This window comes from Stenotrophomonas sp. A3_2 (assembly GCF_036624925.1).
In the GTDB taxonomy this organism is placed as follows: Bacteria; Pseudomonadota; Gammaproteobacteria; order Xanthomonadales; family Xanthomonadaceae; genus Stenotrophomonas; species Stenotrophomonas hibiscicola.
On record NZ_JAZKVY010000336.1, the window covers coordinates 1 to 99,127 of the forward strand.

Here is a 99,127-nt window from a genome sequence, read left to right on the forward strand (position 1 = left end):
GCATGGCCCGGCGCTACCGGAACCGCCACGTAGTAGCGCCGGGCCATGCCCGGCGAACGCGGAGAGCGCGATCACACACCCATGTAGCGGCCAGGGCGGTGGTTGAACATCAGCACAAGGCTGAGCACCACCGCGCCGATGGCCGAATACAGCACCTTCGACGGCGACAGCACGAAGAACGCGGCCACCATCAGGCAGGCGTCGTAGGACATCTGCACCTTGCCCGCGCTCCAGCCACGGGTGCGCTGCAGGTACACCGCCAGGATGCCGATGCCGCCGAGGCTGGCACGATGGCGGATGAAGAACAGGATGCCCAGGCCAGACAACGCGCCACCGACGATCGCCGAATACAGCGGGTTGATGTGCGAGAAGTCGATCCAGCGCGGCAGCAGGTCGGTCAACACGCCACAGGCGGTGACCGCAGCGAAGGTCTTCAGGGTGAATTCCCAACCCATGCGCCGCAGCGCCACCCAGTAGAACGGCAGGTTGACCAGCACGAACACCAGGCCGAAGTTCCAGCCCATCGCGTAGTGCAGCAGGAACGCCATGCCCGCCATGCCGCCGATCATCAGCCCGCCCTTGGCGAAGATGGCCAAGCCCAGCGATGCCACCATCGTGGCCAGCACCATGCCTTGCACGTCCTCGGCGATCGAGTGGCGCAGCGCTTTTTCGTCGGCGGTGGTGCCGGCGCTGTCGGGCGGCGGGGTCAGCGGACCGGCGGTGACCAGGTGGCCGTCAGCGTCGTCGCACGGCGCGGGGCCATGGGAAGGAAGGGACATGCGGGTGGGGGAACAGCAGGTGGGGAGCGGTATTAGACACGATCTGCATGACAGTTGCAGATGAAATCGTTCAGCTGAATGCGCCCCAGCCCGCCCTCCGCCGGCCGCCGGTCACCCCTTGCGGGCCAGATGGTGCGCCACCAACGCGTTGGCGTGCCCATGGCCCAGACCGTGTTCGCTCTTCAGGAAGCTGACCAGTTCCATGTGCTTGAGGCCCTTCTTTTTCGACAGCAGGCCGAACCAGTGCGCCACCGGCTGCCCGTAGGTCTTCTCGATGGAGGGGAAGTACGAGGCCGGGCCTTTCAGCTTGGTGTCAGTGCTCATCTGCAGCTCCCGTTGAAGTCATGCATTCGACGAACCACAGTCCCTGAAATCGACATCCCTACACGCCCGACCCACCAAAGCAGAATGCCGTTCCAACAGCTCGCGGGAAATCGTCGAAGGCGGGGTGGCTCAGGTTGCGGGGGCGTGAGCGCCATGGGCCCGAGGCATGCCTCGGACGGGTTGGGCAGGGCGCCCAACCCCGGTCTTGCCGTGTGCGCAGGACAGCGCACACGAGCAAGCGCGACCGAGGCTACATGGGTGAGGGCGCTTTGCTTGCGAAGCACTGCTTCGCAAGCGCCCGAACGCACAGCCGCCAGCGGCTGGGCCGGGCCCCGGAGGGGGACTTGCGCCGTCCCCCGCAACCTGAGCCACCCCGCCTCCCACGGGAAGCCAGCTTTTGACGTTGCCGTTGACGTTGATTCGGCAGCTGCCGGGCGCAGCCCGGCCGTATCATCCCCTCATGCCCCGCGAAAATCTCAACGACCTGCAGGCCTTCGTCCACGTTGCCCGCGAGGGCAGCTTCACCAAGGCCGCCGCCCAGCTGGGCGTGTCCCAGTCCGCGCTCAGCCATGCCATGCGCGGACTGGAGCAGCGCCTGGGCGTGCGCCTGCTGACCCGCACCACCCGCAGCGTCTCGACCACCGAAGCCGGCGCCCGCCTGCTGGAAACGCTGGCCCCGCGCCTGGCCGAGATCGAGGATGGGCTGGCCGCGCTGGCCGAGTACCGTGAACGCCCGGCCGGCACCATCCGCATCAATGCCACCGGCCACGCCGCCGAGTACATCGCCTGGCCCAGGCTGGCGCCGCTGCTGCAGCAGTATCCGGATTTGAAGGTGGAACTGGCGGCCGACTACGGGTTGGCCGACATCGTGGCCGAGCGCTACGACATCGGCATCCGCCTGGGCGAGCGGCTGGCGCGCGACATGATCGCCGTACCGATCAGCCCGCCGCTGCGCATGCGCGTGGTCGGGGCGCCCAGCTACTTCCGCCAGCACCTGGTGCCGCGGCACCCGGACGACCTGGCCGGGCACAACTGCGTCACCCTGCGGCTGCCCACGCATGGCGGGCTGATGCCGTGGGATTTCGGCCAGGACGGCAATGAACTGAGCGTGCGTGTGAGCGGCCAGTGGATCTTCAACAGCATGGGCATGACCCGCGCCGCCGCGCTGGCAGGCAGCGGGTTGGCTTGGCTGCCGGAGGACCAGGTACAGCCGATGCTGGACGATGGCCGCCTGCTTTCGGTGCTGGACGACTGGTGCCCTCACTTCGATGGCTACTACGCGTATTACCCTTCGCGCCGCCACGTCACCGTGGCGATGCGCACGGTGCTTGATGCGCTGCGTGGGCCGATGGGGTGAGGGTCAAGGAGTGCGGACCAACGGTCCGCACCCACCACCAACGGTCCGCACCCGCCGGGTGGTCAGCCCTTGGCCTGCGCCGCACGCTGCGCGTTGTAGCGCTCGCCGACGATCGACACTTCATCCAGCGCTTGTGCGATGCGCTGCAGTTCCTCCGGCGCCAGCTGCAGTTTGGCCGCGCCCAGGTTTTCTTCCAGGCGGTGAACCTTGGTAGTGCCTGGGATCGGCACGATCCACGGCGCCTGTGCCAGCAGCCAGGCCAGCGCCACCTGCGCCGGGGTCGCACCCCGCGCCGCCGCGATCGTGCTGATGCGATCCACCAGCGCCTGGTTGGCGCGACGCGCTTCCACTTCGAAACGCGGCACGCTGTTGCGGAAATCGTTGGCGTCGAAGGTGGTGTCGGCGTTGATCGCACCGGTCAGGAAGCCGCGGCCCAGCGGGCTGAACGGCACGAAGCCGATGCCCAGCTCCTGCAGCGTCGGCAGCAGTTCACGCTCCGGTTCGCGCCACCACAGCGAGTACTCGCTCTGCACGGCGGTGACCGGCTGCACCGCATGCGCGCGACGCACGGTGGCAGCACTGGCCTCGGACAGGCCGAAGTGGCCGACCTTGCCCTCGGCGATCAGGTCGCGCACGGTGCCGGCCACATCCTCGATCGGCACGTTCGGGTCGACGCGGTGCTGGTAGAACAGATCGATATGGTCGGTACGCAGGCGCTTGAGGCTGGCTTCGGCCACGGCACGGATGTTCTCTGGGCGGCTGTCCAGGCCGGCATCGGTGCGCGCGTCCTTGAAACCAAACTTGGTGGCGATCACCAGCCTGTCGCGGTGGGGCGCCAAGGCCTGGCCGAGCAGGTCTTCGTTGGTGTATGGGCCGTACACCTCGGCGGTGTCGAAGAAGGTCACGCCGCGCTCGACGGCAGCGTGCAGCAGGGCAATGCCCTGGCTCGGTTCGACCGGCTGGCCGTAGGCATGGGTCAGGCCCATGCAACCCAGGCCCAGGGCGGAAACCTTCAGGCCGCTGCGGCCGAGTTCACGTGTCTGCATCGTCGTGCTCCAGAGAGGGGAGCGCTGACGATACGCCTGCATTGGCGATGGATTGAACCGGCTGGACGGCAGTCGGTCATGACCGGAATTCATCAATCGCCCGCGCGCCCGGTAGAGTCGACTGTCAGTCGACTCTACACATCGCCAGGTCACCGGATCTCGGAGATCTCCACGCCATCCAGCCCCTGCGACAGGGTGCGCGCGTCGCCGCCCTGGCTGAGCTTGATGCGCAGGCGTACCTCGTTCTGCGAATCGGCGTAGCGCAGTGCGTCCTCGTAGCTGATCTCACCGGCCTGGTACAGCTCGAACAGGCTCTGGTCGAAGGTCTTCATGCCCAGCTGGACCGAGTCCTTCATCACTTCCTTCAGCTTGTGGATCTCGCCGTCGCGGATGTAGTCCTGCACCAGCGGCGTGCCCAGCAGGATCTCCATCGCCACCTTGCGCGAGCGGCCGTCGGGCGACGGCACCAGCTGCTGCGCGACCACGCCCTTGAGGTTCAGCGACAGGTCCATCAGCAGCTGGTTGCGGCGGTCTTCCGGGAAGAAGTTGATGATGCGATCCATCGCCTGGTTGGCATTGTTGGCATGCAGCGTGGCTAGCACCAGGTGGCCGGTTTCGGCGAACGCGATGGCGTGATCCATGCCTTCGCGGGTACGCACCTCGCCGATCATGATCACGTCCGGCGCCTGGCGCAGGGTGTTCTTCAGGGCCGCTTCCCAGCTGTCGGTATCGATGCCGACCTCGCGCTGGGTGATGATGCAGCCCTCGTGCTTGTGCACGAACTCGATCGGATCTTCGATGGTGATGATGTGGCCGGTCGAGTTCTGGTTGCGGTAGCCGATCATCGCCGCCAGCGATGTCGATTTGCCGGTACCGGTGGCACCAACGAACAGGATGATGCCGCGCTTGGTCATCGCCAGCGTCTTGATGATCGGCGGCAGGCTCAGCTCTTCCACGGTCGGAATGCGCGTCTCGATGCGACGCAGCACCATGCCGACCTGGTTGCGCTGGTAGAAGCAGCTGACGCGGAAGCGGCCGACACCGGACAGGCCGATGGCGAAGTTGCATTCATGCGTCTTCTCGAACTCCTCGCGCTGCGCAGGGGTCATCACGTTGAGGACCAGGTCGCGGCTCTGCTGCGGCGTGAGCGGGGTCTGCGTGATCGGCGAGATCTTGCCGTTGACCTTCATCGCCGGCGGCATGCCCGCAGTGATGAACAGGTCCGAGGCGCGCTGGTGCGCCATCAGCTTGAGGAACGAAGTGAAATCGATGGTGGTCGCGGTGGTGTTCACGGCAGGCTCCCGGAAAAGCGGTTTACCAGGTAACGGTCGGTGGAGGAAACAACACGGAGCGGCCGCGCCATTGCACGCGCCGCCCGTGGCTGCCCTGCCTTACTCGAACAGGCGCTTGTCCTTGGCGTAGTCGCGGGCCTGGTTGCGGGTGATCAGGCTGCGCTTGACCAGGTCCTGCAGGTGCTGGTCCAGGGTCATCATGCCGTACTGCTGGCCGGTCTGGATGGCCGAGTACATCTGCGCCACCTTGTCCTCGCGGATCAGATTGCGGATGGCCGGCGTGCCGACCATGATTTCCCACGCTGCGGTGCGGCCACCGCCGACCTTCTTCAGCAGCGCCTGCGAGATCACCGCACGCAGCGACTCGGACAGCATCGAGCGCACCATCGGCTTTTCGCCGGCCGGGAACACGTCGATGATGCGGTCGATGGTCTTGGCCGCCGAGCTGGTGTGCAGAGTGCCGAACACCAGGTGGCCGGTCTCCGCAGCGGTCAGTGCCAGGCGGATGGTTTCCAGGTCGCGGAGTTCGCCGACCAGGATGATGTCCGGGTCCTCGCGCAGTGCCGAGCGCAACGCTTCATTGAAGCCATGCGTGTCGCGGTGCACTTCGCGCTGGTTGATCAGGCACTTCTGCGAGGTGTGCACGAATTCGATCGGATCCTCGACGGTGAGGATGTGGCCGTATTCGTTCTTGTTGATGTAGTCGATCATCGCCGCCAGCGTGGTCGACTTGCCCGAGCCGGTCGGGCCGGTCACCAGGATCAGGCCCTGCGGCTGCTGGATCACTTCACGGAACAGCGGCGGGCAGGCCAGGTCCTCGAGGGTGAGCACCTCGGACGGAATGGTACGGAACACCGCACCGGCGCCGCGGTTCTGGTTGAACGCGTTCACACGGAAGCGCGCCAGCGACGGGATCTCGAAGGAGAAGTCCACTTCGAGGAATTCCTCATAATCGCGGCGCTGCTTGTCGGACATGATGTCGTACACCAGCGCGTGGACCTGCTTGTGGTCCAGGGCCGGGATGTTGATCCGGCGAACATCGCCGTCCACGCGGATCATCGGCGGCAGGCCTGCAGACAGGTGCAGGTCGGACGCTTTGTTCTTTACGGAAAACGCCAGCAGTTCGGCGATATCCATGAGCGGCTACTCCCCAATAACGGCTTCGACTGGAAGGATCTTTCCCCGGGCGGCAGTATAGCCTCCTGATTCAATGGAACGCGTTACGTGGCCACTCCCCTGCCCCAGATCCTGAGCAACCTGCATGCCGCCGCCGAGGCGGCCGGCCGGCCCGATCCGCGCCTGCTGGCCGTGTCCAAGACCCAACCGGCCGAGGCCGTGGCTGCGCTGGCCGCACAGGGCCAGCAGGCCTTCGGCGAAAACTATGTGCAGGAAGCGCTGGCAAAGATGCAGGCGCTGCAGCACCTGGCGCTGGAGTGGCACCTGATCGGCCACCTGCAGTCGAACAAGGCCGATGCCGTGGCCACCCACTTCGACTGGGTGCAGAGCGTGGACCGGCCCAAGCTGGTAACGGCGCTGGCGCGCCATCGCCCGGCCACACGCGGCCCGCTGAATGTGCTGATCCAGGTCAACATCGACGATGAATCCAGCAAGCACGGCTGTGCACCGGAAGACGTGGATGCATTGGCTGCGGCAATTGCCGCCGAGCCTGCCCTGCGCCTGCGCGGGCTGATGGCGATTCCCGCGCCATGGCCCGAAGCCGAGCGTCGTCGGGATGCATTCGTGCGCATGCGCACACTTTTCCAGTCGCTGGCCGCCCAGCACGCGCAGGTCGACACGCTGTCGATGGGCATGAGCAGCGACTACGCCGAAGCCATCGCCGAGGGCGCCACCCTGGTGCGCATCGGCACCGCCCTGTTCGGCGCGCGCCCGCGCCCGGCCTGATTTTCAAAGGAGACGTCCATGGCAGCTGATTCCATCACCTTCATCGGCGGCGGCAACATGGCGCGCAGCCTGATCGCCGGCCTGATCCGCCAGGGCGTGCCGGCCGCGCATATCCATGTGGCCGAACCGGTTGCAGCGCTGCGCGAGTCGTTGGCTGCCGACTTCGGCGTGCAGGTGCACGACAACGCCACCGATGCCGCCGCACAGGGCAGCACCTGGCTGCTGGCGGTGAAGCCGCAGGTGCTGCGTGAGGTCTGCCAGTCGCTGCAGGCGCTGGCCCAGGCAAACCAGCCGTTGGTGGTGTCGATTGCCGCCGGCATCACCAGTGCGCAGCTGCAGCGTTGGCTGGGAGGCGACCAGGCAGTGGTGCGCGCGATGCCTAACACCCCTGCCCTGCTCGGCGCTGGCGTGACCGGCCTGTATGCCACGCCCTCGGTGGATCCGCAGCAACACGCGCAGGCCGAACAGGTGCTGGCCAGCGCCGGGCGCACGGTGTGGATCGAGAGCGAGGTACTGATGGATTCGGTGACTGCGGTCTCCGGCAGTGGACCGGCCTATGTCTTCCTGCTGGCCGAAGCGATGGAAGCGGCGGGTATTGCCCAGGGCCTGCCGGCCGACGCCGCGCGCACGCTGGTGGTGCAGACCCTGCTGGGTGCCTCGCGGATGCTGGCTGAAGCCGGCGAAAGCCCGGCCGAGCTTCGCCGCCGCGTGACCTCGCCGAACGGAACCACCCAGGCCGCGATCGAGAGCTTCCAGGCCGGTGGCTTCGAGGCGCTGGTGGACACCGCGCTGCGCGCCGCGCAGGTGCGCGGGCAGGAATTGTCTGCGGCGAATGATTGATCCCGATGTGTGCCGACCAACGGTCGGCACCTACCATCATCCACGCATGGCGTGGATGCTCATTGCCCCAACGTGGTCATGACGAAATCCACGAAGCACTGCAACCGCGGGCGTGGCCTGCGGTCGGGCAGGTAGATCAGGTGCATCGGCCGCGCCTCGGGCAGGTAGTCGCGCAGCAGCGGCTTCAGGCGCCCGGCAGCAATTTCGCCAGCCAGCAGCGCCGTCGGTTGCAGCACCAGACCCGCTCCTGCAACGGCAGCTTCGCGCAACGCGAAACCATCGTTGCAGGTCAGGCGCGCTTCCCAATCCACCTGTTCACCGTTGGCCAGCTGCCAGCCGTGGCCACCGCGCCAGGCCAGATGGCTCAGGCAGTCATGCCCTGCCAGATCGGCGGGCGTACGCGGCGTGCCGCGCCGGCGCAGGTACGACGGTGACGCACACAGGCTCATCGCATACGGCGGCAGCGGCCGCGCCACCACCTCCTGCGATGGCAACGGCCCGACCCGGATCGCCGCGTCGAAGCCATCTTCGATCAGGTCCACGCGGCGGTTGCTCAGGTCCAGCTCGATGTTCAACTGCGGCTGCGCACGCAGCAGGCCAGCCAGCTGCGGCGCCAGCACGCAGCTGCCCCAGGTGGTGGGCGCGCTGACCCGCAACAGGCCACACGGCTGTACCTGCAGGCCGGCCACATCGGCCTCGGCCTGCTGCACTTGCTCCAGCACCTGCCGGCATCCGGCCAGATAGGCGCTGCCGGCTTCGGTCAGGCGCTGGCGGCGGGTGTTCCGTTGCAGCAGCGCGGTGCCCAGATGCGCCTCCAGCTGCTGGATGTACTTGCCCACCATCACCGCCGACACCTGCAGCTGTTCGGCGGCCCCGGCAAAGCTGCCGCGCTCGGCCACGGCGACGAAGGCCTGCATGCAGCGAAGGGTATCCATTGCTAATCCAAAGTTAGGAATCTGCAAATCATACGCAGCTTACCTAACCCCACTGTGACGGCGCAGACTGCGCTCACACCCTCACGCAAGGAACCGCCATGAAGATCCTCCTCGTCGGTGCCAGCGGCACCCTCGGCCAGGCAGTCGCCCGCCAGCTCGGCCAACAGCATCAGATTCTCGCCGCCGGCCGCAGCAGCGGCGAACTGCGCGTGGACCTGACCGATGACGCCAGCGTCGCCGAACTGTTCGCACGTACCGGCCCGGTCGATGCGGTGATTTCCACCGCCGGCAAGCTGCACTTCGGTCCGCTGGAGCAGATGACGCCGGCGCAGTTCAACCTCGGCCTGCAGGACAAACTGCTGGGCCAGGTGAGGCTGGCACTGGCCGCGCAGCACCATCTCAACAGTGGCGGCTCGATCACCCTGACCAGCGGCATCGTCAGCGCACAACCGATCCGCGACGGCGTCAACGCCACCTCGGTGAATGCCGCACTGGAAGGCTTCGTGCGCGCAGCCGCACTGGAGCTGCTGCCGCACGGCCTGCGCATCAACGTGGTCAGCCCGAACGTACTGATCGAATCGATGGCCGCCTACGGCCCCTACTTCCCGGGCTTCGAGGCGGTAAGCGCACAGCGCGCCGCACTGGCCTTCCAGCGCGCGGTGGAAGGCATCCAGAGCGGCGAGACGATCACGGTCTGGTAAGAAAAAAGGGGACGGAGGGGATTAAGTCGTTTTCGTCCGCCGGGCATGGCCCGGCGCTACCGGGAGCGCGTTCCCTTTTTGTCGCTCACTCCCAGCGCATCGGGCCGTCGCCGCGTTCGCCGAGGACGTCGCCGGGATTGGCCAGGCGGCAATGCTGCAGTGACAGGCAGCCACAGCCGATGCAGCCGGTCAGTTCATCGCGCAGCAGCTGCAGCATGTGGATGCGCTCTTCCAGCTCGGTGCGCCAGCGCGCGGACAACCTGGCCCAATCCGCCTTGGTTGGTGCGCGGCCGTCAGGCAGGCTTTCGAAGGCACGGCCGACTGCTTCCAGCGGCATGCCCACCCGCTGCGCCACGCGGATCACCGCCAACCGGCGCAGCACGTCCCGGCTGTAACGCCGTTGGTTGCCCGAGGTGCGCAGGCTGCTGATCAGCCCCTTGCGCTCGTAGAAATGCAGTGCGGAAACGGCCACGCCACTGCGCTGGGAGACCTCGCCAACGCTGAGTTCCTGGGATGCCATTGCTTGACCTCAACTACAGTTGAGGTGGCATGCTGCTATCTTCGCCGCCCGTTGACAAGCGCGGCCTGCACCTGACCCGTATGACCCCGACCCTCTCTCCCGCCGACACCCACCTGCCGGCTGACAGCTCGATCCTGTCCGCGCGCTACCGCGCCACGACCATCGGCATGGTCGCACTGGTCGCGCTGCACGCCTTCGAAGCACTGGCCGTCGCGGCCGCGATGCCCACCGTGGCCGAAGCACTCGATGGACTGCGCCTGTACGCGCTGGCCTTTGGCGGCACCCTGGCCACCAGTGTGATCGGCATGACCCTGGCCGGGTGCTGGGCCGATCGCCACGGCCCCGCGCGGCCACTCTGGTACGGCCTGGGCTGCTTCGTGCTGGGCCTGCTGCTGGCCGGCTTTGCGACGCGCATGGGCATGCTGGTGGCCGGGCGCCTGATGCAGGGCCTGGGCGCGGGCGCGATTTCGGTCTCGCTGTACGTGATGGTCGGCCGCAGCTACCCCGAGCACTTGCGGCCGAAGGTGTTCGCGGCATTCTCGGCGGGCTGGGTGGTGCCCACGATGGTCGGCCCGGCGCTGAGCGGCCTGATCGTCCAGCATCTCGGCTGGCGCTGGGTGTTCCTGGCGGTACCGCTGCTGGCAGTCCCTGCTGCCCTGTTGCTGCGGCCTGCGCTGGCGCGCATGCAGCCTTCCGCCGACAGCAGCAACGACGAGGGCCGCGGCAACATCGTGCGCTGGGCAAGTGGTGCATCGCTGGCGGCGCTGCTGCTGTACTTCGGCGGCCAGCAGCACGGTCCGACCGCCCTGCTCTGCATCGGCGTGGCGATGCTGGCGCTGCTGCTATGCGTGCATCGCCTGCTGCCGGCCGGAACGCTGATCCTGCGCAGGGGCCTGCCCAGCGTGATCGCACTGCGCGGCATCGCCGCTGCCGCATTCTTCGCCTGCGAAGCCTACCTGCCGCTGCTGCTGCAGCGCGAACGCGGGCTCCCGCCCAGCTGGGCCGGCGCGGTGCTCAGCCTCGGCGCACTCGGTTGGTTCGCCGGCTCCTGGCTGCAGGGTCACCAGCAGCGCGGCTGGTCACGCCAGCAGCTGCTGCGCGTCGGCACGGCGATGATGACGCTCGGTATCGCCGCAACGCTTGCGGTGTTGTTCAATGCAGTGCCATTGCCGGTGGCCCTGGTGGGCTGGACGGTCACCGGTTTCGGCATGGGCATTATCTACGCCAGCCTCTCGGTGCTGACGCTGTCACTGTCAGCAGCGCATGAGCAGGGTGCCAACACCTCTGCCCTGCAGCTGAGCGAGGCCCTGTCGGTTGCCACCGCGCTGGCGGTCTCCGGTGCGTTGTTCGCGCTGTTCGTGGAAAGCGCGCCGCACACCGGCTACCTGCTGTGCCTGGCGATCACCTTCGGCCTGGCGGTGCTGGCCGTGGTGATCGCGCGGCGGGTGTAGCGCCGCCGGGTTTCGGTAGTGCCGTCCACTGGCCGGCACCATCACGGGATTCCCGCGTGCGCGGAGAGTGCCGGCCAGCGGCCGGGACTACCGGGTCCCCGTGCCTACGTCATCGATGTCCCGGTGCAGGATGCGCCGCACTTCCAGCACCGCCTGCGGGGTCTCCTGCACGCTGTGGCCGGAAATGATGACCTTCTCCGACTGTGCACCCGGCAGGTGCGCACTCCAGTACGGCACCAGTCCGTCATCGGACTTGTCCACCGGCAGCTCCGGCTTGCGCTGGGCGATGATCGAGTGGTACTTCAGTCCCGCTTCGATCGGCAGCTGCGCTGCGGCCTTCACGAATGGATCGCTGGCCTTGAGGTTGTCGATGCTGTTGGGGATCTTCGGCTTGGCGGTGCCGTCGACCTGCTGCTCGGCCTGTGCCAGCGCCATGAACACGTCCTCGAATTTGCCGAGAATGGTCAGCGGCAGGCGTACCAGGCGACCGATCAGCCGCCCGACCCTGTTGCCGGCGATATCCGTGCCCTGGTGCGGCGCGGCGATGAAGATCGCGCGTTCCACGTTCGGCTGCGCCTTGAAATGCAGCAGTGGCCCCAGCTTGGCCTGCACCCGCTTCAGCCGCTCGCCCTTCAGGTCATAGTTGGCCAGCAGGTCATCCCACAGCACATCACCCGAGTCGCTCACCAGCAGCCGCGCCAGCACGCCGCCCATGCTGTGGCCGATATAGACCATGTCCTTCGATGCGCGCGTGCTGCCGTTGGGGTCGAAGTGCTTGAGGGTGTCATTGAACGCGTTGGCGATCTCGTAGCGGTTCAGCGCGATCGGCGCGTTGGTCGGGTAGTAGACCTGCCACACCTGGAACTGCTGGCGCAGCTCGGGGTCGCCCATGATCTCGTTGGCCAGGTTCACCCAGGCTTCCGGGCTGCTGGCCAGGCCGTGCAGCATGAAGATGATGCGGCGGTTCGGGTCCCACGGCTGCATCAGGTAGATGTGCGGTTCGCCGATGCCCTCGCTCATGCCGAACAGGGTGCGCAGTGATTGCCGGGCGAAACCGCTCTGCGCCAACCACAAGCCATAGGCGGCGGTGAAGTTGCCGGCCAGCGGCACCTGCTCGCCATGCAGGGAGATGCGCTCGGTCGCTTCGGGCGAATAAGCGTCCAGCTCGACCCGGCGCGTGCGCATCACATCGTCCAGGTTGCTGCCTTCGAAGCGCAGCAGTGCGGTGACGTTGATCGAGGACATCTCACTGAACTCGGGCACCGAATCGTCGTGGCGATGACGGCGGCCACGGCGTGCGTCGTCCTCATCCTCCTGCGGCGCCTCAGCCTTGGGGCCCTCGGGTGCGATCACCGGTGCGACCAGCTTCGGCGGGTCCATCACCATCACCAGTTCGGCACCGAAGCCATCACGGCGATAAGTACTGCGCAGCCCGACGAAGCTGACCGTGCCGGCTGGCACCAGCTGCGCGGGAATGCTCTTCAGGTTCAGCTGCTGGTAGTTGGAAGCCAGCGACCAGCTGCCGACCGAGATCGGCTTCGTGTAGTCCTCGCCCGCCAACGCAGCGGCGCGCGCGCGGACGAACAGCACCACCGCCGCCTTCTCGGCCGCGTAGTTGTAGTAGTCACGCACCTGCGTCTGCCGGTCTTCGAAGGCGCGATCCGATGGTGAGCGGCCGCTGTAGAACAGGTAGGCATAGGCGTAGCGCGCAGCTTCCAGCCAGGCGTCCAGCGCTGCGTCGCTCATCGGCGGATCACCGGCTGCGGTCTTCTTCGGCGTCAGCGCCAGCGCGGCCTTCACCCACAGTTCGGACAGCGCCGACAGCCGCTGCTCGACATTGAGATCGTCGGTCATCAGCAGCGTGCTGCGGCAGACCAGGAAGTCCTTCTCGCACTGCGATTCGTCCAGGCCTGCCGCGCTGAGCGTCTCTCGCGCGGCGGGGCTGAGCTTGCCGGTATTGAGCACGTCGGCACGCTTGTTGACCAGCGAATCGCTGGACTTGACCTGCTTGACGGTGACCATCGCGCAGCCACTGCTGCCCAGCAGCAGGAAGGCGGCGAACAACACCGGCAGCGCACGCTGCCAGCGGATCAGGAGGAGTCGAGTCATTACTGCGGGTCCTGCTCGGTGCCAGGTACGCCCTGGCGGATCACGGTGGAGAAGTGTTCGCCGCTGCCCAGGTCCAGCGCACGCTGGGTGATGCGGCCCTTGTCGTGCAGCTCGGCGTACGGCACACCCGGGGTCAGTGCACCGACCTCCTGTGCGTACTCGGCCAGGTAGCCGGACAGCAGCAGGCGGTAGTCCAGCGGCAGGCGCGGCGCGATCTGGCGGGCCAGATCGAAGACGATCGTGGTGCAGTTGCTGGTGAGTGTGTTGTAGAAGCCCGGCTTCGCATCCAGTTCGCGCGCCTGCGCGATGTACGCGGCGAACAGCTCCTTCAGCTGCGCACGGTCCATGCCGTGCAGGCGGTACAGGTAGACATCCTCGCCGCGCGCATTGGTGCGGGTGCGGATGATGTCGGTCTCCTCCGCGGCCACCAGGGTCATCTCGAACTTGCGGAAGAAGCCACCCAGCGCCGAGAACGATTCGCCGCGTTCCTTGCGGATCTCCAGCGAGAACACCACGTGGCGCCCATCCTCGAAGCCAAACGAGATGAGGGTGTGGGCGATGGCCGGGCCCATCCAGTACGACAGCACCAGGTCGGCCGAGCGCAACTGGTCCAGGTCGTACGCGCGGCGCACCCAGTGCGCGTCGTAGTCGGTTTCGCTGCGCCAAGTGAAATCACGCACGTTGTCGAGCACCACGTGGCGCCCGTCGAAGGACACCACATGCAGGCGCTGGGCCACGTCATCGGCCCATACGCGGTCCTGGCGCGGGGTCAGCAGCAGCCACCACAGGCCGGCCAGCGCCAGCGACGCGCCGAACGCCATGCCCAGGCGACGATGGCCACGGCCACGCGCGACCTGCCACGACGCCCACAGCGCAACCAGCAGCCACAGCGCCGCAATGCCATTGGCCAGCCAGCCCGGCCCCGGCACCTGATAGGCCAGCAGCCCGGTCACCCACAACGCCGCCAGCGCCATGGCACTTCCTGTCATCCAACGTCCTGCGGCTCTCACTGGCATCCTGTCGCGGTCCCGAAGCCGCATAGTTAGCCACAAGCGGGTTCACCGTGGCATCTACGGCCCGTTCAGGCACGCCGGCGCACCGTCTCCGGCGGCCGCACGGCCAGATGGATCACACAGGAGCAATGATGGGCATCACTTCCGTGGCCGGCGTTCCGGTCCAACCCCGGCACCGCGCAACCTGCCACTGCGGCACGGTCGAGCTGCTGCTGGACCTGCCGGACGGCATCGTCGATCCCCGCCGCTGCGACTGCTCGATGTGCCGGCGCCGGGGTGCCATTGCAGCCAGCGTTGCCCGCGCGGGCCTGCAGGTCGTGCGCGGGCAGAACCACCTGCAGCTGTACCAGTTCAACACCCATGTGGCCGAGCACTACTTCTGCGACGTGTGCGGCATCTACACCCATCACCGGCGCCGCTCCAACCCGGACCAGTACGGTTACAACGTGGCGTGCCTGGAGGGCATCGACCCGTTCGCGCTGGGGGTTATTCCGGTCAGCGACGGGGTCAACCACCCGTCAGACCGCACCGGCTAGTGGCGCGTGCGCCGCGGCGGCGTGGCGATCTTCTGCCAGGGCGCCATGCCGCTGCGCCCCGCCCGCGCCGGGCGTTTCAGCCAAGGCCGGCGCGGCGGTGCCTGCGGCGCATCCGCGACCGGGGGAGGAAGCGGTCGACGGCTGGGCCAGAGATGGTCGAGCAGCCACATGGCAGGTCTCCGTGGGGGGACGGGGACGATCAAGACTAGGCCCGGGTGGGCATAGGCGACGTGAGCGGGACACGACAACGGGATGACGGTAGGGCACGGAGTGGGGCTTCCTTGCTCGACGGTGCACGACGGGAATCACCGGAGCCTGGTTCCATGGTCGTGCATTGCCGCCGGCGAACGCACAGGCGGCGTCAGGCCCCGGCCGCCGCCTCCAGGAAATTGCGCAGCAGCGGCGACGGTTGCTCTGGCCGCGTGCAGAACGGCAGATCGAAGCGCGCGGCATCGCTTTCCAGCGCGCGATAGACGATCTCCTGCGGGCGGAAGCTGGCCATGCTGGCTGGAACGATTGCCACGCCAGCGTCCACCGCCACCAACGACAACACCGCATGCATGCCCTGCGCTTCCTGCACCACGCGCGGGGTGAAGCCCGCAACGGTGCACAGGCCCAGCACCTGCGCGTGGAAGCCGATGCCCTCGCCCGCTGGCCATGAAACGAACGGCTCGTCGGCCAGCATCGCGATGTTGAGTTCCGGCGCATCGGCGAGCGCATGGGCACGTGGCAGCGCAATTGCCAGGCAATCATGGTCGAAGTCGTGCAGCACCAGCTCGGCGGCGGGAATCGGTGGAATCAGCACGCCGACGTCGATGCGCTGCTCACGCAGCCACAACTGCTGCTGACGCGACGTGGCTTCCTGCAGGTGCAGCTGTACCTGCGGGTACTGCTGGCGGAAGCGGCGGATCAGGCCAGGCAGGCGCCCATACAGCGCACTGCCCACATAGCCCACGCGCAGGCTGCCGGACTGCCCGGCGGCGGCGGCGCGGGTGCGCTGCAGCGCCTGCTCGGCCTGCTGCAACGTTGCCCGCGCCTCCACCAGCAACGTCTGCCCGGCCACGGTCAGGCCCAGGGTGCGATTGCCGCGCACGATCAGTTCGCTGCCCAGTTCGTCTTCCAGCCGTCGTATCGCCGCCGTCAGCGGGGGCTGCGACATGTGCAGGCGCGCTGCAGCGCGGTGGAAATGCAGCTCTTCGGCCACGGCCACGAACTGGCGAAGCAGGCGCAGGTCGATCATCTCGGTGCCGGCAGTGGAAACCTGCCTAGGGTACGCCGTCAGCTGCGCGCGTCGACACTGGCGCGGGCGATGGCCGGCCACTGCAGTGCGACCGATTCGATGCTGTCAGCAGTCACCGCACGCAGATCGCGCGGGTACGCCACATGCTCGGCTTCCTGCAGGCGCAGTGCATGGAACTGCCCGTTGCTGGCACGCAGTGCCCACCCACCTTCCTGGCAGCGCGTGGATGCCAGATAGGCCACCCCTTGCGCAACAGCTTCCGGATGCAGTTCGTCGGGCTCGCCTTCGATGCCCCACATGCGTGTCTTCGCCACCGGCGAAACAGCGTTGACCACGATGCCATGCTCGGAGCCTTCCAGCGCCGGAACATTGACCAGGCCAAGCGCAGCCAGCTTGCCCATTGCATAGGCGGACAGTCCACGCTGTGCGTACTGCGGATACAACGCGCGATCCGACGTAGTGATGACGATGCGTCCACCACCGGCCTCGCGCATCGCCGGCCATGCCGCCTGCGCCAGCCACAACGGCGTCTTCGCCGCCAGGCACAGCATCTGCTCCAGCGCATCGTCCTCGACCGCTTCCAGCGGCTGGTACTCGACCCAGCCCGCGTTGTGGATCAGGAAGTCGATGCGGCCGTGCGCCTGCAGCAGCGCCTGCACCAGCGCATGGCAACCGTCGCGATGGCCGATGGGGCCGCTTGCGGCCTGCACCTGCAGACCCTGCGCCTGCAGCACTTCGACGCTGCGCAGGATGCGCTGCGGGTCAGCGCCTCGGCCATCGGTACCGGCACCGACGTCATGCATCAGCACCTGCGCACCGCGCTCGGCCAGCAGGCGACTGTAGGCCAGGCCGAGTCCACCGGCGGCACCCGTCACCAGGCCAACCTGACCTTCAAAGGAAATTCGGGAAATCGGCTGCATCGGCACAGCTTCGGCCATGCACCCAGGTTGCGGCCAATACCATTGACCACGCCGCACGATACGCCCGCGGTATCACCGAAAAAGGGGACGGAGGGGATTAAGTCGTTTCAGGCACAGCAGGGCCAGTTACGACTTAATCCCCTCCGTCCCCTTTTTCCTAGCGACTGAAGCGGCGGGCGCCTGCCACGCAGATCACCGCGACCGCGGTCACCAGCACCATGCTGAGGCTGACCGATTCGTGCAGCAGCAGCGCGGCCAGGGCCAGGCCGAAGAAGGGCTGCAGCAGCTGCAGCTGGCCGACAGCGGCGATGCCGCCCTGGGCCAGCCCGCGGTACCAGAACAGGAAGCCGATCAGCATACTGAACACTGCCACGTAGCCCAGTGCCCACCACGCCGAGGCACCGACCGCCGAGAGCGAGGCCGGGCGCATCAGCACCGTCATCGGCAGCATCACCGGCAACGCCAGCAGCAATGCCCAGCTGATCACCTGCCAGCCGCCCAGATGACGGGCGAGCCAGCCGCCTTCGGCATAGCCCAGCCCACACACCACGATGGCCGCCAGCATCAGCAGGTCGGCCTGCAAGGACGCCTCGATGCCGTTGCGCACTGCATAGCCGACCACGCAGGCGCTGCCCAGCAACGAAAACAGCCAGAACGCCGGGCGCGGCCGATCGCCACCGCGCAGCACGCCGAACACCGCTGTACTCAACGGCAGCAGGCCGAGGAACACGATGGTGTGTGCCGACGAAGCATGGCGCAGCGCGAGCGCGGTCAGCAGCGGGAAGCCGACCACAACGCCGAGGCTGACCACCACCAGCCCCGGCAGGTCGCCGCGCCGCGGCCACGGTTGGCGCAGCATCAACAACAGGCCCAGGCCGAGCACCGCGGCGATGGTGGCGCGTGCGGCGGTGACGAACCCGGCATCCAGCTGCAGCACCGCCAGGCGGGTGGCCGGTAATGAGCCGGCGAAGATCACCACACCGATGAAGCCATTGATCCAACCACTCGCCGACCGTTCCACGCCTGTACTCCTGAAGGTGCCGGACGATGCCCGGCTGCACCTGTATGGAAGCATCCAGCGCGGAACGACCCCAGCTACAATCCAGTACAGCCGCAAGTAACTGTACTGCCCACACTTCCACTACGGTTCCACCATGCCGCGCCCGCTCACCCGCATCGAATCGGTCATCCAGACCGTCCGCACCCGCATCAGTGCACGGGTGGATGGCCCCGGCTCCCGCCTGCCTTCGGTACGTGCGCAGGCAGCGACCATGGGAGTTTCAGTCTCCACCGTGGTCGAGGCCTACGAGCGCCTGGCGGCCGAAGGCCTGATCAGTGCACGCGCAGGCTCGGGCTTCTACGTCAGTGGCCCGGCCGCACCGCTGGCGCTGGCCGAAATGGAGCCGCGGCTGGATCGCGCGGTGGATCCGCTGTGGGTATCACGACAATCGCTGGAAACGCCCGCGGGCGATCTCAAGCCAGGGTGCGGCTGGATGCCCAGTGACTGGCTGTATCACGATGGCGTGCGCCGCGGCCTGCGCGGGCTGGCGCGTGCCGATGCCATGCAACTGGTGGACTACGCCGGCCCGCTCGGGCTGCCCGCGTTGCGCCAGCTGCTGCAAAGGCGCAGCGCCTCGCTTGGCATCGATGCACCGATGGAGCAGATCCTGCTGACCGAATCCGGTACGCACGCGGTCGATCTGCTCTGCCGTTTCCTGCTCAAGCCCGGTGACTGCGTGCTGGTCGATGACCCGAGCTACTTCAATTACCACGCACTGCTCAAGGCGCACCAGGTGCAGGCCATCGGCGTGCCGTACACGCACAGCGGCCCGGACCTGGAGGCGTTCGCGCAAGCCCTGCAGGCGCATTCGCCGCGGCTGTACATCACCAATTCCGGACTGCACAACCCGACCGGCGCGGTGCTTTCAGCCAACACCGCGCACCGCCTGCTGGGCCTGGCCGAACGCAGCGAGCTGATCATCGTCGAGGACGACATCTTCGCCGACTTCGAACTGCAGCCGGCACCGCGGCTGGCCGCGCTCGATGGACTGTCACGGGTGATCCACGTCGGCAGTTTCTCCAAGACGCTGTCGGCAGCGTCGCGCTGCGGCTACATCGCTGCGCGCCACGACTGGATAGAGGCATTGACCGACCTGAAGCTGGCCACCAGCTTTGGCGGCGGCCATCTGGCCGCGCAGTTGATGCACATCGCGCTGACCGATAGCGGTTACCGCCGCCACATGCAGTCGATACGTTCGCGCCTGGCCGATGCACGCCGGCACACACTGCGGAAACTGCAGACGCTGGGCATCACGCCGTGGCTGCAGCCGGAAGCCGGCCTGTTCCTGTGGTGCCAGCTGCCCGATGGCCGCGACGCCACCGCACTGGCGCGGCACTGCCTGCGCGAGGGCATCGTGCTGGCGCCGGGCAATGCATTCAGCCAGTCGCAGCGTGCGGCCGACTATCTGCGCTTCAACGTTTCGCAGTGCCAGGACCCGAGAATCTGGCAGGTACTGGCGCGCGCGCTGCGCTGAGCCGGGAATGCGCGACCAGCGCAGCCACCACCATGCGTACGCCCCGCAACTGGCCGCGACGATGCGGCAGCGGCGCGCAACGCCTCTTGCGCGCCGCGCTACAGTGGCATGTCCTCCGCCGCAGGAATCCGCGCATGTCCACGTTCTCCGATCCGCAGGCGGTGGCCCGCTATGCCGAAGCGCCGCTGCGCCAGGTGCCCGGTTTCCTCGCGTTGCAGCAGATGACCCGCCTGCTGCTGGCCGAACACGTTCCCGCACAGGGCCGCGTGCTGGTACTCGGCGCCGGGGGCGGGCTTGAGCTGAAGGCCTTTGCCGAAGCGCAGCCGGGCTGGCAGCTGCTGGGTGTGGATCCGGCCGCGCCGATGCTGGCCCTGGCCGAGCAGACACTGGGTCCGCTGATGCCGCGCGTGCAGCTGCTGGAAGGTTACATCGACGATGCGCCCGATCTGCGCTTCGATGGTGCCAGCTGCCTGCTGACCCTGCACTTCCTCGATGCCGCGCAGCGCCTGCACACGCTGCGCGGGCTGCACAGGCGCCTGCAGCCCGGCGCACCGCTGGTGGTGGCCCACCACAGCGTGCCGCAGGATCCGGCCGGCAAGCTGCGCTGGTTGCAGCGCTACGCCGCGTTCGCCGAAGCCTCGGGGGTTGCCCACGCCGATGCACAGCGCGCGATCGACGCCATTGCCGAGCGGTTGCCGCTGCTGGCCCCCGAACAGGAGGTCGCACTGATGCAGGAGGCCGGCTTCGATGGCGTGGAGCTGTTCTATGCGGGCTTCAGCTTCAAGGGCTGGGTGGCGTACGCCGGGTGATGTCTACGGCACCACGGTGATGCCGATCCGCTGCATCAACAGCGCCACCTGCTGCACGTCCAGCGTGGCGCCACGCAGGTTGGTGCTGCGCAGGTCCAGCTCGCCCAGATCGGAATTGGTCAGGTCGCAGTCGGTGAAGTTGGCGCTGTTCCAGTCGATTCCCTCGAACTGGCCACCGGACAGGTCCGAGCCCGCGAAGCTTGCGCCACTCACGTTCGCACCGTCCCAGCGGTTCTCCCACAGTTCGCATTTCTCCAGCGTGACCCGCGAGAAATTGGCATAGCGCAGGTTCGACTTCTTGATGAAGGCGCTGCAGAACCAGCTGCGCGTGGTGATCTGGTTCATGAAGCTGGCGTTGCTGAAATCCGCACCCTGCGCGCGGCACTCGCTGATCTCCAGGCCCAGCGCCTTGATGAAGTTGAAGTGGCACATGCTGATGTCGCAGCTGCGGAAACTGGCTTCCTTCAATGTGGCGCCATTGAAGCGGCAGCCGCTGCGGCTGTCGGCATCGTAGAAGCTGCAGTTGATGAACTCGGTGGCGGTCAGGTCGGCACCGGAAAAATCGCACTCATGGAACTGCTGGTCGACCACTTTCTGGCCGGTGTATTGGTGCGCGCCGATGCGCAGCTTGCGGTGAACGGTGGGGGACATCAGGGATTCCATGCCAGGTGCCCCGCCATCATGCCGGGCCGCGAGGGCGATCCATAGACGTGGGCGCGGGCGGATTCACCGGCAGTCCAGCCGCCCTGCGTCCCCCCAATGCCGCATGCACGTTGTTGCACGTTACTGCACGAACGTGCAGACTTGCAGCATGAGCTCCAATCCCAGCCCCCTCCCCGCCCAGCGCACCCGGCAGATCCTGGAGGAACTGCGCCAGCAGGGCCGCGTGGTCGCCGCCGAGCTGGCGCGCCGCTATGCCGTGTCCGAAGATTCGATCCGCCGAGACCTGCGCGAACTGGCCGCACAGGGCCTGTGCCAGCGTGTCTACGGCGGCGCCGTGCTGCCGCCGCCCAAGGAACGGCCGCTGCGCGAGCGCCTGACCCGCGACCGCGGCGACAAGGCCGAGCTGGCCGCACGCGTGTGCGCATTGCTGCAACCCAATCAGGTTGTACTGCTCGATGCCGGTTCAACCAACCTGGCGATCGCCCAGCAGTTGCCGCCCGCCCTCGGCTTGACGGTGATCACCAATGCGCCACAGATCGCCACGGCCGCCAGCCTGCTTGAAGGCACCTCGGTGCAGCTGATCGGCGGCCGCCTGGCCAGCGGTGGCGGTGCGGTCGGCGCAGAAGCACTGGCCCAGGTGCAGCGCCTGCGCGCCGACGTGTACCTGCCCGGCCCCTGCGCGGTGGACGGCGATACTGGTGTATGGGCAATGGATGCAGAAGAGGCCACGCTGAAGCGCGCGATGGTCGCGTGCAGCAGCCGCGTCATCGTCGCCGCCACGACTGAAAAGCTGGGTGCACGCGGCAACTGGCAGATTGCCAGCCTGGACGAGATCGACGACCTGGTGCTCACCACCTCGGCCCCGCCGGCGCTGGCGGCACGCTTCCGCGCCGCAGGCATCGCGGTACACCCCACTCCGCCGTGACCGTACCGCTCATGTCCCTTGCCAACCGCGCGCGTGCCGAACAGCACGCGACCCGCGCTGCGTTCTTCATTCCCGGCTTCGCCACCGCGCTGTGGGCCACGCTGGTGCCGTTCGCCAAGGCACGCACCGGGATCAACGACGCCACGCTGGGGCTGGTACTGCTCTGCCTCGGTGCCGGTTCGCTGCTGGCAATGCCGTTGTCCGGCGTGCTGGCCGCGCGCCTGGGTTGCCGGCGGGTGATGGTGGCCAGCAGCCTGCTGATCTGCCTGACCGTGCCCGGCCTGGCGCTGGCCGGTTCGGCTTGGACACTCGGGCTGGTCCTGTTCGTGTTCGGTGCCGCCGTGGGCGCAATGGACTGCACGATGAACGTGCAGGCCGTCATCGTCGAGCGCGAAGCACGGCGCGTGATGATGTCCGGCTTCCATGCCTTCTTCAGCATCGGTGGTTTCCTCGGCGCGGCCACCATGACCGTGCTGCTGTCCGCACAGCTGCCGCCCTTGGCATCGGTGCTGATCGGCGTTGGCGCCATGCTGCTGGTGATGCTGTTGTCGGCAGCGCACTGGCACAGCGAACGCATCCCGCACGACACACCGATGCTGGCCCTGCCGCACGGCATCGTGTTGTTCATCGGCGTGCTGGCGTTCGTCGCCTTCCTCGGTGAAGGCGCGATGCTCGACTGGAGCGCGGTGTTCCTCAGCGATGTGCGGCGCGTCGATGCCAGCCTGGCCGGCGTCGGCTACGTGACCTTCACCCTGACCATGACCGTGGCGCGCCTGTTCGGCGACGCACTGGTGGCGCGCGTGGGCCGCCAGCGCGCGATCGTCTTCGGTGCTCTGCTTGCCGCTGCGGGCGTGCTGGTGCTGACCCTGGTCACGCCGTGGCAGGCGTCGCTGGTCGGCTACGTGTTGGTCGGCCTCGGTTGCGCCAACATCGCGCCCGCGCTGTTCTCGCTGGCCGGCCACCAGACCCGCATGCCGGGTGCGCTGGCGATCACCGCCGTTTCCACGCTGGGCTTCGCCGGCATTCTCGCCGGACCGGCGCTGATCGGCTTCGCCGCCAACCATTTCGGCCTGATCGCCGCATTCATCGGCGTTGCCACGGCCTTGTTGCTGGTGGCGATCTCCACGCGTTGGCTGCGGGTGTAGCCCAAGGCATCAACGCCGCCTGCGCCGCAGCTTCATCCGCAACCGCCGATAGCCGATCACCGTCGCCGTGGCACACAACGCGGTGCCAGCAGCACTCAGCAGCAGCAACACCGCCAGCCGGACACCTTCCTGGCGCAGCATCGCCGGCAGGTCCCAGCTGTGCAGGAAGTAGAACAACCAGCGCCCCACCCGCTCGCGATGCCCCATCGTCAGCAGCGGATCGCCGGTCGCCAGATCGAGATAGACGCGCGTCGCCTCGGCATCGCCAAAGTCGACCAACGCCACCGGGAAGCGGCGTACCGCTGCGCCGTTCATGGCCTCGGGCGCACGCGGATAGAAGTAGGCGTCCGCTGCATGCTGCACCATGAAACCCTGCATCGGCGCAGCGGACAACGCGCGCACCTTCTGCTGCAGCCACGGGGCCGACAGCCACCGTGCGACCTGCAGGTGCCCACTGCCGCCGGACACGATGCGAGTATCACCCTGCCCGTCCAGCAACACCGCGAACAGCTCACCACCGATCCGTCGCCACTGGATCTCCACCGGCCGGAAGCGCCCAGCATCGGCCACAGCCATAAGCCTCGCCGGCTCAGCCAACGTGCCATCCACCGCCACCGCGCCGCCACGATAGTGCTCAACATCAATCGCTTCATGCGTGCTGCTGAAGACGCCCAATGGATTCATCGACATCAGGCCACTGAAGATCCAGGTGAACACGAAGGCCGCTGCCACCAGACCGATCAGATGGTGCCAGCGCATCCACGGCTCGACGTGCGGCGTCTTCGCACCGGAACGATAGTGCCCACGGAAACGCCAGCGCCACACTCCCACCACGATGCCGCTGATCGCCGCCACGGTGCACAGCGCGGACAGCACGATCACCACCCACGTCCACACCGGGTCCACCGACTGCATGCGCAGGAAGTACAGCCAGTGCAGCCAGGCGCCCACATAGTTCCAGCGCTGCTGCACATGAGGGGCGTCCAGCACCACTTCGCCGGTACGCGAGGACACGTACAGGTAGCCCGGCTGCGCGCCGCCCACCTCCACCCGATACAGCGGCCGATGCGCGTCCAGTGCACGCGAATGCGTCCAGCGGTCCTCGTCCACGCGCATCGCACCCACGAAGGCCGGGCCTCCGGCGAACTGTGCAGCGGATGCTTCGGCGCGCTGTGCCGACACCGGCAGCAGGGTCTGCCCGGTGTGTGCCGACCAAGCGCCCACGTTGCTGCCACTTCGCACCACATACGCCGGCTCGCCGCGTAGCGTGGTCAATGCCACAGCCTCCGGCTCGGCCTGCACGGCGGCAGGCAGTACCGACAGCCCCTGCAGGTCGCGGGCCTCACCCAGCACCGGCAACGCCGCCAGCCGCTCGCCGGGCGTCAGCTTCGGGTAACCAATGAACAGCATCACCATGCCGCTGACGAACCACAGCAGCATCAGCAGGCATCCGCCGATGCCCAGCCAACGATGCACCAGGTAGGTCCAGCGCTTGGCGGTGGATCGCAACGTCATCGCCGGCGTCCTCAGAAGCGGTGGTCGAGCGTGAACTCGACGCGGCGGTCCGCACCCAGCAACCACTGTGTGCTGGTGTAGTACGCCGTCGCGTAGTACGCCTTGTCGAACACGTTGAACAGGCGCGCGCTCACCCGCGTGCGCGGTGCCGCCTGCCAGGTCAGCGCCAGGTCGGTGGTGCTGTAGCCGGGCAGCTCCAATGTGTTGGCGTTGTCGGCGTAGCGCTTGCCGACGTAACGCACGCCCCCCGCCGCACTCCACTCCGGTGCGAACTGCCAGCTGAGCCACGCACTGGCCAGGCGCTCGGCCACGTTAGGCGGCACGTTGCCATCGCGCGCCACCACCATCGCGGGTGAACCTGTGGTTTCCAGGAAGTCCTCGAACTCGGCCTTCAGCACCGTGGCATTGGCATCGAGCGACCAGCGTGGCGCGAACGCCCAGTTCAACGACGCTTCGATGCCGCGCGACGTCTGCGCGCCCACCTGTACCCGGCGATCCGGCACCAGCGGATCGCGGCTGAGCAGCCCGGTCTTGCGGATGCAGTACGCCGCCAGCGTCCACTCGCCACCGTCGAAGGCCTGCTTCAGGCCCACCTCGATCTGCCGGCCCTTGGCCAGATCGAAGGCACCGTTGGCTGGGCTGATCATCAGCAGTCCACTGACCGGGTCCGCCGCCTGTGAGTACTGCGCGTAGAGGCTCAGCGCCGGCTGCAGCGCGAATACGGTACCTGCACGCCAGCCGGTGCTGCTGTAGGTCTTCGAGAACGCGTTCTGGCCACTGATCAGATCGGTGCGATCGATGCGCGCGCGGTCGTGGCGCAGCCCACCCAGTACCGACCAGCGTTCGCTCAACGCCAGCCGGTCCTCCACGAACAGCGCGTACTGCTCGGCGCGGTTGCGATAGCGCGGCAGGTTCGGCGCGTCGCTGGCAAACTGGCCCGGCACCGGCTGGAACGGATCGACCGGGCCCGAGCTGCCGGCATAGGTGTTGTTGGTGTGCTTGAAGTGCGCGCGGTTGGCGTCCAGGCCCACCGCGAAGCTGTTCGCCCTACCGCCCACATTGCCCTGCACGCGCAGCGTCGAGGTCAGCCCGGTCTGGTCCTGGTTGTGGGTGATCTGGGTGTTGCCCGAGCGATCGATCAGGCCGGTGCGCGGGTTGTAGACATAGGCCTCGGCGTTGCGCCAATCGCGCTGGCTGTCGATCTGGTAGAGGCGCGTGCGCCATTCGACGCTTGCGTTTGGCGTCCACAGCGCATCGAGCTGGGTCCAGCGGTCGCGGTAGCGGATCTCGCTGTCGTCCACGTTGTAGTTGCGATGGCGCAGCGCGTCCAACTGGCGTCCCTCCACCAGCGGCGTGCCGAAGTAGCGCATCGGCTTCTGATGGCCCTGCGCGTGGGTGAAGGTCAGCTGCAGGTCCGCACGTGGCTGCCACAGCAACGCACCGGAGAATGTCGCGTCGCTGTTGCGCCCACGATCAACCCAGCCACCGCTGTAGTTGCCACTCACATCCAGCCGGTAGGCCAGCTCGGGCGACAGCGCGCCACCGCTGCCGAAGCCCAGGCGCGCGGTGTCCTCGCTGCCCACGGTTACGCTGATCTCGTTTTCGATGGCGCCGCGCGTGGGCTTCTTCGGCACGATGTTGATCACCCCGCCGATCGCACCGTCGCCGTGGATGACCGAGGCCGGCCCGCGCAGTACTTCGATGCGCTCGATCGACCAGGTATCGAACGGGAAGGTGATGCCCACGCCGCCGTACTGGCGCAGCCCGCCGTACAGCCGCATCACCGAAGCACCGTCGGTGAAGCCACGGCTGGAAAGCGCGCTCAAGCCGTTGCCCGGGTGCGGCATGGCACTGATCGCACCCGCCCGGCTGATCGCATCGTTGAGGTTGCTGTCGCCGCGCTGTTCCAGCTGTTCGCGCGAAATCACCGTCAGGCTGGCCGGCGTCTGCAGCACGCTCAGACCCAACGCAGAGCCGGCGCTGGCGGTGGACGACAGCTCACCGCTGCGGGCATCGACCACGCGCACGGTCTCCAGCGTGGTCGGGGGTGCCGCGTCGGCGGCAAGCAGGGGCGCAGCATGCAGGAGCAACGCGCACAGGACAGGCAGCGTCGCCCGTCGCAGGCGCGCGGAGTTGGGGTTCGTTTTCATTTGTTCACGGCATGCAAGGCCACCCCGCGATGGCAGGGCAGCAATCAGAAAGGGACAGACACGCGCGTGCGGGCACCGGCCGTGGCCGGCAACCTCATGGAAGAACGAGCAGTGCAACGCGCGTGCGGCTCAGACGGCCATCAAGGCCGGTGGCCCACGCGCTCCCAATGTGCCGCTGATCCGTTGCGGCAACGTCTGCACCGCACCGCGCAGCGCGCGGCACACCGGTGCCATCGGCGCCAACAGCAGCACTGCCGCCACCAACAGCGTGATCAACCGCGCTGCAATCAGGCAGTAATCACAATCCACGCCCATCTCATGATCGGCATGCGGATCGGCGGGCGGCTTCTTTGCGGTCTCGCCGTGCGGCATCGCCATCGCGTGATGGTCGTGGTGCCCTTCCAACGCGTGCTGCGCATGTTCTGCCTGCATTGCGTGGTCCATGGCCGCCACCGGCGCAGCGGCAGCCACGTGACCATGCGCCAGCCAGCGGCTCACCAGCGGGGCAAGCAGCACCAGCAGCATGGCAAGCCATGCCAGGGCCTGGAACCGGCGGTGGAGAACAGAACGGCGCACGTCGCCATTCTACGGGGCCATGGCCAACCTTGGACCCCGTTCAGGGTTTGCCCCCTGCGACACGGTGACGCAGGAGCTCGCCTCGCGCGTCGACATGTGAATGCACCACACCGCGGTCCCTGCGCTTGCGGGCTCTGCCTCGCCAACGTTAGGGTTCAATTGGCCACGGCAAGGAGCCAGAGGAATCTGCATGACCACCCGCATCACACACCGGCAGCGCATCAGCCTGCTCGGCCTGACCGCGCTGCTTGCTGCCTGCGCCGACAAGGGGCCGCCCCCACCGCCAGAGCCGCTGGAACTCTCACAGCCCATCGCCGTGGACGCGACCGGCCAGCAGGTGCAGTTCGAGTTCGAAACCACGGCGCGCAATTTTGCCAGCTACCGCACTTATGCGGTGGAACTGGATCTGCAGCACGTCTCCCCATCGCCAGATGCTGCTTCTCCGCGCGACCTGCACATTCCTTTACGCGTTGGACTTCAGCAATGGTCCGGCGGCACTTGGCAGCCGCTGGCAAGCCCCGACGCGTATCAGATCGCACAGTCGCAATCTGGCCAGCCACTGCCAGACTGGCACCGCGGTAAGGGTCTGAACTACGCCCAGATCCAACGGGGCAGCGATGGCGCATACCGATTGCATGTCGCGTTGCTGCCGTTGCAGGCGCATGGCCGGTATCGGGTCCAGGTCAGCACGGTTGAAGACATCGCACCACTTCGTGGCGCAAGCGCCAGGATGCTGATTCACGAATCGCGTCCGCTCGCCAAGTAGCACAGCGCCTTCGTACACCTTCCAGGAGGAACACCACGCACATGGACAAGCCACGCTACATCGTCGATATCGTCATTGCGGCACCGGGTACACCGCTTCTCGACCCCGTAACGCAGCAGCCGCTGAGCAATCCGGATGGTTCCCCGCAGACATCCGGGCCCGGTCACATGTTCTACGTCCTGCGAGCACCGGGAAAAGATCCGGCGAGCTACGGCTTTGCACCGATCAAGCACGGCAGCATGAACGGACCGGGCGACATCGTGGACAGCGATGCAAAGACCTACAAGAACCCACATTACACGCGCTCTCTGGAAATCACCGAAGCCCAGTACAACAAGCTCAAGGCGTTCGGCGACGATCCGGTGAAGTACGGCTTCAGCAAGCACTACGCCGACGTGCGCCACAACTGCGTGGACTTCACCTGGGGCGCATTGAATCATTCCGGCATCCAGCGCAAGCACAGCCTGGACGTGAACAGCATCGGCGGCCCCGTCGGCCAGTTGCTGCCCGATGTCCGCATTCCGCTGGGCGTCCAGTCATAGGGCAAGGACGGCTATCGTCCGCTGCGCAACATCCATGGCGTGGACAGCATTGAGCCCCCTTTCCCCAACAGCGAACTCAACCGCACCACCACTCATCCCCTGCCCGAGCGCAGCTTGAAGCAGCGTCTGCTCAGCGAAACCGATGGCATTGATGGCCCCTTGAGCGAGCGTCTGGCTGCGGACGCGCGCGCACCGGGGCACAGCCTTCATGCCTTGGACCAGAAAGTGCGTACCGCACTCGCCCAGGCCAGCGAACAGCAGGGACTGCCCCCCGGCCAGGAGCACGAACGACTGGCCGGCCATCTGACCCACGCGGCGGTGCAGGCCGGCTTCAGCGAAAAGGACACGCTGCAGGTGGCATTCAGTTCAAACAGCACCGCCGAGGCACCCGGCTACGTATTCCTGCATCGCAGCGGCGACACCGCCTCGCCGGACCCTGCCGCCAATCGCCAGCGCCTGTCCCTGCTCGATACGCAGCAGGGCGACGCGGATACGCTGTATCAGCAGGCCAATGTGCAGCAGCAATCCCGCGACGCAAGCCGGCTGGCGCAGGACGAGCAACAGGCACAACAGCAGGCGTCGCCGCGCATGGCCTGACCCAGCCGCATCAGGCGCAGGCACCGTTCCCGCATCAACTCACGTACTGCGCCTGACCGTTCCCGAACGACCAGTTCTCCTTCTTCACTTCCACCAGATTGATGAACACATCCTCGCGGCGGATGCCCACCGCCGCATGCAGTCCATCGGCGATGCCGGCGTACAACGCCTTTTTCTGCTCGAGCGTGCGCCCTTCGTTCCAGGTGATCTGGATGCAGATGAAGTCGTCGGTGCGATCCACGCCCAGGTAGCCGGGATCGTAGATCAGCGTGCCGGGCGCGTGTTCCTGGAAGATCTGGAAGCGATCGTTTTCCGGCACCCCCACCGCGCGCATGGCCTGGTAGATGGTTTCGCCGACGCGTTGCAGGTAGTCGGCGGATTTGCCTTTGCGAAGATCGATGCGGGTGAGCGGCATGGTGGCACTCCAGAGTGGATGGGTACGACGACAGGCTGAGACTACGCCTGCCCGGGGCGGCGGGACAGCGCAGGGATGGAACCCTCTGGCTCCATGCGTGGCATGGTCCCGCCTCCGCCGCGCGGGGTGACGCGATTGCCGTGGCGGCATCCCTCCGGAGTCGTCATGTGCACGGTCGGCAGGGGCGGCGATGTGCGCCATCAGTGATGGGCCGCACTACTCGCGCGTGTCGAACGGCACACCTCGGGAAACGTCTGGCCTGCCTAGGGACAGTTGAGAATTTTCCTTACAGACCGATGTGATTGCCCGGCTTGAAGATCGCCGCGCCGAGGCAAGACGCCTTGGACGGGATTGGCGTCTCGAAAAAGCAAACCGAACGGATAGGTTGCGCAGCAGTGCGTAGCCGCAAGAATGCACCAACTGCCCTCAATGGCGGGCGGTGTGTGGGGATCACTCGATCCGCCGGGTGATTTCTCACTCCGTTGTGTTTGCCCCGGTACGCCAACCCGCACCGTCCGCCACCTTCACTCCGGAAGGTGGCCCTACGCCAGTGAGGGTTTCGCCATGACCAACCGCACCGCCGTCCATCCCCGCCTGTACACCCTTATCGGCGACGTCGCCGCCGATGTGCCCGAAGACCTCGCACGCGAGATCGAGTGCGCCCTGAACGCGCAGAATTTGCCCGCGCAGCTGCCCACTTTCTTCGCCCGTCTCAATGCGATCAACCATGCTGACGGCGATGACGGACAGCCGTGCATCAGCCTCACCCTCGGCGCCAGCAATCACGCTTCGTTGCGCCGCTCGCTATCTGGGCTCGGCGCATTGCTCGATCTGCTGCAGGCCGCCGACCATGCGCGCAACGAAGGCGGCCCGGACGAACAGTTGGGTGCCTTCCATGTCGACGGACTGATCGTGGCCGCACGACAACTGGTGCGCGAGGCACATCATTGCCTCTCCGGCGGCGACGCCTGAGCGGCCCGGATACGCTCCCGCTACAATCGCGCAGCGAGCGCAGGAGACCGCAATGGACGCCGAACACCTGGAATACTTCAAGGCCGCACTGGAAGGCCGCGCAACCGTGGGCTGGAACGTCTGGTTCGCTGCCAACCAGCACGCGCTGGCACAACAGCTGAGCCGCCCTGCACTGCTGCGCTTGAAGTTCAGCACACTGGATGAAGCCGAACGCCTGCTGGCCGAGGCCGGCATCGTGGCCCGCAGCACAGCGGGCAAGCGCTACGAAATGTACTGCGCGCAGTTCTCGCCGGACGTGGTGGACGCGAACGGTCGCCCGCTACCGGCCCTCTGGCGCGCGGCGCACGGCGGTGCCATCGGCCTGCTGGCCGACGGTGAGCAGGAAGCCGGCCAGGCGAAGCTGCTCGCGGAGTTCCGCCGCGTCCGCAAGCGCGGGCTGCAGCAGGCCCATGAATGGTTGGCCGATCTGTGCTTTGAGGGCGAGATGGAGCTGACCAGCGGCAATGCCGAGGTGGGCCGTGGTCTGCTTGCAGTGGTGGTGCAGGCGGGTAGCGGCCATGACCTGCTGGATGCCACGGCGATGATCGCGCGCGAGCTATTGGACGAACACGCCTGAGACAAGGCCTGTTCCCATTCACAGAAGAAAACCCCTGAGTAAATGAAGGCCAGCAGTGAGCTCAGAGAATGGCTGGGACCGCTGTAGAGCAGGACTTTCCGCCCCCTCCCCTGCGTGGCCCGCATCGACCAACAAGCTTCATGATCGTAATATCCGGTCAAGCCTTACTCGAAGGCGTTTCCGGGGATGCGAAGAATGCGTAGGTGCAGGGATGCTGCAGGTGGTGCAATTTCGCGCTTCAGGAGATTTGAATCTCAATTCCGCCAGTTGGCTGCCATAGGCACCTGGTTGTGCTTTGCGCTGCCATTCGGCCTTGGCCTATTACCATCTGCCATCGCCGCAGGCCAGGAAACAGTCACTTACATCCACACTGACGCCCTTGGCTCCGTCGTCGCCGAAACAGATGCCAATGGGAAAGTGATCAAGCGCTACGACTATGAGCCCTATGGGGCCTTGGTAGGTGGCCAGGCACAGACGGACCGGGATACACGGGACATGTGAGCGACTCGGTCACCGGACTGAGCTACATGCAGCAGCGGTACATGGATCCACAGTTGGGGATTTTCCTATCGGTAGACCCGGTAACGGCCTATCAGAAGCCAGTTGAACAGTTCAACCGGTATCGATATGCCAACGGAAACCCTTACAAGTTCACGGATCCTGATGGGCGGGAGAGTGGTGCAGCCTTCAAGGTAGTCAACGACGCCACGAATGGGCAACCGATTACTCCTCCGCCGAGAAATCCAAGCGATAGCCTCGGACCGGCAATTGGTGTCGCGTTAACCGCAATTCTGGCGGCTCCAGTACTCGCAGAGGGTGGTCTGGCCGCAATGGCAAATCCAGGAGCGGTAGCCACTGCGGCAGAGATTGGCGCAGGAGCCGCCGGTGTCACGGGCACTTCTGGCGCAGTAGCGGGAAAGATCACCGGCTACACTAAGCACGGCTTGAATCAGGCAATCTCCCGCGATGGAGGCAGGGGGGTCTCTGCAAAGGCCATACTATCGGCAGTGAAAGAACCCGCGAAGGTTGCCGAGCAGGCCGGCGGCAAGACGGCGTACACAGGGAAGGATGCGAAAGTAGTTTTGAACGGCGAAGGGAAGGTCATAACGGCCTTCCCGAAGAATAGCGAAGGACTGAGAGACCCGAAGGTAAAGTAAAGATGAAGAAGGATATCTCACCCAGCCTGCGCTCGCTGTTGGTTGAAATCGCAGCGAAGCACAATTTGCTCCTACCCGAGAATGGCGTCAGATACCTCGTTGAGCGTGATCGCGAGTCGCTGATTGATGCGTTGCTGGAAGAACTGTCAGAGAGCGGCTTGGGGCCTGACGATGAACCTAATCAACGAGGCATTGAGATCGAAGAAATCATTGACTTCGTCGGCCCCGTCGTTGATCGGCCCGATGCGTCGGGTGACTGAAGGCACGTTGATGCGGGCACGGCCTGATTGACGCACGGCGAAGATCAAGCGCGCCGCTGGAAGAACACGGCTGAGACGGAGCGCGCATTCGGCTGATCCTGCTGGATCGCAGGTAACAAAAAAGCCCCCATTGCTGGAGGCTTTTTTCGTTCTGCAACATGGTGGGCGGTACAGGGATCGAACCTGTGACCCTTGCCGTGTGAAGGATGGAAAAGTCCCTTGCGGCACAAGGCAAGCGCACGAAAACCCTTGATTTGCCGTGCCATTGCGTACCGATGAGTTTGCCCGCACACTGGGTTTTGCAGTTACCGTGCAGTTACGTGCCCATGAAACAGTCCAAGCGATTGACCGCCACCGTCGTTGAATCGACCAAGCCCGAGGAAGCGCCCTACCGCCTGTGGGATACCGTGGTGCCGCAGCTGCACCTGCGGGTGCAGCCGAGCGGAATCAAGAGCTGGAACGTGCAATGGAGCCGCTCCAGCACCCGCGCGCTGGGTAAGTGGCCGGGCGTCACGGTGGAAGCTGCCCGCGCCAAAGCGCGCGCTGTACTTGCCGAGACCGACCAGCACGGTGCGCCGCTATCCGTTGTTGCCCCCAAGAGCGAACTCACGGTGGCCGATGCCTGCCGCGACTACGTGACCGCCCTGGAGAAGGATGGGCGCAAGACCGCATCAGATGATGCAAAGCGCCGGTTTGAGCGCTGCCTCTACGGCGACAAGCTGGGCAAGGTGCGCTTGAAGGACCTACACCAGGATCACATCGAAGCCTGGCGCGACCGCGTGGAGAAAGGCGACCTGCCGCCGCTGCCAGTGAAGCGTGGCAGGCCACCAGTGGCGAAGCCCCTGGCCAGGTCCAGCGTGAACCGCATTCGCACGACGCTGGTGGCCGCCCTGAATCACGCCGTAGCGCGCCGTAAGGCATCGCCTGACGTGGCCTTTGAATGGAACGCGGTGAAGCCGCTCAAGGACGCCGGCCAGCGCCGTGGCCTGTATCTGGAGCGGGAGCAGCGCCGGGCGCTGCTGGAGGCCGCGGAGGGGCCGGTGCGTGACCTGATCGAGTGCGTGGCACTGACCGGCTGCAGGCCGGGAGATCCGGGACTCTGCCTGCGCTCTGACTATGACGGCCGCACGGCCAGTGTGCGATTCCGCAGCAAGGATCATGACCGCAAGATTCCGCTCTCCCCCGCTGCCACCGCGATGTTCGACCGCTTGGCCAAGGGGAAGCTGCCCAAGGCGCACTTGTTCACCCAGGACGGGAAGAAGGTGTGGACGCCCACCGACTGGAGCGAGCATGTTCGGGATGCCGCGGCGCGCGCTGGGCTACCTGCCGGCGTGACGCTCTACACGCTGCGCCACTGCTGGATCACCGACGCCATCGTGGGCGGCATGGATTTGCTTACGGTGGCGAAGCTGGCCGGCACTTCGCTGGCGATGATCGAGAAGCACTACGGCCACCTAGTGCAGGGCGCGGCGCGCGACAAGCTGGCGCAGGTGCAGTTCCTATAGGTCAGATCAGACCACGATCCTTCGCGTACTGACGAACGTCCTCAATTTCGAGTTCTGCGCCTGTCGCTTCCGCAATCGCTATTTCCGACAGAATGAGGTTGGCGGCTTCTACTTGCCCCCGAAACACCTCCAACGCCTCCTGGGCATCTTGAAGCGCTTGCTGCGCTGACTTCCCTGCGTTTTTGCCTGGGTATGGACCTGAGCCACCCTCACGCAGAATCACGTCAAGTCGATTGACCGACCGCATGAGCATCTCAACCGTTGACTGATTGATCTCTCTCCTCGCGGCCAAGTCTGCTCGCAGTCCCAGACTACCCGGTGCCGGATTAGGGCGTTCGAACGAAAGCTCAAGCCTATGGACGATCTCAGCCGTTAGGGAGCGTCCCGATTCTCCAGCCACGTCCTCCAGGCGCTCTTTGAGCGCGCTAGGGATTCGAATGTTGACTTGGGGATCGGTTCTGGCCATGGCGCGGATAGTGATGCAGCACGGTGCTTGCGGTCAATGAAGCACGGTGCTAGATTTTGACAATGCAGCACGGTGCTGCATTCATCCGAACAGTTGAGGAATCATCCATGACCGATCCCGCGCTCAAACTCGCCTACCCCATCGAAGAAGCCTTCGGGCTGATCGGGGTCTCACGCACTCGCGGATACCAGCTCATCAATACCGGCCTGCTCCAGACCTACAAGGACGGCAAGCGCCGGCTTTGCAGCCACAGCGCTCTGGCCGCTTGCCAGCAGGCAATGGAGAAGGCATCGCGTGAGGGTAAGGCCGCGTGAGCATCCCGACCCTTGAGCAGGCCAAGACCCACCTGCGTCAGATCGACAGCGACCTGGACACGGCCATCGGCATCGCCATCAGCGGTGCACAGGCCGAAATGGATGGCTACCTCGGTGGCGAACCCTCAGCCACCCGCTGGCCGGCAGAGGCCGCAGTCCCCGGCGACGTGCTGGCCGCCGCACTGACCCTGACGGCGGTGCACTTTGAGGCCGGCACGCCCGACGACGCCGAGCGCCGCCGCAAGGCCGCTCACGCTCTGCTGGCGAAGCACCGCACCGATGCCGGCATCCGGGGGGCGTGATGGACCGTGACCCAAATCCGCTGCTCTATGTGCGGGAGTACCTGCCGACCACGCTGCAAGCCACTGACGAGCAGGTGCGCAAGGTGATGCACGAGTGCATCGAGTGCATCGAGACCCACACCAGCCGCGACCTGGAATCGCTGATTGAGGAGGATTCCGGCCTCGTGATGGACGTGGTGGCCGCGCTCACCGCCTGGCAGATGACGCCCATCAGCGCCCCCAAGGACGCTCGGGTGACGCTCGCTCTACGCCTGCTGGACCCCATGAAATCCACGACCAAGAGGCACTGACAGGAGGAGCAATGCTCCGCATGCCAGAAATAGAAACGGCCCAGGTGGTTCGTACCCACCTGAGCCGCAAAAGCCAAGCCCGAACCGACCAAGGAACGAACTGACTATGAGTTCTATCGTACACCAACCGCTGCCGGCGGCAATCAGGGTTGTCCCTGCCCCTGTACCGGACTTCTCTGACACCGCGCGCTGGGCCCAGGTGCTGGTGCAGGACAACGACAATGCCCCGAAGTATGAGCCGGGCGACGTGTTGCACGTGGACCTGCGCCGCAACTACTTCGCGGGAGACGCCTGCTATGCGGTGGAAATCGCAGGGCAGCAGTCCATTCGGTTCGTCCAGGCCCGCCCCGGCGGACTGCACGTCTACACGCGCAGCAACCCCGGCGCAGCCTACGCAGTCGCTCCCGACCTGCTGGTGATCCTCGGGATGGTGATGTACGCCACTACCACGCGGAGGGTCTGATGAGCGCTCAGCTAATGGCTATCGGCGACAGTGGCCGCCCGGAACCAACCAGCGCGGACGATGCCCACACCCCGCCCGCACTGCCAGTGGGACCACGCAACGCGGTCACGCCGGCCAGCATCCGTTTCATCTACTGGGGACGGCCAGGTAACGAGTGCCGGGCGATACGGGTGAAGCGCATCCACCGGCCGCACACGCGCTGCAACCGCGGTCCGTTCGTCAAGGTGGTGTTTGAGTGCACGCCGTTCACCCGCGCGACGCTGCCAGAAGGCCCGCTAATGGCCGACGAGAAGCACGTTGCACTGACCCGGCCAGCCGATGCCGCCGATCCGTTGTGGGCGACCCTGCCCGCACGCGACCAGACACGCCTGCTGCGAGCTCTTCCCGGGCCGACCTAACCGCATCTCCCGTAGGTGCCACCTGATTCAGATTTCCTGCAAAGGGAATCTGCAAATACGGCGTGCAATACCTGTTCCAATAGGTACTATTAAGTTCATCCAAACGAACGAGTTAGGTAATGGCAAATAACGGAGGCTTTTTCGCAATTGGAAAACAACAATGGACCAAGGCTTGCTCACTTGGCCTGAACCATGCGGTTACGCTTCTTGTGATGGCACGAGGTACTGGCAGGGACAATTGCACAACGTCTTGGAGCGCAGAATCCGCTTTCAAGTACACCGGACTTGCATGGCGGCGCGGCAATGATGCCATTGCCGCGCTATGCGAAGCGCAGCTTGCAACCAAGGAACAGTCCGGGAAGCGCCCCCGCTATAAGCTTTCCAAACCAGATAGCCTGGAAGATCTGATCTGGCTTCCCAATGAGTTCGTGACGGGCGCAGCAAGCGAAATACCGCCATTGCGCAAGCTCCGGGAAGGCCAGAGCGTTGAGCATCTGGAAACGCTTGTAGAGCTCTACGCAGCTCAGGATCTAGTGGGAGACGGCGGGATATCCAGAAGCTTGTTCCGAGCACCATACGACGTGCGCGAACGCATTTGTGGACGAGGCCCTTTTGAGATCATTGGCTTCTCCAGAAGCAAGCGTGTGGATCACTGCAGCTGGAGTGGCCCACTAAAGCGATTCCAACACGCCAAGGTGGAGGATGATTCACAGCATCCTGTATGGATATTTCTCCGCTCAATGGAGCGCATGGGTCTCCTTGAGCGAGCGACCTACCTGGTAGAGAGCGACAATCAGGACGCCGAGCTGATTCATCAACTTGAAGGCGATGATCTGTCTCAGCGGACCGCCGATGCCGCCGCAGCCCTAGCAGACTCACTCCCTGGAGGATTTAGCTACGAGGCGCAGCGCTTCGATTTCGTGCTGCCCATCCCTGAACATATGGCCAAAGCAACAGTAGTCGGCATCATGCGGCTGAGATATCGCCCCAAGACGACTAAGACGGCGGCTTGGTACGGCCGGCATGTAGAAAGCTGTGCAAGGTATGAAGCGCTCTACAACCGAATTGCCGAGGGCGATTTCAGCGGATTGGCCGCCTAGTGTTGATATCAAAGGGTATCAAGGGGATATCAAGGGTACTCAATGGAGTTCAAAGGAAGTAAGTGTAGATATCAAGGGAAATCAAGGCGAGTACACACCAGTGCGAAAGCGCTCGGTAACGCCAAAACCGTTACCTGTCACAGCACTAGTCACAGTGACAGGCACTGCAGTGCAACGCATGAGGAAAGAATGCAGCCCGCTGCGCAGGGCTGCAGCGGGCTCACCCCATGCGCCCGCTGCAGCCGATGCACCACGTTCACCACCTCGCCAAATCTGGAGAGACAGTTGCAACGCACCGTACGCGACCACGCCGGGACCGCACGGAAAAGCCGCCAGGACTCTGCGCAAATCGGCATCGTCAGGAAGCTACAAATTACGCCACTGAATCCCATTGAATCCTCACTACGCGGTTGTTTGCACGGCTGAATCCATGCAGGTAAATGGTTATCCGGAAACATCAATCTCCGGAGAACCGCATGACCCTGAAAGCCCTACGTGAGGCGCGCGCTGCGAAAGTAGCCGAGGCCCGCGCGCTGGTGGAAACCGCCCAACGCGAGAACCGCCAGCTCACTGCCGAGGAATCGGCCGCCTTCGACACCATCAAGGCCGCAATCACCGACCTGGAAGAGCAGGAGCAGCGCCAGCAGTTCCTGGACGACGCCGAGCGCCGCAGCACCGGCACCGTGGTCAGTGGCGGCAGCGACACGCTGCCCGAGCTGGAGAAGCGCGTCTCGCTGCTCACCGTGGTGCAGGCCAAGATCGATGGACGCGCACTGACGGGCGCAGAGGCCGAGTATCACGCCGAGGCCGAGCGCCGCACCGGCATGAAGGCGCAGGGCGTGCTGGTGCCGCTGTCGCTGCTGGAGCGCCGCGCACCGAACCTGACGACCACTGCCGGCGAGCTGATCCCGACCGATCACCGTGGCGACCAGTACATCGGTGCGCTGCGTGATTCGCTGGTGGTGCGTCAGATGGGCGTGCGTGTGCTGTCCAGCCTGACGGGCAACGTGGAAATCCCGAAGTTCGCTGCGGGCCTGTCGGCGGGCTGGGTGGCCGAGAACGAGGCGCTGCCGGAATCGGTGATGGACTTCGATTCGGTCAGCCTCAAGCCGCGTCACGTGGGCGCGATCACTTCGTGGTCCCGTCAGCTGGCGCAGCAGTCCAATCCGAGCATCGAGCAACTGCTGCGCGACGACCTGGCCTTCGCTGTCGGTGCAGAGGTGGACAAGGCCATCATCACCGGCGATGGCGTCAAGGCTCCGCTGGGCATCATCAACACGGCCGGCGTGCAGACCGCCACGGTTCCCACCACCTGGGAGGAAGTGCTGGCCGTAGAGGGCCTCCTGGAGGACGTGAACGTTACTCCGAACTACTGGTACACCAAGCCGAGCGTGCTGCGCGCGCTGCGTGGGAAGCTCAAGGCGGCCACTGCCGGCAGCGAGTACATTGCCACGGCCAACCGCATCGGCGAGATTGCCGCCGCCACCTCCAACGCTGCACCGGCCAACACCGCGATCCTGGGCGACTGGACGCAGCTGATCCTGGGCACCTGGGGCGTGCTGGACCTGCTGGTGAACCCGTACGAAGGCGAGGCATTCCGCCGCGGCAACGTGCTGATCCGCGCGATGATGACCTGTGACCTGGTGGCGCGTCATCCCAAGGCGTTCGTGGTGGCCAAGCCGGCGACCGGGGGCTGAGGATGAACGTGGAGCGCCGCTTCGCTGCCGGTGCAACCGTGGAGGGCCGCCAGCTGATCGGGTTGGCGGCCCCGTTCGGTTCTGAGACACGGGTAGCCGACTTCCGGGAGGCGATCGCGCCGGGTGCTTTCACACGCACGCTGGCCGAGAACCGCGACATTCTGGCGCTGGTGGACCATGACGTGGGCCGGATGCTGGGCCGCACCCGTAGCGGCACGCTGGAGCTGCGAGAGAGCGCCCAAGGGCTGGAGTACCGCATCGCCCTGCCCGAGACCACCACGGGCAACGACTTGCGCGCGCTGGCCCTACGCGGCGACCTGGGTGGCGTCTCGATGGGCTTTGTCGCCAAGCGTGACAGTTGGGCCGGCGAGCTGCGCACCTTGCACGAGGTAGAGCTGCACGAAATCAGCATCGTGCAGGCGCATGCGGCCTATCCCACCACCACCGTGTCGCTGCGCAGCCGTCAGCCGGGCGACCGTGACCGCCTTGGCCTGCTGCGCTGCTGGCTGGAGACCTGCCGATGAGGCTGTGGCCGTTCAAGCGCGCAGAGAAGCGTGACGCATCGACTGATCCCAGCTGGGCCCACCTGCGCAACGGAGGTGCGGTCAGCGCATCAGGGCAGTTCGTGGACGCCAAGGCCGCAGAGACCATCGCGGCGGTGTATGCAGCTGTGCAGACGCTGGCCGAATCCACCGCCTGCCTGCCGCTGCACGTCTACCAGCGCAAGGCCGATGGCGACCGCGTGCGCGCGGACGATCACCCGCTCGCACGCGCGCTGCGCCAACCCAATGCCCATCAGTCCGGCTTATCGTTCCGCGAGGCGATGACAGCAGCGGTGCTATTGCATGGCAACGCCTACGCTCGCATCGAGTACGACGCCACGGCCAACGTGAAGGCGCTGCACCCGATCAACCCGCGCGCTGTCACCGTGGTGAAGCTGGCCTCGGGCCGCTACCGCTACGAGTACGCCGAGGACAACGGGGCAATCGTGCGGCTGCTGGACGATGAGGTGTTCCACCTGGCCGACCGCACCGAGCCAGGCAGCATCATGGGCAAGTCCCGCATTGCCATCGCACGCGACACGCTGGGCCTGGGCCTCAGCCTGCGCGACCACGGCGCGGCCACGTTCCGCAACGGCGCACGGCTCTCCGGCGTGCTGCAAACGCCGAACGTCCTGGACGACAACAGCGCCACGCGCATCGGCGATTCCTGGCGCTCCCAATTCTCCGGCACCGAGAACATCGGCAAGACCGCGGTGCTGGAGAACGGCCTCACCTACCAGCAGCTGGCAATGAGTCTGGAGGATGCGCAGTGGATTGCGGCACAGCAGTTCACCGTGGTGGAGGTAGCGCGCCTGTTCCGCGTTCCGCCCACCATGCTGCAGGACCTTAGCCACGCCAGCTACAGCAACACCGCCGAGCTGGGTAGCCAGTTCGTGCGCTACAGCTTGCAGCGCTGGCTGGCCATGTGGGAGGCCGAGATTAGCCGGCAGCTACTCGGGCCGATGGGCCGCAAGCGCTACCTGGCCGAACACAGCGTGGAAGGGCTGCTGCGCGGCAACCCGGAAGCGCGCGCGGACTTCTACGGCAAGGCGCTGAAAGACCGCTGGATGACCGTGGATGAGGTGCGCCGACTGGAGAACCTGCCCGCACTTGACCGCGCCCCCTAACCACCTGAGGACCCCGCCAATGCCTAAGCGCCCACCCGTCCACAACCCATTCCCGCGTCTGCCTGGCGTGCGCGTGCACAACCCCAGCAAGGCACGCAAGGTAACCACCTTCGACCCGATGGCAGCACGCGGCATAGCGCACGCGCCGACGCCGCTGGAGGCCAAGAAGAAGGCCAACCCGACCGGACGCGATGCCGACCCACGGCGCGCCATCCCTCTCAACAGCACACGCTGGAGGAAGCTGCGCGCCCGCATCCTGGCCGAGGAACCGTTGTGCCGCATGTGCAGTGAGCCTGCCACGGACGTGGACCACATCAGCGGCGATCCCAGCGACAACAGGCGGGTGAACCTGCAAGGCCTCTGCCACGCCTGCCACTCCCACAAGACGGCCCGTGAGCGCGCCGGCAAGCCGGTGGTGATCGGATGCGACGCGGACGGCTGGCCGATGGACCCACGCCACCCGTGGAACGCCAAAGCGTGAAACAAAAATCGCTGGGAGATGAGCCGTCCAAGACCGACCACCCCCCTTTGAATTATCGATAAGTCCAAAGATTGCGCGCACCACTGAAACGCCCGGCAATGAAGAAGCGAAAGCAACGCTCCGATAGCAACACTGCCGCTGTGCAAGCAGCGCAGAATGCTGCGCTTGGTGCGCTGGAGCCGCCCGCCCACATCGCATTCCCCGACTCGGCCATGCCTTACTGGCAGGCCATCATGCGCAACCGTCCGCGCAACCGCTGGAATGACCTGGACCTGGCCAACGCCGCCGAGCTGGCAATGCTCCACGACGACATGGCCCGCCTGCGCGCTGTGATCCGCCTGCAGGGCGACGTGCGCGAGGACGGCAAGCCGCACGCGGCGCACCGCCTGTTGGATACAGCAGGCCGCCGCGCTATCGCCCTGTCGAGGCTGCTGCACGTCCATCCCGAGGCCACCGAGGGCCGCAGCCGTGATGCTGGCAATGCCCTGGCGCTGGAGCGTGATGCCGAGCAGGACGCAGATCCGTTGATCCCGATGCTGCGGGTGGTGAAGTGAGCCGCGCCGGCCGCGTCATCGAGTTCATCGAGCGGTACTGCCTTACGCCGGACGGCGCGCAGGTGGGCCGCCCGATGGTGCTGGCCGAGTTCCAGAAAGAGTTCATTCGCGCCACCTACGACAACCCCGCCGGCACGCGCCGCGCCTATCTGTCGATCGCACGCAAGAACGGCAAGACCGGCCTCATTGCCGGCCTGCTGCTAGCCCACCTGGTGGGGCCAGAGGCCAAGCTCAACGCGCAGTTGGTGTCGGGAGCCATGAGCCGTGACCAGGCCGCCCTGGTGTTCAACCTCGCGGCCAAGATGGTGCAGCTCTCCCCCACCCTGTCCAAGCTGGTGCGCATCGTGCCATCGGGCAAGCGCCTGCTCGGTCTGCCCATGAACACCGAGTTCAAGGCGATGGCCGCCGATGGCAAGACGGCGCACGGCCTCTCCCCGGTGCTGGCGATCCTCGATGAAGTTGGCCAGGTACGCGGCCCGCAATCCGATTTCGTGGACGCCATCGTGACCAGCCAGGGCGCGCACGCCGAGCCGCTGCTGCTGGTCATCTCCACGCAGGCCGCCACCGACGCCGACCTGCTCAGCGTCTGGCTGGACGACGCGCAAGCGTCAAATGACCCCTGCATCGTCTGCCACCTCTACGCCGCCCCCGAGGGCTGCGCGCTGGACGATGAGGAAGCGTGGACCGCTGCAAACCCGGCCTTGGGCCTGTTCCGCAGCCGGACCGACCTGGCCGAGCAGATGAAACAGGCCGCGCGCATGCCCAGCATGGAAAACACCGCGCGCAATCTGCTGCTCAACCAGCGCGTGACCACCGATGCCCCGTTCGTTTCGCCGGGCGTGTGGAAGGCCAACGGCGCAGAGCCAGTGCCGTTCGACGGCCCCGTATTCGGTGGCCTTGACCTGTCCGCCCGCAACGACCTCACGGCGCTGGTGCTGGTGGGCCAGGTGGAGGGGGTATGGCAGGTGCAGCCCTACTTCTGGACGCCGCAGGTGGGCTTGGGCGAGCGCGTGCGCCGCGACCGCGCGCCGTATGACGTGTGGGCCAGGCAAGGGCTGCTGCGCACCACGCCAGGCGCATCCGTGGACTACGCGCACGTGGCCACCGACATTGTCGACCTGCTCTCCGACCTGGACGTGGAAGCCATCGCCTTCGACCGCTGGCGCATGGACGTGATGAAAGGCGAACTGGACCGGCTGGGCATCCAGCTGCCGCTGGTGCCGTTCGGGCAGGGCTTCAAGGATATGGCCCCCGCCCTGGACACACTGGAGGCGGAGTTGCTCAACAGCCGGCTGGCCCACGGCATGCACCCCGTCTTGCAGCTGTGCGCCGCCAACGCGATGACCGTCCGCGATCCCGCCGGCAATCGAAAGCTAGACAAGGGGCGCGCCACCGGGCGCATCGACGGCATGGTGGCCCTGGCAATGGCCCTTGGCGCGGCGCAGACGGTGCAGCCGCCCGCGCCCGATCCCTACCAATCCCGAGGACTGCGCTTCATATGACCTACGCTGCCCAAGAATTGAACACCCGCGTCCAGATTCAAAAGGTGACGCGCATCCGTGACCCACTGGGTGGCGACCGCGAGGTGTGGTCCACGTTTGCTGAGACGTTCGCCAAGGTGGAGCCACTGGTGGGGCGCGAGTTCATCGCAGCACAGGCCGAGCATTCGGAGCTGACAGCCAAGGTGACAATGCGCTGGCGAGCAGACGTGAACCAACTGCACCGCGTAATGATCCGCGGCGAGCCCTACGGGATCATCAGCGCACAGAACATTCGGTATCAGAATCGAGAGCTGCTGCTCTACGTAAAGCGATTGGCATAGCCCATGTGGGTTGGGGTGGTTCGGGCCGCATGGGCGGCATTGGAACCCGACCACCGCCAGCGTGCCGAGCTGGCTGAGGAAATCGGCACTGCCCCACCATGTCGTGCGCTGGCGGGGAGCAGATCGAGGCGGCCAGCAGCAAGACTTCGGGAACCACCTCCAGCAGAGCGCTGAGGCCTACCCTCAACGCGCTGAGAAACTCAGGCTAGCCGCCGACCGCCCCCTGCACGTTGAACGCTGGGCGGCGCTCTTTTTCAACCTTGGCGAAAGCTTCCGCAGCAGTGAAGGCCCTCGATGCGATGGATTCGTAATGCGGGTTACTGGTTTTGTCGCCAAACTCTTCGCCAACCATCGCCACGAACAACTGCTTTGCGAGTTCCACGTCGGCCTTAACAGAACTGGACATAGGAATACCTCTTTTGAATGAGCTTAGAGTTTACTCAAGAACTCACCCTAGTAAGGGATGACGATCCCCAGTACTCATACACGCCGTCAACAGACACGTGGGCTGCTGTTACCCCGCAGTTACGAAAAAGCCGGCTCAAGGCCGGCTTTGACGTTAACCCTTAAAAATCAGGGCTTTATATGGTGGGCGGTACAGGGATCGAACCTGTGACCCTTGCCGTGTGAAGGCAATGCTCTACCGCTGAGCTAACCGCCCGGTGTGTTGCTGAGCCGCTCATTATAGGGGCTTTTCAGAGGCCGTCAACACTTTTTCACATTCGTGTTCACGGGTGTTTTCGGGGTGCGCAGCCGAGCATGGCTCGGCTCTACAGAACAGCGGGTTCACAGGCGTTTCGGGGCATGCAGCCGAGCCCAGCCCGGCGCTACCGGAATCACATCGTATGGGTCGGCTTGTCCGAGCTGGTAAGCCCGGCCAGCAGGGTCTCGATCTTGTGGCGCACGCCCTCGCCTTCGGCGCCGTCGGCCAGCTGCACGCCGATGCCGGCGGTGCGGTTGCCCTGCGCGCCAGCCGGGGTCACCCAGATCACCTTGCCGGCCACCGGCAGGCGCTCGCTGGAATCGGGCAGGGTCAGCAGCAGGAACACTTCGTCGCCCAGGAAATAGCGCTTGGGTGTGGGCACGAAGATGCCGCCATTCTTCACGAACGGCATGTACGCGCTGTACAGCGCGGCCTTGTCCTTCACAGCCAGGGACAGGATGCCCTGGCGGGCGTTGCTGGCACTCATCGATTTCCCCTTGCGGCAGGCCGCTCGTTCACCTTGTTCCAGGCCAGCAGCAGCTCGACCACCGCAAGGTCTGCACGCACCGTGGTGCGCAGCAGGTCGCGGGTGCGGTTGGCCGCATCGAACCAGGCTGCAAGCTTGTGCAATCGCTCCGGCGTGGTCAAGGCATCGGTGCTGGCCTGGGCCAGCGCCAGGTCGGCGGCAAAGCGCAGGCGCAGCGACGCGTTGTCATCACCGCACCACTTCTGCGCCAGCTCCACCGCGCCGGTCTTGCCGGCGGCCAGCTGTTCCAGATCTCGACCGACTTCGCGGCGCAGGCTCAGGCCGTCTTCGCGCAGCCAGTTGTCGGCCTGGCCGGGATGGCCGCGGGCGGCCTCCAGCGCTTCGCGCACCGATGCTTCACTGTGGCCCAGCTGCTGCAGCCAGGCCAGTGCTTCGTGCTGCGGCGGCAGCTTGAATTCCAGTCGCTGGCAACGGCTGCGGATGGTCTGCGGCAGGCGTGCCGGATCGCTGCTGACCAGCCACAGATAGCGGCCGGGCTGCGGCTCCTCAAGCGTCTTCAGCAGCGCGTTGGCGGCCGAACGGTTGATCGCATCGGCCGGATCGACGATCACGACCTGCGCCACGCCGTACTGCGGGGTCAGCGCCAGCTTTTCGGTGATCTCGCGCACCTGCTCGATGACGATCTCGGTACGCAGCTTGTCGCCGCTCTTGTTCGGAATGAAGCTGACCAGCTGCAGGTCCGGATGGGTGCCGGCGGCGATCAGCTGGCGCGTGCGCGTGGCGTGCGTTGCATCACCCTGCGCCAGCACGTGGTCGGCCAGCGCCAGCGCCACCTCGCGCTTGCCCAGCCCGACCGGGCCGCAGATCAGCAGGCCATGACCGAGGCGACCGGCGTCGAGCGCGGCCACGGTCTGGTCGAACGCGCGCTGCTGCCACGGCGAAAACGTGCTCATGCGCCCTCCCCGTCCTGCAGCCAACGCTCGATACGTGCGACCACATCGGCGGCCACGCGTTCCTGCACCTGGCCGGCGTCGATCAGCGCGAAGCGCTGCGGGTCCTGCTGTGCGCGGCTGCGGAACACGGCGCGCACGCGCTGGAAGAAATCGTCCTGCTCGCTCTCGATGCGGTCCGGCCACAGGTCACGGCCATTCGCGCGGGCGCGGCCCACCGCCACATCCACATCCAGCAGCAGGGTCAGGCCCGGCAGCAGGCCGACCGCGCGGCGCTCCAGGTCGGCAATCCACTGCGGATCCAGGCCACGGCCGCCGCCCTGGTAGGCGTAGCTGGAATCGGTGAAGCGATCGCTCAGCACGTAGGCACCGCGCTGCAGCGCCGGCCGGATCACCTGGCGCACATGCTGGGCGCGTGCGGCGAACACCAGCAGCAACTCGGCTTCGGCGCTGAGCGGCTCGGCAGCGATCTCGGCATCAGGCTTCAGCACCAGGCCGCGGATGCGCTCGGCCAGTGGCGTACCGCCCGGCTCGCGGGTCAGCACCACCTCGTGGCCGTGGCTGCGCAGGCAGTCACGGATGGCATTGATGGCGGTGGTCTTCCCCGCGCCCTCGCCGCCTTCCAGGCTGACGAAACGCGGGTGACGAAGCAGCGCGGGACTCATTGCGCCGGGATCTCCTGGGTACGTTGCTGGCGCAGCTGCTGCAGGTAGCGGGCTACGGCGGCGTTGTGCTGCTCCAGGCTGGGCGAGAACACGTGAGCGCCGCTGCCGTCGCCCACGGCGACGAAGTACAGCGCGTCGCCGGCGGCCGGCTGCGCGGCGGCCATCAGCGCGTCGCGACTGGGCATGGCGATCGGGGTCGGGGTCAGGCCCGCACGGGTATAGGTGTTGTACGGCGTATCGGTGGTCAGGTCGCGGCGGCGGATGTTGCCGTCATACGCGGCACCGATGCCGTAGATCACGGTCGGGTCGGTCTGCAGGCGCATGCCGATCTTCAGGCGGCGCATGAACACGCCGGCGATCTGCGGGCGCTCGCTGGCCAGCGCGGTTTCCTTCTCGATGATCGACGCCAGCGTCAGCAGTTCGTAGGGCGTGTTGATCGGCAGGTCCGGCGCGCGGCTTTCCCAGGCTTCGTCCAGCGCCTTTTCCATTGCGGCGTGGGCGCGCTTGAGCACGTCCAGATCACTGTCGCCGCGCTGGTAGACGTAGGTCTCCGGCAGGAAGCGGCCTTCCGGGTGCTGGCCACCGAAGCCGAGGCGCTGCATCAACGCGGCGTCATCCAGGGTATCGGTGGTGTGCAGCAGCGGCTCGGCGCGCTTGAGTGCAGCACGCAGCTGGCGGATGTTCCAGCCCTCGACAATGGTGACGCGGTGCTGCAACACCTTGCCGGCGCGCATGCGCAGCAACAGCTCGCGCGGGGTCAGCTCGCCACTGAGCGCGTACTCGCCCACCTTCAGCTTGCCGGCCGCATCGAGCTGGCGCGCCAGCAGTTGCCACTGGGTGTCCTGGCCCTCGTCCACGCCGGCATCGCGCAGCTTGCGCAGCACGCTGTTCATGCCATCGCCGCTGGCGATGACCACGCTCTCGGCGGTCGGGGTGATCGGGGCATCGGCGAACCGGGTCTGCTGGTAGAAGAACCACGCGCCCGCGCCGGCCACGACGGCGGCCAGCACCACCACCAGCGTTACCACGAACAGACACCCGCGCTTGGCTCCCGCCATGGACTACCTCTGAACTCGATTCCGTCGTGCAGGATACCGTGCCGATGGATTGGGGTCATGACCGGGGTCGCGCCTGCGTGCCGACCAACGGTCGGCACCCACCACAATCCATGCCTGGCGCGGCGATCAGTAGATCCACGCCATGCGTGGATGAATGGCCATGGAGGACTCCGTGCCGACCAACGGTCGGCACCCACCGTGGGGGAATGGCGTTGCTGGCCAGCGGCCGGCACTACCCCTGCTGGCCGAGCGCGCGCAGCAGGCCGCGGGCCTTGGCGCGGGTCTCGTCCAGTTCCTTGTCCGGGTCCGAATCGACCACGATGCCGGCGCCGGTGCGGAAGCTCACCTCGTGGCCATCCACTTCGGCGGTGCGGATCAGGATGTTCAGGTCCAGGTCGCCATCGCGGTTCAGCCAGCCGAACGCGCCGGTGTAGGCACCGCGCGGCACCTGCTCCAGCTCGCTGATGATCTGCATGCAGCGCACCTTGGGGCAGCCGGTGATGGTGCCGCCCGGGAACGTGGCGGCGATCACCTCGCCGGGCGTGACCTCCGGGCGCAGGTGGCCGCTGACGTTGCTGACGATGTGGTGCACATGCGCGTAGCTCTCCACGGTCATCAGCTCATCGACCACCACGGTGCCGGGCAGGCAGATACGGCCCAGGTCGTTGCGCTCCAGGTCGATCAGCATCACGTGCTCGGCACGCTCCTTGGGGTGGCCGACCAGTTCCTGGATGCGCGCGGCATCATCGTCGCCCTCGAAGCGCGGACGCGTGCCGGCAATAGGACGCGTCTGCGCGTGGCTGGCATGCACCGACACCAGCCGTTCCGGCGAGGAACTGACCACGTGGCGGCCGTGCGCGCTGAACAACCCGGCGAACGGTGCGGGGTTGGCACGGCGCAGCTGCGCATACAACGCCTGCGGGCTGACCGGCGCGGCGAACTGCGCGCTCCAGCGCCGCGACAGGTTCACCTGGAACACATCGCCGGCACGCAGGTAGTCGATCACCCGGCGCACGCCATCGGTGAAGCGCTGTGGCGCATCCTCGCCGACCGACTGCGGCGGCTGCCAGCCCTGCCCGGCCTCCGGCAATGCCTGCGACGCCAAGGTCATCAGCGCCTCCAGCAGGGTCTGCTCACCGGCTTCGGCGATGACGAAGCTGGCGTCGTTCTGGTGGTCGTGCAGCACCGCGGCCCGGCAGCGCAGCGCCATCGCGGTCGGGCGGCCGTCCTCGCGCGCGCGCGCCGGCAGCACCGGTTCGATCTGGCTGGCCACTTCGTAGTCCAGCATCAGCGCCCAGCCGCCACGGAACGGCAGGCTGTGGCTGCCGTCGTGCGGCAGACGTTCGTGCTGCCAGGCGCGATCCAGCGCCTGCAGGAACGTGCCGGGCTGCACGGCACCCTGCAGGTCGCGCACCTGGCCATCGGCGTCCAGCCGCAGGCCCTCGCCCTGCGTGGCCAGCAGCAGGCTCCAGCGGCCCTGGGCGGTGCCCGAGGCAGTGGATTCCATCAGCAGCGGGAAGCGCGCCGGGTCATGCTGCTGCAGGGCCAGCAGATCGATCGGGTGCGGCAGCGGGTGGATCAGCGGTGCGTGGGTCATGGCGGCCAGGTCGGGGTTCAGATGCACGGAAGCCGCCTTGCGGCGGCTCCGTAGAACGCGGCATCGAGCATGGCCCGACGCTACAACTCGGTCAGACGCGCTTGAAGATCAGCGTGCCGTTGGTGCCGCCGAAGCCGAAGCCATTGGACATCACCACGTCGACCTTGGCCTGGCGTGCTTCGTTGGGCACGTAGTCCAGGTCGCAGCCTTCGCCCGGCTGCTGCAGGTTGATGGTCGGCGGAATGACGTTGTCCTGCAGCGCCATCACCGAGAAGATCGCTTCCACGCCGCCAGCAGCGCCCAGCAGGTGGCCGGTCATCGACTTGGTGGAGCTGACCATCATCTTGTAGGCGTGGTCGCCGAAGGCGGTCTTCATGGCCATGGTCTCGCCCAGGTCGCCCAGCGGCGTGGAGGTGCCGTGCGCGTTGAGGTAACCCACCTGTTCCGGGGTCACGCCCGCGTCCTTCATGGCCATGACCATGCAGCGCGCGGCGCCTTCGCCGTTCTCGCTCGGTGCGGTCATGTGGTACGCGTCGGAGCTGGCGCCGAAGCCGGCCAGTTCACAGTAGATCTTTGCGCCACGCGCCTTGGCGTGCTCGTACTCTTCCAGGATCAGGATGCCGGCGCCGTCGCCCAGCACGAAGCCGTCACGGTCCTTGTCCCACGGGCGCGAAGCCTGTTCCGGGGCGTCATTGCGGGTGCTCATGGCCTTCATCGCGCAGAAGCCACCCAGTGCGGTCGGCGAGGAGCCACGTTCGGCACCGCCGACCACCATCACGTCGGCGTCGCCGTACTGGATCATGCGCATCGCGGTACCGATCGAATGGTTCGAGGTCGCGCACGCCGACACCGCCGAGAACGACGGGCCCTTCAGGCCGGTGATGATGCTCAGCTGGCCCGGCAGCATGTTGATGATGGTCTTGGGCACGTAGAAGGGCGAGATCTTCTTGCCCTCGTGGAACTCGATGGTCTGCTCTTCGATGCCGAGCAGGCCGCCGATGCCGGCGCCGACGATGGCGCCGACGCGCTCGGCATTGGCGTCGGTGATCTCCAGGCCCGAGTCGTGCAGGGCCATGAACGAGGCACCAAGGCCGTAATGGATGAACGGGTCCATCTTCTTGGCATCCTTGCCGCTGACCCGGAATTTGCCGAACAGTTCGTTGTCGGCGGTGATGTCAAAGCCCTTGACCTCACCTGCAATCTTGGTGGTGAACCGATCCAGGTAGGCATCAGAAATGTTGGTCAGCGGACCGATGCCCGAACGACCGTGGGTGATGCCTTCCCAGCTGCTGGCCAGATCATTGCCCAACGGCGAGACGATACCCAGGCCGGTTACGACGACGCGACGCTTCATTGCTGATTCTCCTGACCCGAAGGTTCAATCGGGTAACACGGTTTGCTTCGGTGTGATGCCCAAACACACGGGGCCGCAACTGCGGCCCCATGGGGTGCGGTGCGCGGCGAGCGTGAGCCCGCGCGCGCACTGCCGTCTGACATCAGGCCTTGACGTGGGCCTTGATGTAGTCGATGGCGGCCTGCACGGTGCTGATCTTCTCGGCTTCTTCGTCCGGGATCTCGCACTCGAATTCTTCTTCCAGGGCCATCACCAGCTCGACGGTGTCCAGCGAGTCAGCGCCCAGGTCATCGACGAACGATGCGCTGTTGGTGACTTCTTCTTCCTTGACGCCAAGCTGTTCGACGACGATTTTCTTGACGCGTTCTTCGATGGTGCTCATGGGATCTCGCTCCAGATGGAGTTGTGGTTCAAAAGTGGTCGCCATCAAGGGCGATGGCCGTGGGATAGTGTAGTGGAAACCGGCGCGGCCTTGCATTGCAGCAAAAACCCCCGCAGATCAACCACTTGCGGCGCAATCCCTGCGCCCCTTGCTTACGGCATGTACATGCCGCCGTTCACATGGAGGGTTTCGCCGGTGATGTAACCGGCAGCCGGGCTGGCCAGGAAGGCCACCGCATGGGCGATGTCTTCCGGCGATCCCAGGCGTTCGAGGGCGATGTCGTTGATCAGCGCGGTGCGCGCTTCTTCCGGCAACGCCTTGGTCATGTCGGTGTCGATGAAGCCAGGTGCGACAACATTGACGGTGACGCCGCGCGAACCGATTTCCTTGGCCAGCGACTTGCTGAAGCCGATGATGCCGGCCTTGGCCGCGGCGTAGTTGGCCTGGCCGGCGTTGCCGGTCACGCCCACCACCGATGCGATGTTGATGATGCGGCCCTTGCGTGCCTTCATCATGCCGCGCATCACCGCCTTGCTGGTGCGGAACACGCTGGTCAGGTTGGTGTCGATGATCGACGCCCAGTCCTCGTCCTTCATGCGCATCAGCAGGTTGTCGCGGGTGATGCCGGCATTGTTGACCAGGATCGAGATCGGGCCGAATTCCTTGGCGATGCCATCGAGCATGCTGTCCAGCGCGGCGGCATCGGTGACGTTCAGCGCGCGGCCGTGACCGCCGTGGGCAGCCAGGCGTTCGCCGATCGCGGCAGCGCCGGATTCGGTGGTGGCGGTGCCGATGACGGTGGCGCCCTGGGCGGCCAGCAGATCGGCGATGGCGGCGCCAATGCCACGGCTGGCACCGGTGACCAGTGCGATTTCACCCTGCAGGGGCTTGCTCATGATGTTTTCCTCAGACGGGAGCGGCCGCCGCACCGTGCCGCTTGCAGCGGCCACCGGTACGGCCGGCAGGAACAGGGAAGGTCAGGCCGACCATGCCTCGCGGGCGGCTTCGAAGTCGCCCGGCGTGGCCAGCGGACGGCCGTCGATGGCCTTGTCGATGCGCTTGACCAGGCCGGTCAGCACCTTGCCTGGGCCGCACTCGGCGATCTGGGTGATGCCGCGCGCGGCCAGCGCCTGCACGCAACCGGTCCACTGCACCGGCTGGTACAGCTGCTGGACCAGCGCGGTGCGGATGGCGTCCACGCCGTCGTGCACCTGGGCATCGACGTTCTGCACCACCGGCAGCTGCGGCGCCTGCCAGGACAGGCCGGCCATCACTTCGGCCAGGCGGTTGGCGGCTTCGCGCATGAGCGGGGTGTGCGAGGGCACGCTGACGGCCAGCTTGACCGCCTTGCGCACGCCCTTTTCGGCCAGCAGCGCCAGTGCACGGTCGACCGCATCGGCGTCGCCACCGATCACGATCTGGCCCGGCGAATTGAAGTTGGCCGGCACCACCACCTGGCTGCCTGCGGCTTCGGCGCAGACGTCCAGCACCAGCTGGTCTTCGGCACCGAGCACGGCGGCCATGGCCCCGACACCGGCCGGTGCCGCTTCCTGCATCAGCTGGCCACGCAGGCGCACCAGGTGCGCACCGTCATGCAGGCTCAGCGCGCCGGCGGCGACCAGGGCGGTGTACTCGCCCAGGCTGTGGCCGGACAGCACCGACGGGCGCGGACCGCCCACGGCGTTCCAGGCGCGCCACACGCCGATGCTGGCGGCCAGCAGGGCCGGCTGGGTGTATTCGGTACGGTTGAGCATTTCCTCCGGGCCGCCCTGGGACAACGCCCACAGGTCGACACCGGCACCATCGGATGCCTCGGTGAAGGCTTCACGCACCTCCGGGTGCAGTTCGGCCAGCTCGGCCAGCATGCCCACAGACTGCGAGCCCTGGCCGGGAAAGACAAAAGCGAGGGTGGATACGGTCACGCGGTCATCCGCTTGTTGCAATCGAAGCGGGCCATGATAAGGGGGAATCCGCTGTGTCGTCTGTACGTGCGCGTATGCAGGCGTATGGAGCAATGACAGGGTCAGATCCCTTTTCCACCGGAAATGGGATCTGACCCCGGCCGACGATCAGCAGAACAGCTGCAGGACGTCCAGATCGCCGTCGGCGAGGAAATCCACGCACAGGCCCACCAGCATCAGCACGCCAGCAGTGCTGGCACCGTGGGTGATGAAGATCGAATGGGCCAGCGCGCGCGCTGACCGGCCCAGCTTCATGCAGACCCTGGCCAGGCTGCGCAGGCGGCCACTGACCGCATGCACGTGCTCGCGCACCGGTGCCTGGGCACCGCCCATCGCCTCGGCCATCATCGCCTGCAGGTGCTCGGGGCGGTCGGCATAGTACTTGGCCACGCCATAGCCGAACATCAGCCAGTCGCGGGCCTGGGCTTCGGACAGGTCCATCACTTCCAGTGGATCTTCCTCGAAGTCGATGAAACCGACCTTGTCGCCATCCCAGGTGAGGTTGCGCGGCAACGGCTGGCCGAAATAGGCGCCGCGCGCATGCGCTTCGGCAATGGCCTGCATCGCCGCCATGACCAGCCGATCACGACCGGCCTCGTCGGCCTGGCGCAGGCAGGTATTGAACGAGCTGCCGTTGTCGCCGATTACCAGCGCGGCATGGCCGGTGCCCAGCACGTCAGGCACGTTCACACCCTGCGCCTGCAGTTCTGCAAGGCGGCGGGCCTCGGTTTCGCGTGCGGCGTCGCCGCCACGGTGCGGAGGAGGACGAAGGGCATCGAGGTGGAAACGACGGGCAACAAAATTGAGCAGGCCAAGGGCCAGCGCCCGGCTTCCCTTGCCGTACTGCTTCAGCCAGGCACGTTGCCCTTCGATGACGATGGGCTCAACCATGACAGGTCCTCCTTAAACGCGTTACGGCCCCGGAGGGCCGCAACGACAAAGCTTCACATTGTCGTAACTTGCACTATCAATAGCGCAACAGAGCCGAACCCCACGTGAAGCCACCACCGAAGGCCTCCAGCAGCAGCAGCTGGCCGCGCTCGACCTTGCCCGAACGCACGGCGGCGTCGAGCGCCAGCGGCACCGAGCCGGACGAGGTATTGCCATGCTTGTCGACAGTCACCACCACCTGGTCCATCGACATCTCCAGGCGCTTGGCGGTGGCTTCGATGATGCGCAGGTTGGCCTGGTGCGGAATCAGCCAATCCAGGTCGGACTTGTCCAGGCCGTTGGCGGCCAGGGTCTCGTCCACGACCGAGTCCAGCGCCTTGACGGCGTACTTGAACACGTCGTTGCCCTTCATGTTGATGGTGCCGCCACCGTTGGCGCCGTCCTTGAAACCGCTCGAGACGCCGACCGGGTTCCACAGCAGTTCCTTCTTGCTGCCGTCGGCATGCAGGTGGGTGCTGAGGATGCCGGTCTCTTCGTCGGCCTTGAGCACGACGGCGCCAGCGCCATCGCCGAACAGTACGCAGGTGGTGCGATCGTTCCAGTCGACCATGCGGGTCAGCGTTTCGGTGCCGATCACCAGCACGTGCTTGCAGTCACCGGAACGGATGAATTTATCGGCCACGCCCAGCGCGAACACGAAGCCCGAGCAGGCTGCGTTGACGTCGAAGGCGGGGCACCCGGCCACACCGAGCTTGGCCTGGATCAGGCACGCGGTGGACGGGAAAATAAGGTCAGGCGTGGTCGTACCGACCACGATCATGTCGAGCTGCGAAGCGTCGATGCCTGCGGCTTCCAGCGCGCGCAGGGCGGCGTTGTAGCCAAGGTCGCTGGTGGTTTCGCCTTCGGCCGCGATGTGCCGTTCACGAATGCCGGTGCGCGACTGGATCCACTCGTCCGAGGTTTCGACCATTTTTTCCAGGTCGGCGTTGGTCAGGACTTTTTCCGGCAAATAGCTGCCGGTGCCCGCGATCCTCGAGTAGATCCGCTTGCTCATCATGTTTCCTGTTGCGCGGGCCGCCGATCACCGGCACGCCCGGGAAAGAAGGCAAAGGCCGCTGCCCGGAGGCAGCGGCCTTCCCGGCACATCAATCTTCTTCGACGGCCGAGGTCTTGGTCTGGATGACCTTCTTGCCGCGGTAGAAACCATCGGCAGTGATGTGGTGACGCAGATGCACTTCGCCGGTGGTCGGGTCGGTCGACAGCTGCTTGGCGCTCAGGGCGTCATGCGAACGGCGCTGGCCGCGGCGGGACGGGGTAACACGGGATTTCTGGACAGCCATGGGATTGCTCCAAACTCGGTTCGTTTTGCTTCGTCGTTTCGTCGCACAGGACGCCAGCGCCCAGCACACTTTTCGCTTTCGCCGCAGCCGCCGACGACAACCGGCTGCTATTGTTTCTTCAATGCCGCCAACGCCGCAAACGGGTTGGCCTTCTTTGTTTCTTCTTCGCTCGGCGCCCAGTCCTTGTCGACTGCTTCACCGTCGGGCGACAGCGGTACCACCGGCACCGCCAGCACCAGCTCGTCCTCGACCAGATCCAGCGGCTTCAGCTGGCCATCTTCCGGCACCAGCAACGCCTCGTATTCCTCCGGCAGGGACGATTCCTCGTCCTCGTCGCGGATCAGGCCAAGCCTCTGGGTCACCTTCACCGGCAACAGGAATCGCTGCATGCTGCGCTGACAGGTCAGCGGCAACGCGGTGTCGATGGTCAGTTCCACATAGGATACCCGCAAGACGTCGTCGCGACCGAATTCAAGCGAGTAGACGCACTCGCCGTCGGTATCTGCGACCAACCCCTGCAGGCGGGTCAATTCAGCCAGGGAGACCTGACCGTCGAAGCGCCTTCGCGCTACAACCATCCGCCAGGCATCCAGCGTTTCGGGCACGTTCGCGGACATAAGCCGCTGAATACTAAGGATCGGAGCAGCGGCTGTCAAATGCCCGCCATACAGGACTTGCCGCTGGCGCTGCAGACGGGCCAGACTGCTTCGCCCTGCCCCGGTATTGTCGCATGTCACTGGTCCTGGCCTCCACGTCCCGCTACCGCCGTGAACTGCTGCAGCGGCTGGGCCTGCCCTTCGACTGCGCGCGCCCTGAGGTGGATGAAACCCCGTTGAACAACGAAGCGCCCTTGGCCCTGGCCACCCGCCTGGCCGCCACCAAGGCGGTCGAGGTGGCGTGCCGGCATCCCGGCGCGTGGGTGATCGGCTCGGACCAGGTCGCGGACCTGAACGGCCAGCCACTGGGCAAACCGGGTACGGTCGAGGCCGCCTGCGCACAGCTGGCGGCGATGTCCGGGCAGACCGTGCACTTCCATACCGCCGTCTGCCTCAGCCGTGATGGAGCATCATTCACGGCCACCGATCTGACCGAGGTCCGCTTCCGCGCACTGGAACCGGACGAGATCGCCCGCTACGTGGCCACCGAACAGCCGCTGGACTGCGCCGGCAGCTTCAAATGCGAGGGCCTGGGCATCAGCCTGTTCGACGCCATCGACAACCGCGACCCGACCGCGCTGATCGGCCTGCCGCTGATCACGCTATGCGGATTGCTGCGCAGGGCAGGTTTCGCGGTGCCGTGAACGGTAGAGCCGAGCCCATGCCCGGCTGTTTTTTTTGAGGCTGCCTGCATCTGAAGCAGAAGCAGCCGAGCATGGGCTCGGCTCTACAGGACCAGAGGACCTCAACGAACCTCGAACGGCTGCTCCTGCCACGCCTCCACGCTGCCATCGCGGCCATGCAGGCGCAGCCCGAGCCAGTGCTTGCCCGGAGCCAGCGCGGTGGTATCCAACGATGCGTCGAAGCCCACCGCCGGATGCTGCGGATCGGTACTGTCCGGCCAAGTGTGGCGCACGTCGAACACACGCCCGTAGCGGGCATCACCGATGGAGCGGCCATCGACCAGCACTTCAACCCGCGCCAGGCCGACGCCATCCTTGAACGCCCAGCCCTTGATCGCGAGCGTGCCGGACACCTTCTCGCCGTTGGACGGCGCATCCAGCCACGCCATCGCCGGCGTCACGCACGGCCCTTGCGCGCGCTGCACCGGCAGGCGGAACAACAGGAAGCGCTGGAATCCGTGATCACTGCTGACCACGCGTGGCGCAGGCAGCGGCCCCACCTGATCGCAGATGGCGTGATAGCGCGCCAGCAGTTCGCGATAGCGCTGGTCGCTGGGTGACAGCACCAGCAGCATCGGCGCCGTGCGCTCGCCCTGATGCAGCAGGCCCCACTGTGCCAGCTGTGCGGTGCGGCCATGCTTGTCATTGAGCGGATGCGGCAGCACCTCGATGTTGCCATTACCCAGCTGGAAACCCAGTTCAGCGCCGACCTTGAAGTTGCCGGCCAGCACGCGTGTCCCTTGCGGCATCTGCCGCAACTCCTCGCGCACCGCTACCGCCAGGGGTTGCCAGCCGGCGAAATTGCGCGGGTAGTACTTGCTGCCGGCCATCTGCTCGCGCAGTGCCTGCGTGGAGGCCATCAGGTAGTAGCCGAAGGCCAGCACCATGCCCGCACCGGCCAACCACCAGCCGGTGCGGCGCAGCCAGCGCGGCCAGCCGTTGAGCACCACCGGCACCGCCACCAGCAGTGCGAGGTAACCCGGCAGCGGCCAGTGGAAACTGATCCGCTCGACGTCAGTAAAGAAGCCGAGCACGAAAATGCCCAGCGTGGATACGCCGCCCACCAGGCCGAAATAGCGCCACTGCACGCGCGCGCCGCCACCGCTCCGCGTTCCTGCCAGCGCCACCTTCCACATCGCCATGCACAGGATCGGCGTCACCAGCATCGGCTGGATCACCAGGAACCACAGCCCGCCCCATTCGAAGGCCCAGGGATGACGCTCGACCACCTGGAATTTCAGCCCGGCATCGTGGTTGTCCGCATTCCACGCCAGCAGTGGCAGCCACGCCAGCACGCCCACCGCCAACGCGACCCATACGCGCGGATCGGCCAGCATGCGCCTCCCCTGCGGCAATGCCAGCAGCGCAATGAAACCCACGCCGATGACACCGATGAAGCGGTAATGGCTGAGCGCACCGATCAACAGGCCCAGCGCCAGCTTCATCGCCGAGGAGGCATCCACGTTGTGCAGCAGGCGCGCGCCGGCATGCAGGCAGATCACCGCCGCCAGTGCCATCGGCACGTCCGGCACCGCCAGCAGGCCCAGCGTCGCCGACAACGGCATCAACAGCGTGAGGCTGCCCGCCTGCCAACCGGCCACGTTGCCGAACCAGCGCGTGGCCGTGCGCACTACCAGCAGCGGCAGCAGCGCACCGATGGCCAGGAATGGCAGGCGCAACGCGAGCACGTGATGGCCACCGATCTCAACGCCCAGCCGGGCCAGCCACGCGGTCAGCCCGGGCAGGTCCGAATAGGCTGCGGCCAGATGCTGGCCTTCCTGCCAATAGAACGCTTCGTCGACGAACAGCGGCAGGCGCGCGGCAACGATCAGCTTGGCCGCTGTGACCAGCGTCCATAACCAGAGAAATATCGTCCGTGCGCGCTGTTCGCCTTGCATTGCTCTATGGATAATCGAGTGGATTCCAGATCTGAGACGATCATGCCAGCCTCGTCCCCCAATCCCAGCATGCTAACCGATCAATTGCGTCAGGCCCTGCGGGAGGCACAGGATCAGGTCAACGCACTGGTGCTGGGCAAGGTGCCGGAAGTCAGGCTGGCCTTCGTCGCATTGCTGTCCGGCGGCCACCTGCTGATCGAAGACCTGCCCGGCCTGGGCAAGACCACGCTGGCGCATGCGCTGGCCAGCAGCCTGGGCCTCAGTTTCCAGCGCGTGCAGTTCACCTCAGACCTGTTGCCCGCCGATGTGCTGGGCGTGTCGGTGTATGAAGCCGGCAGCCGCCAGTTCCAGTTCCACCCAGGCCCGGTATTCACCCACGTACTGCTGGCCGACGAGATCAATCGCGCCCCCCCGCGCACGCAGAGCGCGTTGCTGGAAGCGATGGCCGAGCAGCAGGTCACCCTGGACGGGCAGACGCACCCGCTGCCGGACCCTTTCTTCGTCATCGCCACACAGAACCCGGTGGACCTGTCAGGCACCTTCCCGCTGCCGGATTCACAGCTGGATCGCTTCCTGCTGCGGCTGGCGATGGGCTATCCCAGCGCCCAGGCCGAGCGCGAGCTGCTGCGTGGCAGCGACCGCCGCGACCTGATCGCGCGGGCCGTGCCGAAGCTGGATGACACCCAGGTGCGCACGTTGCGCGACGCGGTGAACCAGGTGCATGCCAGCGACGCGCTGATCGACTATGTGCAGGCCCTGCTGACCCGCAGCCGCCAGCACGCAGGCGTGCGCGTCGGCCTGTCGCCGCGTGCCGGCCTGGCGCTGCTGCGTGCAGCCAGAGCACATGCACTGCTGCTGGGTCGCGCGCATGTGGTGCCGGAGGACGTGCAGACGCTGTTCGTCGCCGTGGCCGGCCACCGGTTGGTGGCGGAAGCCGAATCCAGTTCGGGGCCGGCATTGGCACGCGCGATCCTGCAGACCGTCGCGGTGGATTGAACGTGGCCACACGCTGGGCACGCATGCAGCTGCTGGCTCGGCCGCGCAGGCCCGAAGCCCTGCCGAAGCGACTGGATCGCCATCGCATCTATGTGCTGCCCACCCGCTTCGGCCTGTTCGTTGCAATCCTGCTAGCAGCCATGCTGCTGGGCGCGCTGAACTACAACAACAATCCCGCCCTGCTGCTGGCCCTGCTGCTGGCGGCAGCGGCAATCGCCAGTGCCATTGCCGCGCATCTCCAGTTGTCCGGCGTACAGATCGACGCGATCTCCGCCGAGCCGGTACCGGCCGGGCAACCCTTGCGCCTGCGCGTGGACCTCTCTCTGCGGGATCCGCGTGCGCGGCACGGCCTTCATCTCCAGCTGGGCGACAGCCAGGCCTGGACCTCGCTGCCTGCACACGGCCGTGGTGAAGTGGAACTGGAGGTTCCCAGCGAACGCCGGGGCTGGCTGGAGCTTCCACGTATCCGCCTGTCCACGACCCAGCCCCTGGGCCTGGTGCGGGCGTGGTCGTGGGTGTGGCCGGAACAGCCGCTGCTGGTCTACCCACTGGCCGAAGCCCTGGCGCCTGCACTGCCGGAGAGCGGCAGCGATCCGCTGCACACCCGTGCCCACGCCAGCGGCGAGGAACTGCATCAGCTGCGCCCCTACCGGGCGGGCGATGCGCCGCGCAGCATTTCCTGGAAGCACTCGGCACGCCGCGACAGCCTGCTGGTGCGCGAGTACGAAAAACCGGTCGGCATCGAAGTAGTCCTCGACTGGCGCGCATTGGCGCCGCTGGGCCAAGAAGCACGCATCGCTCGATTGGCGCGCTGGGTGGATGTAGCCGAGCGCGAGGGCCGCCGCTACACCCTGTTGCTGCCTGCACACCCGCCGTTCGGGCCCGGACAGGGCGCCAGCCACCACCACCTGTGCCTGCGCGCGCTGGCGCTGATGCCGCATGACTGAGACCCCGGAGCTGCTCGACCGCAACGCCCGCAACTGGACCCTGGCCAGCGCGGCGCTGGCTCTGTTGCCGCTGCTGCTGCAGCTGCCGCCACTGCTGGCGGGCGTGATCGCGCTGGCGGCGATTTTCACCGCCGCCCTGTCGCGGCGGACAGTGCTGCCGATGCCGGTGCGCCTGCTGCTGGTGCTGGCCATGCTCGGCGCCATCGTCTGGCAGATGGGCATGGTGCGCCCAAGACGCGACACCGGTTGCGCGCTGCTGGCCGCGATGCTGGCGATCAAGTCCAGCGAGCTGCGCAGTCTGCGTGATGCCCGCAGTCTGCTCGGCTTTGCGCTGTTCTCGCCCTTTGCAGCATTCCTGCTCGACCAGGGGCCGCTGACAACAGCACTGGCCGCGCTGGCCGGGGTCAGCGCACTGCTCGCCCTGCAACGCCTGGCCCAGGATGAAGGCCATGCTGGCCGCCTGCCGTTGCGCGGGCAGCTGCGTGGTGTCGGCCGCCTGCTGGCGATCGGCCTGCCGCTGGCATTGGCCTGCTTCTGGCTGTTCCCGCGCCTTGCCACGCCACTGTGGGGCGTTCCCGAGCGCGCCGTGGGTACACCGGGGCTGTCCGACAGCATGGAACCCGGCCAGTGGCTGGACCTGATGGCCGACGACACCCCGGCGTTGCGCGTGCAGTTCTTCGGTGCCCCACCCGAGCCGGCGCAGCGCTACTGGCGCGGCCCTGTACTGACCGCCTTCGATGGACGGCGCTGGACACGCGAGCCTGCGAGCGCGCGGCGACCTGCTGCGGTGGTTGAAGCCGGTACACAGGGCTGGGATTACCAGATCGACTACGAGCCGACTGACCGCCGCCAGCTTGTGGCGCTGGACCTGCCCAGCGGTGCGCCTGCGGGCAGCATGCTGGATGCGGACATGAGCCTGCGCAGCGAGCGCCCGCTGGCCTCGCTCAGCCGCTGGCGATTGCATTCGGCCCCTCCACGGCAGTTCGACAGCACGCTGTCGCCCCTTCTGCGCCGCGCGACGCTGCAGCTGCCGGCCGGCTTCAACCCGCGCACCGCCACCCTGGCCCAGCAATGGCGACAGGACGCCGGCGGTGATGACGAGGCCATCGTGCGCCGCGCGCTGCAGTGGATCACCACGGATTTCTCGTACACGCTGGATACCCCGGCGGCGGGGCGCGACCCGATCGACGAGTTCCTGTTCGGCTACAAGGCCGGCTTCTGTGAACACTTCAGCTCGGCTTTCGTGGTGCTGATGCGCAACGCGGGTGTACCCGCGCGGGTGGTGACCGGTTTCGCCGGCGGCACCCGCAACCGCATCGGCGACTACTGGGTGGTGCGGCGGATGGATGCCCACGCCTGGGCCGAGGTGTGGCTGCCGCAGCGCGGCTGGGTACGGGTAGACCCGACGGCGGCCGTGGCACCGGAACGCATCCTGGACACGCTGGACGACCGCCTGCAGGCCGGCACGGACACACCACTGCGACAGCGGTGGCTGCAGCTGGGCCAGATGGGGGATTGGCTGCGCCGCGGCTGGAACGATCTGGTGCTGTCCTTCGATGCGCGCCGCCAGCAGCAACTGCTCAAGCCTTTCGGGCTGGACGATCTGGGTCCCGGGCAGCTGGTCGCCGGCTTCGTCGTGGCCGCCCTGCTGGCACTGGCGTGGATGGCCTGGCTGCTGGCCCGCGGCGAGCGCGAACGCGACCCGCTGCTGCGCGCCTGGCATCGCCTCGGGCGACGCTACGCCCGCCTCGGCCTGGCCCGAGAACCGCACGAAACCGCACAGCACTGGGCACAGCGGGTTCACCGGCAGCGACCCGACCCCACCCTGCTCGCGCTCAGCCAGCGTTTCGCCGACGCGCGCTACGCTGGAACTTGCAACGACCTCGCCTCATTATTGCGGGACCTGCGCAGGCATCGCCCGACTTCCGGAGCCTCCCCATGAACACCAAGTTCCTCCTCACCGCTGTGGCCACGCTGGCCCTGTCGGCCTGCGCCACGGCCCCGAAGCCGCTGCAGGGACAGTTCAGCCTGGTCTCTCCTCGCGACTCGGTCGCTACCCAGCAGGTCGGCACGCCGGTCCGTTGGGGCGGTCGCATCATCGAAACCAAGCCTGGCCAGGGCGAGACCTGCTTCCAGATCATCTCGCGCCCGCTCAATGGCAGTGGCCGCCCGAACACCACCTCGTCCGATGCCAGCGACGGCCGCTTCATCGCCTGCCGTGCCGGCTTCTACGACCCGGCGGTGTTCGAGGCAGGTCGTGACGTCACCTTCATCGGCAAGATCGACGGCTACCAGAACACCCGCATCGGCGAGTACGACTATCGCCTGCCGAAGCTGGCGGCCGATGTCATCTACCTGTGGCCGGAACAGCGCCAGGTCGATGTGGTGCCCTACCCCTATGGCCCGTGGGGTCCGGGTCCGTGGGGCCCTTACTGGGGCGGCTATGGCCGCTGGGGCTGGTGGTGAGCGCCACCGCACAGGCATGACGGAAAGGCCGCCCTCGGGCGGCCTTTTTCATCCACGCATGGCGTGGACAGGGGCTTCAACGCCCAGGCGCACCGAAATGCCCCAGCGGTGCCCCCGCCAGCAGGTGCATATGGATATGGAACACGGTCTGCCCGGCATGCTCACGGCAGTTCATCACGATGCGGTAGCCGTCCTGCGCGAATCCCTCGCGGCGCGCGTACTCGGCAGCGGCCAGGGCCAGTTTGCCGATCAGGTGCGCCTGCGAGGGCTGCAGGTCATCCAGGGTCGGAATGATCTCGTTCTTCGGGATGAACAGCACATGCACCGGCGCCTGCGGTGCGATGTCCTTGAAGCCCAGCACCTCGTCATCCTCGTAGACGATGGTGGCCGGGATCTCACGACGGATGATCTTGCTGAAAAGGGTTTCGTTGCTCATGGTCGGCCTCGGCGGAGATGTCTCCCGCATTGTAGGCCGCCCACGCCCGGCCACGTCCGGCCGTTGCTCAATCGCGGAATTCGCTGCGCGTACCGAACGCGTGCGACAGCGTGCCACGATCAACGTATTCGAGCTCGCCGCCCAGCGGCAGGCCCTGCGCCAGGCGGCTGGGCTGTACCTTGCGTGCGCGCGCCAGCTGCGCCAGGTAATGCGCGGTGGCCTCGCCCTCGACAGTGGCGCTGGTGGCGATGATCAGCTCCTGCACCTCGCCTTCGGCCAGCCGTCGCTCCAGCTGCTCCAGGCCCAGTTCGCGCGGGCCGACGCCATCGAGCGGCGACAGTCGCCCCTGCAGCACGAAGTAGACACCGCGGAAGCCGGTGGCGTTTTCGATGGCCAGGCGGTCGGCCGGCGATTCGACTACGCACAGCTGGCTGCGCTCGCGGCTGCCGTTGGCACAGGTCGGGCACAGCTCGGTTTCGCTGAAATCGCGGCACTGCGCACAGTGGCCGATGCGCTCCACCGCCAGCGCCAGGGTCTGGGCCAGGCGCTGGCCACCTTCGCGCTCGCGCTCTAGCAGGTGGTAGGCCATGCGCTGCGCCGTCTTCTGGCCCACGCCAGGCAGCACCCGCAGCGCGTCGATCAATTGTTCAAGCAGGGGTGCGGACACGGCGGTGTGCTTTGATGGCGTCGAGCAAGCTCGACAGCTACGTGTAGAGTCGAGCCATGCTCGACTGAGGGTTGCAGCGGGCGCCTGCAGCAGCAGGCGTCCCGCCAAGAATCAGAACGGCAGCTTCATGCCCGGCGGCAACTGCATGCCAGCGGTGGCCGAACCCATCTTCGACTTCGACTCGGCATCGATCTTGTTCGAAGCATCGTTGAAGGCGGCGGCGATCAGGTCTTCCAGCATCTCCGGGTCGCTGGTCAGCGACGGGTCGATGCGTACCTTGCGGCATTCCTTGGCGCCGGTCAGGGTCACGCTGACCATGCCGCCACCGGCACTGCCGGTCACTTCGATCCTTGCGATTTCTTCCTGGGCCTTCTGCAGGTTCTCCTGCATCTTCTGGGCCTGCTGCATCAGTTGGGCGATGTTGCCGCGCATAGTCTCTTACTCGTCAAAAGAACGGATGGAATCGGAAACAACCCGGGCACCGTGCTGCTGGATCAGCACCTGCACCTCCGGATCGTCCATGAAAACAGCCTCTGCCACCTGCTGCCGCTCACTACGCTGGCGGTCGGCACGCTGATGCAGGGTCTCGGCCGGAACGTGCTCGATCTCCACGGTCTCGACCACGATCTTCGGGGCCTGGCCAAGGGCTTTCTCCAGCATCTCGCCCAGGGCGGCCAGCGCACGCTCAGAGCGCAGGTACTCAAATCCGGGCGAAAGGCCCAGTTTCAAGGTCCCGTGCTGGCAACTGATGAAGGCAGCGTTGGCCGCCAGCTGCCGCGACGGGCCGCTGAGGCCGCTGTTGGCAACCAGATCCAGCCAGTCCTCGGCCGTGGCCAGGTCGCTGACACCTTCCAGCGGCGCGGTCCCCTGCACTGGCGCGGGCTCGGCCGGCGCGATGGCAATGCCTTCAGTGCGGAACGGGCGCTCGGGCGGTGCAGGCTCGCTGGGAGCCACGACGGGAGCCGGCGGCTCATGCCAGGGCGCGACCATGGCGGCGTCTGGCCCCGCCATCTCGGCCGCCAGCGCCTCGTCACGCGCCTCGGTTTCGTCGGTGGCCCACGGCGGCAGGTCGTCGCCCGCTTCCGCTTCAGCAGCCGGTGGAGCGGCCTCGGCCTTCATCGGCGGCGGCTGCACAGGCTCTTCCACCGGAACCGGCTCGGGCTCCGGCGTCGGGTCCGGTTCGGGTTGCGGGGCCGGCTCGGGTTCGGGTTCAGGTTCGCGCGGCGCGGCCTGCACCGGAGCGGCCACCTGCGCCACCACGGCCGGGCTTGCCGAAGCGGCGGCAGTCGCCGGCATCGCTTCGTGGGTACCCGCACCGGTGCCACCACCGGCAGCATTGCCACCCGGCGCATTGCCTGCACCATCCACCGACTTCGGTACCGGCGGGACTGCTACGGCCGGGCGGAATGCCAGCATCCGCAGCACGGTCATTTCGAAACCTGCGCGCGGGCTCGGCGCCAACGGCAGGTCGCGGCGGCCATTCAGCGCCATCTGGTACCAGAGCTGCACCACTTCCGGGCGCAGGCGCTCGGCGAATGCGACGGCGTCCAGGCCTTCGGCAGCGGCCGCACCCGGTACGAGCTGCTGCACCTGGATGCGGTGCAGGCCTTCGGCCAGCGCTTCCAGCACGCCACTCCAGTCCGGTGAGAATTCGGCCAGCGCGGCCACCACCTGCAGCAGGCGCGGGCCATCGCCCTCGGCCAGCGCATCGAGCATCGCCGCCACCTGGGTGCGATCGACCGTGCCCAGCATGGTGCGCACCACGTCCTCGCGCAGCGCGCCGCCGGCATAGGCGATCGCCTGGTCCAGCAGCGACAGGCCGTCGCGCAGGCTGCCGTCAGCGGCCTTGGCCAGCTGTAAGATGGCACTGCCATCTGCCTCGATCTCTTCTGCCGCCAGGATGCGCGTCATCTGGCCCTGGATCTGATCCTCGTCCAGGCGCTTGAGGTTGAACTGCAGGCAGCGGCTGAGCACGGTGACCGGCAGCTTCTGCGGGTCGGTGGTGGCCAGCAGGAACTTCACGTGCTCCGGCGGTTCTTCCAGCGTCTTCAGCAGCGCATTGAACGCCGCCTTGGACAGCATGTGCACTTCGTCGATCAGGTAGACCTTGTACTTGCCGCGCGACGGCATGTACTGCGCGTTCTCGATCACCTCGCGCACGTCATCCACGCCGGTGTTGGACGCGGCATCGATTTCCAGCAGGTCGATGTAGCGGCCGGCGTCGATGTCCAGGCAGGCCGCGCACTGGCCGCACGGGTCGGCGCTGGTGCCCTGCTCGCAGTTCAGCGACTTGGCGAAGATGCGCGCGATGGTGGTCTTGCCCACGCCGCGGGTACCGGTGAACAGGAACGCGTGGTGGACACGGCCGCTGTCCAACGCGTTGCTGAGCGCACGGACCACGTGTTCCTGGCCCACCAGCTCGGCAAAACGCTTCGGACGCCACTTGCGGGCAAGGACGAGGTAGGACATCAGGCCACCGTTTTCCATCGGATGTTCCATTGTGCCATGCCTGTCCAGCCCCCTCGCCAACAATGCGCCCGGATGCGTCCGTGATCTGGGCGCTTGTGTCCGGCCGCGCCGCCCGCTAGAATCTGCGCCCCTGCTGAGGCGTTTGCCGGTGGCAGGGATCCGGAGAGGTGTCCGAGTGGTTGAAGGAGCACGCCTGGAAAGTGTGTAAGCGTCTAAACCGCGCTTCGGGGGTTCGAATCCCCCTCTCTCCGCCAGACTCTGCAAACCCCTGAGAAATCAGGGGTTTTGCTTTTCTGGGCCTAGCAAGGGGCAGGACACAAATCGGGACACATCCCGATGAGAGTTCCCCATCACTTGATCAAGACGCCAGCGGGCTTTTCGTTCCGCCAGCGCGTGCCCGTCGACCTCCAGCCCCTCCTGGGCTGCCGAATTCTCAAGCGAAGCCTTCGAACGCGCGAAATGCGCAGCGCCCAGGCTTGCGCCCTGGTCCTGGCCGCCCGCTATGCTGAGGTCTTCAGCGCCATCAGGAAGAACGGCATGGGCGAGAAGACGGCAGAGCAATGGCTCCAGGAGCTTCGGGGTCAACGGCTCCAGGACTACACCCTCGAACGAGATGCCAATGGCACCCTGCGTATCCAAGCGGAGCCAGGCGAAGATACCGAGGCGCTGACTCGCGCCATCGAGAGTATCGGACGGGTCAATCCCGCGTTCTTCGGCGCGGCAGCCGCCCCGGCAGTTCCCTCCAAGCCCCAGCCCAGCAAGGTCCTGTCGCTGATGGAAGCGCGTGATCTTTGGCTCAAAGCCATTGCCCCCGACACCATCCCCAAGACCTACAGCATCAAGAAGTCGGCCATTGACGGGTTCGTGCGCGTCACCGGCCCTGACTATCCCCTGCCGAGCATCAACCGAATCGACCTGTCGAACTTCTATCAGTCACTCGCCGATGCTGGCATCTCAACCCCGACCCGAGTGAACAAGCAGTCCTATCTGGGCGGCTTCTTCGATTGGTTGATTGCCGCTGGCTATTACACAGACAGCAATCCGGCCCGAAGCCATGTCTCATACGGCAATAGCGCCAAGCGAAAGCGGCGCAAGCTGGGCTTCAAGGCCTTCGACCTGAAGCAGATCAGCCTCCTCTTTGCTCCATCGGCCTTTGCCACCTTGTCACCTGCCGCGCGCTGGGCAGCCTTGTTGGGCCTGTATACGGGCGCCCGGGCCTCTGAAGTTGGGCAGCTACTGGTGAGCGATGTGCAAACGGAGGGAGGGGTGGCCTACATCCATATTAATGACGAGGGCGAGCACCAGCGCCTCAAGAGCGAGGCCAGCATCCGGACTGTCCCGATCCACGCCGACCTGATTGCCCTGGGCTTCGGCGACTATGTTGCAAGCCTGCCCACTTCAAGCCGTCTCTTCCCTCAAGCGAAGGCCAATGCCGTCAATGGCGCGGGGAACTGGATCTCCAAGGCATTTACCCGCCACCTCGCGGAGCACGGGAAAGCGTGGCCCAAGGCCAAACGCGGTTTCCATTCCCTGCGTAAGACGGTCATCCAGCAGATGCAGGGCTTCGGTGTCGCCTCAGAAATGCGCGCCCAGATCGTCGGCCACGAGCTTGATGATGAGCACCATCCCGTCTACAGCCGGGAATTCACCCCGGCAGAAAAGCTCAATGGGCTGATCACTCCTGAATTCAAAACAGCGGGCCTGTCATCCTTGAGCTTCAATCTTGAGCTCGCTGCACTGAAGAAGTTGCTGGGATAGCGTATCTCCGCGCCAAGAATTACATGGAACGTCTAGGAGTATCTCTAACGGGCCAACATTGGCACTGACAAACGCCACAACTATTGCGATCAACGCAAATGGTGGTTTTATGAAAGCTCCCCCACGTTAGGAGCTTCATATGCCCTTAGAAAGAAAGCTAGCTATCGCTAGTCGAGTGCTGTGCCCTTTGATTGCCCAAGACCGGACACGAGACACGCAAGAGCGGATCGAGGACATCATCCATGCCCTCGAAATCGCCGACGAATTGATCAACCGATGCATGCACCCAAAGCCTCCTGCTGACGACCACACACTGAAACCTGCTGTTAGGGTCAGAGAAGCCGTGGTAGAACGCGACCAGGTGCAGCTCAGCGACATGATTTCAGATCGCCGTGGCACGGCATCCAAGCCCACTCGGGGCCCTACCTACCACTAATGGCAACGAGTCCAGAGTTGGCTAAAGCCCCGGTTCGCCGGGGCCTTTGCTTGTCGGTCAGTGCAACCGGGCTCCAGGATTTCTGACAGGATTCATTACGAGCAAGGGGTCCGCTGGAATAGGGGCTTCAGGAGCGTCAATGGGCGCATCCTCCACCGGATATCTACGCAGCAACACTTCACTCCAATTCTCCAAATGCGAAAGGGACTCATCTGTCTGACGGTTGTAGTCTTCTTGGGCCTTCGGGCCAGTGGCTTCGTGAGCGCGTTGATACTCCTCGCGTCCCAACTCGAAAGCTCTGACACGGCGCGCTCGGCGACGCGACCAATCCGACCGATTCAAGAGGCCCGGCCTTGGGTTCTGGCTTTCGAAGTTCTCCAAGGCAAATTCTGCTTGAGCCAATACGTGCTGGGCACGATCTTCAGCTTTCAGCCTACGCTTGAAGCGTAGCGCGTCCCGCTTCAACTTCTTCAGTCTTACGAGCAGCTCTTCCAAATCGCCCCGGAGCCTGGGCGCCGCGACATGAGCGGATATCAAGGCAGCACTGTTGCGCAGCAATCTGCGCGTGAATTTGAGCCTATCTCGCAGCGCCTCTATCCACGCCTCCGCCCACATCTCCAACACTTCCTTCATGGCCTGCTTGGATGCTGTGGCCTCCGGTTGCCGATGAAGGGGCGCGGCAACCGCCTCAACCGTCATGACTTCCCTGGCCACGTTACCCAGAGGAGTCACTCCACCAGGAGACAGCATTGGTAGGACGGGAGGATGCGAAGCAACTTCGCGCGGGCCGACCGGCATGGCTTGATCGGATGCGGGCTCCATCAACCTGCCCTCTCCTGCCATCTCGGCCACGGCGCGATCCCAAGCGGCGCTGTTGACCTGGTGGATCCCGTCATTGCCCTGCTTAAGGACTGTATCGACGCCTCGGCGATGAAGCGCCGTCGCATCTTTGCCCAAATGAAGCCCTGGGATGCGTGAAAGCTCCGCCGCTGTAAGCTCGTCGCCTTGCTCTGCGGCCTCGGCGGCCTGATTCTTCAAGCTGCGGTGATCGACGCGTGCCGAGACACCGGCAGCGGCCAGGTGAGCATTGATGGCCTCCCCTACCATCGCGCGGATCCATTCCACTTCACCTCGACCCGAAGGGCCACCATCAAGCTCTCTGGTCTTGTCCTTCAGCCCCTCTGCGTCCATCCGCCTGGTCGTGGCTAGGATGTGGACGTGATAGTTGAGCCCGTCAGCGGTCTGTGGCTCATGGATGCTGGATTGGACAGCGAACCTGTACCGCTGGACCAGACAGCGCGATATCTCGGCTGCCAGATCGGAACGCTGCTCGTTGCTCAGTTCGTGGGGCAGCGCCACTTCGAACTCACGGGCAACGGTAGCGTCTTTGCGCCGCTCTGAAGCCTCGGCTGCAGGCCAAAGCTGCCGAGGATCGAAAGCCCAATCGGGAGCGTCGTCGGGAGCGAGGCAACGTGTCTCAACGACCCCGCCGCGCCTTCGGTAGTCGTGCCGGAGACCGGTGCGGCCATCGATGATGAGCAGGCCTGCGCGATAGGCTGCTGCAGCTGTGGATGCGTGACCTTGGGCACGACTGAATGTCTTTACTCTTGTGTGATAGATGGCCATTGATGCTCCTCGTTCCGGCCCCCGCACTTGCCTTTATGCCTACGATTTAGGCTTTGGCAAGCGCTTTTTTAGGGGGTCAAGGGGCACAGCCTCTTGCGCACGCATTGCCCGAAGGGCAATGCCTAAGTGCGCTCTTGCTTCTGACATTTGAAGCACCCTGAATCGAGTTGAGCCAGCCCCTTCTGCCCGCCCTTCACCGCAAGGAGCGCGTAGGAATTTCCCTACAGAAAAAATAATCTGGCAAGTGGTAAATTTCAGACGCTACACCAAAAGCTCTCCCATGAACCAATAGGCCATATAAATACAGGGGGTATATAGTGCGCCTGGAATCTGTCAGTGTTAAGAACTTTCGCTGCTATGAGCATGAGGTAGAGGTCAAACTATCGGATTTGACCACACTGGTGGGAAAAAACGACATCGGCAAATCAACCTTGCTGGAAGCGCTTGAGATCTTCTTCAATAGCGACTTGATCTCAATGGAGTCCACCGACGCAAATATTCGAAGTGGCAGCACCGATGTGCAAATAACCTGTACGTTTTCGGAGCTCCCCTCAAAACTGACTTTGGACGCTGGGGCGGAAACCACATTAGCGGATGAATTTCTGCTCAATCCGCAGGGGCACCTCAAAATTCGGAAGATTTATGGATGCGCGGCGAAAAAACCGGCGACTGAAATTTTCATCATTGCCAACCACCCAACAGCTCAAAGCGTGGACAATCTCTTAGAACTGAAGGAGAGGGAGCTTCAGGCAAAAGTGAAAGAACTGAAGCTGGATGTTGCGCTCAAAGGAAATCCTGGCATGAGAAGAGCTCTGTGGGCGGCCACCCAGGATCTTGAACTAGCAGAGAAAGCAATTCCCGTCAGCAAGCCCAAAGAAGATGTGAAGCGCATTTGGGAACAGATTGAACCCCACTTGCCAATCTTTGCTCTATTTCAAAGCGACCGTAGCAGTAAAGATTCCGACGACGAAGTGCAGAGTCCAATGAAAGCGGCAGTCTCCGCAGCATTGGCAGAGGTGCAAGATGACATAGCAAGAATCCAAGCACGCGTGAGGGACAAAGCGGAAGAGATCGCCAAGCACACCCATCGTGCACTGATGACACTCGATCCGAATCTGGCCAGCGAATTAACGCCTGAGTTCACTCCACCTACCGCAGCAAAGTGGCTCGGACTCTTTTCAGTGGGCCTTACTACTGATGATGGCATCCCACTAAACAAGCGTGGAAGTGGCGTCAGGCGGCTTGTTCTTGTTAGCTTCTTCAAAGCTGAAGCGGAAAGAAGACTGAAGACGAGTAGCCGCCGAAGCATCATCTACGCAATCGAAGAACCAGAAACAGCGCAGCATCCAAATAACCAGCGAATTCTTATCGATTCATTTAAGTCTTTAGCGGAGGATTCGGGGTGCCAAGTCATTCTTACCACGCACAGTCCTGGCTTTGCTTCAGAACTACCACAAGACAGCATTCGCTTTATCTGTCGCGATGCAGTCACAAATTGGCCAACTGTCCTTAGCGGCGTGGATGTCTTCGGAATGGTCGCAGACGCACTCGGAGTGACTCCGGACAATCGAGTCAAGGTCTTGCTTTGCGTTGAGGGTCCCAATGACATATCTGCCCTCAAAGCGCTTAGCAAAGCACTGCATTCACAGGACCCAACGCTGCCAAACCTTGAAATTGACCAACGTTTTGCATTCGTCTCTCTAGGAGGCGGGACGCTTGGCCACTGGGTTAATACGAATTACCTAAAAGGACTTGGCCGTAGAGAGGCGCACATCTACGACGGCGACGTTGCAGATTACGCAAACGCGGTCACTGCGATAAATGCCAGAGAGGACGGCTCTTGGGGAGTTCAGACCAGAAAGCATGAGATGGAATGCTACCTTCATTCTGATGCTATCGAAGCGGCGTTCGGAGTTCGAGTCGAAGTGAACGATCATCCGGTCGATGGGAAGACCACACCCGTGATGTTTGCGGAGGCTTATACCGCCTATCGCGGTCTTGGCGCTCCCATGAGTGAGAAAAAGGCCAAGCAACACCTTGCCAGAAGCGCGTTCCCTAAGATGACCGCAGCAATGCTCGATAACCGAGACCCGGCAGGTGAAGTGCGAGGATGGTTGCAAAAGCTGAGTGAGATGGCTAACTAAATTGATGCAACATGTTCGTCCGCCCCGAGCGGACGAACATGTCATATGGTTTGGAGAATGGTGAAACGCTACTTCATGCTCAATTTCGGCTCACCCAGGCGAACGTCAGTAGAACTTTTGGGCTTGAGCACGCCTTGAGCGGCGGCGGAGTAGCCACGGCAGCCCCCACAACAGCAAGAGGGGCCAGAAGACAACCTGGCCGAAGAGCATCAGCCCAAATACTGCTCCTTCAGCGGTAGTGCCCTCCTCAAACACCACGCTACAAAGCCACCACAGTGCCGCGACCGTGATGAGCCAACGCACCACGTTGAAAAACGTCCACATCTGAACCTCCTAGCCAGGGGTTGGCGGCGAGCTTGAATTCAGCGACGGTCTACGACGGTCCAAGTGCCATCGACCTTGTCGATGACGAAAGTGCCGACAAGCTGCTGTTGCTCAGTCCGAGTGCCCAGCTGATACCGCGCAGTTCCAGTGACATTGCAGGCATAGCCAGGACTGTCCCCTCGCACGCACTCGCCAACTTTCAACCTCTCGAACGTCATGGTCGTACCTGTTGCTTCTTTGAAATACGCCGTCAGCGCCTTTTCAACATCGCCACTACCAGGCCCGCCCGAGCAAGCAACCAGCAGCGCAGCGACGGAGACCATCCAGAGCTTCTTCATGTGTGTTCCTTCAGTCGATGAGTAGGCAGTGACTGCCCGGATTCGTTGCAGTGCCAGGCAGGACTTCGCTGTCGATCACTGACCCGGCCTTATTGATGACGACGACGATCTGGCTAGGCCGCGCAGAAGAGTCCTCCTCACGCTCGCCGAGGTAAGCCAAGGCAACGGTTCCCCCGAAGTCGTAGACCTTGCCGAAGCCGATGACGCTATGTGCTTCGGCAGGCAGCAGCACCGGCTTGCCATCCAGCTTGATAGCGCGCTTGTAGTCGCGGCCCTCGACGGGGTCTATGCGGCCGATCCTGGTTCGGATGGGCCCAGTGGGCGTTGCGGAGCTATGACCCGAGGCCCAGATGAACTCGGAGACCTTGGGCTTTCCTCCCCCATCCCCCCGAAACTGACCGCTCTGCAGTTGGCACGACAAGCTTTGCGCAGCCTCGGCAGAAGCAGCGAACGCCAGGAGACCCACCACTGCCCAGCACCTCATATCCATTCGACAGCCTCCAGGTTCAATTTTGCGTTGAACGCAAATGACCGACTAAGCTTATGCGGTCAAACTCTGGAGAGTCAACGTGTTTGTTTCTGCCGGATGCCCGCTCCTCAGCCCACGCCTACAGCCCTTGGTCATCGGCTACGCGCAGCACGCGTCGCCAAAGGCTGGACCCAAGCTCAGCTAGGCGAAATGCTCATGGGCGTGGATGACTCAAATACGACGGCCCCTCGCATCAGCCGATATGAACGAGGGATGCACAAGCCGGACTTGGAGACCATCGAGAAGCTCGCAGAGCTTCTAGACCTTCCTGCGGCCTACTTTGTGGCGGCATCGGATGTTGTGGCTGAGGCAATCCTAGTGCTATCGCAACTAGACAGTCCCAAACAAGCAAAGGCCTTGCAACTGTTGAAGGATCTAGCGAATAAGTAAGCCGCAAAAAACCTTAGAGCAGAGGAATTTATGGTGCTACATCAGGGAACGAGACGGGAACGCTTGCGAAGCTTCATTTCCAAAACTCGCATTAGCCTAGCTATTTGGTTGGCAAGCATTCGCAAGAAAAAAGACCCGCCCCCACCAAAGCGAGGGAACGGGCCGCTCCTCTAACAGTTTCGCCAGCCAACCGTTAAAACCCAAATGACGCTGCAAGGGAGCCGTAGAACGACATCATCTGCGCAGGCCGCCCGATAGACAGTCTACGGCCAGGCGAGCAAGGCGGGCATCTCGCTGAAGCCTACCAACCAGGCTCCCTACGGCACCAAGAAGCCGAAGTGAGTGAGCAACAAAGTCAGGAGCCCCGCATCGCGGGGCTTCTGTCTTTTCACCCCGGAAACGCTGGGAACTTTTCGTTGGGATGGGAGGCCTTCCAAGTCGTGTAAGCGGAAGTCCCTTCCCAAGCAGCGAAAGCACGAGGGGTCCTACCCCGACCGGTCCAGGTCTCGCCAGTGTGGGGAAGCCAATACTTGGGCGCGACGTCCTTCTTCGCCGCAGCTCCCCTCTTGGGCGCATCAGCCCCGAGCATGCTGACGATCTCGGCGCGCTGCTTCGCAGAGAAGCTCTTACCGTATTGGGAAACGAGGTTCGCGACCTCGGCGAAGGCATCAGCGGCTTGTTCTTGGAGAAGCTGAACTTCCTGTTCCTCAAGCTTGCGCAGCTCTTCAGCAAGCTTGGCTTTGGCGGAGGCAATGGAATCGAGTGACGGCTTGGTCATTCTTAAAAACCCGAGATAAGTGCGATGAGATGAAACAATGGCCTATGGCGATATTAGGAAACGCCAGTAGCACCATGCCCTATACGCTATCGCCTCCCGTAGCCTGGCACAAGCCAATTCCCATCCGCTTTCACAGCGCAGAAGCGAATAAGAACAGTGTCTCCGCTTGACAAGCAAGCGCCCTGCCTTAGCCTTTGCGCCGGAGCGCACAAATTGAAAACAATGAACGAGCTAAGAACAGCGGTACAAGCAGGCGACATCTCAATGGTGCTGTCACTAATTGAGATGTCAAACATGCCATCAGAGTTCGCCTGGGAAGCAGTTTCCCATGCCATCTCATTGGATCGCGAACACGTTATAGACTCGCTCCTTCCCAAGCTAGTTCCCAAGAAGACAGCCTACCCTTTGGTTTACGCCGCCAAAAGAGGCATGGCTTCGGTCGTTCAGAAGCTTATACCCCTATCCGATCCGACTCCAGCAGGCGAGCAATCCCTGGTGCTGGCCAATGCAGCGAAAAGTGGCAGTATTGAAACTGTGTTAGCTCTGTTACCGGTGACCGACCCACTGGCTGACGACTCAGAAGCGCTAGAGGAGGCAGCAAAGGCAGGGCATGCTGATATTGTCCGCCTTCTTATTCCCCTGAGCGATCCTAAGGCACGCCAAAGCAGCGCCCTTAGCGCAGCAGCGCGGAGCGGCCACGCGGGCGTAGTCAAGTTGCTGCTACCGGTATCCTCATCCATCATCTGTGCGACTCAAGTCTTCCCGACTGTGGCGGCACTTGGGCATATTCCCGTTCTGAAGGTCTTGCTAAGAGCTCGGCTGCCAGACGCAGGCGACACCTACACCTTTGGCTTGGATCTAGCTGCCAGGGACGGGCATGCATCAGTAGTTGACCTGCTTATACCAGCAATCGAACGCGCTGGAAGGCCCAGGGGATGTGGTTTGAACGCGATATGTGAAGCAGCCAAAGCGGGACACATTGACGTGGTCAAGCGGCTGATCTCGTTCGTCTCGCGGACTGATTGCTCTGTTGCATTGTCATACGCGTTTACCAAAGGTAAGGACGCCGTTTTCGTCGCGCTTCTTCCTCACGCTGACGCAATGGAGGCGGAGTCCCACATCTACGGCATGGAAAGCAAGGCAGCCTTTAGGCGAGAACTAGATCGGATAGCAGCTGAAGCGCAGTGCAGTGCGCTTGAAATGACTACCCCCAGGGCAATCAGTAAAGATATCAAAAGAAGACAGAGACTATGATCCCCAAGCCCGCATAGGGGTGGGCGATTAGCACTTGCTCGAAGAGGATCCAAGCTTGGCGACAGGAATGATCTTGAAGATATTTTTGAGAGCACAATCACAAATTCGAAATGCCTATTCTGTAAGAAAGCACGCTTAGGCGTAAGCACCCTCAAAATCGTACAGTACAGAAATGACTGCAAGATAGAAGCGGTCACCAAAGGAAAACCCTTACGCCACAGCGCCCCGCAAGACAAACCGAACCAATTTCCTCTAAGAGTTTTCGCGCTAATTCCAACGTTTCGGCGAATGCCTAAGCAACGCGGCAACCCTCTAGATCTCGTTTGACGAATCATCGCTAGGCCTTAGCACTGCTCCCATCATCTACGGAGACAGTGCAATGCCAAAAACAGTAAAGAACTTCCTTCAAGACTTCCCTTTCAATCCAGACTCCGATGACACGCTGCACCTTAAGGGCGTCAGGATCGGACGCTTCCGGATTGATGAGCTGGTCATCACCGGACGCGAAGCGGCCATCCACGCGCAAGAAATCCTCAACGCGGCTATGGAGCGCTCTCGACGCTCTCGCATCAATGCCGCAGGCACGCGCTACCTTGAGCCACTCTCCGCAGCCCACCCTGCCCGGCTTCTATCCGTAGAGATCAAGGACTACCTGGGAGACCGGGAACGCCGCTGCCTCGCCCAAGAGACCATCGACTCCACAGCCCGAACCCTGCGGTTTCTCCAGATGACCTGCGGCGACATCCCCGTCTCGCGTATTGACCACCCTCACATCTACCGCCTCTGGGACCTCATGCGCTGGTCGCCCCCAGGCCTCTTCTCTGACCCCGCCTATCGAGGGATCAGCTATGACGAAGCCATTGCCTGCGGCAAGGAACTAGATGTTCCTCAGCTTGCCCCTGCAACGCTCGAACGGCATCGACGCTTCCTTGTCTCTTTCTTCAATCAGCTGGTCAAGACCAAAGCCATTGACGCCTCTCCCATGGCTGCGTTCGCAGAGATCAAGAAGGACCTGGTCACCGATGCCAACAAGCCTGAGCGCCTCTTTGATGAAGACGATCTCAAGCGCATCTTCGACCCCAAGACCTTCATTCCTTGGGCGAGCAAATACCCCCACCGATGGTGGCTTCCTATGATCGGACTCTACACAGGTGCACGCATCAACGAGGTCGCTCAGCTGAAGGTGGCCGACATCGTCCAGGAGAGCGAAGTCTGGTGTATCCGCATCCAGAAGACTGTGGATCCTGACCTGGCGCACCGGACCCGGCTCAGGAGTCGGCAAAGCCTAAAAGGCAAGGCATCTATCCGGACCATCCCTATCCCGAAGCCGCTGCTTGACGCAGGCTTCCTGGACTTCATGGGTGACATCAGAGAATGCGGTCACCCTCGCCTCTTCCCACACCTATCCGCTGGCGTGAACCGTAAGACCGGTGAGACCAATGCTCGCTACAGCCTGGCAGCGCTTAGCCAGTTCAGCCGCTACATGAAGGACCTTGGCTTCCCAAGAGGTGTTGGTTTCCATGCCTTCCGCCACACCATCGCCACAGAGCTCCACCACCAGAACGTCCCTGACGAAGACATTGCCCTGATCACCGGCCACTCTGTCAGCAAGCGTGTGCCGGTGCTTCACGAGGCCTACTTCCACAAGAAGCCCGCCGTGATGCGCAGGAAGCAGATAGAGACCTTGGAGAGATACAGGCCTGCGGTGGTGCTTCCGGTCTATGCCAAGGGGCAGTTCAAGCGCTGCTTGAAGGACAGGAAGAGGTTCTATCCGTGATGGCAACGCCACGGGCAAAACTCTCACGTAGCTTGGCTGCGCTCCGCTCTGCTGCTGCCTCTCGCGCAGCACCAGAATGTTCGCACGCGTCTTGCGAAGAGATAACTCTACTTCTGTAGATATCTACGGGGGCGTTTCGCTGTCGCGACGAAGACACCGTCTGAATGCATGGCCGCGAACATATTTCCTTGAACATACTCGGGCCAGAGCTGGCCCGGCAACCCAACGAAATCAACCGGAAGGTCAACCTCATCTTCGGGTGCCGCATCAGCGAAAGAGTCGAAGCTTCTTGGCTGCCAATTCTCAAAGGAGAAGCCCCGGTCCCATACCATCGCGAAGGCCAGCGGGTAGCTTTTGATGATGTAGATCGCCGCGCTCTTGCTGAGAGCTATGTTGCAAAGGGCGAAATCCCGCAGCACCGTTCGCCCGCCATAGGGATAGACCCAGTAGTGCAATCGAACTTGGCGAAGCAGATCAGAAGCGCTATCGAATAGATGCCTGCTGTGTGTTTCGTCATAGCGGTTTAAGCCGACTGAGCACATGTGGCCGAGGATGCCACGGGCAACGAGCTGTGGCTTGACCCTAATGGACTGATAGAAGGTCACCTTTCCAGGGTCTCTCAACAACGCCGCCACTTGGTTACACATCGAAATGAGCGCCTTGTCAAAAGGCGACATCAGCGCACCATTACAACGTCTGCAGAGCGTTCGAAAATGGACGCCATTAGGCATCTTATAGGAGGGCGGATGCTTGTCACCACTGATGGTATCCGCGATGCTCGCCACCCGAAGCGCTATTCCCTTGGCCCAACCTTGCGGGGGGACGTGGTTCGCAGTGAGCTCGCCCTGCTCGCCGCAAATGTTGCAGCGACCGTGAGAAGGTCCAACCGGAAACCGGAACGTCATGGTCCAGATCCATCACCAGTAGAGGGAGATAGCCTTTTCTCGATCACTGGCCAGCCTGGCTTCTGATAGTCAACAGTGGTCCCGGCATAGCCAACGACATCAAACACCAATCTCTTGAAAGTCTCTATACATATAAAAAATCGGTCGTACATTTTCTGATGCTCTTGGTCCGTGGTTCCAAGCAGCTCACCATGCGCAGCCTTGTGACGAATCTTGTTCCACGCCTCGAAGAGCTTTGGATTCAGAAGCCCGCGACGAATCAGGCTCTGGAAAACGCTCTTTATGCCTGGTCGTTCTGCGTTCTCCTTACTCTTCGTCAAGAGCCTTACAATCCTCTCATCCAGATCAAGACCAGCGCTTGAAGCCGAATCAAGCGTCACTTCGATAAGCCGAGCGAACTCCAGATCCTTATCATCGTTCGTCATAAACAAGCTTGCGAGCATGCCCTCGATAGAGGAGGACAGAACCTGTGCTCCGTTCTCGATACCTTCTTGCTGGGCGTAGCAGATGCGGGCAAAGTGATGGAAGATGAATGTCTGCACTCTACGGTCGCCTACTTGACGCTCGACGGAAATCCACGCCTCCAAAAACTCGTTCCAAGATGTGGCATATCGCCACGCACGTGGAACAAAGGGGACCATCACTTTTCGATGAGGGTCGCGTCGCCGCCCGAAGATCTCTACTACTTGCCGGTCGCCAAAGAAACGATACCCGCACATCGGCGAAAGTGGACGCCCACACAGCATCGCTACACCACGCAGGAAGTCCTCTGATCGTTGCTTGAAACCCTCCTGGGGCGCATGGAGCGAGAGTTCTGAATTTCCATGATGATCGATCACTCCCTTCCAGGAAGTCGAGCCACGCTCATGTTCCCACTTCTTCGAATGCGGTCGAGTCGGCATCTTCAGATCACCTGAAAAGTACCAGCCTTGGTACTCCTTCTCCAGTTCCTTTCGGGATGACTTCTGCTCCGCAACCAGGTTTGTGAGATTTGAAGTGAGCCTTAACTCTTGCCCTTGGTCTACGCCCAACAGCTGACGCTCACACCGCCACCGTATTCCAAGCGAGTCGTGCCCCGAAATGTTATAGCGACTCCTGTCTTCCACCAATTTACCGGGTTCCAAGTCGCTGAAAAGCTCTACGAATGGATCGAAGCGAGCGTCAACCTTCTGGCACAGGAGCGTGAATCCAATGCTTCCATCCTTCGCCTGGCTGACGACGCCAATCCCCTCGAAGACCAATGGCTCGTTCTCGACGCATTGCACCGCCTTGCAGTCAAATAGTTCTACTCGAAATTCACCAGCGACAAGCTGATCTCTGATGTTCTCGAACATCCTACTACTGACTGCTACAAGCTCACCGTCCGAAGACGCGGTGCTCGATGTTTCTCCCATCCCTTCTGCCTCTCATAGGTTCATGGTGAATGCGTTCGAGTTCAGTCCTATAGCGAACGCTGCTAACGCAGCGACAGGACTAGTAGAGGTGCCATGCTAGACAAGCACCCCAAGATGAAGCGTACAACTGGCCGCATTAGCTGGCGAGAGGCTATAAAAAAGAAGCCCCGCATCTGCGGGGCCCTAGAATTCAGTAGCCGTAACCGGATCGACGCTGCTGCGTCCTCGGCTGGTTGTAGGGGCTACCGTATGGATTGCTCTGCGTCGGCTTGTAAGGATCTACAGTCCCGGACTTCCCGTTGTAGGGGTTGTAATTTCCTTGGGTGCTGTAGTTGTCCAGCTTGGTGGAATTCGCATTGCTACGGTGGTGAGGCTGGACGTATGTACCGTCCGAGCGATAGTGCCCCTTTACGGAATGGCTCTGAGCCGAAACAGCAAAAGAGCCTGCCAGAGCGACACCAGCGGCCAGGGTGAGCAACAGCTTATTCATTTCCTTCTCCATGGACGGGGCATCAAACCCCACAGCCTCGTGCCCCCTGCATAGGCTGCAGTCCCCTGCCATCCCCGCTCTCCGAAGAGGCCTGAATCGGGATAGCCAGGAAATGGGACGATTGTCGCACTTCCTAGTCCGAGAAGAGTGCAACCCAACAAGGCATTCCGACGAGCGGTATTTCCCCCGTATTGGTCCTTCCTCCCAGAGCCAAATGCGCAGGCTGCGCGAATTCCCGTAGACAAAGCACTGAACCGTCTTCCATAACGAAATTCCAATCGGGTCGCATAAAGAATGATAAATCGCCACCCATTCGCGCTTGACTAATTGCAAATTCCAGATAAAAAGTAAAAAAATTGGGAGATAAAATGAATAACGAAAAAGAAAGAGAAGAAAAATCCGCCTCAAGATTTGCTGCGACGGCCCTGCTGGCAATTGCAATTTTGGCAGGCGGCTGGATCGGATGCGTAATAACCGCAATGTCCATTGGCCCGCGCCAAGTTAATCCAAATTGCCCCAACATACAGTCAAGTCACAAACAAGGACCCAATCCACAGCGCAAGTCCAGCCAGCGTTCCTAGCAATGTCCAAATTCTGGAATTGAACTTTGGCTGCAGCCCCACCGCACAGAAGAACAAAATTAGACCGAGCGAAAACGCATTTTCTAAAGAGATGTTTGTAGATGCCTCGAATCGATTCCAAAAGAGAAGAGCGAGCGCGTTCAGGATCAAAAATAGACCCGCGAAACCACCAAGTATTCGCGAATCAATTTTGTTCAGAATATTGTTAATTTCAATTTCGCGCCTGTCAGCCCACTCACGAAATCCACGAACAATTTTCTTGGACGCCACACCAATACCCTTGGGAGCATCTGCAGATTCAACGACAGCAGTCTCCTTTTGCAAATCATTCATTCCAAGACCGTTATAGATGCTGTCGGACTCAGATTCAAACTCACCCCCGAGCTCTTTTACCAGTTTAGAATCACTCTGAGCACCAGCCGCAATTGGCGCCGACCCAGCTTTGGTTGCACGCTCAGATCCAGACTCGTTTCCACTTTCCACTCTACTTCTCTCCTTGGTCGTAAATGCGATATTCCATTACTAGCTTCGGCGCCAACTTTGCTCCAGCCGGTGCCACAGCAAAAGGATCACAGGCAAGTCAGAGACACGCTTCTTAGAGCCTCGCTTTGAGCTATCGGCTTGCGAGTAAGAGACTTTAGCCCAGCTCTGCTGAGCCGACCTAGTGGCCTACGGCCGAAATGGTAGCTCGCATGCTGTGGTATAGAGGCTGCCCTGCAGCTATGCTCCGGGACACACCACAGGACACAAATCCGGTTTGTGGACGCCTCCGGAGCTAGGCGGGACGGTCAAGGTACTGTTTCCCCCTCTCTCCGCCAGACAAACGCAAAAGGGCCGCCCACAGGGTGGCCCTTTTGCGTTTGTCTGGCGGATGGGATGGGTGGTGAGAAGCCCCGCCGGGGTTCGACGGTTCTGCAGGAGCAGAACCGGACAGCCGCAGGCTGGTCCCGGGGCGCAACGCGCATCGGGATCGGGTGCAGGGATGCACCCGACAATCCCCCTCTCTCCGCCAGATAAATGAAGAAGCCGCCCAGTGGGCGGCTTTTCATTTTGGCTGGCGGCAATCGCCGCAGGCACTACCGGACTGAACAGGCGCTGCCGCCGTGGCCGGTCCAACGGCCCGCCCGCCGACGGCGCGCGATCGGCCGCGAGTCATCTGCGCCGGAGCAGTCCCCGCACGCAGGCGCCGACGAACGCCAGCCCCAGCAGCACCCACACGACCGTCATTCCCCACAACGCACCGAACGTATCCAGGACCGGCTCCAGCCGCAATCGCGCCGGGTCGTACAGCACGCGTACCGGCTGCCCAGGCTCATAGCCGAAAATCATGCCGCCCTGCGGGTACGAGATGCGTTGGCCGGTCACGGTGGTGAACGCGACCTGCGGATGCGATCCGCCGGCGTTCAGGCGCTCGACCTGGCCATCAACGGCCTGCGCGACCTCCAGGAACTCAAGACGATGCGTCACCTCGAGGGCGGCCACGGCAAGGCTCAACAGGCCCACCGCGCCAAACAGCAGACCACGCATGAGCTGGGCAGTCCGGGAAAGAGAAGGGTCAGGCGTCACTGGGCAGCTCCGTTGCAGGCAGGAAGACGAATGGGGCCGGCGGATCCTGCCGCGCGGTCAGTCCCATGTGTCGAAAGCACAGCCCGGAAGCCGCCGCGCCCCGCTGCACGCCATCGCGGCCGCATGCGCCTCGCCATTGCCCGCGAACGACGCACCCGCCTGGTACAGGCGCCTGCGTCCCGAGCACGGTCATTCGAGTGGGGAAAAGTCACCTGGAAAAGGATCGGCATCGCTCCATGTACCCTGGAACGCTTCGCCCCCTCCCAACGTCTGGACGGTTGAAATGCAGCCGGGCAACTCCATGGCATTTCCCATGAACCTCCGCCTCTACCGCCCCGCCGACGCCAGCGCCTGCCTGTCGATGTTCGACAGCAACGTGCCCACCTATTTCGCGCCCGAAGAGCGCAGCGACTTTGAACGCTTCCTGCGCGAGCAGGCCATGGACTGTGCATTCCAGGTGATCGAGCGCGATGGCAGCATCGTGGCCTGTGGCGGCCTGTCGCGACGCGGCGACGGCAGTGCCGGCTTCTGCTGGGGCATGGTGCAGCGCGCGCTGCACCGGCAGGGACTGGGCCGCGAACTGGCGCTGGCACGCCTGCGCCAGGCCGAAGCGGATCCGTCGATCAAGCGCATCACGCTCAGTACCAGCCAGCACACCCAGGGCTTCTATGCCGGGCTGGGCTTCCAGGTGACGCGGATCGTGTCCAATGGCCACGGCGCCGGGATCGATGCCGTGGAGATGGAGCGGAGGGTCTAGCCCTCCGCACCGCCCTGGATCCACGCAGGCGTGGATCCAACGTCGCCCCACTCTCCTCAGAAGCCCACGCGCAGGTTGATCTGCCCGCCCACGTCGCGGCGGCCATCGCCGTGCTGGCCCTGCACGAACATCGACAGCTGGCTGTTGCGGCCGAGGCCCACCGCCACGCCCACCTGACTGACCAGCGCATTGCGTGCCATCACCGCGCTGTAGACGTCGAAGGCATTGCCGCCCACCGCGAAGCGGTTGCGGCTGGCCACATCGGTATCACCCGATGCATGCTGCCAGCCCAGGCCAACCGTCAGCTGCGCCGGGAAGCGCTCGCCGCTGCCCACATCCCAACGGCCGCGCACGCCCACGGTGCTGACATTGAGCGTGTCCTTGCCGCCTTCCAGCGCCAGCGCAGCAGTGCCGCCCTGCTCCACTGCGCGATCGCTGTCGACCCAGTGCTTGGTGAACTGCACGTACGGCTGCAGCTGGGTCCTGCCATGGGACCAGGTCCAGCTGCCCTCCACCTGCGCGATGGTCACATCCGAGTCCTGGCGGCTGTACAGGGTCTGGCCCAGCAGCGGCACCTCACGCGTGGTGCGCGTGCGGTAGTCGCCGCGCGATACGCTGCCACCGACCGCGAAACCGTTGTTCCACTGGCCCTGTGCATACAGGCCGAACGTGTGGCCACGCAGGCGGGCCCGCGAACTGCGATCGTACAGGCGCGTATCCAGCCGCTCGTTGCCTGCGGCCGCACCCAGCACCACGTGCTCGCCCAGCTGCCAGTCCACGCCCGCCATCAGCGCATTGCGGTTGGAGCGGATGTCATCGCCGTTGCCGTCACCGTCCTGGCGGAACACCTTGCCACTCCCGGCCAGCCAGGCCGAGGCTCGCTCACCACGCACGGTCGGCAGCTCACTGCCCAGGCGCTGGCGGATACCCTCCTCCAGGTAGTTGTCGTACAGCAGCACCGCGCGGCTGGCCGCATGCACTTCACCCGAAAGCTGGTCGAACGCCGCGCGCGCAGTGCCCGCGTCATACATCAGCAGGGTGTTGTACAGGCCCAGCGCCGGGCCGCTCTGCGGCAGGCTGTCCAGCGCTGCGGCAGTGTTGTACTGGTTGCGCGTCGTCGCTGCGGTGGTGAATGCTGCGGTCTGCGCCACGTCTATCTGCAGGTTGGCGGTGTTGGCGGTATAGACCGGCGTAATCGTCAGGAAGGCCGACGGCGAGGTTGCCGAAGCGAACTGCCCGCTCAGGCCACCACCTGCATTGACCACCGTGTACTGCTGGCCCTGCTGGTAGCTGGTGCTCGGCGAAATGGTGTTCACCCGCACCGTGCTGCCACCCACGTTTGCACTACCGCCCACCTGCACCGTGTCGCTGCCGGTGGAACCCAGGTCGATGCCCAGCGTGCTGCCCGGCGACAGGGTCAGATTGCCGCCCACCGTAATGGTGCCGGCGCCATTGCCCGCACCGCCGCTGTTGCCTGGACCATTGCCCGGCGAGAGCACGCCGCCGCTGGACACCGTCACGCCACCGCCGGCCCCCCCGATGATGCCGGTTCCGGACAGCGTGGTGCCGCTGCCGATCGTCCACTGGCCACCGATATTGCCGGTGACATTCAGGCCACCGCCGGTGACCTGGCCGGTGCCGCTGAAGCCGCCGCTGTTGCCGCCCAGGTTCAGGCCGCCCGGGCCTGCCTGCACGATGCTGCCACCACCGCTGATGGTGCCGCCCAGCGTGGTGGTGCCGCCGGTGTTGATGACCAGGCCACCATTGTTGGTGATATTGCCGGTGATCGAGCCGCTGGCGCCGCCATTGCCGACCTGCACGGTGCCGCCGGCATTGATGGTGGTGCCGCCGGTGTAGGTGTTGTTGCCGGTCAGGACCACGGTGCCGGTGCCGGCCTGGGTCAGGCCACCGTTGCCGCTGATGGTGCCGCCCACCGTGGTGTTGCCGCCGACGTTGAACACCAGGCTGCCGTTGTTGGCAACGTTGCCGGTGATCGCACCGCTCGCGCCACCGTTGCCGACCTGCAGCGTGCCGCCGGTGTTGATGGTGGTGCCGCCGGTATAGGTGTTGTTACCGGTCAGGACCACGGTGCCGGTGCCGGCCTGGGTCAGGCCGCCGCTGCCGCTGATGGCACCGCCGACGGTGGTGTTGCCACCCACGTTGAACACCAGGCTGCCGTTGTTGACGACGCTGCCGCCGATGGCACCGGTCGCACCGCCATTGCCGACCTGCAGGGTGCCACCGGCATTGATGGTGGTCTGGCCGGTATAGGTGTTGTTGCCGTTCAGGGTCAGCGTGCCGCTGCCGGCCTGGGTCAGGCCGCCACTGCCACTGATGGTGCCATTCAGCGTGGTATTGCCCGCCACATTGGAGAGCAGCGTGCCATTGTTGGTGACGTCGCCGACGATCGAGCCCGTCGCACCGCCGTTGCCCAGCTGCAGCGTACCGCCGGCGTTGATGGTGGTACCGCCGGTATAGGTGCTGGTACCGGTCAGCAGCAACGTCCCGCTGCCGGCCTGGGTCAGGCCGCCGCTGCCGCTGATGGTGCCGCCCAGCGCGGTGTTGCCGCCCACGTTGGAGATCAACGCGCCATCGTTGGTGATGTCGCCAGCGATGGAGCCGGTTGCCCCGCCGTTGCCGACCTGCAGCGTGCCACCGGCATTGATGGTGGTGCCGCCGGTGTAGGTGTTGTTGCCAACCAGGGTCAACACGCCAGCGCCGGCCTGGATCAGCGTGCCACTGCCACTGATCGCGCCATCGACTGTGGTGTTGCCACCGACGTTGAACACCAGGCTGCCGTTGTTGGCAACGTTGCCGGTGATCGCGCCGGTCGCACCGCCATTGCCCACCTGCAGCGTGCCACCGGCATTGATGGTGGTGCCGCCGGTATAGGTGTTGTTGCCGGTCAGGGTCAGCGTGCCGCTGCCGGCCTGGGTCAGGCCACCGGCGCCGCTGATGGTGCCGCCCAGCGTGGTGTTGCCGGCCACGTTGGATACCAGCGCACCGTTGTTGGTGATGTCACCCACGATCGCGCCGGTTGCACCGCCGTTGCCCACCTGCAATGTGCCACCGGCATTGATGGTGGTACCGCCGGTGTAGGTGTTGTTGCCGGTCAGCACCAGCGTACCGCTGCCGGCCTGGGTCAGGCTGCCACTGCCGCTGACCACACCGCCCACGGTTGCCGTGGTGCCGAGGTTGTAGACCAGGCTGCCGTCGTTGGTGATGTCGCCCAGCACCGAGCCGGTGCTGCCACCGTTGCCGATCTGCAGCGTGCTGCCACCGTTGATGGTGGTGCCACCGGTGTAGGTGTTGTCACCGCTCAGGGTCAGCGTGCCGGTACCACTCTGCACCAGGCCACCGGTGCCGCCGATCACGCCGGCGAACGTGGTGCTGGCGTTGTTGCCGCCGGTGGTCAGCGTTGCACCGCCCAGCGCCACCGTACTGCCGGTAACACCGGCCAGGCCACCGATGCTCTGGTTGCCACCGGCACTGATGTCCAGCGTACCGGTGCCGGCCAGGTTCACCGTGCTGGCGTCGGACAGGCTGCCGCCCGCGCCCACCGCCAGCGTGCCGCTGTTGATGGTGGTGGTGCCGGTGTAGCTGCTGGCGCCGGCCAGGGTCAGCGTGGCCGCACCGTCTTTGGTCAGGCCGCCTGCACCGGAGACCGCACCGGCCAGCGTCAGGTCGTTGTTGCCCAGCACATCAAGCGTGGCACCGGCGCCGAGTGCAACGTTGTTGGCCAGGGTCACCGCCGCGTTGGCATCCAGCGAACCGTTCCCGGCCACGTTCAACGCACCCGTACCGAGCGCGGCATTGTTGCCGACCACCAGCCCGCCGGCATTGAGGGTGACGCCGCCGCTGAAGGTGTTCGCACCGCCCAGCGTCTGCACGCCAGCGCCGTCCTTGATCAGCGCTCCCGTGCCGCCGATGGTGCCGTCGAACGTGGTGTTGCCGACGCCGCCGAGAGTCAGCGTGTTGCCACCCAGCGCCACACTCGAACCCGCCACGCCCGCCAGCGAGCCGATGCTCTGGTTGCCGCCTGCGGAGATATCGAACGCGGTACCCGCATTGGCGAGGGTGACCGCACCGGTCGCCGCCAGGCTGCCGCCGGCACCGATCGCCAGCGTGCCGGCATTGATGGTGGTGCCGCCGGTGAAGGTGTTGGTACCGGTCAGGGTTTCGGTGCCGGCGCCTTCCTTGATCAGGCCGCCGGTGCCGGCAATCGAACCACCGAACGTGCCGTTGCTGGCATCGCCGATGGTCAGCGTGTTCGCGCCCAGATTCACCGTACCGTTGCCGATCAGCGTGCCGAACACCTGCGTACCCGCACCGGCCGACAGATCGAAGGTCGCGCCGGTGGCCAGGTTGACGGTGCCACTGGCAAGCAGGCTCGCGCCCGCGCCCAGCGCCAGCGTACCGGCGTTGATGTTGGTGCCACCGGAATAGGTGTTGGTGCCGTTCAAGGTCAGTGTGGCCAGGCCCTCCTTGGTGAGGAACCCGGTGCCGCTGAGATTGCCGTTGAGTGTCAGATCGTTGCTGCCCAGCACGGTCAGGCCGGCATTGAGAACGAAGTTGTTGCCCAGCGTGATCGCGCTGTTGGAATCGAGCGAGGCATTGCCACCCACGGTCACCGTACCCGTGCCAAGCGCGGAATTGTTGCCGACCACCAGGCCACCGGCGTTGAGCGTGACGCCACCGCTGAAGGCATTGGCACCATTCAGCGTCTGCACGCCGGCGCCGTTCTTGATCAGGCCGCCACTGCCGCTGATCACGCCGTTGTAGGTGCTGTCGGCGACGCCGCCGAGGGTCAGCGTGTTGCCGCCCAGCGCCACTGTGCTGCCGGCCACGCCGGCCAGCGAACCAATGCTCTGGCTGCCACCGCCGGAGATGTCCAGCGTGCCGGCACCGGCCAGATTCACCGCGCCGGTGGACGCCAGGCTGCCTCCGGCACCGATGGCCAGCGTGCCGTTGTTGATGGTGGTGCCGCCGGAATAGGTGTTGGCACCGGTCAGGGTCACCGTGGCTGCGCCGTCCTTCACCAGACCACCGGCACCGCTGATGATGCCGTCCAGGGTCAGCCCATTGCTGCCGAGCAGGGTGAGGTTGTTGCCGGCAGAGAGGTTGATGGCGTTGCCGAGGGTGACTGCCAGGCTGCTGTCCAGCGTCGCGTCGGCCCCCACGTCCAGCGCCCCCGTACCCAGCGCGCTGTTGTTGCCGACCACCAGGCCTCCACCGTTCAAGGCCAGACCACCACTGAACAGGTTGGCGCCGCCCAGGGTGAGGATACCCACGCCGTTCTTGACCAGCGCACCGGTGCCGGAAATCGAACCGTCGAAGGTGCTGCTGTCGGCGCCGCCGAGGATCAGCGAGTTGGCGCCGAGGCTGACCAGGGAGCCGGTCACGCCAGACAGTGAACCAATCGTCTGGTTGGCACCGGAACCCGAAATGTCGAAGCCCGCGCCGGCGGCGGCGACGTTCACCGCTCCGGACGAGGACAGACTGCCGCCGAGACCGATCGCCAGCGTGCCGCCGTTGATGGTGGTGCCGCCGGTGTAGGTATTGGTGCCGGTCAGTGTCTCGATACCGCTACCGACCTTGGTCAGGCTGCCGGTGCCGGCGATCGAACCGCTGAAGGTGCCGTTGGCGGCGCTGCCCACTTCGATGTTGTTGGCGCCCAGGTTGACCGTGCCGTTGCCAACCAGCGTGCCGAACACCTGCGTGCCGTTGCCGGCCGACAGGTCCAGCGTGGCGCCGGTGGCGAGATTGACGGTGCCGCTTGCGGCCAGGCTGGCCCCGGCGCCGAGTGCCAGCGTGCCGGCGTTGACGTTGGTACCGCCGGTGTAGGTGTTGGCGCCGTTCAAGGTCAGCATCGCAGTGCCGTTCTTGGTCAGGCTGCCGGCACCGGAGAGCACACCGTTGAGGGTGAGCGCGCTGGTGCCCAGCACCGTCAGCCCGGCGTTGAGCACCACGTTGTTGGCCAGCGTCGCCAGCGCGGTGGTATCCAGCGTGGTCGCCCCACCGACGGTGAGCACGCCGGTACCCAGCGCGGCATCATTGCCGAGCACCAGGCCGCCGGCATCGAGCGAGACGCCCCCGCCGAAGGTATTGGCACCGGACAGGGTCTGCACCCCGGCGCCGACCTTCACCAGCCCGCCACCACCACCGATCACGCCATCGAAGGTCCCGTTGGTCGCGGTGCCGAAGGTCAGCGAATTGCCCCCCAGCGCCAGTGTGGTTCCGAGCACGCCGTTGAGCGCACCGATGGTCTGGTTGCCGGTCGCGCCGGAGATATCGAAGCCCGCGCCGGCATTACCGAGCGTGAGGTCGCCAGCGGCAGCCAGACTGCCCCCCACGCCCAGCGCCAGCGTGCCGGCGTTGATGGTGGTGCCACCGCTGTAAGTGTTGGCGCCGTCCAGTGTCAGCGTGGCGGTGCCGTTCTTGATCAGGCTGCCATTGCCGGACACGATGCCGCCCAGGGTCAGCGCATTGCTGCCCGCTACGGTCAGCGCCACGCCCGAGCCAAGGTTCACCGCGTTGCCCAGCGTCACCGCGGTGCCGGCATCCAGCGAAGCACTGTTGTTCACCGCCAGCGTGCCGGAACCCAGCGCCCCGTTGGCGCCCACCACCAGGCTGCCGCCGTTCAAGGTCAGGCCGCCATCGAACGTGTTGGTGTTGTTGAGCGTCAGCAGACCCGTACCGTTCTTGACCAGGCTGCCGTTGCCAGCCACCACGCCGCCGAGGGTGACATCATTGGTGCCGCCCAGCGTCAGTTGCGTACCGGCACCAAAGTTCACCGCGTTGGCCAGGTTCAGCGCCACGGTACTGTCCAGCGTGGTGGTGCCACCGATGCCCAGCGGACCCGTGCCGAGCGCACTGGCGTCGCCGAGAATCAGGCCGCCCGCGTTGAGCGCAAGGCCACCGCTGAACGTGTTGGCGCCGGACAGCGTCTGCACGCCCGTACCGGTCTTGATCAGGCCACCGGTACCGTCGATCACGCCGGCAAAACTGCCATCGGCGGCACTGCCGAAGGTGAGTGACTGCGCGCCAAGCAGCAGCTGGCTGCCTGCCACGCCGTTCAGTGCGCCGATGGTCTGCGCTGCACCCGCTGCGGAGATGTCCAGTGCCGCACCGGCGCCCGCAAGATCCACTGCACCGGTTGCGGCAAGACTGCCGCCCGCTCCCAGCGCCAGCGTGCCTGCGTTAATGGTCGTGCCACCGTTGTAGGTATTGGCGCCAGACAACGTCAGCCGCGCCGTACCGTCCTTGATCAGCCCGCCAACACCGAATACCGGGCCGGCGAGCGTCAGGTCATTGCTGCCCAGCACCGTGAGGTTGGCGCCGGCGGCGAGGCCTATGTTGTTGGTCACGGTGAGCGCCGATGCTGCATCCAGCGAAGCGTTGCCGCCCACGTCCAGCTGGCCGGTACCCAATGCCTGCGCATTGCCCAGCTGCAGCAGGCCCGCGTTGAGGCCAACACCCCCGCTGAAGGTGTTGGCTCCGTTCAACGCCAGTGTCGCCGCACCGTTCTTGACCAGGCCGCCAGTGCCGCTGATGACACCGCCCAGCGACACGTCCTGGCTGCCCAGCAGATCCAGCACCGCGCCTGCACCGAGGTTGACGTCGTTGGCGAGATTCAGGGCCACCGAACTGTCCAGCGTGGTATCGGCCCCCACCGACAATGCACCGGTGCCCAGCGCGCCGGCATTGCCCAGCAGCAGGCCGCCGCCGTTGACGGTCAGCCCCCCACCGAAGCTGTTGGCGCCATTGAGGGTCAAGGTGGTGGCACCGTTCTTCACCAGCCTGCCCGCACCGGACACCACCCCACCCAGCGTGATCGCCTGCGAACCCGGCAGCGACAACGCGGCGCCTGCACCCAGTGCCACGTTGTTGCTCAGGTTCAGCGGCGCACTGCCGTCGAGCGAGACGTTGCCACCGATGCCCAGTGTCCCCGTACCGAGCGCGCCGCTGTTGCCCAGCAGCAGGCTGCCCGCGTTTGCGTTCAGTCCACCGCTGAAGGTGTTGGTTCCGTTCAAGGTCAGTGTCGAGGCGCCGTTCTTGACCAGGCTGCCGGTGCCCGTGATGTTGCCGGCCAGGGCCAGGTTCTGGCTACCCGGCAGGGTCAGGGCCGCGCCGAGGTTGATCGCACTGCCCAGGTTCAACGCTGCCGTGGCATCCAGCGACCCGTTGCCACTGACCGTCAGCGCGCCGCTTCCCAGCGCACCGGCGTTGCCCAGCACCAGCCCACCGGCCGCAAGATTCACCCCACCGCTGAAGGTATTGGCACCGGTCAGCGTCTGCACGCCGGTACCCTGCTTGATCAGCCCACCGGTGCCGCCGATCACGCCGGCGAAGGTCTGGTTGGTGGCATCACCGAAGGTGAGCGTGCTGCTGCCCAGCGTCACCGTGCTGCCGGCAATACCGGACAGCGCGCCGATGGTCTGGTTGCCGCCGAGCGAGATGTCCAGGTCCGCGCCAACGCCGGTCAGGCTGACCGCACCGCCGGCGGCCAGGCTTCCGCCGCTGCCCACCGCAACCTTGCCGGCATTGATCGCCAGGCCGCCGATGAAGGTATTTGCGCCACCCAGCGTAAGCGTGGCCGCACCGTTCTTGACCAGGCTGCCGGTGCCAACGATGGCGCCGCCCAGCGTCAATGCATTGCTGCCCAGTACATTCAGCAGGCCACCTGCGCCGAGGTTGATGCCGTTGCCCACGCTCAGCGCCGCGCTGGCATCGAGCGTTGTCGGACCGCCGACATTCAGCGCGCCGGTTCCGAGCGCGCCGGCATTGCCCAGGACCAAGCCACCGGCATTGAGCGCCAGCCCACCACCAAAGGTATTTGCACCGTTGAGCGTCAGCGTGGTCGCACCACTCTTGACCAGGCTGCCGGTGCCACCGATCACGCCGTTGAACGTCAACGCCTGGTTGCCGAGCAGATTGAGGCTGGCACCCGAACCGAGGTTGACCGCGTTGCCCAGTGCAAGCGCCCCCGTGGTTCCATCGAGCGTCACGTCGCCGCCGACACTGAGCGCACCGCTGCCCAGCGCAGCAGCATTGCCCAGCAGCAGGCCGCCGCCGTTGAGTGCCACGCCGCCACTGAGGTTGTTCACGCCCGACAAGGTCTGCACGCCGGTGCCCAGCTTGACCAGGCCACCCGTGCCCGCGGCGAACGTGGCGCTGTAGCTGGTATCGCCCAGCCCCGCGAGGGTGAGCGTGTGGCTGCCTAGGTTGACCGAACCGCCGAGGCCCGCCAGCGAACCGATGGTCTGGTTGGCGGCCGCCGAAAGATCCAGGCTGGTGCCGACGCCCAGCGTGATCGCGCCGGTGGGCGACAGGCTACCGCCCGCGCCCAAGGCCAACGCGCCCCCGGCCAGATTGAAGCTGCCGCTCAGCGAATTGGCACCGTTCAGGGTCAGCGTGCCCGCACCGTTCTTGGTCACGTTGCCGGCACCGGAAATCGAGCCACTCAATGTCAGCGCATTGCTGCCCAGCAGGTTCAGCGAGCCCCCGCCATTGACCACCAGGTTGTTGCCCAGGTTGAAGCCCGCCGTCGTGTCCAGCGAGGCGCTGCCACCGACGGTCAGATTGCCGCTGCCGAGTGCACCGGCATTGCCCAGCAGCAGGCCGCCGGCATTGAGGTTGACGCCACCGGAGAACAGGTTTGCGCCGCCGAGAGTAACGATGCCGGTGTTGTTGACCGTCAGTCCGCCAGCACCTGAAAGCACGCCATTCAAGCCGAACGCATTGGTCCCGGCCAGGGATAGATTGCCGCCGAGGCTGAAGGCGTTGGCCAGATTCAGACCGGCCGTGGAGGATGCGATGGCACCGCCGTTGGCGGTGAACAGCCCTGTGCCGAAGGAACCGGCATTGTTGAAATTGACCAAGCCATCATTGAGCGTGGTCGCACCTGCACCCGCCCACGCACCCTGCAGGTTCCAGGTGCCGCTGTTGACGGTGAGCTTCTGGAAATTGAGGTACTGGTTCCAGCCCAGCGTGGTCACCGCTCCGCCGGTGCCGGCCCCCGGACCGCTGACGACGTTCTGCAACACCAGCGTGTTGTTGGCCGCACCACTGCCGGTGCCGGCGTCGACCGATCCCGCAGCCGCAACCTTCACCCCGGTGACACCGGTAATCACGCCTGCAAGAGCGCTGCCGCCGCCGCTCACAACGCTGGAACCCGACACTGCGGTGAAGGTGTTGCCGCCGGTTGAATCACCCAGGTGAACGCTGCCACTGACCGCCCCCGCATTGAGGAACGTATTACCGCCAGAAGCGCCCAGACCGACACGCCCGTCGATGGTGCCGGTGTTGGTCACATTGGCTGCCGCACCACCGTACGTCACCACGGTAGTCGCGTCGGAAACGCTGCCTGCGCCGATCAACGACGTGCTGATCAGGCCGGCGTTGTTGATGGTGGTGGTGCCGTTGACATTCTGTGCCACCAGCGCCTGTCCACCGAAGCCCAGCAGCGTTGCGATGTTGACGACACCCTTGATCTGTCCGCTGGCATTGTTGTTGACGACGATCGCGCTGTTGTTGGCAGAAGCATTGCCGATGACCAGGCCGGGCGAGGCGAGGATGATCGAGCTCGGATCGATCGTGCCATTGTTGTTGACCGTCACGTTGTCGCCGGTCAGCGTTGCTGCGTTGCCGCCACCTACGATCGGCGGCGTACGCAGCAATGCACCCGCGTCGATGTTCAGCGTGAGGCCGTTGGTCGCGTTGGAGTAGTTGTTGATGTTGGTGCTGCTGTCGCAGTTTACGGTTGTGGTGCCCGTGCACGCTGCGAATGCCGGTCCGCTGGCCAGTGTGGCGGCCAAAGCCGCCGCCAGCTGGTGCGCCCGCAATCGCGGCACCCGCCCTGCGCTGACCGCGCTTCCGCCGGGATTGCCGGCGATCTCCGAAGCAACCTGCATTACCCCAAGGGCACGATTGAAAACCAGACGGTAAATGCGGTTCATCGGTAAATCTCCATGAAAAGACCGGATGGCACAGCTGGCAGGTTTTTTGGAGACAATGCGGCCCACCCCGGCTCCCGATGCGGGAACAAGGTTCGAGGGCATTAACTCCTGAAAATCTTCACATCTTCACGCGGTCGCACCCGGTGACAGGTACGACAGCGTGTCCCTCAAGGCGAAAACTCCCCGGTTTCGCCCGACGAATGGCGGCACTGTGCGACCGTCGGTGCCAGCGGCATGTGAATCACGCTCGTTATTTTCATGACGTACGTCAAATAAAACGGGCGGACAAAATGGTCTTGCCGAAAATGCATATACCTGCCGAAAGCGGAGATTCCCTTCCCCGCCTTAAGTAAATCATTCAGCTGCTCGAGAGTTTCATCAGCACCAGGCCGGAAACGATCAGCACCGCTGCACCGATCCGCATCGGGCTGACCTGCTCGCCCAGGAACACGATGCCGACCACGAATGCACCGACCGCGCCGATGCCGGTCCAGATTGTGTAGGCAGTGCCCAGCGGCAGGCTGCGCATGGCTACTGCAAGCAGCCAGAAGCTGGCGATCATGCCGATGATCGTGACTACGGTGGGGGTGAGCCTGGTGAAGCCTTCGGACTGCTTCATGGACACGGCCCAGACGATTTCCAGCAGGCCGGCGAACAACAGATAGATCCAGGCCATGACAGCCCTCCTCTTGGTAGGGCCAGGCCGTCCTGGTCAGTGGTTCCCGATGTGGGGGAGGCCGTTCCTCCTGGCCGGCATTGTAGCAACGCCGGTCGCGCCGGGCCCTTGCCAGCAGACGCGGGTTACAGCCGATTCAGTGCACGAAGCTGGCGTCGATGTACCTGCCTGCGCTATAGTTGCCGTCTGCCATCGGTCAGCCGATGTGCAGTCCGGCTGTGGTCTCCGGCGCGTCGCGCGCTGCTTCCCCTGATCGGTGAACACCGGCCGCCCCTTGGGCGGCCAACGTCTCTATGGTGGCCCCGTCGGCCCCTCGCGACGCTAGGTCGAAAATCCCGCCAGGGCCGGAAGGCAGCAACGGTATCGATCGACGCGGGCGCCGAGGTCAGCCGGCGGGGCCATCGCCTTTTCCGCACTGGGGTCAGTTCCCTTTGCATGGCAAAGGGATCTGACCCCGGCTTCGCATTCTTGGCCCGGCATGGCGCCGCGCTACCCTGCCTCGGGCGTGCCCTGGTGGAACACCATGCGCCATCTGTCCCCGTGCCGGCGCCACAGCGAACTGCGCAGCACCCAGTGCTGCAGCTGCCCATCAAGGTGATGGCGGCTGCGGTAGCGCACCTGGGCCAGGTCCTGCGACAGCAGCCAGACGGCGTACTGCTCCGATTCGATCTGCACCTGGGCACGCTCCAGCGGAATCTCCACCAGCGCGGCCGCACGGTCGTAGCACTGGCCGGAGCTGCCGATCTCGCTGAAATCCTCATCCAGCAATGCGGCCAGTTGCTCGCGGTCGGCACGCACCTGCGGCGCATGCAGTGCACGCTCCAGCGCCTCCAGCCCGGCAGCCAACGCCGCACCTGCGGGCTGGCCGGTACCGCTCACGCCGGATCCTGCGCCAGTACGTGCGGCGCGGTCGGGCTGGCCAGGGGCACGCACTGCCCCGGCTGCGCAACACGGTGCCCCCGCGCCGCCAGCGCCTGGCCATCGGCCACGCTGGCATAGTGGTAAAGCATCATCCGCGCCCGCAGCTCGGCGCTGTATTCACGCTCCAGATCGTCCACGCCGGTGTGCGAGGGATTGCCGTGCAGGCCGCAGTCGTGGGCGATCAGCTCGTTGTCATTGGCGAAGCGGGCCAGCATCTCCGGAATCGGCCGGGTATCGCCGCTCCAGGTCAGCGCGCCCTGCAGGCGCAGGCCATAGGCCGTCTCCGGCCAGTGGTGGCGCACTGGGAACACCTCCAGGCGCACTCCCTCGTGCCAGAACGCATCGCCCACCACGACCAGTTGGAAGGCATCCCAGAAGTTCGCACCGCCCTCGGCCAGCACGTTCGGATAGTCACCGATGCGCTGGTGCAGCAGCGGCACCACCGTGGCCGGCACATACAGGCGCACCTTGCCGCGCCGCTGCGCATTGAAGAAGGTGTCCACGAACAGCCGTTCGAAGCCTGCCACGTGGTCAAGGTGCACATGGGTCACGAACAACGCCTGCGGCATGTGGCCGTAGTGCGCCTTGAACGCGGTCAGCCCTTCACCACCACAATCAATGGTCAGCCACGGACGCCCATCCCGCTCGATCACCGACATCGGCGACCCCAGCTCGACCGCCGACGCATTGCCGACGCCGAGGAAACGCAACGACCAATCCATCAGGTGCCCCGGTTCCAGGCCATGTCATAGGCACGGCGCAGCCGCGCGTAGTCCTTCTGCACATCTTCCACGCTGCGCTCGCCGCGCAACTTGATCAGCGAGCGCAGCAGGCGCTTGAGGTTGCGTTCGCGCCAGGCGGTGGCCGGAATGCGGATCACCCCACGGTCGAAGTCGATCAGCCAGCCATGGCCGTTGCCATCGAACAGGATGTTGTGCGCGTTGAGGTCGGCATGGTCCAGGCCGGCACGATGGAAGCGGGCGATCAGCCGCCCCGTCTCCTCCCAGGGCGCGCCCCGGCCGGCGACCAGGGCGCGGTCGGCCAGCGAGCGCACGCCCTCGATCCGCTCCATCAGGATCGCGGCCCGGTAGCGCAGGCCCTCGCGCATGTAGAACGCGGCGATCGGCCGTGGCACCGGCAGCTTCTTCTCGCGCAGCGCGCGCATCAGCCGGAATTCGGCGAAGCTGCGGGTCCGGTCCGAACCGCGCCACAGGTACTGGTCGTGGCTGAGCTTCGCGGCCAGGCCGCCCCGCAGGTAGTGCCGCAGCACGCTGGCCCCGAACGGCGCATCGACGAACCAGGCGCTGCCGCGGCCGCCCTCGCCCACCGGCCGGGCCCTGCTGCCCCAGTGCTGGGGCGAGAACAGGCCGATGTCGGCTTGCCGCAGCCGCTCGCGGTCGAACAGAATGGCCCCGATGCCGCGACCCTCGCGGCATGGCGTCAGCGCTTCATTGGCGTCGAATGCGACCATTTCATTGAGTCTAACAACACATGGCATCAGCGTCCTCCTCCTTGTGCCTCCTGCGCCTGTCCGCACTCGGCGACGTCACCCACGTGGTGCCCCTGGTGCGAACCCTGCAGGCTGCGCGCCCGGACACGCCGATCCACTGGATCATCGACAAGGTTGGCCACAAGCTGCTTGACGGCCTGCCCGGTGTCACCTTCCATGCCTACGACAAGAAGAGCGGCATGGCTGGGGTCAAGGAACTGCGCAGGCAACTGCCACCGGGGCGCTTCGAGGCGCTTCTGCAGATGCAGGTCGCATTCCGCGCCAACCTGCTGTCAGCCTTCATTCCGGCCGAACGCCGCATCGGCTACGACCGCAGCCGCTCCAAGGACCTGCACGGGCTCTTCATCAACGAGCGCATTCCTGACCGCCCCGGCATCCATGTACTGGATGCCATCGGCAGCTTCTGCGAACCGCTGGGCCTGCGCCAGACCGAAGTCAGCTGGGATCTGGCCGTGCCGCCCTCCGCCTTCGAGTGGGCCGCCGCGCAGTGGCAGGACGATGGCCGCCCGGTGCTGATGATCTCGCCCTGCTCCAGCCACGTGCGGCGCAACTGGTATGCGGACCGCTATGCAGCGGTGGCCAACCACGCCGCACAGCGCGGTTGGCGGGTGGTGCTGTGCGGTGGCCGCAGCGAACTGGAGCGCCACATGGCCGATGCGATCCAGGCGCAGCTGCAGACGCCGGCACTGGACCTGGTCGGCAAGGACACGTTGAAGCAGCTGCCTGCCCTGCTGGCCCGCGCCAATCTGGTGATGACCCCGGACTCGGGCCCGATGCACATCGCCAACGCGATGGGCGCCAAAGTGCTGGGCCTGCATGCAGCCAGCAATCCGGACCGCAGTGGCCCGTACTCGGACCGCCGCTACTGCGTGGACCGCTACGATGATGCCGCGCGCAAGTACCTGGCCAAGCAGGCGGCGGACCTGAAGTGGGGCACCAAGATCGAATTCGACGATGTGATGGAACTGATCACCGTGGAAGACGGTATCGCTGCGTTCGAACGCTACGTCGCCGACCACCTGGGGTGATCGGCAGCCTGCCCGGGTTTACGTGCGCTGCGCGTAATCCTGGTAGGACTTCTCTTCCACGTACGCCGAGCCCAGCGCCAGGTTGATCGCCTTCTTGATGCGCGCGCGCTCGTCGTTGCGCAGGTAGACACTGCGCGCCAGGTCGATGAAGCCCTGGTCGAACGCCTGCACCTTCTCCTTCAGGCGGATGTCGTCCTCGATGTCCCACAGCTGCTCGTTGACCGCCTTCAGCTCGGCACGCAGCTTGGCGATGTCCTTCACCGCGGCCGGGTGTGCCATCCAGGTCTGCTCCAGCGCCGACAGCTCCTTGCGCACATTGGCCAGCTTGCCCTCGTCGCTGATGCGCTCGGACTTGATCTGCAGGATCGAGATCTTGTCCAGCAGCTCGCCGAAGGAAACGGGGACGAGGATTTCAGCGGTCATGGGGAAAAGCTCCAGCAGGTGATGCGTACATGTTAACCCGCAGCGTCCGCACGGATATCCCGGGTAGATCCACGCCATGCGTGGATGAGCCTGCCAGCAGGAACAGCATCCAGGCACCGCGCGGATCTCCCGTGATCCATCTGGAGGAACAAGCCCCTCTGTTGAGGGGCTGCCCCGACAGGGGCGGGGAGAGGCCGGCAAAGGGAGGGGCCCACGCGTTGCGCAGCAACGTGTGGGGCGACGCGCAGAGCGCGTCGCGTCCCGCGCCAGATCAGTACAGGGTCACTACG

Annotated in this window: 96 protein-coding genes, 2 tRNA genes, 1 other RNA gene and 1 pseudogene; 45 read left to right on the forward strand and 55 right to left on the reverse strand. The window is 64.9% G+C overall.

What is annotated here, in order from left to right; translation table 11 throughout:
- Positions 1-71: 71 nt before the first annotated feature.
- Positions 72-779, reverse strand: coding sequence for a YitT family protein (locus tag R5H29_RS16185; protein ID WP_014036228.1), 708 nt, complete (start codon positions 777-779; stop codon positions 72-74).
- Positions 780-890: 111 nt separating this feature from the next.
- Complete coding sequence (locus tag R5H29_RS16190; RefSeq protein ID WP_111103425.1) at positions 891-1,103, reverse strand: DUF4287 domain-containing protein; 213 nt, start codon at positions 1,101-1,103, stop codon at positions 891-893.
- A gap of 460 nt (positions 1,104-1,563) precedes the next feature.
- On the opposite strand from R5H29_RS16190, the gene R5H29_RS16195 reads away from it, so the two are divergent.
- Entirely contained in the window at positions 1,564-2,460 is an 897-nt protein-coding gene (locus tag R5H29_RS16195) for a LysR family transcriptional regulator (protein WP_111098567.1), read from the forward strand.
- Between the two features lie 62 nt (positions 2,461-2,522).
- Here the strand turns inward: R5H29_RS16195 and R5H29_RS16200 are convergent, their stop codons facing one another.
- The 3 genes from R5H29_RS16200 to R5H29_RS16210 form a co-directional block, all read right to left on the reverse strand.
- The gene (locus R5H29_RS16200; protein WP_332329462.1) at positions 2,523-3,506 is read right to left on the reverse strand and encodes an aldo/keto reductase; all 984 of its coding nucleotides are present in this window, start codon (positions 3,504-3,506) and stop codon (positions 2,523-2,525) included.
- 149 nt (positions 3,507-3,655) lie between these two features.
- Positions 3,656-4,798, reverse strand: a complete 1,143-nt coding sequence (locus R5H29_RS16205; RefSeq protein WP_019659468.1) for a PilT/PilU family type 4a pilus ATPase — start codon at positions 4,796-4,798, stop codon at positions 3,656-3,658.
- A 99-nt stretch (positions 4,799-4,897) separates the two neighbouring features.
- Positions 4,898-5,935 (reverse strand): type IV pilus twitching motility protein PilT, encoded by a 1,038-nt coding sequence (locus R5H29_RS16210; protein WP_006422551.1) that lies wholly within the window; start codon positions 5,933-5,935, stop codon positions 4,898-4,900.
- Positions 5,936-6,022: 87 nt separating this feature from the next.
- Here R5H29_RS16210 and R5H29_RS16215 point away from each other — a divergent pair, with 87 nt between their 5' ends.
- Positions 6,023-6,700 (forward strand): YggS family pyridoxal phosphate-dependent enzyme, encoded by a 678-nt coding sequence (locus R5H29_RS16215; RefSeq protein WP_134734730.1) that lies wholly within the window; start codon positions 6,023-6,025, stop codon positions 6,698-6,700.
- A gap of 18 nt (positions 6,701-6,718) precedes the next feature.
- Positions 6,719-7,540: a pyrroline-5-carboxylate reductase gene (gene proC / locus R5H29_RS16220; RefSeq protein WP_332329463.1), complete on the forward strand. Its 822-nt coding sequence runs from the start codon at positions 6,719-6,721 to the stop codon at positions 7,538-7,540.
- A gap of 59 nt (positions 7,541-7,599) precedes the next feature.
- Here the strand turns inward: proC and R5H29_RS16225 are convergent, their stop codons facing one another.
- Positions 7,600-8,475, reverse strand: coding sequence for a LysR family transcriptional regulator (locus R5H29_RS16225; protein WP_332329464.1), 876 nt, complete (start codon positions 8,473-8,475; stop codon positions 7,600-7,602).
- Between the two features lie 71 nt (positions 8,476-8,546).
- Between R5H29_RS16225 and R5H29_RS16230 the strand changes: the two are divergent.
- A pseudogene (locus R5H29_RS16230) lies at positions 8,547-9,176 on the forward strand (short chain dehydrogenase); the annotation flags it as partial.
- Between the two features lie 85 nt (positions 9,177-9,261).
- Here the strand turns inward: R5H29_RS16230 and soxR are convergent.
- Positions 9,262-9,696, reverse strand: coding sequence for a redox-sensitive transcriptional activator SoxR (soxR, locus tag R5H29_RS16235; RefSeq protein ID WP_021202603.1), 435 nt, complete (start codon positions 9,694-9,696; stop codon positions 9,262-9,264).
- Between the two features lie 29 nt (positions 9,697-9,725).
- On the opposite strand from soxR, the gene R5H29_RS16240 reads away from it, so the two are divergent.
- A complete protein-coding gene (locus R5H29_RS16240) occupies positions 9,726-11,147 on the forward strand; it encodes an MFS transporter (RefSeq protein WP_332329465.1) in 1,422 nt (473 codons plus the stop codon).
- Positions 11,148-11,234: 87 nt separating this feature from the next.
- Here R5H29_RS16240 and R5H29_RS16245 read toward each other — a convergent pair whose 3' ends face one another.
- Complete coding sequence (locus tag R5H29_RS16245; RefSeq protein WP_332329466.1) at positions 11,235-13,256, reverse strand: alpha/beta hydrolase; 2,022 nt, start codon at positions 13,254-13,256, stop codon at positions 11,235-11,237.
- Complete coding sequence (locus R5H29_RS16250) at positions 13,256-14,230, reverse strand: DUF4105 domain-containing protein (protein ID WP_227852035.1); 975 nt, start codon at positions 14,228-14,230, stop codon at positions 13,256-13,258. The genes R5H29_RS16245 and R5H29_RS16250 overlap by 1 nt, the downstream gene beginning before the upstream one ends.
- Positions 14,231-14,400: 170 nt before the next feature.
- Between R5H29_RS16250 and R5H29_RS16255 the strand changes: the two genes are divergently transcribed.
- A complete protein-coding gene (locus R5H29_RS16255; protein ID WP_171952385.1) occupies positions 14,401-14,805 on the forward strand; it encodes a GFA family protein in 405 nt (134 codons plus the stop codon).
- A 361-nt stretch (positions 14,806-15,166) separates the two neighbouring features.
- Here the strand turns inward: R5H29_RS16255 and R5H29_RS16260 are convergent, their stop codons facing one another.
- The 3 genes from R5H29_RS16260 to R5H29_RS16270 form a co-directional block, all read right to left on the reverse strand.
- Positions 15,167-16,045: a LysR family transcriptional regulator gene (locus tag R5H29_RS16260; protein WP_069138975.1), complete on the reverse strand. Its 879-nt coding sequence runs from the start codon at positions 16,043-16,045 to the stop codon at positions 15,167-15,169.
- A 38-nt stretch (positions 16,046-16,083) separates the two neighbouring features.
- A complete protein-coding gene (locus tag R5H29_RS16265) occupies positions 16,084-16,983 on the reverse strand; it encodes an SDR family NAD(P)-dependent oxidoreductase (RefSeq protein ID WP_332329467.1) in 900 nt (299 codons plus the stop codon).
- Positions 16,984-17,122: 139 nt separating this feature from the next.
- A complete protein-coding gene (locus R5H29_RS16270) occupies positions 17,123-17,986 on the reverse strand; it encodes a DMT family transporter (RefSeq protein WP_332329468.1) in 864 nt (287 codons plus the stop codon).
- 133 nt (positions 17,987-18,119) lie between these two features.
- Between R5H29_RS16270 and R5H29_RS16275 the strand changes: the two genes are divergently transcribed.
- Both R5H29_RS16275 and R5H29_RS16280 read left to right on the forward strand, forming a co-directional pair.
- Complete coding sequence (locus tag R5H29_RS16275) at positions 18,120-19,499, forward strand: PLP-dependent aminotransferase family protein (RefSeq protein WP_180876243.1); 1,380 nt, start codon at positions 18,120-18,122, stop codon at positions 19,497-19,499.
- Between the two features lie 134 nt (positions 19,500-19,633).
- On the forward strand, positions 19,634-20,308 hold the full coding sequence (locus tag R5H29_RS16280) for a methyltransferase (protein ID WP_308305512.1): 675 nt from the start codon (positions 19,634-19,636) through the stop codon (positions 20,306-20,308).
- Positions 20,309-20,311: 3 nt separating this feature from the next.
- On the opposite strand, the gene smqnr is transcribed toward R5H29_RS16280, so the two are convergent.
- Entirely contained in the window at positions 20,312-20,959 is a 648-nt protein-coding gene (gene smqnr / locus R5H29_RS16285; protein ID WP_171952387.1) for a SmQnr family pentapeptide repeat protein, read from the reverse strand.
- A 160-nt stretch (positions 20,960-21,119) separates the two neighbouring features.
- Here smqnr and R5H29_RS16290 point away from each other — a divergent pair, with 160 nt between their 5' ends.
- On the forward strand, positions 21,120-21,896 hold the full coding sequence (locus tag R5H29_RS16290) for a DeoR/GlpR family DNA-binding transcription regulator (protein WP_332329469.1): 777 nt from the start codon (positions 21,120-21,122) through the stop codon (positions 21,894-21,896).
- Positions 21,897-21,907: 11 nt separating this feature from the next.
- Positions 21,908-23,041 (forward strand): MFS transporter, encoded by a 1,134-nt coding sequence (locus R5H29_RS16295; protein WP_155029048.1) that lies wholly within the window; start codon positions 21,908-21,910, stop codon positions 23,039-23,041.
- Between the two features lie 9 nt (positions 23,042-23,050).
- Here R5H29_RS16295 and R5H29_RS16300 read toward each other — a convergent pair whose 3' ends face one another.
- The 3 genes from R5H29_RS16300 to R5H29_RS16310 all read right to left on the reverse strand — a co-directional run bounded on the left by R5H29_RS16300 (position 23,051) and on the right by R5H29_RS16310 (position 27,231).
- Positions 23,051-24,556 (reverse strand): PepSY-associated TM helix domain-containing protein, encoded by a 1,506-nt coding sequence (locus tag R5H29_RS16300; protein ID WP_332329470.1) that lies wholly within the window; start codon positions 24,554-24,556, stop codon positions 23,051-23,053.
- Positions 24,557-24,567: 11 nt separating this feature from the next.
- Complete coding sequence (locus R5H29_RS16305; RefSeq protein WP_195763056.1) at positions 24,568-26,706, reverse strand: TonB-dependent siderophore receptor; 2,139 nt, start codon at positions 26,704-26,706, stop codon at positions 24,568-24,570.
- Between the two features lie 129 nt (positions 26,707-26,835).
- Positions 26,836-27,231, reverse strand: coding sequence for a DUF2946 family protein (locus R5H29_RS16310; RefSeq protein WP_134730261.1), 396 nt, complete (start codon positions 27,229-27,231; stop codon positions 26,836-26,838).
- Positions 27,232-27,472: 241 nt separating this feature from the next.
- Between R5H29_RS16310 and R5H29_RS16315 the strand changes: the two genes are divergently transcribed.
- From R5H29_RS16315 to R5H29_RS16325, 3 genes are all read left to right on the forward strand, one after another.
- On the forward strand, positions 27,473-28,048 hold the full coding sequence (locus tag R5H29_RS16315; RefSeq protein ID WP_155029046.1) for a hypothetical protein: 576 nt from the start codon (positions 27,473-27,475) through the stop codon (positions 28,046-28,048).
- 41 nt (positions 28,049-28,089) lie between these two features.
- Positions 28,090-28,590: a hypothetical protein gene (locus R5H29_RS16320; RefSeq protein ID WP_227844769.1), complete on the forward strand. Its 501-nt coding sequence runs from the start codon at positions 28,090-28,092 to the stop codon at positions 28,588-28,590.
- 114 nt (positions 28,591-28,704) lie between these two features.
- Positions 28,705-29,187, forward strand: a complete 483-nt coding sequence (locus tag R5H29_RS16325; protein ID WP_227844768.1) for an XVIPCD domain-containing protein — start codon at positions 28,705-28,707, stop codon at positions 29,185-29,187.
- A gap of 34 nt (positions 29,188-29,221) precedes the next feature.
- On the opposite strand, the gene R5H29_RS16330 is transcribed toward R5H29_RS16325, so the two are convergent.
- Positions 29,222-29,602: a tautomerase family protein gene (locus R5H29_RS16330; protein WP_332329471.1), complete on the reverse strand. Its 381-nt coding sequence runs from the start codon at positions 29,600-29,602 to the stop codon at positions 29,222-29,224.
- Between the two features lie 564 nt (positions 29,603-30,166).
- On the opposite strand from R5H29_RS16330, the gene R5H29_RS16335 reads away from it, so the two are divergent.
- From R5H29_RS16335 to R5H29_RS16355, 5 genes are all read left to right on the forward strand, one after another.
- A complete protein-coding gene (locus R5H29_RS16335; protein WP_111098580.1) occupies positions 30,167-30,574 on the forward strand; it encodes a hypothetical protein in 408 nt (135 codons plus the stop codon).
- 52 nt (positions 30,575-30,626) lie between these two features.
- Positions 30,627-31,190 carry a hypothetical protein gene (locus R5H29_RS16340; protein ID WP_155029045.1) on the forward strand — a complete coding sequence of 188 codons (564 nt, stop codon included), beginning with the start codon at positions 30,627-30,629 and terminating at the stop codon, positions 31,188-31,190.
- A 497-nt stretch (positions 31,191-31,687) separates the two neighbouring features.
- On the forward strand, positions 31,688-32,347 hold the full coding sequence (locus R5H29_RS16345; RefSeq protein WP_229301596.1) for an RHS repeat-associated core domain-containing protein: 660 nt from the start codon (positions 31,688-31,690) through the stop codon (positions 32,345-32,347).
- A 2-nt stretch (positions 32,348-32,349) separates the two neighbouring features.
- Positions 32,350-32,607: a hypothetical protein gene (locus R5H29_RS16350; protein ID WP_021202623.1), complete on the forward strand. Its 258-nt coding sequence runs from the start codon at positions 32,350-32,352 to the stop codon at positions 32,605-32,607.
- 206 nt (positions 32,608-32,813) lie between these two features.
- Positions 32,814-34,112: an integrase family protein gene (locus tag R5H29_RS16355; RefSeq protein WP_332329472.1), complete on the forward strand. Its 1,299-nt coding sequence runs from the start codon at positions 32,814-32,816 to the stop codon at positions 34,110-34,112.
- A 1-nt stretch (position 34,113) separates the two neighbouring features.
- Here R5H29_RS16355 and R5H29_RS16360 read toward each other — a convergent pair whose 3' ends face one another.
- Positions 34,114-34,578: an Arc family DNA-binding protein gene (locus R5H29_RS16360; protein WP_332329473.1), complete on the reverse strand. Its 465-nt coding sequence runs from the start codon at positions 34,576-34,578 to the stop codon at positions 34,114-34,116.
- Between the two features lie 107 nt (positions 34,579-34,685).
- Here R5H29_RS16360 and R5H29_RS16365 point away from each other — a divergent pair, with 107 nt between their 5' ends.
- The 13 genes from R5H29_RS16365 to R5H29_RS16425 all read left to right on the forward strand — a co-directional run bounded on the left by R5H29_RS16365 (position 34,686) and on the right by R5H29_RS16425 (position 43,668).
- Positions 34,686-34,892 (forward strand): DNA-binding protein, encoded by a 207-nt coding sequence (locus tag R5H29_RS16365; RefSeq protein ID WP_180838191.1) that lies wholly within the window; start codon positions 34,686-34,688, stop codon positions 34,890-34,892.
- On the forward strand, positions 34,889-35,194 hold the full coding sequence (locus R5H29_RS16370) for a head-tail connector protein (protein ID WP_164221333.1): 306 nt from the start codon (positions 34,889-34,891) through the stop codon (positions 35,192-35,194). The genes R5H29_RS16365 and R5H29_RS16370 overlap by 4 nt, the downstream gene beginning before the upstream one ends.
- Positions 35,194-35,484: a hypothetical protein gene (locus R5H29_RS16375; protein WP_332329474.1), complete on the forward strand. Its 291-nt coding sequence runs from the start codon at positions 35,194-35,196 to the stop codon at positions 35,482-35,484. Before R5H29_RS16370 ends, R5H29_RS16375 begins: the two co-directional genes overlap by 1 nt.
- A gap of 106 nt (positions 35,485-35,590) precedes the next feature.
- On the forward strand, positions 35,591-35,947 hold the full coding sequence (locus tag R5H29_RS16380) for a hypothetical protein (protein ID WP_332329475.1): 357 nt from the start codon (positions 35,591-35,593) through the stop codon (positions 35,945-35,947).
- Positions 35,947-36,345: a hypothetical protein gene (locus tag R5H29_RS16385; RefSeq protein WP_197655857.1), complete on the forward strand. Its 399-nt coding sequence runs from the start codon at positions 35,947-35,949 to the stop codon at positions 36,343-36,345. The genes R5H29_RS16380 and R5H29_RS16385 overlap by 1 nt, the downstream gene beginning before the upstream one ends.
- Before the next feature lie 119 nt (positions 36,346-36,464).
- The gene (locus R5H29_RS16390; protein ID WP_146110196.1) at positions 36,465-37,445 is read left to right on the forward strand and encodes a hypothetical protein; all 981 of its coding nucleotides are present in this window, start codon (positions 36,465-36,467) and stop codon (positions 37,443-37,445) included.
- Positions 37,446-37,921: 476 nt separating this feature from the next.
- Entirely contained in the window at positions 37,922-39,142 is a 1,221-nt protein-coding gene (locus R5H29_RS16395) for a phage major capsid protein (protein ID WP_332329476.1), read from the forward strand.
- A gap of 2 nt (positions 39,143-39,144) precedes the next feature.
- The gene (locus R5H29_RS16400) at positions 39,145-39,666 is read left to right on the forward strand and encodes an HK97 family phage prohead protease (RefSeq protein ID WP_332329477.1); all 522 of its coding nucleotides are present in this window, start codon (positions 39,145-39,147) and stop codon (positions 39,664-39,666) included.
- Positions 39,663-40,811 (forward strand): phage portal protein, encoded by a 1,149-nt coding sequence (locus R5H29_RS16405; protein WP_332329478.1) that lies wholly within the window; start codon positions 39,663-39,665, stop codon positions 40,809-40,811. The genes R5H29_RS16400 and R5H29_RS16405 overlap by 4 nt, the downstream gene beginning before the upstream one ends.
- A 73-nt stretch (positions 40,812-40,884) precedes the next feature.
- On the forward strand, positions 40,885-41,292 hold the full coding sequence (locus R5H29_RS16410; protein WP_332329479.1) for an HNH endonuclease signature motif containing protein: 408 nt from the start codon (positions 40,885-40,887) through the stop codon (positions 41,290-41,292).
- Positions 41,293-41,504: 212 nt separating this feature from the next.
- Positions 41,505-41,846 carry a hypothetical protein gene (locus R5H29_RS16415; protein ID WP_332329480.1) on the forward strand — a complete coding sequence of 114 codons (342 nt, stop codon included), beginning with the start codon at positions 41,505-41,507 and terminating at the stop codon, positions 41,844-41,846.
- On the forward strand, positions 41,843-43,348 hold the full coding sequence (locus R5H29_RS16420; protein WP_332329481.1) for a terminase TerL endonuclease subunit: 1,506 nt from the start codon (positions 41,843-41,845) through the stop codon (positions 43,346-43,348). Before R5H29_RS16415 ends, R5H29_RS16420 begins: the two co-directional genes overlap by 4 nt.
- Positions 43,345-43,668, forward strand: coding sequence for a phage head closure protein (locus tag R5H29_RS16425; RefSeq protein ID WP_332329482.1), 324 nt, complete (start codon positions 43,345-43,347; stop codon positions 43,666-43,668). Before R5H29_RS16420 ends, R5H29_RS16425 begins: the two co-directional genes overlap by 4 nt.
- Before the next feature lie 205 nt (positions 43,669-43,873).
- Here the strand turns inward: R5H29_RS16425 and R5H29_RS16430 are convergent, their stop codons facing one another.
- The 15 genes from R5H29_RS16430 to R5H29_RS16500 form a co-directional block, all read right to left on the reverse strand.
- On the reverse strand, positions 43,874-44,074 hold the full coding sequence (locus R5H29_RS16430; RefSeq protein WP_332329483.1) for a hypothetical protein: 201 nt from the start codon (positions 44,072-44,074) through the stop codon (positions 43,874-43,876).
- Between the two features lie 180 nt (positions 44,075-44,254).
- Positions 44,255-44,329: transfer RNA gene (locus R5H29_RS16435), tRNA-Val, on the reverse strand.
- Positions 44,330-44,504: 175 nt separating this feature from the next.
- The gene (locus tag R5H29_RS16440) at positions 44,505-44,858 is read right to left on the reverse strand and encodes a PilZ domain-containing protein (RefSeq protein WP_004146965.1); all 354 of its coding nucleotides are present in this window, start codon (positions 44,856-44,858) and stop codon (positions 44,505-44,507) included.
- A complete protein-coding gene (locus R5H29_RS16445; protein ID WP_332329484.1) occupies positions 44,855-45,811 on the reverse strand; it encodes a DNA polymerase III subunit delta' in 957 nt (318 codons plus the stop codon). The genes R5H29_RS16440 and R5H29_RS16445 overlap by 4 nt, the downstream gene beginning before the upstream one ends.
- On the reverse strand, positions 45,808-46,473 hold the full coding sequence (tmk, locus tag R5H29_RS16450; protein ID WP_019659493.1) for a dTMP kinase: 666 nt from the start codon (positions 46,471-46,473) through the stop codon (positions 45,808-45,810). The genes R5H29_RS16445 and tmk overlap by 4 nt, the downstream gene beginning before the upstream one ends.
- Complete coding sequence (gene mltG / locus R5H29_RS16455) at positions 46,470-47,531, reverse strand: endolytic transglycosylase MltG (RefSeq protein WP_019659494.1); 1,062 nt, start codon at positions 47,529-47,531, stop codon at positions 46,470-46,472. The genes tmk and mltG overlap by 4 nt, the downstream gene beginning before the upstream one ends.
- A 232-nt stretch (positions 47,532-47,763) precedes the next feature.
- On the reverse strand, positions 47,764-49,128 hold the full coding sequence (locus R5H29_RS16460) for an aminodeoxychorismate synthase component I (RefSeq protein ID WP_171952442.1): 1,365 nt from the start codon (positions 49,126-49,128) through the stop codon (positions 47,764-47,766).
- A gap of 91 nt (positions 49,129-49,219) precedes the next feature.
- Positions 49,220-50,482, reverse strand: coding sequence for a beta-ketoacyl-ACP synthase II (gene fabF, locus R5H29_RS16465; RefSeq protein WP_312545838.1), 1,263 nt, complete (start codon positions 50,480-50,482; stop codon positions 49,220-49,222).
- A 142-nt stretch (positions 50,483-50,624) separates the two neighbouring features.
- On the reverse strand, positions 50,625-50,864 hold the full coding sequence (gene acpP, locus R5H29_RS16470; RefSeq protein WP_005415509.1) for an acyl carrier protein: 240 nt from the start codon (positions 50,862-50,864) through the stop codon (positions 50,625-50,627).
- Positions 50,865-51,016: 152 nt separating this feature from the next.
- Entirely contained in the window at positions 51,017-51,760 is a 744-nt protein-coding gene (gene fabG, locus R5H29_RS16475) for a 3-oxoacyl-ACP reductase FabG (protein ID WP_332329485.1), read from the reverse strand.
- An 81-nt stretch (positions 51,761-51,841) separates the two neighbouring features.
- Positions 51,842-52,786 carry an ACP S-malonyltransferase gene (fabD, locus tag R5H29_RS16480; protein WP_164144111.1) on the reverse strand — a complete coding sequence of 315 codons (945 nt, stop codon included), beginning with the start codon at positions 52,784-52,786 and terminating at the stop codon, positions 51,842-51,844.
- Positions 52,787-52,933: 147 nt separating this feature from the next.
- Positions 52,934-53,716 carry a serine/threonine protein kinase gene (locus R5H29_RS16485; RefSeq protein WP_019659499.1) on the reverse strand — a complete coding sequence of 261 codons (783 nt, stop codon included), beginning with the start codon at positions 53,714-53,716 and terminating at the stop codon, positions 52,934-52,936.
- 76 nt (positions 53,717-53,792) lie between these two features.
- Positions 53,793-54,770, reverse strand: a complete 978-nt coding sequence (locus R5H29_RS16490; protein ID WP_019659500.1) for a beta-ketoacyl-ACP synthase III — start codon at positions 54,768-54,770, stop codon at positions 53,793-53,795.
- Positions 54,771-54,861: 91 nt separating this feature from the next.
- Positions 54,862-55,056 (reverse strand): 50S ribosomal protein L32, encoded by a 195-nt coding sequence (gene rpmF, locus R5H29_RS16495; RefSeq protein WP_005408308.1) that lies wholly within the window; start codon positions 55,054-55,056, stop codon positions 54,862-54,864.
- A 107-nt stretch (positions 55,057-55,163) separates the two neighbouring features.
- Positions 55,164-55,673 carry a YceD family protein gene (locus R5H29_RS16500; protein WP_019659501.1) on the reverse strand — a complete coding sequence of 170 codons (510 nt, stop codon included), beginning with the start codon at positions 55,671-55,673 and terminating at the stop codon, positions 55,164-55,166.
- Positions 55,674-55,786: 113 nt separating this feature from the next.
- Here R5H29_RS16500 and R5H29_RS16505 point away from each other — a divergent pair, with 113 nt between their 5' ends.
- Positions 55,787-56,356, forward strand: a complete 570-nt coding sequence (locus R5H29_RS16505) for a nucleoside triphosphate pyrophosphatase (protein WP_019659502.1) — start codon at positions 55,787-55,789, stop codon at positions 56,354-56,356.
- A gap of 101 nt (positions 56,357-56,457) precedes the next feature.
- On the opposite strand, the gene R5H29_RS16510 is transcribed toward R5H29_RS16505, so the two are convergent.
- A complete protein-coding gene (locus tag R5H29_RS16510) occupies positions 56,458-58,293 on the reverse strand; it encodes a glycosyltransferase family 39 protein (RefSeq protein ID WP_332329486.1) in 1,836 nt (611 codons plus the stop codon).
- A 42-nt stretch (positions 58,294-58,335) separates the two neighbouring features.
- Here R5H29_RS16510 and R5H29_RS16515 point away from each other — a divergent pair, with 42 nt between their 5' ends.
- Genes R5H29_RS16515 through R5H29_RS16530 form a run of 4 tightly spaced genes read left to right on the forward strand, consistent with a single transcriptional unit; the run spans position 58,336 to position 62,702 of the window.
- Positions 58,336-59,289: a MoxR family ATPase gene (locus R5H29_RS16515; RefSeq protein WP_019659504.1), complete on the forward strand. Its 954-nt coding sequence runs from the start codon at positions 58,336-58,338 to the stop codon at positions 59,287-59,289.
- Between the two features lie 23 nt (positions 59,290-59,312).
- Positions 59,313-60,236 (forward strand): DUF58 domain-containing protein, encoded by a 924-nt coding sequence (locus tag R5H29_RS16520; protein WP_032955142.1) that lies wholly within the window; start codon positions 59,313-59,315, stop codon positions 60,234-60,236.
- Complete coding sequence (locus R5H29_RS16525) at positions 60,229-62,178, forward strand: DUF3488 and transglutaminase-like domain-containing protein (RefSeq protein WP_332329487.1); 1,950 nt, start codon at positions 60,229-60,231, stop codon at positions 62,176-62,178. The genes R5H29_RS16520 and R5H29_RS16525 overlap by 8 nt, the downstream gene beginning before the upstream one ends.
- Positions 62,175-62,702, forward strand: coding sequence for a Slp family lipoprotein (locus R5H29_RS16530; protein ID WP_019659507.1), 528 nt, complete (start codon positions 62,175-62,177; stop codon positions 62,700-62,702). The genes R5H29_RS16525 and R5H29_RS16530 overlap by 4 nt, the downstream gene beginning before the upstream one ends.
- A 76-nt stretch (positions 62,703-62,778) precedes the next feature.
- On the opposite strand, the gene R5H29_RS16535 is transcribed toward R5H29_RS16530, so the two are convergent.
- The 4 genes from R5H29_RS16535 to dnaX form a co-directional block, all read right to left on the reverse strand.
- The gene (locus tag R5H29_RS16535; RefSeq protein ID WP_005408300.1) at positions 62,779-63,138 is read right to left on the reverse strand and encodes a histidine triad nucleotide-binding protein; all 360 of its coding nucleotides are present in this window, start codon (positions 63,136-63,138) and stop codon (positions 62,779-62,781) included.
- A 67-nt stretch (positions 63,139-63,205) separates the two neighbouring features.
- A complete protein-coding gene (gene recR / locus R5H29_RS16540) occupies positions 63,206-63,805 on the reverse strand; it encodes a recombination mediator RecR (protein WP_058979448.1) in 600 nt (199 codons plus the stop codon).
- A 111-nt stretch (positions 63,806-63,916) separates the two neighbouring features.
- On the reverse strand, positions 63,917-64,237 hold the full coding sequence (locus R5H29_RS16545) for a YbaB/EbfC family nucleoid-associated protein (RefSeq protein ID WP_019659509.1): 321 nt from the start codon (positions 64,235-64,237) through the stop codon (positions 63,917-63,919).
- 6 nt (positions 64,238-64,243) lie between these two features.
- Positions 64,244-66,292, reverse strand: coding sequence for a DNA polymerase III subunit gamma/tau (gene dnaX / locus R5H29_RS16550; protein ID WP_332329488.1), 2,049 nt, complete (start codon positions 66,290-66,292; stop codon positions 64,244-64,246).
- Positions 66,293-66,435: 143 nt separating this feature from the next.
- On the opposite strand from dnaX, the gene R5H29_RS16555 reads away from it, so the two are divergent.
- Together R5H29_RS16555 and R5H29_RS16560 are read left to right on the forward strand one after the other, a co-directional pair.
- Positions 66,436-66,528 (forward strand) — tRNA-Ser (locus R5H29_RS16555).
- Between the two features lie 82 nt (positions 66,529-66,610).
- Positions 66,611-68,032 (forward strand): DUF6538 domain-containing protein, encoded by a 1,422-nt coding sequence (locus R5H29_RS16560; protein ID WP_332329489.1) that lies wholly within the window; start codon positions 66,611-66,613, stop codon positions 68,030-68,032.
- Positions 68,033-68,525: 493 nt separating this feature from the next.
- Here R5H29_RS16560 and R5H29_RS16565 read toward each other — a convergent pair whose 3' ends face one another.
- Positions 68,526-70,094: a MobA/MobL family protein gene (locus R5H29_RS16565; RefSeq protein WP_332329490.1), complete on the reverse strand. Its 1,569-nt coding sequence runs from the start codon at positions 70,092-70,094 to the stop codon at positions 68,526-68,528.
- Between the two features lie 317 nt (positions 70,095-70,411).
- On the opposite strand from R5H29_RS16565, the gene R5H29_RS16570 reads away from it, so the two are divergent.
- Positions 70,412-72,238 (forward strand): ATP-binding protein, encoded by a 1,827-nt coding sequence (locus R5H29_RS16570; protein WP_332329491.1) that lies wholly within the window; start codon positions 70,412-70,414, stop codon positions 72,236-72,238.
- A gap of 105 nt (positions 72,239-72,343) precedes the next feature.
- Here R5H29_RS16570 and R5H29_RS16575 read toward each other — a convergent pair whose 3' ends face one another.
- The 3 genes from R5H29_RS16575 to R5H29_RS16585 are packed head-to-tail and all read right to left on the reverse strand — an operon-like array spanning position 72,344 to position 73,369.
- Positions 72,344-72,562, reverse strand: coding sequence for a hypothetical protein (locus R5H29_RS16575; RefSeq protein WP_332329492.1), 219 nt, complete (start codon positions 72,560-72,562; stop codon positions 72,344-72,346).
- A 38-nt stretch (positions 72,563-72,600) separates the two neighbouring features.
- Positions 72,601-72,900 carry a hypothetical protein gene (locus tag R5H29_RS16580; protein ID WP_099530066.1) on the reverse strand — a complete coding sequence of 100 codons (300 nt, stop codon included), beginning with the start codon at positions 72,898-72,900 and terminating at the stop codon, positions 72,601-72,603.
- 10 nt (positions 72,901-72,910) lie between these two features.
- Entirely contained in the window at positions 72,911-73,369 is a 459-nt protein-coding gene (locus R5H29_RS16585; RefSeq protein WP_332329493.1) for a hypothetical protein, read from the reverse strand.
- A gap of 117 nt (positions 73,370-73,486) precedes the next feature.
- On the opposite strand from R5H29_RS16585, the gene R5H29_RS16590 reads away from it, so the two are divergent.
- Positions 73,487-73,819, forward strand: coding sequence for a helix-turn-helix transcriptional regulator (locus tag R5H29_RS16590; RefSeq protein WP_332329502.1), 333 nt, complete (start codon positions 73,487-73,489; stop codon positions 73,817-73,819).
- A gap of 388 nt (positions 73,820-74,207) precedes the next feature.
- Here the strand turns inward: R5H29_RS16590 and R5H29_RS16595 are convergent, their stop codons facing one another.
- A complete protein-coding gene (locus tag R5H29_RS16595; protein ID WP_332329494.1) occupies positions 74,208-74,597 on the reverse strand; it encodes an H-NS family nucleoid-associated regulatory protein in 390 nt (129 codons plus the stop codon).
- Between the two features lie 222 nt (positions 74,598-74,819).
- Here R5H29_RS16595 and R5H29_RS16600 point away from each other — a divergent pair, with 222 nt between their 5' ends.
- A complete protein-coding gene (locus R5H29_RS16600; RefSeq protein WP_332329503.1) occupies positions 74,820-75,851 on the forward strand; it encodes an ankyrin repeat domain-containing protein in 1,032 nt (343 codons plus the stop codon).
- A 379-nt stretch (positions 75,852-76,230) separates the two neighbouring features.
- Positions 76,231-77,628 (forward strand): site-specific integrase, encoded by a 1,398-nt coding sequence (locus tag R5H29_RS16605; protein WP_332329495.1) that lies wholly within the window; start codon positions 76,231-76,233, stop codon positions 77,626-77,628.
- A gap of 107 nt (positions 77,629-77,735) precedes the next feature.
- Here the strand turns inward: R5H29_RS16605 and R5H29_RS16610 are convergent, their stop codons facing one another.
- The 6 genes from R5H29_RS16610 to R5H29_RS16635 all read right to left on the reverse strand — a co-directional run bounded on the left by R5H29_RS16610 (position 77,736) and on the right by R5H29_RS16635 (position 82,525).
- Positions 77,736-78,533 (reverse strand): hypothetical protein, encoded by a 798-nt coding sequence (locus R5H29_RS16610; protein ID WP_134708998.1) that lies wholly within the window; start codon positions 78,531-78,533, stop codon positions 77,736-77,738.
- On the reverse strand, positions 78,530-79,867 hold the full coding sequence (locus R5H29_RS16615) for a hypothetical protein (protein ID WP_332329496.1): 1,338 nt from the start codon (positions 79,865-79,867) through the stop codon (positions 78,530-78,532). The genes R5H29_RS16610 and R5H29_RS16615 overlap by 4 nt, the downstream gene beginning before the upstream one ends.
- A gap of 250 nt (positions 79,868-80,117) precedes the next feature.
- Complete coding sequence (locus R5H29_RS16620) at positions 80,118-80,417, reverse strand: hypothetical protein (RefSeq protein ID WP_332329497.1); 300 nt, start codon at positions 80,415-80,417, stop codon at positions 80,118-80,120.
- Positions 80,418-80,550: 133 nt separating this feature from the next.
- Positions 80,551-80,904: a hypothetical protein gene (locus R5H29_RS16625; RefSeq protein WP_332329498.1), complete on the reverse strand. Its 354-nt coding sequence runs from the start codon at positions 80,902-80,904 to the stop codon at positions 80,551-80,553.
- 40 nt (positions 80,905-80,944) lie between these two features.
- A complete protein-coding gene (locus R5H29_RS16630; RefSeq protein WP_332329499.1) occupies positions 80,945-81,481 on the reverse strand; it encodes a hypothetical protein in 537 nt (178 codons plus the stop codon).
- A gap of 669 nt (positions 81,482-82,150) precedes the next feature.
- Entirely contained in the window at positions 82,151-82,525 is a 375-nt protein-coding gene (locus tag R5H29_RS16635) for a DUF3592 domain-containing protein (RefSeq protein WP_332329500.1), read from the reverse strand.
- Positions 82,526-82,877: 352 nt separating this feature from the next.
- Here R5H29_RS16635 and R5H29_RS16640 point away from each other — a divergent pair, with 352 nt between their 5' ends.
- Positions 82,878-83,321 (forward strand): GNAT family N-acetyltransferase, encoded by a 444-nt coding sequence (locus R5H29_RS16640; protein WP_058979454.1) that lies wholly within the window; start codon positions 82,878-82,880, stop codon positions 83,319-83,321.
- Between the two features lie 56 nt (positions 83,322-83,377).
- On the opposite strand, the gene R5H29_RS16645 is transcribed toward R5H29_RS16640, so the two are convergent.
- Both R5H29_RS16645 and sugE read right to left on the reverse strand, forming a co-directional pair.
- Positions 83,378-94,279 carry an autotransporter-associated beta strand repeat-containing protein gene (locus tag R5H29_RS16645; RefSeq protein ID WP_332329501.1) on the reverse strand — a complete coding sequence of 3,634 codons (10,902 nt, stop codon included), beginning with the start codon at positions 94,277-94,279 and terminating at the stop codon, positions 83,378-83,380.
- A gap of 358 nt (positions 94,280-94,637) precedes the next feature.
- Positions 94,638-94,955 (reverse strand): quaternary ammonium compound efflux SMR transporter SugE, encoded by a 318-nt coding sequence (sugE, locus tag R5H29_RS16650; RefSeq protein ID WP_005415486.1) that lies wholly within the window; start codon positions 94,953-94,955, stop codon positions 94,638-94,640.
- A gap of 302 nt (positions 94,956-95,257) precedes the next feature.
- On the opposite strand from sugE, the gene ffs reads away from it, so the two are divergent.
- Positions 95,258-95,354: signal recognition particle sRNA small type (ffs, locus tag R5H29_RS16655), an RNA gene on the forward strand.
- Positions 95,355-95,444: 90 nt separating this feature from the next.
- Here ffs and R5H29_RS16660 read toward each other — a convergent pair.
- The 3 genes from R5H29_RS16660 to R5H29_RS16670 are packed head-to-tail and all read right to left on the reverse strand — an operon-like array spanning position 95,445 to position 97,347.
- Positions 95,445-95,834: a DUF4440 domain-containing protein gene (locus tag R5H29_RS16660; RefSeq protein ID WP_049405685.1), complete on the reverse strand. Its 390-nt coding sequence runs from the start codon at positions 95,832-95,834 to the stop codon at positions 95,445-95,447.
- The gene (locus tag R5H29_RS16665) at positions 95,831-96,598 is read right to left on the reverse strand and encodes an MBL fold metallo-hydrolase (protein WP_111097839.1); all 768 of its coding nucleotides are present in this window, start codon (positions 96,596-96,598) and stop codon (positions 95,831-95,833) included. Before R5H29_RS16665 ends, R5H29_RS16660 begins: the two co-directional genes overlap by 4 nt.
- Positions 96,598-97,347, reverse strand: a complete 750-nt coding sequence (locus R5H29_RS16670) for a 3-deoxy-D-manno-octulosonic acid kinase (protein WP_021204519.1) — start codon at positions 97,345-97,347, stop codon at positions 96,598-96,600. The genes R5H29_RS16665 and R5H29_RS16670 overlap by 1 nt, the downstream gene beginning before the upstream one ends.
- A 20-nt stretch (positions 97,348-97,367) precedes the next feature.
- Between R5H29_RS16670 and R5H29_RS16675 the strand changes: the two genes are divergently transcribed.
- Positions 97,368-98,414: a glycosyltransferase family 9 protein gene (locus R5H29_RS16675; protein WP_058980312.1), complete on the forward strand. Its 1,047-nt coding sequence runs from the start codon at positions 97,368-97,370 to the stop codon at positions 98,412-98,414.
- Between the two features lie 18 nt (positions 98,415-98,432).
- Here R5H29_RS16675 and R5H29_RS16680 read toward each other — a convergent pair whose 3' ends face one another.
- Positions 98,433-98,837 (reverse strand): DUF6165 family protein, encoded by a 405-nt coding sequence (locus tag R5H29_RS16680; RefSeq protein WP_019659518.1) that lies wholly within the window; start codon positions 98,835-98,837, stop codon positions 98,433-98,435.
- Between the last annotated feature and the right edge of the window lie 290 nt (positions 98,838-99,127).

Coding starts and splice junctions, on each gene's coding strand:
- R5H29_RS16185 (WP_014036228.1), bottom strand. CDS start 779: ATGTCCCTTCCTTCCCATGGCCCCGCGCCGTGCGACGACGCTGACGGC.
- R5H29_RS16190 (WP_111103425.1), bottom strand. CDS start 1,103: ATGAGCACTGACACCAAGCTGAAAGGCCCGGCCTCGTACTTCCCCTCC.
- R5H29_RS16195 (WP_111098567.1), top strand. CDS start 1,564: ATGCCCCGCGAAAATCTCAACGACCTGCAGGCCTTCGTCCACGTTGCC.
- R5H29_RS16200 (WP_332329462.1), bottom strand. CDS start 3,506: ATGCAGACACGTGAACTCGGCCGCAGCGGCCTGAAGGTTTCCGCCCTG.
- R5H29_RS16210 (WP_006422551.1), bottom strand. CDS start 5,935: ATGGATATCGCCGAACTGCTGGCGTTTTCCGTAAAGAACAAAGCGTCC.
- proC (WP_332329463.1), top strand. CDS start 6,719: ATGGCAGCTGATTCCATCACCTTCATCGGCGGCGGCAACATGGCGCGC.
- R5H29_RS16225 (WP_332329464.1), bottom strand. CDS start 8,475: ATGGATACCCTTCGCTGCATGCAGGCCTTCGTCGCCGTGGCCGAGCGC.
- soxR (WP_021202603.1), bottom strand. CDS start 9,696: ATGGCATCCCAGGAACTCAGCGTTGGCGAGGTCTCCCAGCGCAGTGGC.
- R5H29_RS16240 (WP_332329465.1), top strand. CDS start 9,726: ATGCTGCTATCTTCGCCGCCCGTTGACAAGCGCGGCCTGCACCTGACC.
- R5H29_RS16245 (WP_332329466.1), bottom strand. CDS start 13,256: ATGACTCGACTCCTCCTGATCCGCTGGCAGCGTGCGCTGCCGGTGTTG.
- R5H29_RS16250 (WP_227852035.1), bottom strand. CDS start 14,230: ATGGCGCTGGCGGCGTTGTGGGTGACCGGGCTGCTGGCCTATCAGGTG.
- R5H29_RS16255 (WP_171952385.1), top strand. CDS start 14,401: ATGGGCATCACTTCCGTGGCCGGCGTTCCGGTCCAACCCCGGCACCGC.
- R5H29_RS16260 (WP_069138975.1), bottom strand. CDS start 16,045: ATGATCGACCTGCGCCTGCTTCGCCAGTTCGTGGCCGTGGCCGAAGAG.
- R5H29_RS16265 (WP_332329467.1), bottom strand. CDS start 16,983: ATGGCCGAAGCTGTGCCGATGCAGCCGATTTCCCGAATTTCCTTTGAA.
- R5H29_RS16275 (WP_180876243.1), top strand. CDS start 18,120: ATGCCGCGCCCGCTCACCCGCATCGAATCGGTCATCCAGACCGTCCGC.
- R5H29_RS16280 (WP_308305512.1), top strand. CDS start 19,634: ATGTCCACGTTCTCCGATCCGCAGGCGGTGGCCCGCTATGCCGAAGCG.
- smqnr (WP_171952387.1), bottom strand. CDS start 20,959: ATGTCCCCCACCGTTCACCGCAAGCTGCGCATCGGCGCGCACCAATAC.
- R5H29_RS16290 (WP_332329469.1), top strand. CDS start 21,120: ATGAGCTCCAATCCCAGCCCCCTCCCCGCCCAGCGCACCCGGCAGATC.
- R5H29_RS16295 (WP_155029048.1), top strand. CDS start 21,908: ATGTCCCTTGCCAACCGCGCGCGTGCCGAACAGCACGCGACCCGCGCT.
- R5H29_RS16300 (WP_332329470.1), bottom strand. CDS start 24,556: ATGACGTTGCGATCCACCGCCAAGCGCTGGACCTACCTGGTGCATCGT.
- R5H29_RS16305 (WP_195763056.1), bottom strand. CDS start 26,706: ATGAAAACGAACCCCAACTCCGCGCGCCTGCGACGGGCGACGCTGCCT.
- R5H29_RS16310 (WP_134730261.1), bottom strand. CDS start 27,231: ATGCTGCTGGTGCTGCTTGCCCCGCTGGTGAGCCGCTGGCTGGCGCAT.
- R5H29_RS16315 (WP_155029046.1), top strand. CDS start 27,473: ATGACCACCCGCATCACACACCGGCAGCGCATCAGCCTGCTCGGCCTG.
- R5H29_RS16320 (WP_227844769.1), top strand. CDS start 28,090: ATGGACAAGCCACGCTACATCGTCGATATCGTCATTGCGGCACCGGGT.
- R5H29_RS16330 (WP_332329471.1), bottom strand. CDS start 29,602: ATGCCGCTCACCCGCATCGATCTTCGCAAAGGCAAATCCGCCGACTAC.
- R5H29_RS16335 (WP_111098580.1), top strand. CDS start 30,167: ATGACCAACCGCACCGCCGTCCATCCCCGCCTGTACACCCTTATCGGC.
- R5H29_RS16340 (WP_155029045.1), top strand. CDS start 30,627: ATGGACGCCGAACACCTGGAATACTTCAAGGCCGCACTGGAAGGCCGC.
- R5H29_RS16350 (WP_021202623.1), top strand. CDS start 32,350: ATGAAGAAGGATATCTCACCCAGCCTGCGCTCGCTGTTGGTTGAAATC.
- R5H29_RS16355 (WP_332329472.1), top strand. CDS start 32,814: ATGGAAAAGTCCCTTGCGGCACAAGGCAAGCGCACGAAAACCCTTGAT.
- R5H29_RS16360 (WP_332329473.1), bottom strand. CDS start 34,578: ATGGCCAGAACCGATCCCCAAGTCAACATTCGAATCCCTAGCGCGCTC.
- R5H29_RS16365 (WP_180838191.1), top strand. CDS start 34,686: ATGACCGATCCCGCGCTCAAACTCGCCTACCCCATCGAAGAAGCCTTC.
- R5H29_RS16375 (WP_332329474.1), top strand. CDS start 35,194: ATGGACCGTGACCCAAATCCGCTGCTCTATGTGCGGGAGTACCTGCCG.
- R5H29_RS16380 (WP_332329475.1), top strand. CDS start 35,591: ATGAGTTCTATCGTACACCAACCGCTGCCGGCGGCAATCAGGGTTGTC.
- R5H29_RS16385 (WP_197655857.1), top strand. CDS start 35,947: ATGAGCGCTCAGCTAATGGCTATCGGCGACAGTGGCCGCCCGGAACCA.
- R5H29_RS16390 (WP_146110196.1), top strand. CDS start 36,465: ATGGCAAATAACGGAGGCTTTTTCGCAATTGGAAAACAACAATGGACC.
- R5H29_RS16395 (WP_332329476.1), top strand. CDS start 37,922: ATGACCCTGAAAGCCCTACGTGAGGCGCGCGCTGCGAAAGTAGCCGAG.
- R5H29_RS16400 (WP_332329477.1), top strand. CDS start 39,145: ATGAACGTGGAGCGCCGCTTCGCTGCCGGTGCAACCGTGGAGGGCCGC.
- R5H29_RS16405 (WP_332329478.1), top strand. CDS start 39,663: ATGAGGCTGTGGCCGTTCAAGCGCGCAGAGAAGCGTGACGCATCGACT.
- R5H29_RS16415 (WP_332329480.1), top strand. CDS start 41,505: ATGCCTTACTGGCAGGCCATCATGCGCAACCGTCCGCGCAACCGCTGG.
- R5H29_RS16425 (WP_332329482.1), top strand. CDS start 43,345: ATGACCTACGCTGCCCAAGAATTGAACACCCGCGTCCAGATTCAAAAG.
- R5H29_RS16430 (WP_332329483.1), bottom strand. CDS start 44,074: ATGTCCAGTTCTGTTAAGGCCGACGTGGAACTCGCAAAGCAGTTGTTC.
- R5H29_RS16440 (WP_004146965.1), bottom strand. CDS start 44,858: ATGAGTGCCAGCAACGCCCGCCAGGGCATCCTGTCCCTGGCTGTGAAG.
- R5H29_RS16445 (WP_332329484.1), bottom strand. CDS start 45,811: ATGAGCACGTTTTCGCCGTGGCAGCAGCGCGCGTTCGACCAGACCGTG.
- tmk (WP_019659493.1), bottom strand. CDS start 46,473: ATGAGTCCCGCGCTGCTTCGTCACCCGCGTTTCGTCAGCCTGGAAGGC.
- mltG (WP_019659494.1), bottom strand. CDS start 47,531: ATGGCGGGAGCCAAGCGCGGGTGTCTGTTCGTGGTAACGCTGGTGGTG.
- R5H29_RS16460 (WP_171952442.1), bottom strand. CDS start 49,128: ATGACCCACGCACCGCTGATCCACCCGCTGCCGCACCCGATCGATCTG.
- fabF (WP_312545838.1), bottom strand. CDS start 50,482: ATGAAGCGTCGCGTCGTCGTAACCGGCCTGGGTATCGTCTCGCCGTTG.
- acpP (WP_005415509.1), bottom strand. CDS start 50,864: ATGAGCACCATCGAAGAACGCGTCAAGAAAATCGTCGTCGAACAGCTT.
- fabG (WP_332329485.1), bottom strand. CDS start 51,760: ATGAGCAAGCCCCTGCAGGGTGAAATCGCACTGGTCACCGGTGCCAGC.
- R5H29_RS16485 (WP_019659499.1), bottom strand. CDS start 53,716: ATGGTTGAGCCCATCGTCATCGAAGGGCAACGTGCCTGGCTGAAGCAG.
- R5H29_RS16490 (WP_019659500.1), bottom strand. CDS start 54,770: ATGAGCAAGCGGATCTACTCGAGGATCGCGGGCACCGGCAGCTATTTG.
- rpmF (WP_005408308.1), bottom strand. CDS start 55,056: ATGGCTGTCCAGAAATCCCGTGTTACCCCGTCCCGCCGCGGCCAGCGC.
- R5H29_RS16500 (WP_019659501.1), bottom strand. CDS start 55,673: ATGTCCGCGAACGTGCCCGAAACGCTGGATGCCTGGCGGATGGTTGTA.
- R5H29_RS16505 (WP_019659502.1), top strand. CDS start 55,787: ATGTCACTGGTCCTGGCCTCCACGTCCCGCTACCGCCGTGAACTGCTG.
- R5H29_RS16510 (WP_332329486.1), bottom strand. CDS start 58,293: ATGCAAGGCGAACAGCGCGCACGGACGATATTTCTCTGGTTATGGACG.
- R5H29_RS16515 (WP_019659504.1), top strand. CDS start 58,336: ATGCCAGCCTCGTCCCCCAATCCCAGCATGCTAACCGATCAATTGCGT.
- R5H29_RS16520 (WP_032955142.1), top strand. CDS start 59,313: ATGCAGCTGCTGGCTCGGCCGCGCAGGCCCGAAGCCCTGCCGAAGCGA.
- R5H29_RS16525 (WP_332329487.1), top strand. CDS start 60,229: ATGACTGAGACCCCGGAGCTGCTCGACCGCAACGCCCGCAACTGGACC.
- R5H29_RS16530 (WP_019659507.1), top strand. CDS start 62,175: ATGAACACCAAGTTCCTCCTCACCGCTGTGGCCACGCTGGCCCTGTCG.
- R5H29_RS16535 (WP_005408300.1), bottom strand. CDS start 63,138: ATGAGCAACGAAACCCTTTTCAGCAAGATCATCCGTCGTGAGATCCCG.
- R5H29_RS16545 (WP_019659509.1), bottom strand. CDS start 64,237: ATGCGCGGCAACATCGCCCAACTGATGCAGCAGGCCCAGAAGATGCAG.
- dnaX (WP_332329488.1), bottom strand. CDS start 66,292: ATGGAAAACGGTGGCCTGATGTCCTACCTCGTCCTTGCCCGCAAGTGG.
- R5H29_RS16560 (WP_332329489.1), top strand. CDS start 66,611: ATGAGAGTTCCCCATCACTTGATCAAGACGCCAGCGGGCTTTTCGTTC.
- R5H29_RS16565 (WP_332329490.1), bottom strand. CDS start 70,094: ATGGCCATCTATCACACAAGAGTAAAGACATTCAGTCGTGCCCAAGGT.
- R5H29_RS16575 (WP_332329492.1), bottom strand. CDS start 72,562: ATGTGGACGTTTTTCAACGTGGTGCGTTGGCTCATCACGGTCGCGGCA.
- R5H29_RS16580 (WP_099530066.1), bottom strand. CDS start 72,900: ATGAAGAAGCTCTGGATGGTCTCCGTCGCTGCGCTGCTGGTTGCTTGC.
- R5H29_RS16590 (WP_332329502.1), top strand. CDS start 73,487: ATGCCCGCTCCTCAGCCCACGCCTACAGCCCTTGGTCATCGGCTACGC.
- R5H29_RS16595 (WP_332329494.1), bottom strand. CDS start 74,597: ATGACCAAGCCGTCACTCGATTCCATTGCCTCCGCCAAAGCCAAGCTT.
- R5H29_RS16600 (WP_332329503.1), top strand. CDS start 74,820: ATGAACGAGCTAAGAACAGCGGTACAAGCAGGCGACATCTCAATGGTG.
- R5H29_RS16605 (WP_332329495.1), top strand. CDS start 76,231: ATGCCAAAAACAGTAAAGAACTTCCTTCAAGACTTCCCTTTCAATCCA.
- R5H29_RS16610 (WP_134708998.1), bottom strand. CDS start 78,533: ATGACGTTCCGGTTTCCGGTTGGACCTTCTCACGGTCGCTGCAACATT.
- R5H29_RS16615 (WP_332329496.1), bottom strand. CDS start 79,867: ATGTTCGAGAACATCAGAGATCAGCTTGTCGCTGGTGAATTTCGAGTA.
- R5H29_RS16620 (WP_332329497.1), bottom strand. CDS start 80,417: ATGAATAAGCTGTTGCTCACCCTGGCCGCTGGTGTCGCTCTGGCAGGC.
- R5H29_RS16625 (WP_332329498.1), bottom strand. CDS start 80,904: ATGGACATTGCGGTTATTACGCATCCGATCCAGCCGCCTGCCAAAATT.
- R5H29_RS16635 (WP_332329500.1), bottom strand. CDS start 82,525: ATGCGTGGTCTGCTGTTTGGCGCGGTGGGCCTGTTGAGCCTTGCCGTG.
- R5H29_RS16640 (WP_058979454.1), top strand. CDS start 82,878: ATGAACCTCCGCCTCTACCGCCCCGCCGACGCCAGCGCCTGCCTGTCG.
- R5H29_RS16645 (WP_332329501.1), bottom strand. CDS start 94,279: ATGAACCGCATTTACCGTCTGGTTTTCAATCGTGCCCTTGGGGTAATG.
- sugE (WP_005415486.1), bottom strand. CDS start 94,955: ATGGCCTGGATCTATCTGTTGTTCGCCGGCCTGCTGGAAATCGTCTGG.
- R5H29_RS16665 (WP_111097839.1), bottom strand. CDS start 96,598: ATGGATTGGTCGTTGCGTTTCCTCGGCGTCGGCAATGCGTCGGCGGTC.
- R5H29_RS16670 (WP_021204519.1), bottom strand. CDS start 97,347: ATGGTCGCATTCGACGCCAATGAAGCGCTGACGCCATGCCGCGAGGGT.
- R5H29_RS16675 (WP_058980312.1), top strand. CDS start 97,368: ATGGCATCAGCGTCCTCCTCCTTGTGCCTCCTGCGCCTGTCCGCACTC.
- R5H29_RS16680 (WP_019659518.1), bottom strand. CDS start 98,837: ATGACCGCTGAAATCCTCGTCCCCGTTTCCTTCGGCGAGCTGCTGGAC.